84 protein-coding genes and 1 riboswitch (1 of these 85 running past the window's edge) are annotated in these 115343 nt (G+C 49.9%); of the genes, 11 read left to right on the top strand and 73 right to left on the bottom strand.

Annotated features, from left to right (window positions below):
- The 5 genes from ACFSUC_RS16515 to ACFSUC_RS16495 form a co-directional block, all read right to left on the bottom strand.
- A protein-coding gene (locus tag ACFSUC_RS16515) for an ATP-binding protein (protein WP_379930734.1) crosses the window boundary here: on the bottom strand, nt 1–1099 show its 5' portion. Its footprint begins 878 nt before the window's first position; only the first 1099 of its 1977 coding nucleotides appear in the window; the start codon lies at nt 1097–1099; the stop codon falls past the left edge of the window.
- Between the two features lie 221 nt (nt 1100–1320).
- The gene (locus ACFSUC_RS16510; RefSeq protein WP_379930733.1) at nt 1321–1716 is read right to left on the bottom strand and encodes a hypothetical protein; all 396 of its coding nucleotides are present in this window, start codon (nt 1714–1716) and stop codon (nt 1321–1323) included.
- Between the two features lie 152 nt (nt 1717–1868).
- Complete coding sequence (locus ACFSUC_RS16505; protein ID WP_379930732.1) at nt 1869–2960, bottom strand: GerAB/ArcD/ProY family transporter; 1092 nt, start codon at nt 2958–2960, stop codon at nt 1869–1871.
- Nucleotides 2961–3075: 115 nt separating this feature from the next.
- Nucleotides 3076–4191, bottom strand: a complete 1116-nt coding sequence (locus ACFSUC_RS16500) for a Ger(x)C family spore germination protein (RefSeq protein WP_379930731.1) — start codon at nt 4189–4191, stop codon at nt 3076–3078.
- 12 nt (nt 4192–4203) lie between these two features.
- The gene (locus ACFSUC_RS16495; RefSeq protein ID WP_379930988.1) at nt 4204–5688 is read right to left on the bottom strand and encodes a spore germination protein; all 1485 of its coding nucleotides are present in this window, start codon (nt 5686–5688) and stop codon (nt 4204–4206) included.
- A 361-nt stretch (nt 5689–6049) separates the two neighbouring features.
- On the opposite strand from ACFSUC_RS16495, the gene ACFSUC_RS16490 reads away from it, so the two are divergent.
- Nucleotides 6050–7210, top strand: a complete 1161-nt coding sequence (locus ACFSUC_RS16490; protein WP_379930730.1) for an iron-containing alcohol dehydrogenase — start codon at nt 6050–6052, stop codon at nt 7208–7210.
- A gap of 237 nt (nt 7211–7447) precedes the next feature.
- Here the strand turns inward: ACFSUC_RS16490 and lepB are convergent, their stop codons facing one another.
- The 6 genes from lepB to ACFSUC_RS16460 all read right to left on the bottom strand — a co-directional run bounded on the left by lepB (nt 7448) and on the right by ACFSUC_RS16460 (nt 12970).
- A complete protein-coding gene (lepB, locus tag ACFSUC_RS16485; protein ID WP_379930729.1) occupies nt 7448–8038 on the bottom strand; it encodes a signal peptidase I in 591 nt (196 codons plus the stop codon).
- A 165-nt stretch (nt 8039–8203) separates the two neighbouring features.
- Nucleotides 8204–8962 carry a type I methionyl aminopeptidase gene (gene map, locus ACFSUC_RS16480; protein ID WP_379930728.1) on the bottom strand — a complete coding sequence of 253 codons (759 nt, stop codon included), beginning with the start codon at nt 8960–8962 and terminating at the stop codon, nt 8204–8206.
- Between the two features lie 92 nt (nt 8963–9054).
- Entirely contained in the window at nt 9055–10071 is a 1017-nt protein-coding gene (locus ACFSUC_RS16475; RefSeq protein WP_379930727.1) for a LacI family DNA-binding transcriptional regulator, read from the bottom strand.
- Between the two features lie 190 nt (nt 10072–10261).
- Nucleotides 10262–11149, bottom strand: a complete 888-nt coding sequence (locus ACFSUC_RS16470; RefSeq protein WP_379930726.1) for a MetQ/NlpA family ABC transporter substrate-binding protein — start codon at nt 11147–11149, stop codon at nt 10262–10264.
- A 55-nt stretch (nt 11150–11204) separates the two neighbouring features.
- The gene (locus ACFSUC_RS16465) at nt 11205–11966 is read right to left on the bottom strand and encodes a methionine ABC transporter permease (RefSeq protein WP_379930725.1); all 762 of its coding nucleotides are present in this window, start codon (nt 11964–11966) and stop codon (nt 11205–11207) included.
- Nucleotides 11954–12970, bottom strand: coding sequence for a methionine ABC transporter ATP-binding protein (locus ACFSUC_RS16460; protein WP_379930723.1), 1017 nt, complete (start codon nt 12968–12970; stop codon nt 11954–11956). Before ACFSUC_RS16460 ends, ACFSUC_RS16465 begins: the two co-directional genes overlap by 13 nt.
- Nucleotides 12971–13114: 144 nt before the next feature.
- Nucleotides 13115–13232: riboswitch (SAM riboswitch) on the bottom strand.
- Between the two features lie 224 nt (nt 13233–13456).
- Here ACFSUC_RS16460 and ACFSUC_RS16455 point away from each other — a divergent pair.
- Entirely contained in the window at nt 13457–13834 is a 378-nt protein-coding gene (locus ACFSUC_RS16455) for a TFIIB-type zinc ribbon-containing protein (RefSeq protein ID WP_379930722.1), read from the top strand.
- A gap of 170 nt (nt 13835–14004) precedes the next feature.
- Here the strand turns inward: ACFSUC_RS16455 and ACFSUC_RS16450 are convergent, their stop codons facing one another.
- The 13 genes from ACFSUC_RS16450 to ACFSUC_RS16390 all read right to left on the bottom strand — a co-directional run bounded on the left by ACFSUC_RS16450 (nt 14005) and on the right by ACFSUC_RS16390 (nt 31403).
- Entirely contained in the window at nt 14005–14670 is a 666-nt protein-coding gene (locus ACFSUC_RS16450) for a phosphatase PAP2 family protein (RefSeq protein ID WP_379930721.1), read from the bottom strand.
- A 189-nt stretch (nt 14671–14859) separates the two neighbouring features.
- Nucleotides 14860–15264, bottom strand: coding sequence for a hypothetical protein (locus tag ACFSUC_RS16445; protein ID WP_379930720.1), 405 nt, complete (start codon nt 15262–15264; stop codon nt 14860–14862).
- A 25-nt stretch (nt 15265–15289) separates the two neighbouring features.
- On the bottom strand, nt 15290–16084 hold the full coding sequence (locus ACFSUC_RS16440; protein WP_379930719.1) for an ABC transporter ATP-binding protein: 795 nt from the start codon (nt 16082–16084) through the stop codon (nt 15290–15292).
- On the bottom strand, nt 16077–17021 hold the full coding sequence (locus tag ACFSUC_RS16435; RefSeq protein ID WP_379930718.1) for an ABC transporter permease: 945 nt from the start codon (nt 17019–17021) through the stop codon (nt 16077–16079). The genes ACFSUC_RS16440 and ACFSUC_RS16435 overlap by 8 nt, the downstream gene beginning before the upstream one ends.
- 69 nt (nt 17022–17090) lie before the next feature.
- A complete protein-coding gene (locus ACFSUC_RS16430; protein WP_379930717.1) occupies nt 17091–18116 on the bottom strand; it encodes an ABC transporter substrate-binding protein in 1026 nt (341 codons plus the stop codon).
- Nucleotides 18117–18369: 253 nt separating this feature from the next.
- Nucleotides 18370–19242 carry a patatin-like phospholipase family protein gene (locus ACFSUC_RS16425; protein WP_379930716.1) on the bottom strand — a complete coding sequence of 291 codons (873 nt, stop codon included), beginning with the start codon at nt 19240–19242 and terminating at the stop codon, nt 18370–18372.
- An 84-nt stretch (nt 19243–19326) separates the two neighbouring features.
- Nucleotides 19327–21291, bottom strand: a complete 1965-nt coding sequence (locus ACFSUC_RS16420) for an outer membrane protein assembly factor BamB family protein (RefSeq protein WP_379930715.1) — start codon at nt 21289–21291, stop codon at nt 19327–19329.
- Between the two features lie 215 nt (nt 21292–21506).
- Entirely contained in the window at nt 21507–21923 is a 417-nt protein-coding gene (locus ACFSUC_RS16415) for a PaaI family thioesterase (protein ID WP_379930714.1), read from the bottom strand.
- A complete protein-coding gene (locus tag ACFSUC_RS16410) occupies nt 21913–23628 on the bottom strand; it encodes a long-chain-fatty-acid--CoA ligase (protein WP_379930713.1) in 1716 nt (571 codons plus the stop codon). The genes ACFSUC_RS16415 and ACFSUC_RS16410 overlap by 11 nt, the downstream gene beginning before the upstream one ends.
- Before the next feature lie 21 nt (nt 23629–23649).
- Complete coding sequence (locus tag ACFSUC_RS16405; RefSeq protein WP_379930712.1) at nt 23650–25416, bottom strand: acyl-CoA dehydrogenase family protein; 1767 nt, start codon at nt 25414–25416, stop codon at nt 23650–23652.
- Complete coding sequence (locus ACFSUC_RS16400; RefSeq protein ID WP_379930987.1) at nt 25416–26651, bottom strand: thiolase family protein; 1236 nt, start codon at nt 26649–26651, stop codon at nt 25416–25418. The genes ACFSUC_RS16405 and ACFSUC_RS16400 overlap by 1 nt, the downstream gene beginning before the upstream one ends.
- Nucleotides 26652–26710: 59 nt before the next feature.
- Complete coding sequence (locus tag ACFSUC_RS16395) at nt 26711–29176, bottom strand: 3-hydroxyacyl-CoA dehydrogenase/enoyl-CoA hydratase family protein (RefSeq protein WP_379930711.1); 2466 nt, start codon at nt 29174–29176, stop codon at nt 26711–26713.
- A gap of 55 nt (nt 29177–29231) precedes the next feature.
- Nucleotides 29232–31403 (bottom strand): (Fe-S)-binding protein, encoded by a 2172-nt coding sequence (locus tag ACFSUC_RS16390; protein WP_379930710.1) that lies wholly within the window; start codon nt 31401–31403, stop codon nt 29232–29234.
- A gap of 150 nt (nt 31404–31553) precedes the next feature.
- On the opposite strand from ACFSUC_RS16390, the gene ACFSUC_RS16385 reads away from it, so the two are divergent.
- Together ACFSUC_RS16385 and ACFSUC_RS16380 are read left to right on the top strand one after the other, a co-directional pair.
- Nucleotides 31554–32384, top strand: coding sequence for an electron transfer flavoprotein subunit beta/FixA family protein (locus tag ACFSUC_RS16385; protein WP_379930709.1), 831 nt, complete (start codon nt 31554–31556; stop codon nt 32382–32384).
- Nucleotides 32381–33388: an electron transfer flavoprotein subunit alpha/FixB family protein gene (locus ACFSUC_RS16380; RefSeq protein WP_379930708.1), complete on the top strand. Its 1008-nt coding sequence runs from the start codon at nt 32381–32383 to the stop codon at nt 33386–33388. Before ACFSUC_RS16385 ends, ACFSUC_RS16380 begins: the two co-directional genes overlap by 4 nt.
- Nucleotides 33389–33548: 160 nt before the next feature.
- Here the strand turns inward: ACFSUC_RS16380 and ACFSUC_RS16375 are convergent, their stop codons facing one another.
- The 19 genes from ACFSUC_RS16375 to ACFSUC_RS16285 form a co-directional block, all read right to left on the bottom strand.
- Complete coding sequence (locus ACFSUC_RS16375) at nt 33549–34049, bottom strand: hypothetical protein (RefSeq protein ID WP_379930707.1); 501 nt, start codon at nt 34047–34049, stop codon at nt 33549–33551.
- A complete protein-coding gene (locus ACFSUC_RS16370; RefSeq protein ID WP_379930706.1) occupies nt 34050–35555 on the bottom strand; it encodes a GGDEF domain-containing protein in 1506 nt (501 codons plus the stop codon).
- A gap of 219 nt (nt 35556–35774) precedes the next feature.
- Entirely contained in the window at nt 35775–37847 is a 2073-nt protein-coding gene (locus ACFSUC_RS16365) for a methyl-accepting chemotaxis protein (RefSeq protein WP_379930704.1), read from the bottom strand.
- Between the two features lie 332 nt (nt 37848–38179).
- Nucleotides 38180–40141 (bottom strand): type I pullulanase, encoded by a 1962-nt coding sequence (gene pulA / locus ACFSUC_RS16360; protein WP_379930703.1) that lies wholly within the window; start codon nt 40139–40141, stop codon nt 38180–38182.
- A 181-nt stretch (nt 40142–40322) separates the two neighbouring features.
- The gene (locus ACFSUC_RS16355) at nt 40323–41045 is read right to left on the bottom strand and encodes a pirin family protein (protein ID WP_379930702.1); all 723 of its coding nucleotides are present in this window, start codon (nt 41043–41045) and stop codon (nt 40323–40325) included.
- Nucleotides 41046–41226: 181 nt separating this feature from the next.
- On the bottom strand, nt 41227–41682 hold the full coding sequence (locus ACFSUC_RS16350; RefSeq protein ID WP_379930701.1) for a MarR family winged helix-turn-helix transcriptional regulator: 456 nt from the start codon (nt 41680–41682) through the stop codon (nt 41227–41229).
- A 76-nt stretch (nt 41683–41758) separates the two neighbouring features.
- Complete coding sequence (locus tag ACFSUC_RS16345; RefSeq protein WP_379930700.1) at nt 41759–47029, bottom strand: ATP-binding protein; 5271 nt, start codon at nt 47027–47029, stop codon at nt 41759–41761.
- A gap of 166 nt (nt 47030–47195) precedes the next feature.
- Nucleotides 47196–47297 (bottom strand): YjcZ family sporulation protein, encoded by a 102-nt coding sequence (locus ACFSUC_RS16340; protein WP_379930699.1) that lies wholly within the window; start codon nt 47295–47297, stop codon nt 47196–47198.
- Nucleotides 47298–47535: 238 nt separating this feature from the next.
- Nucleotides 47536–47634, bottom strand: a complete 99-nt coding sequence (locus tag ACFSUC_RS16335) for a YjcZ family sporulation protein (RefSeq protein ID WP_379930698.1) — start codon at nt 47632–47634, stop codon at nt 47536–47538.
- A gap of 181 nt (nt 47635–47815) precedes the next feature.
- Nucleotides 47816–47968 (bottom strand): sporulation protein YjcZ, encoded by a 153-nt coding sequence (locus tag ACFSUC_RS16330; RefSeq protein ID WP_379930697.1) that lies wholly within the window; start codon nt 47966–47968, stop codon nt 47816–47818.
- A 230-nt stretch (nt 47969–48198) separates the two neighbouring features.
- Nucleotides 48199–48300 carry a sporulation protein YjcZ gene (locus ACFSUC_RS16325; protein WP_379930696.1) on the bottom strand — a complete coding sequence of 34 codons (102 nt, stop codon included), beginning with the start codon at nt 48298–48300 and terminating at the stop codon, nt 48199–48201.
- A gap of 109 nt (nt 48301–48409) precedes the next feature.
- Nucleotides 48410–48886: a low molecular weight protein-tyrosine-phosphatase gene (locus tag ACFSUC_RS16320; RefSeq protein WP_379930695.1), complete on the bottom strand. Its 477-nt coding sequence runs from the start codon at nt 48884–48886 to the stop codon at nt 48410–48412.
- 80 nt (nt 48887–48966) lie between these two features.
- On the bottom strand, nt 48967–50715 hold the full coding sequence (locus tag ACFSUC_RS16315; protein ID WP_379930694.1) for an ABC-ATPase domain-containing protein: 1749 nt from the start codon (nt 50713–50715) through the stop codon (nt 48967–48969).
- Nucleotides 50716–50834: 119 nt separating this feature from the next.
- Entirely contained in the window at nt 50835–51872 is a 1038-nt protein-coding gene (locus ACFSUC_RS16310) for a cytochrome d ubiquinol oxidase subunit II (protein WP_379930693.1), read from the bottom strand.
- A 49-nt stretch (nt 51873–51921) separates the two neighbouring features.
- On the bottom strand, nt 51922–53238 hold the full coding sequence (locus ACFSUC_RS16305; protein WP_379930692.1) for a cytochrome ubiquinol oxidase subunit I: 1317 nt from the start codon (nt 53236–53238) through the stop codon (nt 51922–51924).
- 161 nt (nt 53239–53399) lie between these two features.
- Nucleotides 53400–54128, bottom strand: coding sequence for an ATP-binding cassette domain-containing protein (locus ACFSUC_RS16300; protein ID WP_379930691.1), 729 nt, complete (start codon nt 54126–54128; stop codon nt 53400–53402).
- 114 nt (nt 54129–54242) lie between these two features.
- Nucleotides 54243–55313 (bottom strand): asparaginase, encoded by a 1071-nt coding sequence (locus ACFSUC_RS16295; protein ID WP_379930690.1) that lies wholly within the window; start codon nt 55311–55313, stop codon nt 54243–54245.
- Between the two features lie 132 nt (nt 55314–55445).
- Entirely contained in the window at nt 55446–55586 is a 141-nt protein-coding gene (locus tag ACFSUC_RS16290; RefSeq protein WP_379930689.1) for a hypothetical protein, read from the bottom strand.
- A 43-nt stretch (nt 55587–55629) separates the two neighbouring features.
- Nucleotides 55630–56115 (bottom strand): glutathione peroxidase, encoded by a 486-nt coding sequence (locus ACFSUC_RS16285; protein WP_379930688.1) that lies wholly within the window; start codon nt 56113–56115, stop codon nt 55630–55632.
- Nucleotides 56116–56292: 177 nt separating this feature from the next.
- Here ACFSUC_RS16285 and trhA point away from each other — a divergent pair, with 177 nt between their 5' ends.
- Entirely contained in the window at nt 56293–56934 is a 642-nt protein-coding gene (gene trhA, locus ACFSUC_RS16280; protein ID WP_379930687.1) for a PAQR family membrane homeostasis protein TrhA, read from the top strand.
- 174 nt (nt 56935–57108) lie between these two features.
- Here trhA and ACFSUC_RS16275 read toward each other — a convergent pair whose 3' ends face one another.
- The 3 genes from ACFSUC_RS16275 to ACFSUC_RS16265 all read right to left on the bottom strand — a co-directional run bounded on the left by ACFSUC_RS16275 (nt 57109) and on the right by ACFSUC_RS16265 (nt 59597).
- A complete protein-coding gene (locus ACFSUC_RS16275) occupies nt 57109–57954 on the bottom strand; it encodes a DegV family protein (RefSeq protein WP_379930686.1) in 846 nt (281 codons plus the stop codon).
- Between the two features lie 158 nt (nt 57955–58112).
- Nucleotides 58113–58424, bottom strand: coding sequence for a hypothetical protein (locus ACFSUC_RS16270; protein ID WP_379930685.1), 312 nt, complete (start codon nt 58422–58424; stop codon nt 58113–58115).
- A gap of 3 nt (nt 58425–58427) precedes the next feature.
- Nucleotides 58428–59597, bottom strand: a complete 1170-nt coding sequence (locus tag ACFSUC_RS16265) for an MFS transporter (protein ID WP_379930684.1) — start codon at nt 59595–59597, stop codon at nt 58428–58430.
- A gap of 100 nt (nt 59598–59697) precedes the next feature.
- Between ACFSUC_RS16265 and ACFSUC_RS16260 the strand changes: the two genes are divergently transcribed.
- The gene (locus ACFSUC_RS16260) at nt 59698–60075 is read left to right on the top strand and encodes a hypothetical protein (protein ID WP_379930683.1); all 378 of its coding nucleotides are present in this window, start codon (nt 59698–59700) and stop codon (nt 60073–60075) included.
- A 17-nt stretch (nt 60076–60092) separates the two neighbouring features.
- On the opposite strand, the gene ACFSUC_RS16255 is transcribed toward ACFSUC_RS16260, so the two are convergent.
- On the bottom strand, nt 60093–60329 hold the full coding sequence (locus ACFSUC_RS16255; RefSeq protein WP_379930682.1) for a hypothetical protein: 237 nt from the start codon (nt 60327–60329) through the stop codon (nt 60093–60095).
- 106 nt (nt 60330–60435) lie between these two features.
- Between ACFSUC_RS16255 and ACFSUC_RS16250 the strand changes: the two genes are divergently transcribed.
- The gene (locus ACFSUC_RS16250; RefSeq protein WP_379930681.1) at nt 60436–61164 is read left to right on the top strand and encodes an EcsC family protein; all 729 of its coding nucleotides are present in this window, start codon (nt 60436–60438) and stop codon (nt 61162–61164) included.
- Here the strand turns inward: ACFSUC_RS16250 and ACFSUC_RS16245 are convergent.
- The 5 genes from ACFSUC_RS16245 to ACFSUC_RS16225 all read right to left on the bottom strand — a co-directional run bounded on the left by ACFSUC_RS16245 (nt 61161) and on the right by ACFSUC_RS16225 (nt 65235).
- On the bottom strand, nt 61161–61805 hold the full coding sequence (locus tag ACFSUC_RS16245) for a thiamine diphosphokinase (RefSeq protein ID WP_379930680.1): 645 nt from the start codon (nt 61803–61805) through the stop codon (nt 61161–61163). The two genes, ACFSUC_RS16250 and ACFSUC_RS16245, sit on opposite strands and share 4 nt — an antisense overlap.
- 120 nt (nt 61806–61925) lie before the next feature.
- A complete protein-coding gene (locus tag ACFSUC_RS16240) occupies nt 61926–63164 on the bottom strand; it encodes an MFS transporter (RefSeq protein WP_379930679.1) in 1239 nt (412 codons plus the stop codon).
- Nucleotides 63157–63696: a GrpB family protein gene (locus tag ACFSUC_RS16235; RefSeq protein WP_379930678.1), complete on the bottom strand. Its 540-nt coding sequence runs from the start codon at nt 63694–63696 to the stop codon at nt 63157–63159. The genes ACFSUC_RS16240 and ACFSUC_RS16235 overlap by 8 nt, the downstream gene beginning before the upstream one ends.
- 2 nt (nt 63697–63698) lie before the next feature.
- Nucleotides 63699–64586 carry a metallophosphoesterase gene (locus tag ACFSUC_RS16230; RefSeq protein ID WP_379930677.1) on the bottom strand — a complete coding sequence of 296 codons (888 nt, stop codon included), beginning with the start codon at nt 64584–64586 and terminating at the stop codon, nt 63699–63701.
- A gap of 169 nt (nt 64587–64755) precedes the next feature.
- Nucleotides 64756–65235: a hypothetical protein gene (locus ACFSUC_RS16225; RefSeq protein WP_379930676.1), complete on the bottom strand. Its 480-nt coding sequence runs from the start codon at nt 65233–65235 to the stop codon at nt 64756–64758.
- 205 nt (nt 65236–65440) lie between these two features.
- Between ACFSUC_RS16225 and ACFSUC_RS16220 the strand changes: the two genes are divergently transcribed.
- Nucleotides 65441–66463, top strand: coding sequence for an acyltransferase family protein (locus ACFSUC_RS16220; protein ID WP_379930675.1), 1023 nt, complete (start codon nt 65441–65443; stop codon nt 66461–66463).
- A 45-nt stretch (nt 66464–66508) separates the two neighbouring features.
- A complete protein-coding gene (locus tag ACFSUC_RS16215; RefSeq protein ID WP_379930674.1) occupies nt 66509–67579 on the top strand; it encodes an FUSC family protein in 1071 nt (356 codons plus the stop codon).
- A 74-nt stretch (nt 67580–67653) separates the two neighbouring features.
- On the opposite strand, the gene ACFSUC_RS16210 is transcribed toward ACFSUC_RS16215, so the two are convergent.
- From ACFSUC_RS16210 to ACFSUC_RS16200, 3 genes are read right to left on the bottom strand one after another with little or no spacing between them, the layout of a single operon-like run.
- A complete protein-coding gene (locus ACFSUC_RS16210; RefSeq protein ID WP_379930673.1) occupies nt 67654–70167 on the bottom strand; it encodes a sugar phosphate nucleotidyltransferase in 2514 nt (837 codons plus the stop codon).
- Nucleotides 70164–73001, bottom strand: a complete 2838-nt coding sequence (locus tag ACFSUC_RS16205; RefSeq protein WP_379930672.1) for a 1,4-alpha-glucan branching protein domain-containing protein — start codon at nt 72999–73001, stop codon at nt 70164–70166. Before ACFSUC_RS16205 ends, ACFSUC_RS16210 begins: the two co-directional genes overlap by 4 nt.
- 24 nt (nt 73002–73025) lie before the next feature.
- On the bottom strand, nt 73026–73472 hold the full coding sequence (locus ACFSUC_RS16200) for a DUF4912 domain-containing protein (RefSeq protein ID WP_379930671.1): 447 nt from the start codon (nt 73470–73472) through the stop codon (nt 73026–73028).
- A gap of 250 nt (nt 73473–73722) precedes the next feature.
- Here ACFSUC_RS16200 and ACFSUC_RS16195 point away from each other — a divergent pair, with 250 nt between their 5' ends.
- On the top strand, nt 73723–74070 hold the full coding sequence (locus ACFSUC_RS16195; RefSeq protein WP_379930670.1) for a hypothetical protein: 348 nt from the start codon (nt 73723–73725) through the stop codon (nt 74068–74070).
- 71 nt (nt 74071–74141) lie between these two features.
- Here the strand turns inward: ACFSUC_RS16195 and ACFSUC_RS16190 are convergent, their stop codons facing one another.
- The 5 genes from ACFSUC_RS16190 to ACFSUC_RS16170 all read right to left on the bottom strand — a co-directional run bounded on the left by ACFSUC_RS16190 (nt 74142) and on the right by ACFSUC_RS16170 (nt 79524).
- On the bottom strand, nt 74142–75233 hold the full coding sequence (locus ACFSUC_RS16190; protein WP_379930669.1) for a glycoside hydrolase family 15 protein: 1092 nt from the start codon (nt 75231–75233) through the stop codon (nt 74142–74144).
- Nucleotides 75234–75314: 81 nt separating this feature from the next.
- On the bottom strand, nt 75315–75782 hold the full coding sequence (locus ACFSUC_RS16185) for a hypothetical protein (RefSeq protein ID WP_379930668.1): 468 nt from the start codon (nt 75780–75782) through the stop codon (nt 75315–75317).
- A gap of 50 nt (nt 75783–75832) precedes the next feature.
- The gene (locus ACFSUC_RS16180; protein WP_379930667.1) at nt 75833–76819 is read right to left on the bottom strand and encodes an ABC transporter permease; all 987 of its coding nucleotides are present in this window, start codon (nt 76817–76819) and stop codon (nt 75833–75835) included.
- Nucleotides 76816–78324, bottom strand: a complete 1509-nt coding sequence (locus ACFSUC_RS16175) for a sugar ABC transporter ATP-binding protein (RefSeq protein WP_379930666.1) — start codon at nt 78322–78324, stop codon at nt 76816–76818. Before ACFSUC_RS16175 ends, ACFSUC_RS16180 begins: the two co-directional genes overlap by 4 nt.
- A gap of 111 nt (nt 78325–78435) precedes the next feature.
- Complete coding sequence (locus tag ACFSUC_RS16170) at nt 78436–79524, bottom strand: sugar ABC transporter substrate-binding protein (RefSeq protein WP_379930665.1); 1089 nt, start codon at nt 79522–79524, stop codon at nt 78436–78438.
- Nucleotides 79525–79775: 251 nt separating this feature from the next.
- Between ACFSUC_RS16170 and ACFSUC_RS16165 the strand changes: the two genes are divergently transcribed.
- A complete protein-coding gene (locus ACFSUC_RS16165) occupies nt 79776–80855 on the top strand; it encodes a Gfo/Idh/MocA family protein (protein WP_379930664.1) in 1080 nt (359 codons plus the stop codon).
- Here ACFSUC_RS16165 and ACFSUC_RS16160 read toward each other — a convergent pair.
- The 13 genes from ACFSUC_RS16160 to ACFSUC_RS16100 all read right to left on the bottom strand — a co-directional run.
- A complete protein-coding gene (locus tag ACFSUC_RS16160; protein ID WP_379930663.1) occupies nt 80852–82063 on the bottom strand; it encodes a chromate transporter in 1212 nt (403 codons plus the stop codon). The two genes, ACFSUC_RS16165 and ACFSUC_RS16160, sit on opposite strands and share 4 nt — an antisense overlap.
- 119 nt (nt 82064–82182) lie before the next feature.
- Nucleotides 82183–82701: a dihydrofolate reductase gene (locus ACFSUC_RS16155; RefSeq protein ID WP_379930662.1), complete on the bottom strand. Its 519-nt coding sequence runs from the start codon at nt 82699–82701 to the stop codon at nt 82183–82185.
- A complete protein-coding gene (locus tag ACFSUC_RS16150) occupies nt 82698–83492 on the bottom strand; it encodes a thymidylate synthase (RefSeq protein ID WP_379930661.1) in 795 nt (264 codons plus the stop codon). Before ACFSUC_RS16150 ends, ACFSUC_RS16155 begins: the two co-directional genes overlap by 4 nt.
- Nucleotides 83493–83646: 154 nt before the next feature.
- Nucleotides 83647–84864, bottom strand: a complete 1218-nt coding sequence (gene fabD, locus ACFSUC_RS16145) for an ACP S-malonyltransferase (RefSeq protein WP_379930660.1) — start codon at nt 84862–84864, stop codon at nt 83647–83649.
- Between the two features lie 50 nt (nt 84865–84914).
- The gene (locus ACFSUC_RS16140; protein WP_379930659.1) at nt 84915–85622 is read right to left on the bottom strand and encodes a 4'-phosphopantetheinyl transferase family protein; all 708 of its coding nucleotides are present in this window, start codon (nt 85620–85622) and stop codon (nt 84915–84917) included.
- Between the two features lie 62 nt (nt 85623–85684).
- Nucleotides 85685–86911 (bottom strand): MFS transporter, encoded by a 1227-nt coding sequence (locus tag ACFSUC_RS16135; protein ID WP_379930658.1) that lies wholly within the window; start codon nt 86909–86911, stop codon nt 85685–85687.
- A 22-nt stretch (nt 86912–86933) separates the two neighbouring features.
- A complete protein-coding gene (locus ACFSUC_RS16130) occupies nt 86934–87455 on the bottom strand; it encodes a pullulanase-associated domain-containing protein (protein ID WP_379930657.1) in 522 nt (173 codons plus the stop codon).
- Between the two features lie 22 nt (nt 87456–87477).
- Entirely contained in the window at nt 87478–92100 is a 4623-nt protein-coding gene (locus ACFSUC_RS16125; protein ID WP_379930656.1) for an AMP-binding protein, read from the bottom strand.
- A 20-nt stretch (nt 92101–92120) separates the two neighbouring features.
- A complete protein-coding gene (locus ACFSUC_RS16120; protein ID WP_379930655.1) occupies nt 92121–97001 on the bottom strand; it encodes an amino acid adenylation domain-containing protein in 4881 nt (1626 codons plus the stop codon).
- Nucleotides 97002–97072: 71 nt separating this feature from the next.
- The gene (locus ACFSUC_RS16115) at nt 97073–101029 is read right to left on the bottom strand and encodes an amino acid adenylation domain-containing protein (RefSeq protein ID WP_379930654.1); all 3957 of its coding nucleotides are present in this window, start codon (nt 101027–101029) and stop codon (nt 97073–97075) included.
- 12 nt (nt 101030–101041) lie between these two features.
- Nucleotides 101042–108487, bottom strand: a complete 7446-nt coding sequence (locus ACFSUC_RS16110; protein ID WP_379930653.1) for an HAD-IIIC family phosphatase — start codon at nt 108485–108487, stop codon at nt 101042–101044.
- An 80-nt stretch (nt 108488–108567) separates the two neighbouring features.
- A complete protein-coding gene (locus ACFSUC_RS16105) occupies nt 108568–110262 on the bottom strand; it encodes a CPBP family intramembrane glutamic endopeptidase (RefSeq protein WP_379930652.1) in 1695 nt (564 codons plus the stop codon).
- Nucleotides 110263–110350: 88 nt separating this feature from the next.
- Nucleotides 110351–115343: amino acid adenylation domain-containing protein (locus ACFSUC_RS16100; protein WP_379930651.1), on the bottom strand; the 4993-nt coding region annotated here is incomplete at its 5' end.

Here is a 115343-nt window from a genome sequence, read left to right as displayed (position 1 = left end):
TAAGCGCAAAGATCACAAATCCGATGGTGTAAATGATTGCATCGAGATCTTTACGGAAAGCGTTAATTAGGGCGAACACGACCAGCAATGCAAATTCTATAATGATAAAAAACGATAAAAACGTGACACTCAGGAAAAAGTATACGTCAAACGACATGCCAATAATGAAATTGTAAAGTGCCAGGAAGATCAGAAACGTACAATAATAGACCAAAAGCTTGCGATATTTGCGAATAATCCCCCACGGCCCGATGGTCACTACCTTTTCGAAATAATAAATCATTGCGGGAAGCATTAAGGTCATCGCAATATCGAATGCCAAAATATGGAGCCGTTTCGTTTCCGGGGCAAAAATTCGCAAGAACTCTGAATAAGCAACTAGCATGATGCCGATGGAGAGAATAATCAGTGTTAATGAAAACCAGCTTGGAACATGCATTCTTCTCAGAAAAATGGAGCCCAGCATCATTACGAGCGCGACCACAATCAAGGCCGAACCGATAACAAATTCCATTAGCCCTTTGCGTACAAATTGAGTTAATTGTTCATTGTATTCCCCTATGTACATCGTTTCTCGAATTCCAATTCGATCCCAAATGGTCTCCAGGTGGAGATAGAGTTGATGATTGCCATTTTTCAGGGTCTCATGCGTATCCAGCGGGATTAGGAAATATTGATGATCCGTACTTCTCTCACGATCAGTAGAGAAAATATAGGTTCCTTCTTCATCGTAGACTTCGATCGTATTGGCATAGATTTTTTGAATAAACAAGCTTGGCTGATGGTATTGCAGTTCCGGTAGGGAAATTCGAATCCAGGCGGAATCGACTCCTTCCGGAAGAGACGGTGCATTTCCGTCTGTGGATACGGTTGTCCAGCCTTCTTTCTGGTTCAATATATCCTCAATTGGGAGCGTCGTATCCTCCATTTCCCAGAATATCGCCCAACTGTTTAATTCAATCGGTGAGCTTGTCCCGTTGGCTTGTTCAGCCTTTGTTTGTGTACGGTCTTCGTCTGCGAAGGCATGGCCTGCAGTCAAGCTGAATATCACAATGACGATTTGCAGGATTGCCCATAGGCTCATTTTCATTCTCTTCATACTGCTTCTGTCCCCTTACCCATTTTCTATTTCCAACTCCCTATATTTCGACAAATATCGCCTCGTTCCTTCATTATTTTTCATTTTTTTCATACTCTAGTACTATACCTGATCCTCTCAGCAGCAGACACAAGATTCCATCACAAAAAGCCATTCACCTTGTGGGAATGGCTGTGGGTTTCGCGGTCAGATTATGTGGATTGTCTGGATTGTCTGCAAGTTCAGGTTGACTGTAATGCAATCAGACAGACATCCTCTACCGCATAGCTCCTATTTACCGATTCATGGTCAGAGTAAGCAGACCGTTCATTGAGTACATACAGGGACCGGTTTCTGGCTGTCACCCTTCGTACCTGATGAGTGTGATCCAGTACATGGCCGGTCTTCTTGCAACAAATGTAGAATGTGTGATCGGACGATGTCATCCCGTCGAGACTGGCAGGTTCTACCAGTTGCAATGAAAGCTTGGTCCCTTCGGCATTCGACAGAGACTGAATCAAATCCAGCGGGATCGCCCCTGGGTAGGAATGCAGTTTGATCATATCGAAGTCTGGATAATAGGAAATCATGTTTCCGCGAAGCGTTTCTTCATTCGGAAATTGCAATATAAGCTCCATCTCTGGTCCCTCCTGGCATTCAACTGAAAAAGTCAGATCCTCTATCTGATAACGGAAATCTGTCATCATTTTTCATCGTATGCAGGATTGCCTTTATTCATGCCTTTCATACCTGATCATTCACGATCATAACCATCCTTTGCCCATTTGACTCAGGTTTTCTTGCTCCATGCGCGCTTCATGCTGACCATCACATACAACACCGCAATATAGGCCATGCTGACCATCCCCATCCAGGACAAAATTTCGCCCATCATCGAAATCATCTGCCGTTCCTTGATAAAGATGGCGGACAAATACAGAAGGATGATCGCCGGAATGAAGGTGAATTTCATCTTCCAATTGAATGCACGCTTCACGCCCCGTGCCGCCGACCATAAATAGATACAAATATTCGGAATGACCACCAGCAGCCAAATGGAGACCATGATATATTCGAAGCGCTGAATAAACGGTACCTCCAAAATCGTAATCATCGTCAGGGTGGGCCAAATCGTATGCTGCAACAAGCCTTCACTGTAATACACAAACGTGATGAACATATTGACCAAGTAAAGGAGTATAACAGAAATCATGCCCCATTGAGCCCATTTCAACGACTGTCCTCCCTTTTTAATGAAAGGGAAATAAAAAAACAGACTTTCAAAGCCGACATACTGAAAAATCATCAACTTGCCCGAGTGCACATATTCCATCAAGGAATGATTGAGAATCGGCTGCAAGTTGCTCCATTGACCGAATTGAATCGGATAAACGAGCAGCGGCCCGATCATCGCCAGCGGAATGATCACCCCCCAGAGACAAATGCCGGTAATCATTCGAAGCCCCCCTGAAAGGATATAATACACGAGCAGCAGGATCACCATCTGCAACAGCCAGGGCTTCAGGGTGGGGAATAGCCACACTTTCACAATTTCGAGATAGCCAATCAGGATCATGAAGGAGGCATAGAAGAGATAGAGGGAAAATACCAGGGTCAATCCTTTACCAATCCATTTGCCAAACAGCCATTCATGCAAACTGTGCAGATCATTTTGCTCACTGTTCAGCATCCGGTACATCATCCAGATGACCCCGTTCATGACCAGGCCCAGCAAGAGGATAGACACCCAGGAATCATAGCTGGCCGCCTGCACGAGTGAACGCTGGTAGCTCAATATTCCAAGGCCGATCACGCCGGCATGCACCAGATAAAAGACGAAAAAGGGAGAAATCTGAAATCGTTCTTCGACCTGTACGTTCATTCCTCTTCCTCCTTCCCTGTTGGACGCTGTTATCATGCTGTTACTTCGCTCCTGCCACACTGCACCTCTCCTGCTAGCCCCACTGCTGCCTCGCACCAAATCATGTTGAACCCTTTTATTCGCCAATTCCGGTTTGAAGGACATTGACTTCTGTATGAGCTGTCAGCTGGAGATCTTCATATTTCTCGTAAAATGTTCGGGCATTCCAGTTTCTCTTGTGAGATCTGAATTTTTCACCAAATCCGATCGGATCGACGTTCCATGTTATAAAACGCTGGACAAGCTGTTCAATTTGCTCAGAAAAATGGGTTTCGAATTTCTTTTCCACCCACTTCAAATTTTCTTTCTTCGTCAAATCGAGCCAGGGCGGATAATCCTTGATCATCGCATCCACGCGCATATGCACAGACACGCTCGGCACTTGCTCGTCATCCATCGTCAAATCAAAGGACGTCTTACCGGCCAGATTGCGCAATAAAATGTATCCCTTCTTGCCCTCCTTGTTGACATGCACCTGATATCTGCCGGCCGTTGTTTCATTCAGCATCAGTTTGAGCAAAAAAGATTCTCTCAGATTAATGCGACCCACATAACGATCTTTCCTAAATATAGCAAGTCCATCCAGCTTGATCGATTGATCTTTGTCCTGTATAAAGTAAGGCAAATAGGGATCACGGCCTTCTCCATAATATTGATACAGGAAATGATGAAGGTTCGACGATGGAATATTTTGCGTTTCAATGTTCTGTTCGATTACAGTAGAAAGGAAATACGAATCATTCGTTTTCACAACCCGCTGCAGCAGTTTCTCAGCGGTGTTTTCAGCGACAGCCAGATGCAAGCGGCTCGTTATCGCAGGATCACGAATGAGACTGTTCACAATGACCGTAATTCCTTCCTTTGCGAATTCTTCTCCAAACACGACAATCCGCAGCTGTCCCTGCTCCACTGGCAACGAGGATTTGGAATTTAACCGGGGCAGAATATCATAATTTGAATTGGAAATGGTGGCCATCATGTTGGCTTTGGTCATATTTTGTTGTTCAAATGTCGGGTATAGCGCACTGCCCTGATAACCCTTGTCTAGCTTGTCGTATCCGATGCAATTGACGAGCTGAATCTCGTCGATGGTTGTGGGCGTGGAACAGCCTGTACTTCCGAGCACCAGCCAGGCAATGACCATGGAGACACCCAGCTTGCTGTACAGGGAACGGGCACTTGTCAGCGTCATGATTGTCACCCTTTACTCATCAATATCTCTTTTCTTGTGCGCAGACTGCTTGTTGTACCTCTTTGATGATTTTGGCCTTAAAAAGGACGGTCGTTTCCACAATGAACTGTACGGAGACCGAACAAAGGAATCCGCAAAATTGTTTACGCGCAGTGGATAGAATGGCACCATATACGGCGTTCCGAGCGAGCTTAGACGCATCAGGTGAACAAGCAGGAAACTGATCGCCAGCACAATGCCCAGGCCGCCCCACATAGCGGCCATCAATATAAACGGAAACCGCAGAAAACGGATCGTATTGGACATTTTGAATATTGGAGTTGTGAAGGAAGCGAGCGCCGACAGGGCGACAATGATCAGGAGAATATTACTGGTCAGAGCCGCTTCCACAGAGGCCTGTCCGATCACAATCCCGCCCACAATCCCGAGTGTTTGACCGACCTTCGTGGGCAGTCTGGCTCCTGCCTCCCGAAGCAGCTCGATCGTAATTTCCAAAAACAATACTTCAATGACGGGCGGAAAAGGGACATTGACTCTCGAAAATATGATTGGGCCCAGCATATCCTGAGGCAGCATCTCATAATGAAAAGTGACGACAGCCGTGTAAACGGAAGTAGCCAAAAAAGAAAACAGCACGCCAAACATGCGGATCATGCGAAAGAATGAGCCCACCACCCAGGGCAAGTAATAGTCCTCCGGAGAAATAAAGAAATCAAAAATGGTGGTAGGTCCGGTAATCACATACGGCGAACCGTCTGTCAACAAGGCCACCTGTCCATTGACCAGGGTGTAAACGACACGGTCGATCCGTTCTGTAGACAGAAATTGTGGAAAAGGACTCTTGCTATTGTCGGACATGAGCTGATCCAGCTGTGAATTGTCAAACACGACATCAAAGCGGATATTTTTCAACCTTTCAGTCATGGTATTCACATGCTGTTCATTGGTCACGCCATCGAGAAAAACCAGAGCCACTCTGGTCTGTGACTGATTGCCAATGACAAAATCGCGGATGGTCAGACTGGTAGTGTTCATCACTCTGCGAAGCAGGTGCAAGTTAATATCCATATTTTCGACAAAACCGATTTTGGGCCCGACGACACTATATTCATTTTCCGTATCATTCTCGGTTCGCAGTCCCAGTTGACCACTGGCGATGTTCAGCAGCAGGCATTTGTCATCCCCTTCCCGCAGTTGAATCATGGCAAATCCCTTCAGCAAATGATACTCAATTTCGGAAGGATTATTTGAGAGCTTCATGTTGCTTAGCGGAATTCGTTCCATCAGTTCCTTCAGGTCGCGGATATGATGGCTGCGCAAGTTCATGTCCTTTGTTTTCTTGAACACATATTTGCTGAGCATTTCTTTGTCTACCAGTGACTTGTAATAGGAAATCAGCATCCGTTTTTTCTCATCCGTCATGGAATACGTGATGAAATCAGTGGATTGCCGGATCTGATTCAGCATCGCCGCTACATTTTTGAACCGATTCCGCATGGAAACAGACTGAGCCTCATTTGCAGAGGCTTGCAGATTGCCTGAACCTTCTTCGTCAGGAAGAATCGTTTGCTCATCTGACTGCTTTTGCGACTGCTGACTTGACCCTGCTGATGGCTTTCCTACTCTGGCTGGTTGCTTATGGGATTGGGGTGATTGGCCTCGCTTCATAATAAACATAATCATTCTCCATATGTATCCGTCCTGTTCCTGAACTTAGCATTTGAAGCGAATCCTGACTTTATACAATTTTGTTGCCTGGGCATAGTTCGACGAAAAGTATAAAATAATGTAGATGATCTGCAAATTGAATGCGGTCTAAGCATGTATATCAACCAGAATCCATAAGGAGTGACTTCTCATGAACCCATTTTCATTTCACAATCCAACCCGCCTGATTTTCGGCGAAGATCAATTGAAGCATCTCGAAAATGAACTGTCCAAAAAGCTCAACATTTTGCTCGTATATGGGGGAGGCAGCATTAAACGAAATGGCGTCTATGACCGCGTCATGGCGCATTTATCCAGTCTAGAGGCCAATGTAACGGAATTGTCAGGCGTGGAGCCGAATCCACGGCTTTCCACCGTTCACAACGGAATTGCCATATGCAAGGAGCAGAACATCGACTTCATTCTTGCCGTTGGCGGGGGCAGTGTCATTGACTGCAGCAAGGCGATTGCAGTGGGTGCGAAATTCGACGGCGACATTTGGGATGTGATCTCCAGAAAAGCCGCACCAACAGGGGCATTGCCGATTGGAACCGTGCTTACCCTGGCTGCAACCGGCTCGGAGATGAATGCGGGGTCTGTGATCACCAATTGGGAAACGAATGAAAAGCTCGGTTGGGGAAGTCCATTCTCATTTCCGCAATTTTCTATCCTGGAACCGTCCAGCACACTGACCGTGCCAAAGGATCAGACCATATACGGAATTGTAGATATTATGTCTCATGTCCTGGAGCAATATTTCCATCATATCGATAACACGCCTGTTCAAGACCGGTATTGTGAAAGCCTGTTGAGAACCGTCATGGAAACCGCGCCAGCTCTGCTGGACAACTTGGAGTCCATTCCTGACAGGGAGACCATTCTGTACTCGGGTACGATGGCACTCAATGGAATTCTGAGCATGGGGGTAGTGGGTGACTGGGCGACACACAATATAGAACATGCTGTGTCAGCCGTGTACGATATCCCACATGGCGGTGGACTGGCTATTCTGTTCCCGAACTGGATGAAGCATGTGTATCAGGAAAATCCGGCCCGCTTCAGACAATTTGCAGAGCGTGTTTTTGACATTGACTGTCCACAGAAAAGTGATGAAGAAGCCGCGCTTGCTGGTATTGAAGCCCTCCGCCAATTCTGGCAATCGATCGGTGCCCCGTCTCGCCTGGCGGACTACGAGATTGATCATACACGAATCGATGAAATGGTAGATCGGGCTATGCTTTTTGGTCCGTTCGGAAACTTCAAGAAATTACAGGCTGAGGATGTAAAGTCCATCTACGAAGCCTCTCTCTGATTCCGTCTCGACCCATTCCGATCGTCTCATCCCCTTCACATAAAAATAAAGAGCAAGGCCATTTTTTCCATGGCCTTGCTCTTTCTGTATGATATGTATCCTGACTTTCTGCTATCTCTGTTTTTTTGTGTGTTGTGTTCTCTATTTTTTTTGTTTTTCTGTTCTCTTTGTTTTCCTGTTTTCTCTGCTAACTCTGTTCTCTCTGTTTTTCCGTCATTCCGTTGATTTGTCACTTCGCTAATCTACTTTGCCAAACTGTTCAAAGGGCCAGATACGATAAATAATACGTCCCTCGATGCTGTCTTCATGAATGGCGCCCAGCTGTCTGCTGTCCAGACTGATTTCCCGATTATCTCCCAGTACAAAGTAATGGTCTTCAGGAATGGTATAAGGCATGCCCAACCCATTAGCGTAAGTCAATCCCTTGGCATAAGATTCATTCAGTTGCTCATCGTTGAGGTACACGTACCCCTCCCGCATGTCAATGACATCTCCAGGCAGACCAATCAATCGTTTCACAAGCCGATTTTCATATTCCGGTCCATTGATGATCACAATATCTCCCCGGTCTGGCGTGCTGAACCGATACGTAATCTTGTCCTCAATCAGCCTTTCGCCTTCATAGAGCGTATTTTCCATGGAATTCATTTCGACTTCTGTTTGCGCAATCGCAAAATTATGTATGAGCAACGCTGCGATAATCGCAACCCCCAATGACAACGTCCATTCCTTTATTTCCTTTACCCACCTGGAAGGCTTTGCGGGCTCGGTTCGTGATTCATTCGGGTAAGGTGATTCGGGCTGTCCTTCATACTCTGATGATTGCATGAGTTATCCTCCTGACTAATGGGGACCCTGATTGGATCAAAATCTTGCAATTCCCTTATAACGATTATACCATGGATGGAAATCGTTGTGAAAAGTTTCATACAAAAATGGCCATGCGTATCCATATGGACACACATGGCCGAGTCAATTCCGTACGTCATTCGATCAATCCACTTTCCCAGGCAATGTGGTAATGATTGGCTCATCCTTGGTAATCACCATCGTATGCTCGAACTGGGCGACGAAACTTTGGTCCGGAACCTTCAGCGTCCAGCCATCCGGCATTTCCATGACATAATCCGTTCCATTAGACAGGAAGGGCTCAATCGTAATGACCTGACCTTCCTTAAGCTTCCGTTTCTCATGGGGATCATAATAATGTACGATCTGATGCGGCTCTTCATGCAAGGCTCTGCCGATGCCGTGGCTGCACAGATTCTGGATAATGCAGTAACCGTGGGACTTCGCTTCTTCCTGCATAATGCGTCCGATCTCATTCAGCTTCGTTCCGGCCTTCAGGGATGCAATGACTTTCATCATCGTTTCCTCTGCTGTTTTGCACAACCGTTCCAGTTCTGGATTGAAGCCTTGCAGAACAAAGGACTGACCTGAATCCCCATAATAGCCATCCAGTTCCGCAGACACATCGATATTCACCAGATCACCGGCTTGCAACACATAATCACCGGGAATCCCGTGTGCCACCTCTTGATTGACACTAATGCATGTGGCACCCGGAAACTGGTACATGACCTTTGGTGCTGATCTCGCTCCGAGACGGTTCAATACTGTTTCACCATATTCATCGAGCTGTTTCGTTGTCATTCCAGGCTTGGCGTATGCTTTCATTTCTTCTATGGTGGTGGCGACAATCCGCCCGATTCGCTTCAATCCTTCGATCTCATAATCATGTTTCACAATCATCCTGCATCCTCCTCGTTGCGCGCTTTCCAAAACGCATCCACCTATTATAGCATATGAAAAATCATCACACGAGTTCACGGATCGTGACAAGTTCAGGATGATCCAAGCACAGACGACTGGCGCGACAAAATCTGGTGAGGTACGATCCAGCGGCACTGCTCAATCTTCTCACTGCGAATTTGTTTCACGAGCAGTTCGACGGCCGTTTTCCCAAGCTGAAAAATATCAATATCGATGTTGCTCAGTGTGGGATTGACCAGTCCACCTATCGACATTTTGTTGAAGCTGATCATGGCCATATCCTCCGGTACACGAATATGCATTTCCTTGAAGGTTCGGATGAGATCCATGCACATCAGGTCATCCTGTACGATCAGGGCAGTCGGTCGCTCCGGCAGGCTCATGAAAGTGGAGACGGCCTGAAAGCTGGAGAATTGACTGCCATCTAGCGTGTAGTCGTCTCTAATCGGAAGTCCGGCATCCTTCAGCCCCTGCTCATACCCGGCTTGACGGTCCTTGCACACGACGAGATCGGACGGCCCATTTACGAAAGCGATACGCTCATGACCTTGTTCTACCATATGCTTCACCGCATCATAACACGCTTTTACATTGTCATTATCGACCGACAACAAAGAATCATCCTGCACATGTCTGCCAATGAGGACAAAGGGAAAACCCTCTGCCTGCAAAAACTGAATAATCGGATCATTCACTCGTGATTGAAGCAGGATGAGACCATCGACCCGCTTGCCTCTCACAAGATTCATGGTCGCTTGCAACTCTTCATCGATCGTCGCTCCTGTCGTAGTGAGGACATCATACATGGAGGCGGTCGTTTCCGAGAATATGCCCCGGATCACCTCGATGAAAAACAGATTCATATACAGCTGTTCAGCCGTTTTTGGAAACAGAACCCCAATGGTGGAGGTGGACTTGGAAACCAGGCTCTGTGCGATGATATTCGGATGATACTCCAGTTCCTCCATAATCTTGCGCACCTTTTGTGCTGTCAGCTTATTGACCGTACTATGTTTGGTAATAACCCTCGATACGGTTGAAGGAGATACTCCGGCTGCTCTTGCCACATCTTTAATCGTTACAGACATTTCGTCCATCCTTCCCCTCAAATGTTCCTCACATATATGTTCTATGTATACTTGTATACCTTTACAATCTATTATCTTACGCTGTACAAGACAGATGCAAGTGAAAAAATTGATATATTATGTTCAATTCTTTGCAAAAAAAAACAGGTGATCCAGTTTGACCACCTGTTTCCTGCTTTTTTATGAGAGCTTATTCTCCTGCCGGTACGACAGCACCTTCATACTGATCGAGAATATACGCTTTGGTTTCTTCACTTTTGAGAACCTCAGCCAGCTTTTGCACTGCCTCTGATTTGGCGAGTGCCGGCGTGGAGACAAGAATATTTACATATGGCGATTCGCTTCCTTCAATAAACAAGGCATCCTCTGTCGGGACCAGATCGGCTTCCAGTGCATAGTTCGTATTGATCAGAGCCAGATCCACATCGCGAAGCATTCTTGGCAGCATGGCCGCTTCAAACTCTTTGATATCGAGATTCTGCGGGTTTTGCTCAATATCTTTCAGAGTGGCATTGATGCCCGCTTCCGGGTTCAAGGTAATCAGACCTTGCTGTTCAAGCAGCAATAGCGCTCTTCCCCCATTGGTCGGATCGTTCGGAATTGCCACGACCGCGCCCTCTTTCAGTTCATCGAGAGAAGTAATACGGTCTGAATAGCCTCCGAACGGTTCTACATGAATACCTGCTACCGAGATCAGGTTCATGCCATTATCCGTATTGAATTGATCCAGGTAAGGCTGATGCTGAAAGAAGTTTACGTCAATGGCACTTTCATTTACCTGTACATTCGGCTGGACATAATCTGTAAACTCTTTGATTTCCAGTTCAATTCCCTGCTCTTCGAGCATCGGTGCCACAAATTTCAGAATCTCAGCATGCGGAACAGGAGTGGCTGCGACCGAAAGGGTCGTTTTTTCGCCTTGGTTGTTCTGTTCGCCCTGATCAGCAGCCCCGTTGCTGGCCGTGCCCGAATTCGTGTTGATCTCGTTGTTCGTATTGCTCGTGTTATTGACTCCTCCACATGCGGCCAGTACAACCAGCAATGCAATAGATAAAAATAAACCCATTGTTTTTTTCATGATGTTCCCTCCATCGTCATAATCGTTTGTATAACATCTTGCAATCTTACCTTCCTTACTTGCGCGTGTAGCGCTGGACCAGTTGATCACCGATCAACTGCAACACCTGAACCAGAATAATCAAAATGACGACCGTCACGTACATGACCGCGGCATCGAAACGCTGGTAGCCATAACGGATAGCGAGATCGCCGAGGCCCCCTCCGCCAATGATCCCTGCCATGGCTGTGTAGGAGACCAGGGTCACGGCTGTGATGGTCACGCCGGCAATCATGCCGGGTCTGGATTCCCTCAGAAGCACTTTCCAGATAATCTGCATGGGAGAGGCCCCCATCGATTGGGCGGCTTCAATCACACCACGATCTACCTCTCTGAGTGAAGTTTCCACCAGTCTGGCAAAAAACGGCGCCGCTGCAATGACAAGGGGTGGGATGGTACCCTTTACCCCATACGTAACTCCCACCAGTTCCCTCGTGACGGGGAACAGCAATATCATCAGAATGACAAACGGAATTGAGCGCAGTACATTAATGACCAATGACAGCCCGTGATAAAAGGCGAGGTTTTGGAGCATCTGTCCTTTGGAAAACAGGAAGACGAGCACGCCGAGCGGCAGGCCAATCAGAACGGTAAACAGCATGGACAGTCCGATCATGATCAGTGTGTTCCAGGTTTCTTCCCGAATCTCCGCCCAGTCCAGTTCCCGAATATCGGTCCAGATCGACGTTTCAGTCAAGTATGAAACAGATAAAGACGTTTCAGACAAGTATGAAACAGATAAATGGGTGACATGATGAACCGCTTCTAGGATCTCCATTCCATCACCTCCACTTCCAGTCCACGAGCCCTTAACTGATCCGCTACCTGTTCGTGATCAATCTGTTCACCGTGCAGCTCAATCAGCAACTGACCGTACGGAAGATCCTTCATTTTAGAGATCGTGCCCTGTAAGATACTGAAACTATAGCCGGTATCCCTCACCGTCTCAAACAGAACCGGTTCGTATGTCTGATCTCCCTTGAAGGAAATGCTCAGGATGGTCTTCGCTGCATCCGATTCCACATAAGACCGGACATGGGTGTCATCCTGAACCTGTGAGACAAACTGTCGGGTAACCCGGTGTGCAGGATGCAAAAACACATCGATGACATCACCTTGTTCCACGATTTCTCCTGCATCCATGACCGCCACACGATCACAGATATCCCGAATGACTTGCATCTCATGGGTAATGAGTACAATCGTAATACCGAGCTCACGGTTGATCCGGCTCAGCAACTGCAGAATCGCCCGCGTCGTCTCCGGATCGAGCGCGGAGGTGGCTTCATCACACAATAGGACGTGCGGCTTCATCGCCAGCGCTCGGGCAATTCCTACCCGTTGCTTTTGCCCCCCTGACAGCTGGGAAGGATACTGGTTCAGTACATGCTGCAGCCCCACCAGTTCAGCCAGTTCTTCCACCCGCTCTCGAATGTGCTTTCGGTCTGCTTTTGCGAGTCTGAGAGGAAAAGCGATGTTGTCAAAGACAGTCGCAGAGCTGAGCAAATGAAAATGTTGAAAAATCATGCCAATTTGTTGTCTTTGTGCCTGAAGCTTCTTTCCATGAAGCGCCGTCAAATCCACGCCGTTTACCGTAACCGTACCGGTTGTCGGTCTTTCCAGACAATTCAAACAGCGAATCAGGGTGCTTTTCCCTGCCCCTGAATGCCCGATGATCCCGAAGATTTCACCGGAACGGATATGTAAATCGACCGGCTTCAATGCAGAGATCGAGGTTTGATTGCGCGTATACGTTTTGCTTACTTGCTTGACGTGGATCAAGGTGTCCACCTCCTGAATACAAGATGGTTGCAGCTCTATGCTAGCTTCTGTCTCCCCGCTTTTCCTTATCCGAATCTTGCGGCATAAAAAAAGCCCTATTTCATCATATCCGTGAAATAGGGTACACCATAAAGGTTCACACCTATCTCATCTCTCAGGAATCATCCTGCAGGAATTGGCACCGGACGTTTGCAAGCATCCAACTATACAAACCGGTTGCCGGGCATCATAGGGCCTGTCCCTCTGCCTCTCTGGATAAGATAGCTACATATTCAAGTCTTTTGATAGGAGAAGAGTACGTGTGAAACGTATGTAAGGAAGTATATCGAATCATCACATGCATCGTCAATACTTTTGACCAACGTTCAATTTTTCGACATATTGAAAACGCTGTATTTAGGATTGATTTCTCAACAAGGAGCGTTACAATAGAATTATAGTCTGCATACACACCATTAAATGATGAAGAATGGAGGAAGAAATGATATGCAATGCCCTGTCTGTGATGATATTCGCTTGAAGGAAATCGAAAAAAACGGTGTTCTCATCGATATATGCCCAGGGTGTAAGGGAGTATGGCTGGATCGGGGCGAATTGGACAAACTGATGGGCGGCGTTCGGGAAATGCAGCATGAATATGAACGTTATACCTCTGAACCGATGCATGCCTCAGAGTCTCCGATGCAGCATCAGCCTAAACCGAGCTCCTACCGTACCACAGGCTATGCTTCCTCGGACAAAACCCATTCTGGCTATGGTCACGATTATCCGTCTGGATACAGCAAGTCATCCTATCCGTATGGCTACAAGAAGAAGAAAAAGAAAACCGTGCTGGATACCATGAGCGATCTGTTCGATTTTTAAGATTCAATGGATCCATATGGATAGAACCTGTACGGAGATAACATTGAACCAATCAGCCAAACACAAATCAAGCACAGTCCCCTGATAGAACGTTCATCATTCGGGGACTGTGCTTTTCTGATCGAACTCTTTACTCTGTCATTATCGTGTTCTGATGCCCACGATCTGGATTAACCCGGCAAGTTGACACCCGTTTGCCGTTTCTTCTGTGCTCTGGATTTCTTAATTTTGGCCGTTGCCGCATTCGTAGTGAAGATCAGCACTTCGGCGAGCGCAATCGCGGCAATGATGTCTGGAATGTAGTGTTGTTTAACGAATAACGTAGACAAATAAATCAGGATACACAATGTGTTGATGGACGCCTTCACCCACGTTGGCATCTTCACTGGCTGGAACGCTCTCATTAGCAACCAGGTCGTCAGAACGTGAATACTCGGCAAGCAATTGTATGGCGGATCATTGGCGTATATATACTTGACGAGGTTCAGCAGAAACGTATCTTCTGTAATTTCCGGGCGCGGTACGTGGGTTTGATAGGTCAGATACACAATATAGCAGATGATATGACCCACGACGGAATTGAAGATATACTTGTAATATTCCTCTCGATGCAAAAAACATAGAACAACCAGGCTGACAAAAATAAAAGGCCCCCACACGATATACGGAAGAATAAAGATTTCCCAGAATGGAATATAGTCATCTATTCCAAACTTCACGATATGAATCGGTCTGTCCCCGCTATTTACTAGTCCGTACGTTGCACTGCATGCAGAAATCGCGAACATAAATACGAGTGGGAAAGCTTTGCGTATATCCAGTTTAGATAGATTCATGCTGTACACGCTCCCCATTTCTTCTTCTATTTTTCACACAACAATTTACATTCTATCGCGGTAGCCTCAGAGAAGCAACAAAAAAATACAGGAAGCAGTTAAATGATTCCTATCCATACAAAATGACATTAAAAAAAATCCCCTAAAAAGGGGATTAGCAATAAGAACATCTCGCACAGGTATCTGAGGTTATCCGTTGACCTCTGGCAGACTGACGAGTCCACTATGCTCGGCGATCGCTTCCATCACATCCTGGTGCAGCGGGAGCACCAGATCGGTAGGCCCTAGTGTTGACTTTCCACTGCGGTGATGCAGCATCATTTGCTGTACATAAATGCGGTAGGGAGGCGTACTGGCCTGGGGACGTACCCATTCTACACCATTCTGGTGCTGGGCATTCAATGGAAGACTCGTGTGCTTCATCTGTTTTTCCGGTTTGATGCTGGTCACATGCTCGAGTTGGATCCGCATGTTCAAGTGAGGTCTCTGAACGACCATTTCCTCTGTGGAGACCGTAATTCCCATACGATTGAACTTGTGGGTGAATTTCAGTTCTCCATGAAGATCCTTAACCTGAATAAAGTCCGGGTCCATGATTTTCTGCCTCCTTCATTCACATTTATCCGAGTACGACTCGATCATCCATCAGTTTCTCTCCACGAATCTGCTCAAACTCTGTCAACAGATCCGCTATTGTCAGTGTGGCTTTCTTGTCAGGTGGTACGTCCAGTATGATCCGACCCTTATCCATCATGATGAGCCGATTGCCCAATTGAATGGCTTGTGCCATATTGTGCGTGACCATCAGCGTCGTCAGTTTGAATTCCCTGACGATCTTTTCAGTCAAATCCGTAATCAGTGCGGCTCTCGAAGGATCAAGCGCAGCCGTATGCTCATCAAGCAACAGGATCTTGGGCTCTGTAAAGGTCGCCATCAGCAGACTCAGCGCCTGACGTTCCCCGCCCGACAGCAAGCCTACCCTTGCGTTCAATCGATTCTCCAGTCCAATGCCTAGCCGTTCAAGTTGTTCCTGATAATATCGCTTGTTCTTGCGTGTCATTCCCCAGGACAGACCACGGGTTTGACCGCGTTTATGGGCAATCGACAGATTTTCAGCGATCGTCATATTTGGAGAAGTGCCCGCCATCGGGTCCTGAAACACCCGTCCTATCCAGCTGCTGCGGCGATGCTCCCCCATCTTGTTTACTTCCATTCCATCTACTTCGATGGTTCCGATATCCGGCTTCATGACCCCAGATATGATATTCATCAAGGTCGATTTCCCTGCCCCGTTACTGCCGATGATCGTGACAAAATCTGAAGGGGCAAGCGACAAATTAATATGAGAAAGGGCAAGCTTCTCATCCTGTGTATTCGGGTTGAACAGCTTCGTCACCTGATTTAGCTTAAGCATGGGTATGCCCTCCCTTCTGTCCATCCGCCTCTGCAGACATCGAACTGAGCATCCGACTTCGTTCCATCGCTTTTCGTCTTTTCAGAAGGCTTTGCTGAACTTTCGGAATCGTCAACGCTCCGATTACGATCAAGGCCGTGATCAGCTTCAAATCCTCCGAGTTCATATCAAAATGCAGCGCCAGCGCAATGACGAGGCGATAGATAATCGCACCCATCAGCACAGCCAGCGTCGCCTGAAATACCTTGCGATGACCGAAGATGGCTTCCCCGATGATGACAGAAGCCAGTCCGATGACAATCATGCCGACCCCCATCTGAACATCTGCGAAGCCCTGATACTGGGCAACCAGTGCGCCTGACATGGCGACCAGACCATTGGAGAGACTGATTCCCAATATAATCGTCCCGTCCGTATTCACGCCAAATGAGCGAATCATACGTGGATTGTCTCCTGTCGCACGGAGCGCGAGCCCGATTTCAGTATGAAGAAACGCATCGAGCAGGAGCTTGATGAGAAAAATGACGATCGGTACAATCAACAGAAAATAGTCCGATGAGAAGAAGGAAAAGACCGTTTCCTGGCTGAATAGCGGAATGTTCGGTTTTCCCATAATCCGAAGATTGATCGAATACAACGCGATCATCATCAGAATCCCGGCAAGCAAGTTGTTGATCTTCCCTTTCGTATGCAGGATGCCGGTTATGGCTCCCGCCGCACATCCGGCGAGGAAGCCACTGAATGTGGCCATGACAGGGCTCCACCCTTGAGTGAGCATGACCGCTGACACAGCCGCCCCTGTTGTGAAGCTTCCGTCCACCGTCAAATCCGGAAAATCCAAAATTCGAAATGAAATATAGACACCTAGCGCCATCAGCACATAGAGAAGCCCGAGCTCTACGGAACCTTCAAACGCTCTAAATAATGAATCAAACATGACCTTGTCTCCTTCGGTTAAAATAGGAGAGAGTGACTACCGCAAACCATTAGTCACTCTCCAGTATGCTTACTTGATCAAGTTCTCTTCTTCCACTTTATCCAGCAGTTCTTTGCTTACCTCTATCCCTTGTTCTTCAGCAGCTTTCAAATTCAGGACCAGATCCAGTTTCTCCGGAAAACGAACCGGCAGATCAGCAGGCTGCTTGCCGTTCTTCAGAATTTCTACTGCCATCTTCCCTGTCTCATATCCGATATCAAAATAGTCGATACTAAAAGAAGCGAAGGCTCCACGTTCCACTGAATTTTTCTCTCCGGCAAATACAGGCAAATCCTCATCACCTGCTACCTTCAGCAACGCTTCCAGGCCAGCCACGACCACATTGTCTTTCGGTACGTAGAAGGCATCCACCTTGGAAGCTAGAGACTCGGCCGCTTGTTTCACTTCACTGGAATTGACCACACTAGCCGTTTTCAGCTCAATACCCAGCTGTTCCAGCGACTGCTCCACGCGCTCAACCGCCACAACAGAATTTTGCTCACCTTCATTAAATACGATCCCGACCGTTTTCACAGAAGGAACGTTTTCAGCAATGAAGGTCATCATTTCCTCTATTTCGTTCTGATGGGTATCGGACATCCCTGTGATGCTGCCCTCCGGTGCTTCCAGATCTCCCACCAGATTGGAGCCAAGTGGATCTGTAATCGCAGTGAACAGAATGGGTGCGTTATCTACCATTTTTTTCACGGCTTGTGCAGAGGAAGTGGCAATGGCCAGGACAAGATCCTTGTCATCCGCAGCAAATTTCTGTGCGATCGTCACGTTGTTGGTCGGATCACCCTGTGCATTTTGAAAATCAATCTTGATTTCGGCGCCATCCTTATACCCGGCATCCTCGAGAGCTGCTTCAAATCCTTCTCGTGCAGCATCCAGGGAAGGATGCTCAACCAGCTGAATGATGCCAATCTCCATCGTTTTTGCAGCTTCTCCACCTGCGTCCTCGTTCCCATTGCCATTATTGGAGCCACATGCGGTCACCATCATACTGGCGATGATGACCAGCAACAGCCATCCATACTTTGTTCTTCTTTTCATTTTCGTTCCCCCTCTTTGATCTCCTGTACCCAGTGTTTCGCTTTGACGCCACACTCTGTCTGTTTCAATCTTTCTGTTCCCATTTCTGTTCCCAATGGATCGGCACCCTTGTGTTTGCCACCCTGTTGCACGGTACTTGCCGTCCATACAGGTGTTTAAAGGGTTAAAGCGCCGAAGTATACAAATATGATAATGCAAACCCTTAACAGCGGTCAATATTTAGTTCTGTCATGGTGTCAAAAAAAAAAAAGCATCAGACCGTTACCGGCTGATGCATCCAGTCCATCATCTTCTCCCATTGTCTGTCCACATCGGACATGCCGAGCTGGTATAATTGCTCCAGCGGAGCTTCATCGCGCTCCAGTCTTGCAACCGGAATCACAGCAGACGGCCTGAACAAGAAGACCCGTCCTTCTTTTTCCAGTTCCAGAATGCGATCCATCGCGCGATTGTATCGCAACGCTCTCTCCCTGAGCGCTTCACGCAGACCCGGGTAATTCGGGTAGCGAAGCCGGGCTACGCGGTGCTTGCGGAAAGGCTTGATTTGATAAGTTTCATCCTTGGTAGAGACGACAACCACCCGTTCATTGCCATCTTCAAGCGCTTTCTCAATCGGTAATGGATCTGCTATCCCTCCGTCAAACAACGTCTGGGTGCCAATCTGAACAGGTGGAGCGATAAACGGCAGACTGGAAGAAGCCTTGATCACATCCATCATCGACCAGCCTTCTCTCGCAGCTTGTTCTTTATCAATATACACCGGATTTCCCGTGTAGGCATCTGTGGTCACCACGACAAACTGCTGGGGATTGGATAAAAAGGTATCGAAATCAAATGGCTCTAACTGATTGGGCAGTACGTCGAACAGAAATCGCATGCCAAACAGCGAGCGTTCTTTGAACAAATTCCGATAGCTGATATACCGGGGGTCCCGAATGTACTTGATGGTCGTGTTTCGGTTGCGTCCTCGTTGCTTGGCCAGATAGGAGGAAGCATTGCAGGCGCCTGCGGATACTCCGATGACATAGGGAAATTGCAACTCCCGTTCCATAAACTTCTCCAGCACGCCGCTCGTATAGACGCCGCGCATGCCTCCACCCTCCAGCATCAGTCCAATCTTCTCCATGGATCTCCCTCTTTCTATATCTATTCCAGTCGGTTCTGATTTCCAGTCGGTTCTGACTTGAACGAGTGACACTTTCTCTTCCTATTATGAACGATTCCCGTAAAATTTCAAATAATCTCGAACATGATCTCCCCAATACGTCATGCTGTGTCCACCCGGGTTTAAATGCCATTCCACCTGTATTTCTCTTGCCTTCAGACGACGAACCAGCTCTTCATTCCGTGAAGCGTACAAATCCCCCTTGCCCACATCAATAAACAATTGCAGGTCCGCAATGTCTGCCGTTTCCGCCAGATGAAGTGGATCTCTTGCCTCCCACTCTTCCTCTGTCGGGAAGAGCCAGTTTTTCTGACTTGCCAAATCCCCGGAGTCCTTGTACCAAAGGGAAGTGCTGTGTCCCCCTACCCGGGAGAAAAGCTCAGGATGACGAAAAGCCAAATGCATGGCTGCAAAACCGCCCATGGAGGCACCCCCGATATAACGGCCCTCTTTGTTTGCTTCGGTCGCATAGGTTTTATCCATATAAGGAATCATTTCGGTCAATAAATAGTCTTCAAACAGCCCTTCGTCTGCACCCGAGGAGTGACCTCTCAGCACCCCCTTCTTCACATCTGCATTCACGCCAAAGCTGTTTGCAAAGTCAGGCGATACAATAATCATCGGCTCAATTTCACCAGACAGGATCAGTTCATCTGCGGCGGTATCCAGGCCTAGGTTCGTAAACCATGAATCCTTTCTTCCGCCATAGCCATACAGCATGTACAATACCGGATACTGCATCTCGGTATCATATTCAGGCGGTAAATACACCTCTACCTGCATATTTCTTCCGAGTGCTTCTGAATAAATCGTAGCCGTTTCGACAACGGATTGCGGCTCTTCAATCGGCAGACGAATACCGGTAAACAGCCCCTCCATATCGCCAACCAGCAGGAGTTGTCCATAGATCGCCGGTGTACTCTGTATTTTGTTGGATGGCATTTTCCATAATTCTGCACCGCTCTCGCTATCCATTGCATAGAGATGATTCGGAATTGGAGCTCCCTCATAGGCATAGCCGGTTCCGACATAAAGGACGCCCTCATGTGACAACGGGGCTGAAAGCACATTAGAAGACAGGCTGGTTTCCCATATTTCTTTCCCGCTCTCTATATCGAGTGCCTCCATTGAGAATCCGTTTGAATTGCCGCTGAACAATTGTCCATCCAGGATCGTGGCAGATGCTGGCCAGGCAGGCGTGGTCACCTTCCATTTTTCCGTTCCCGTCTGGGCATCCAGGGCATAGATGAGAAAATCCCGTGCAGGCACATATAGCGTCCCCTCATGCTCGGTCAGATTCGCCTGAATGGCTTTGTGTCTGCCGTTCCCCTGCGTCTTGTAAGTCCAGCTGATTTCACCGTCCGCGACATGCAAGGCATACACTCGACCATCCCAGTCTCCGATATATACATGCGCCTGATCGGCAACCCCTGTCGATTTGACCGGAGCCTCAAGACGATTGGACCAGACCAGGTTCTGATTCTCTCTATGGACCGCGTACACCATGCGATTGGCGTGACCGAATACGATCTTGTCTCCTGCCAGCAGTGGAGAGGAATCATAATAATCCCACTGATCCATCTCCGACTGAGCCTCACCTGTATCGAATGTCCACTGCAATTGACCGGTTTTGGCATGCAGGACATGCAGGATTCCGTCATGTCCAACAACGTATACGTCATCCTCCACGATGAGGGGCTTGGTTCGAATCGGTTTGTCCGTCTCATAGCGCCATTCCTCTGTGCCATTATGTACACTGAGCGCATAGAGCGTGCCGTCATCACTGCCGAAGATGACCCTTTCATCGTAAACGACCGGATGAGACGTAATCGCGCCACCCGTCGCAAATTGCCATTGTTCCACAGGTCTTGGTACCACCACGGTGCCTGTATCTGATGCTTTTGCATCCGATTTCCCGTTCGGCGGCTTCACATCGGGTTTCAATTGATTCCAGCATCCGGACAGGGTGATGCTGCTGATGATCAACCAGCATACCACCACTTTCCTCATTGGATTCCCCCCTCCATACCATCCATTTATGCCGTTCATTTCATTCTCTTCCCCCTTTTGATTTCCATTTGCCACCTATTGTACCATGTGAATTCCATGCAGTGCAAACGTTTACAAAACCCAGTAGGCCCCCGTTCAACCCGGATGTAGAACCTAGCTGCCAACACCCTGAAGGGGACCTTTTCTTCTTCTGTTATTCGGGTATCGATGACCGTCTACTTACCGCCCGGTCCAGCTTCTGACAGGACCCGGAAAGTTCCGGTACTGAACGCGCACAGCTTCCCTTCTGCGGTCCACACTTTCGCCTCAATCGTGAGACCCTTTCTCGTCTCATGAAGAAGTTTCGTGATGCAGATCAACTCCTCCGTTACAGCCTGTTCCAGGAAATGAAGATTCAGATGACTGGTGACCACTTTTTTTCCTTCCCGAGCCTGCAGGGCATAAACCCCCATCGTATTGTCCATTAACCCAGACAGCACACCGCCGTGTACAATGCCCATCAGATTGTGATGATGTGGCTTCACTTGCAGGGAAACGCTCACCTGTTGCTCACTCAGCTCTAACAGGCTACATCCTAAATATCCCCAAAATGTATCCTTTGCTGCTTCTTCCAGTTGTTTTTTATGATCCATCGCGGTTCGTATCCTCCGATTTGTGGGTAGATTTCTGCTCCATCTGTTTTTCTATCAGGGCTCGCTTGAGCACTTTTCCAATGATCGTCTTGGGCAACTGGTCACGAAATTCATAATGCCTTGGCACCTTATAAGCGGCGAGTCGTTGCCTGCACCATTCATCCAGCTGGGATTCATGGACGGACGTATTTTCCCTTGGCACGATAAAGGCCTTGACGGTTTCGCCCCGGTAGGCGTCCGGGATGCCGATCACCGCTGCCTCCTTGATGCCTGGATGTCTGTACAGCACCTCTTCCACTTCCCGTGGATAGACATTGAATCCGCTTGAAATAATCATTTCCTTTTTGCGATCCACAATCGTAAAATAGCCATCCTCATCCATTGTAGCCAAATCGCCCGTATAGAGCCAGCCGTCCTGAAGCACCTGCGCCGTCTCGACTGGACGTTTCCAGTAACCTTTCATGACCTGCGGGCCTTTTACCGCTAGCTCCCCCACTTCTCCGCGGCTGCAAGGCTTTCTCGTATCCGGATGCACCACATAGCAATCTGTATTCGGCAGGGGAATCCCGATGCTGCCTGATTTGCGTTTTCCCCAGATGGGATTGACATGGGTGACAGGAGCCGTCTCGGTCAGCCCGTATCCTTCTGTCAATCTGCCTCCGGTTAGCGCCTCGAATCGTTGCTGTACTTCAAGGGGCAGCGGCGCAGAACCGCTGATGCAGACTTCGATAGAGGACAAGTCCACGTCGTGAATCCGTGAATGATGAGACAACGCCATATACATCGTAGGCACACCCGGGAAAATCGTCGGTCTGTACTTCTGTATATGACCCAGCACTTCATCGGGGTCAAATCTTGGCATTAAGATCAAGGTTCCGGCCATATGGGTACACTGGTTCAGCAACACGGTCAGACCGAACACATGAAAGCACGGGATAACACCCATATATGACTCTTGCCCGTATTGCAGCTTGTAGCTCCACGTTGTCGTCTGAATCGTGTTGGCAAGCAGGTTCGCATGGGTGAGCATGACACCCTTGGGCAATCCCGTCGTTCCTCCTGTATATTGAATCAGGGCCAAATCCTGTGCGTCATCCACCTGGACCACACATCGTTTGGGAGAAGTGCTGTAAAGCAGATGCTGCAAACCTTGCAGGCCCGACTGCTTCGGGATGTGAAGGGAATGCCCTTCCTTTTTCATTTTCAGTGGATAAAGCTTGTTTTTGGGAAACGGCAAATATTCCTTGATCGACGTGTAAATGATACTTTGCTTGCCCAGATGGGCTTGCACAGGGAGAACGCGGGGAAGCAGCAGATCCAGTGTCACCAGTATTACCGATTCCGCATCCTTGACCTGATAAGCCAGTTCCTCCTCCTGGTAAAGGGGATTGGTCATCACGACGGTACCACCCGCGAGCAAGGTCCCGAAGTAGGCGATAACCAGCTGGGGGCAATTGGGCAGCATAATCGCGACTCTGTCTCCCTTTTGCAGGTCAAATTGTTCCTGGAGGGCGTTGGCAAACCGGTAGGCTTCATCCCGCAGACTTTCATACGTCATCTTGCTGTCAAAAAAACGGATGGCAATCTGTTTAGGCATGTTCTCTGCCGCATTCAGTAGCAATTGCGCCACATTTCCTGTTGGAAACGGATACGCTGGAAGGACTTCTTCTGGATAATGAGCATGCCAAGGGCGTTCTGCACGCATCGAAGACCTCCTTGCTTTTATTTATACCGAATAGCCTTTCTGTTCGATCACCCGCTTGGCGATCTCTCTGCCAAGCCCTACATGATGGCCAGGCTGAAATTTGGTCAGTTTCTTCAAAATAGACAGATGCATGCGGCGTTCATCGCCATCTGACATCGTGGTCAGCAGCTTTCTGGCGATGATAGGCTGTTTTTCAAAGGTTTGTTCCATAAACAGCTGCGTCATCTGAACGGCGAGCAGCGCGGCCTCTTCCCCTGACTGACGATAACGCTTGCTCGTTCGTGCCAGACAGCTCTCCATCGCGTACAGGTCGATCATGAGATCGGCGAAACCTGCCAGCACTTCCTGCTGCTCCTCCAGCTGCTCCCCATACGTCTGAACCGCCAGACCGCCGATATATAGCAGCAGCCTTTTTGATTGATCCAGTAGTACGTTGAGCTGATCAAGGAGAGAGGCCGATTGCGGAGAAGTCATTGGATTCATCAGTTCCTTCTCCAGCTGCCGCATGCTTTCAAATAAAGACAGTTCTCCTTTCATGGCTTTTTTGAGGAGCATGCCCGGAATCAGCAGTCTGTTGATTTCATTTGTACCCTCAAAAATCCGGTTGATGCGCGCATCCCGATAGATTCGCTCGATCTTGTATTCCTGAATATAGCCGTACCCGCCATGGATCTGTACCCCTTCATCACATATACTTTGCAGTGCTTCGGTGGCAAATACTTTGTTAATCGAGCATTCAATCGCATATTCCGCAATCGCCTGCGCGGTTTCCATGCCATCGACTGGTGGTTGCTCTCGGAAACGCTGGTCGATCGCGCCGGAGGTCCGATACACCATACTCTCCAGCACGTAAGCAAGGGTATTCATTTGAGCCAGCTTTTGCTGGATGAGTGGAAAGTCGGCCAGTGCCTTGCCAAATTGTTTCCTGGTGATCGCATAGTCCGCAGACAGCTCGATGGACTCCTTCGCAGCACCCAGACAGCCTGCAGCCAGTTTGAATCGCCCCATATTCAATATATTAAAGGCAATCACATGTCCCTTCCCTTTCTCGCCGAGCAATTGTCCAGCTGGTATGCGCACATCCTCAAAATAGAGCGGACGGGTGGAGGAGCCTTTGATCCCCATCTTTTTCTCTTCAGGGCCCATACTGAATCCGGGCATGCCTTTTTCCACGATAAATGCACTGAAATGTTTTCCATCGATTTTGGCATAGACGATAAACAGGTCCGCAAAGCCGGCATTCGTAATATATAGCTTCGAGCCATTCAGCACATAGTGAGCGCCATCCTCAGACAGCGCGGCTGTCGTTTTGGCCGAGAGTGCATCCGATCCTGAGGACGGCTCTGTGAGACAGTAGGCGGCGATCTTCTCTCCCGTTGCGAGCAAGGGCAAATACTTCGCCTTTTGCTCTTCATTGCCAAAAAATACGATCGGCAGGGTTCCGATTCCGACATGCGCCCCGATGGAAAGGGCCAGAGACGATCCGCGAGCCAGTTCCTCGCTAATCAGCGTGGACGTAACCTTATCCAGTTCCAGTCCTCCGTATGATTCCGGTATATCCGCACTCAATAGCCCCGTGTCTCCTGCTTTCTTCAGCAGGCTCACCGTCAATGGATAATCCAGGGCTTCCAGTTGCGCATCAACCGGAAGCACTTCCTTCTCAATAAAATCTCGTGTCGTCTGTGCGATCAGCAACTGCTCCTCTGTGAAATCCTCGGGCGTCACCATCTGAAGGATATCCACCTGCTCCATGACAAATGCGCCGCCCTGTACCCATTTGCGCGCCATTATAGACTCGCCTCCTTGCTATGTGGTGCCTGAACTTCGAACACACCGGCTGCGCCCATCCCGCCGCCGATACACATGGACACGACTCCAATGCCTCCGCCTCTTCGACGGAGTTCCTGTATGAGAGAAATCGTCAGCTTGGCGCCGGTGCACCCAAGCGGATGGCCTAGTGCGATGGCACCGCCGTTGACGTTGACCTTCTTTTCATCGAGTCCCAGTTCTCTGATCACATGCAAGCATTGCGAGGCAAAGGCTTCATTGATTTCGTAGAGATCGACCTCATTCACCGTCAGTCCATTCGACTGCAACACTTTGGGAATAGCCTGGACGGGCCCAATCCCCATCAGCTCCGGTTCCACTCCAGCCACTGCATATCCGCGAAAGACGGCAAGGGGCTGAACCTTGAGCTCTTCTGCCTTTTTGCGACTCATCATGAACACACCGGCCGCACCGTCACTCATCTGGGATGCATTCCCTGCTGTGACGGTTCCCCCTCTGCGGAAGACCGGCTTTAATCTGGACAGTGCCTCCAGCGTGGTCTCCGGTCTGATCCCTTCGTCCCTGTATACCCGCATGCGTTCCACGGTTGCTTTCTGACCTGTGCCGTCCCCATCGAATCTCATTTCTGCGTCAACCGATACAATTTCATCATCAAAGTATCCTTTTTGCTGAGCGATCGCCGCCTTCTGATGACTCGACCATGCAAATCGATCCTGATCCTCTCTCGAAAGCTGAAATCGTTCAGCCACTTCTTCTGCGGTATGCCCCATGTTCATGTAGCGCTCCGGATGCTCTGCGACCATGACGGGATGCGGATCCAGATGGAAGCCTGTCATCGGTACATGACTCATGCTCTCGACCCCACCTGCCAGGACAACATCAGCTTCGCCGAGTCGAATCGCACCCGCCGCATAGGCAATCGATTGCAGACCGGAAGCGCAGAAACGATTGATCGTAATCGATGGGACCGTAACGGGCAGACCCGCATACAGGCCAATTAAGCGGGCAACATTCAAGCCTTGCTGACCTTCCGGCATGGCACACCCCAGGATAACATCATCGATCTGCTCCGGCTGTATGAACGGAGCCCTTTCCAGCAGCCCCGTTATCACCGCCTTGCCCAGATCCTCTGCTCTTGTGTGCCGGAAAACCCCTTTTTTGGCCTTGCCAACCGGTGTTCGGGCCATCGCCACGATGACGGCATCATTCGGATGTTCCCTAGATTGATCCCGCATCCGCATTAGCGGTTCCGAATGGATTTTAACAGGTTTTAACGGCATTGGTTTTCCCCCCTTTAATTTCGCAACGGCTTGCCTGTTTGCAGCATATGCTGCATGCGAGCCTGTGTTTTCGGTTCCCCGCACAAGCTTAAAAAAGCTTCTCGCTCTAAATCGAGCACATGCTGCTCCGCCACTATCGTATGTTCCGGAACATGCCCGCCTGCCATGACAAATGCCAGTTTGGACGCAATCTTCGCATCGTGATCCGAAATTTCATGGGATTGCTGCATATGATAAACAGCCAGTTCAAGAATCGCACACCCTCTGCGACCGCTTACCTGAATCGGCTTTGGCGTCCTCGGTACGTAACCTTGACGGTCCAGTTGAAGTACGGTTTGTTTGGCTTCATACAGGTGGCGATCTCGGTTCAGGACGATTCGGTCTGTCGGTCTGAGCAAGCCAGACTCCAGTGCCTCAGCCCCGCTCGAAGACACTTTCGCCATGGCAATATGCTGAAACAACCGCTGCAGTTCGGGCAACCTATCCGATCCTTTCGGGCGCCCTTCACTTAACCGCACCACGGCTTCCTTGCATCCGCCGCCAGCCGGGATCAATCCCACCCCGGTTTCCACCAGTCCAAAATAGGTTTCAGGTGCCAGCAAAATCTGGTCGGCCGGGAGACAGACCTCTACACCTCCCCCGAGCGTCATGCTGTGCGGCGCTGCGACAACGGGTCTGTGACAATATTTCAGCTTCATCATCGTTTGCTGGAACGAATGAATCATCTGTTCGATCTCATCCCACTCTTCTTCCTGGGCTTCCATCAGCAGCAGCATCAGATTGGCCCCGACGCAAAAATGTCTGGCCTCATTTCCAATGACCAGGCCTCGGTACTGGTGTTCGACAATATCTACACTCTCCCGAATCATCGATAGCACCTCCGCGCCTATCGACTGGCGGGGAGAGTGGAAGACCAGACAGGCTACCTCATCACCGATCTCGTACAAGCTGGCGTCTTTGTTATGTTTGATGACTTTAATGACCTCGGAGTTGGAGGTCAGACGAGGAGTGGATGACAATCGCAATATCTGACGTTCTCGCGCTGTCTCAAATTGAACCCCTGCGTTCTCCATTTCCGTCGATGGCTGGTTGGCTTTGCGATCGATACCATCCGGGTAAAAGGAGAATGCCGGATTTTGGCGCAGCCGCGCCTCCAGCCAATCTGGCAATACCAGCCCTTCCGAGCGCATTCTCTCTGCAACCGACCCTACCCCGAGCGCGTCCCAGATTTCAAATGGGCCCAGTTCCCAGTTGAAGCCCCATTTCATGGCCTGGTCCATGTCCGTCATCCGGTCGGTGATTTCACCCAGTTTCTGAACGGCATACAACAAGACGGGTTGCAGCGTGGCCCAGATCATGCGTCCGTAACGGCTATCATCCTGCACCATCTTCTGCAATCGCTTCTCAAGCGGACGAATCTGCTTCCATTCACTCAGCAAGGCTGAACTCGGCTTGACCTGCTTCCGATAGGTGAGGGACTCGACGTCCAACACTTCGATCACCGTCGTGCCTGCCGTTCGCTGCTTGCGGTAAAAGCCTTGCCCGGCTTTCTCTCCCAGCCAGCCTCGCTCAGCCAGTGCAGTCAGAAGACTAGGCGGATCGAACGCCTTGCGATCATGTTCATCTGGCTGCTGCGCCATCACATTGCCGCACACATGCAGAAACGTATCCAGTCCTACCAGGTCCATCGTGCGGAAAGTTGCACTTTTCGGTCTGCCGATAAGTGTACCGGTGAGCGCCTCCACTTCCTCCAAGGTGCAATCTTGCTCCAGCCAGGCTTTGATCGTCATCATCATCCCGTACGTACCGACCCGGTTGGCGATGAAGTTCGGGGTATCTCTGGCGAATATGACGCCCTTGCCCAGTCGCTCTTCACAAAAGAACGCCATCTCGGTCATGATCTCGGCAGATGCGCCAGGACCCGGAACCAGCTCCAGCAGTTTCATATAGCGCGGCGGGTTGAAAAAGTGCGTTCCCGCAAAATAAGGCTGCATGACATCGGGGAGAGCGGAAGCGATATCTCGAATGGGAATGCCAGACGTATTCGTGCTGATCCAGGTTCCCTTCTGCCAGACCGACGCCACCCGATTCCATATCTGCTGTTTCACTTCCAGCTTCTCAATGACCGCCTCTACGATCCAGTCCACGTGTTTCAACTGATCCAGATCATCCTCCAGATTGCCGATCTGAATATAAGAAGCGTGACTGGGAGTAAAAAATGCGGGCGGTTTGGTCTGTAGGCAGCGCTTCAAGCCCGCTTCGGCAAACCGATTCCGAACGGATCGGTCAGAAAGCGTGTACCCCCGCCCTCGTTCTTTCTCAGTCCGTTCATCCGGCACTCTGTCCAGCAACAGACAGGGAATACCGGCATTGGCCATATGAGCGGCAATGGCTGCCCCCATCACTCCGGCTCCAAGAACTGCTGCCCGGCGAATCGGTCTGTTTTCCCTTTTCACCTCAACCATTTGATCTCGAGTCATTTCACCTCATCCCTCCTGTTCGATCTCGTTGTGACTCCGCTTGAACGACTCCGATTTAGGATGAGCCAAACACGGACAAACTCACCCATTCTGCCACATCTCTGGCCTGGACCTGCTCATCTGCCTCCAAATGCTTGAATCCATCCTCCAGCATCGTGAGACAGTATGGACAGGCAGAGCTTACGCCTGCCGCATTCGCATCCATCACCTGTTTGGCCCGTTTCACATTCATCCGGTCGCCCTGCTTCTCCTCCATCCACATCAGTCCGCCCCCTGCCCCGCAGCACAGACCGTGCTCCCTGCTCTGTGCCATTTCCTCCAGACGCAAACCGGGAATGGCTCGCAAAATGTGGCGGGGTGCGTCATAGACCTGGTTATATCGCCCGAGATAGCAGGAATCATGATAAGTCATCACCTGTTCAATCCGGTGGTGCAGGCGCAGCTTCCCTGCAGAAATCCATTCCCACAAACACTCGGTATGATGATACACTTCCGCTTTGAGACCGAAATCCGGATACTCCTGCTTGAGTGTATGATACGTATGCGGGCAGATGGTCACGATTTTCTTGACCTGATACCGTCGAAATGTCTCGATATTCTCCGCTGCACATTGCTGAAACACATATTCATTGCCCAGCCTTCGCACCGTATCCCCTGAACTGCCTTCTTCGTTGCCAAGGACGGCAAAGGAGATGCCGGCCTCATGCATCAGCCTGACAAACGCTTTGACAATTTGCTGGCTTCTTGTGTCATAGGAACCCATGGAACCCACGAACAGCAAGTATTCAAATGATTTGTTTTCCTTTACGGTCGGCACCATCGGCAATGCGCATGCTTCGTCCCAGTTCTGAGCCCATTGGAACCGATCTTGCCTGTGAAGCCCCCACGGATTACCCTGCCGCTCGATATGGGTCATCGCGCGCTGCGCTTCTGCGGGCAATTCTCCCTCCATCATGACCAGATGCCTGCGAAGATCCATGATCTTGTCAACATGCTCATTTCCAACCGGACAATGCACTTCACAGCTTCTGCACGTCGTACAGCTCCATACTTCCTCCTTGCTGATCACATGCTCAAGCAATCCCTTTTCATCGTCTGTTGACGAAGGGGCCGCCGGGGTTTGTGGATTTGGACTTCGCAAAGTCTCAACTCTCTCGGACACCCAACCTGCCTGCTGGGCAGCCATCGTCCATTCTGCGGTTGGACGATAGGGCAGTTTCAGCGCTGCATCCGGGACAAACTGATGACTTGTCACAGTCTTCCCTGACCTTGAAGGTACCCAGGGGGATTTGGAGGTGATCGCGGCGCCCGTTTCAGTCAAATGATCTCGCAGCTTCGTGATCAGGTGCATTGGCGACAGCCATTTTCCTGTACCTGCTGCCGGACACACCGACGTGCATCTGCCGCACTCCACACACGCATACAAATCGAGCAGCTGCTTGCGGGTAAACTGTTCAATTCGGTTCACCCCGTACTGATCAAGGTCATCATCATCAAAATCAATGACAGTCAGCTTGCCTGCCGTTCGTCTCCCCAATAACAAATTAATCGGTGCGGTAAACAGGTGAAAATGCTTGGACTGAGGCACATACACCAGAAACGAGAGCAAGATCAGCAAATGCAGCCACCACGATACATAAAAAGCGCTCTCTATCCATCGCTCATCCCAGTGGTCAATCAGCTGCGCCATCGAACCCGTAATCCACAGGTTGGGTATTTCCGTCTGTCTGGCGTGATCAAAGGTCATGGTTAACAATACGGACACCATCAGAAAGAAAATAAAGAACAGGACCACACTTGGCTTCCATCCCCGCTTTAAACGGGTCAATCGTTCACCATAACGCCGATAGGCGGCATACACAATGGCAACCAGGATCAGGGCAACCGTCCATTCCTGCACCCCTTCGAAAATGGCGTAGGCCGGCAAAGGAAGACCCCTGCCGATCAAGCCTCGCAGGATCAGATCCAGTGCGCCCAGCTGAACCACCAGAAAACCGTAGAACATGACCGCATGCATCCATCCGCTCTTGCGATCATGCCGCAGCGTGCGATGAGACGAGATTTCTCGGACTGTATCCCAGACTCTGTTTTTCCAGCTTTGTTGAAATCGCTCGTCCCTCCTTCCCAGCTTCATATAGGATATGCGTCGGGACACAGCCTGTAAAAACCATCGGACGGCGAGTAAAATCACAAGCAGTGCGCAAACGCCATGGACCCAGGCTAGCATTTTACACCCCCATTTCGCTGTGGACAAGTAAGCGTTTCCACGAGATTGCTCATATCCGACTCTGCTCCTATCATATGATGAAGCAAGGTGCATCATGATTGAAACTGTGGGATAACGCACATTCAAAAACAAGGAGCGGGAGGGCTTGCGATGCGTGATCAACCCTTGAATATCGCGGTACTGATCAAGCAGACATTTGATACAGAGGAAAAAATCCACATTGAAAACGGGAGCTTAAAGGAAGAAGGCGTCAAATGGATCATCAACCCCTATGACGAATATGCGATTGAACAGGCGTTATTAATACGAGAGGAACATGGCGGATATGTAACGGTGATCACGGCAGGGCCGGAACGAACAGAAGAAGCGCTTCGTACCGCGCTGGCCATGGGCGCAGATGCAGCCGTGCGTCTGATCCCTCCGAATGCAGAGATGGAACCTTCTGTCGTCTCTGCACTTCTTGCTGCTTACTGCAGCGATCAGTCGTTTGATCTGATCTGGGCAGGTCATTTCTCTGTCGATCACGGGGGAGGTCAGGTGGCCATCGAGACAGCATGTCAGCTGGGAATGCCGCATATCGGGGCTGTAATCCATTTTCAGTATGAACCGAATACGGGGAACGTCATTTGCAAGCGAGACGTGGAAGGAGACAGTGAAGTCATCTCCGCCTCTCTGCCTGTCGTTTGCACCGCTCAGCAAGGCCTGTGCGAGCCGCGGTACCCGTCTCTGCCCAACATCATGAAAGCGCGCAAAAAACCGCTGGAAGTCATCGACCACACCCTCTTACCCTTGTCGGAAGTCCAGTTGAAAAGTCGCGTTCGCAGGCGACTGCTGTTTCCTGCGCCCCCGCATCAGGCTGGTGTGCAAGTCTCGGGTACACCTGAGGAACAAGTCTCGCAAATCATCGGCGTTCTTCAGGACATCGGGCAGTTAAGCCCGTCTAATCAACCCCGCACAGAGAAGGAGGAACGCGAAGCATGAGCCGAAACTTTATCATTATCGGAGAATGGAAGGCGGGCACATTCAGACAAGTCACATACGAAGCCCTTCAATGTGCGAGAAGCATGATGAACCGGCAAGACCAATTACATGCCGCCGTCGTGTGGGACGAGGACATGGATCAAGAGGAGCTTGGTGCGCTACTGCCCGTTCACACCATTCATGTATTTCGTTCCAAGAACAAGGGGGCTTCCGCAACAGCCTGCATTCAGGAAGGAATCAAGACACTGCGGGATCGCTTCGCTGAAAAAGGCGAGTCGATCGACGTCATCATCCTCGGTCATACGGCATTGGGACGAGATACGGCTCCCCTTCTCAGCTGTATGTTAAGCGCTGGCCTGATAACCGATATCGTGGATATGACCACCATCGACGAAGACTTTGTGTTTACCCGTCCGCTCTATGCAGGCAAAGCATTTGAGCAGGTGCAGCCCAGAGACTTCCCGTTTGTGCTGACTGTTCGCCCCAATAACCTGCCCGGCAAACCCTCTTCCTCTACGGCCGTCGTACACGGAGTATCCCTGGAGACGATCTCCATTTTTGAATCAGGAACACCTAAACTGATCAAGGAAGCAGAAGAAACGAAACAGGACGGAGAAACAGATCTGAGCGAAGCCTCTGTCATTGTTTCGGGAGGCAGAGGTGTAAAGAGCAAAGAAGGATTTCAGCCACTCAAAGAGCTGGCTGAACAATTAAACGGAGCGGTAGGAGCTTCAAGAGGAGCTTGCGATGCCGATTATTGCGACTATGGCATGCAGATCGGTCAAACGGGCAAAATGGTCACGCCGGATCTCTATATCGCATGTGGCATCAGCGGGGCCATTCAGCATGTAGCTGGAATGAGCCAATCCAAAACCATTATCGCCATTAACAAAGATCCGGATGCCCCCATCTTCCAGATTGCGGATTACGGTATTGTGGGCGATCTGTTCGAGATCGTACCATTGCTGACACGTGCAATTCAGCAACACAAATCAACCCGCTGACTTGATACGGCAGATATCAAATATATCCCGTATCCGACCGACGATCTGTCCCTGTCTGTCCCGTCTGTCCATGGCCGTTTCATATCCATCACGTTGAGCGAATTGCATACAATTGCCCCCAAGGCTACACCACAGCACGGAGGCAGACAGGACAGCAGCATTAAGAAGACCCGTAGCGAGTCTTGTGAATCCGGGTATATACTTCCTGAATAAGCTGGGCCAGCAGGTCTGGATTCAGCATGCGACAAGTGGCGACCTTCTGATAGACTTCAGATGAAATGACATGATGAAACTCCAGCTTCGCCAGTGAAGGCAACGTAAAGTGTTTCATTGAATAATAGGCGATCAATTGATCCGGGCCATCCGGATTGGTCAGAAATACACGCAGCGCCCGGAGCTCCGGGTAGAGCCAGGAACTCCAGTCCTCCACGATATAGAACTGCTCGATGGTCGCATTTTTAATGTAAGGCGTATTGTTGGGCAGCGGAATGAGATAGATGACTTCTTCAAATGACGTCATTAACTCATCCACATTCATTTGGTGCTTCTTCATCACTCTTCGAGTTACATGCTTGAGATACAACCGATAAAAAGGACGACTGCTTAGCAGCAGACAGGAAAAAAAGAGAATGACACCACTTATGACCAGCACACTCTGCATTCAAGTCACCCCTTTGTACACTTGCACCTGGTTTTTGCCTTCCTTCTTGGCTTGGTAGAGGGCTTCATCAGCCTGTTCCACCAGCACCTCTGCTGATTGCGCGGTTCGGAGCTCAGCCACGCCCATACTGACCGTGAGATTGCCGTTTGGCTGATTTTCCTGATGTGGAAACACTGTAGTTTCTATTAATTGACGCAAGGATTCCGCATATTCATACGCCTTGTCAAGCGGCGTCTCTGGCAAAATAATCGAGAATTCCTCTCCCCCGAATCTGCAAGGAAGATCATATTCCTTGACAAATTGCTGGATAAGGTGACCCAGCTGGGAAAGTACCTGATTTCCTTCCAGATGACCATTCGTATCATTGTAATGTTTGAAAAAATCAATATCGAGCAATATGAGCGACAGATTGCTTTCCTGTTGTACACACGCGGTCCATTTCGGAAGCATTTCCTGAAAATATCGCTGGTTGTAAAGCCCTGTTAACCCATCCGTAATCGAATTTTTGTGGGCTTCCTCGTACAGCTTTCCGTTTTCAATGGCGACCGATGCCTGGACGGCAAGCGGAATAACGGCATCGATGTCGTCAAATTCAATCGGTCTGCTGCTAATATTGTTGTCAATGACAATGACGCCAACCTGTTTCCCCTTGTGCAACATGGGCACCACACCAAATACAGTCATTTGAAACGTATCCTTCAGCCAGGTTTCAAATTCACCTCTCGGCTGCTTGACGACAAAGGACTTTTGTTCCTCCAGCGCTCTGCGAAAGACATGGTCAGCTTGCAGCGGTATTTCAATGTTCATGAGAATGTCATTGAGGTCATGATCCTGAATGAGAGCCTGCTCCTTCAATTCAATGAAATCCTGCAAATTCATGCGGTGATCAATCAGCCGACCCCATTTAGCCAGTCCATCATCCAGACTCATCGAGCCTACACCGAGACGTCCCTTTAAAGTTTGATCCTGATCGTCAACGAGGAAAATCATGGCCCGGTTAAATCCGTGTCCGAAACCGGCTGTAATCGCTGTCAAAATAATATGCAACAACTTCGTCAACTCAAAGGTGCCCTGAATGGCCGAGCCTACCTCCTTGATAATCGACAGCTGTTTGGACTGTTTGAAAATTTGATCCTCCCAGTGATGGTTGAGGTGCATGCTCACTCTTCTCGATGCATAATATATGCCTGCACCAATGCCAAATCCGATATAACACAAACCCAGGTACAATACCCATTGCCCATCACCTTGCCCAGACAACATCATGACCGTTGCCCAGGATACAATTGCGCTGAGCAATCCACCCAGCCAGCCATACGTATAGCCGCCCAGCATGATGAGCAGAAAAAAGGCGAATTTCAGCAAATTTTGCTCATAGAGTAGTTCCAGAGACAGCATACATGAAAACGCAATCAAAAGCAGAGCCAGTTTTTGATAGTGCAGAGGTAAATAGAATCTGCCGTAAAGAAAACCAACAGCAATTATCGTGATGATCAGTGCATACATAGCTGCGATCTCCTATTTCTGTGTAATTTGTAATATAAAGCAGGTCCCTATGTAGTTCTGTAGAATCATAGGCATATTATATAACACTTTGCTTGCTACTGCTATCTTTTATAAAGAAAGAAGGCGACGATTCTGCGGTCGTCACCTTCTGGCATGATACCTATTTGACTGACAAGGGCTGCTAGTGGGTCAATCGTATTGCTGATTCGATTCCGAAGACTACACCTTGAAATTAGACAGCGCTTTTTGCAAAGACTGAGACAAATGTTCCAAATCGTCCGCGAGACGAACCAGCCCTTCGCTCATTTGCTCCTGCGTACTGCTCAGCGAAGCAACCTGTTGCGTCGTTGCCGAGGATTCTTCTGAGAATGCACTTACATTGCTCATCGTTTCGGACATCACCTTTTGAGACTTGTTCAGATCATTGATAAATTCCGTAATCTTTTCAAGCTGAAGGATAAAGTCATCCATCTGATGCTGAACACGGTTAAAGATTTTATCGGTTTCCTGAACGGAGGATTTTTGCTGGACGAACTTAGGTAGCGCCTCATCCATGACCTTGACGGTCTCATCGACCTCATTCTGGATTTTTTCTGTGATTTCACCGACAATTTCAATATTCTGTTTGGATTGTTCAGCCAATTTACGGATTTCATCGGCGACCACCATAAATCCTTTACCGGCTGACCCGGCACGGGAGGCCTCAATGGAGGCATTCAGAGACAATATATTTGTCTGCTTGGTCATATTGTTCAACAGGTCCAGGATTTGACGAATGGATGTTGTACTGTCCTTCAGTTCTCCCACTCTGCCGCTGATCGAAGTCATCATGGACTCTGTAGATGTCGTGTGATCAATCAGGGCTTTCATCTGCTGGATTCCCTGCTGACTGACTTGATGAACTTCCTGAGCCGATGTTCCCAAGTGGATATTCTCATCGACGACCTTGTCCAAAATATTGGACATCTGATTTGACCGCTCATTCCCTGCTTCTGCTTCCGTCGCGAGGCTTGATGAACCCTGGGCGATGCTTTCCATAGCCTGGTTGATTTCCTGAGCGGCCGTTGCCGTTTGCTTGGACGCATTGGACACTTCATTTGCGGTATGCATCACCTGTGCCGTGGAATCATTCGTTTGACGAATCAAGTTCGTCATTTGATCCATCATGTCGTTGAAGCTGTGGGCGAGCTGACCGATCTCATCTTTGCGCTTGACGGCAATCCGAACCGTCAGGTCTCCCTCCTTGCCCCGTTCCATCGACTTTTTCATATTCGTAATCGGCTTGGCAATCATTTGCAGTAACAAGAAACCGATCCCAATGGCGATGAACACGGACACGATCATCAGAATATTCGTCAGATTGAGGATCTTGCTAGTATTCTCTGTGAGACTGGATGCCTTGGCATGGCTGATCACATACCAGTTGGATCGCTGGGATTCCGCAAAGGCCACCAGTCTCTCTGTTCCGCTGATGGATGTGAAATAAGTACCGCTGGTTGTCTCATTCGCTTCTTCTGCGGACTGTTCAGCTCGGCTGGTGACATTCAGTTCATTCTGAACCGAAGTCTCAATCAGTTCCTGGTTGGTAGAGTAAACGACTTGGCCACTCTCATCGATGATGAGTTTGTCTCCGCCTTCACCGACGGTTACATTTGAAAGCGCTTCCTCTAAAGCGGCAATCTGAACATCAATCACAATGAAAAACTCCGCATCCCGGTTCGCCCCGTTGATGAGCAAACGCGTCATCGTAAAGGTCATCTCGGAATTGAAACGCGTGAAGCCCTTTGCACTGGAGGATACCCAGACCGGATTGCCCTTGTTTGCCAGCACTTCTTCAAAAACGGCCTTGTTCTGGTCATCGAATTCGATGCTCTTGTCACCAAAAATATCGGCTTTTTCATACGTTTTTGGAATGAGTCGAATCGACAAAATGTGATCTGCGGCATTGATGTAATTCCGAAGTCTTTGCTCTACGGTCTCCTGAATCCTCTTTTTCTCTACGGATGCAAGAGAGGGCTGAACAAAATTTTCCAGACTGTTTCGAATGACCGGGTCTAGCGTCAGCATCTGTGCGACATTCTCATACGTGGCCAGCAAGGTATCGATTTTATTACCGGTTTGCATAATCGTTCCCTCAGTGGCCGAAGATACCTCATCCCGAATGATGTTGCCCGCAATCGAGTAGGAAGAATACCCGAGTGCGGCCACACATCCGATAATGCCGACAATAATGATGATCATAAGCTTGAAGCCAATCGATTGATGGATGCCCTTGAGCGATATTCCTTTCAATATAAACACCCCTTTAATATGTAATAAACCCCTGTTTATACTGCGCAAACGTTTCCACTACCCTAATATAACGAAATATTTACATCTTCGTCAACGAGAAAATACTCCCCTGTGCGAAAGAAGTAAAAGTGAGTAGATATTTCTTGTCCTTTCTTGTCGATTTGGTGTGAAACAGATCAAAAGATCGTCTCAAAACAAAAGAAAGAAGTAGCAGATTAAACGCTTTCATCTACTACTTCCTTCGCCATCCTAGGACTTTATTCCTCTTTTTCTTTAAAAAATCTTTACATTCACCGTTAACTTTTGACGAATCAATGGGAACCATTCGGCAGTTAGCCGATTTTCTCCAGCACGACCAGCGAGAGGGTGCCAACCTGGAGATCTGAATCCCCTAATACGGCTTCCCCTGCACTGTCGAATACCACCTGCCAGTTTCCGCTTTCAGGGAGATGAAACGACAGCTGTTCCTTTTCATTCCCGTTTATTGCCACATACAACTGTTCACTCTTGTCTCCGCCTGCATGATGGAGCAACCGATATGCGATGGCACCAGCCGGAGCGTCCTCAAACTGCAAATGCTCGCGTATTTGTTCAGCACTGCGCAATCTGAAGGCAGGACGGGATTTCCTCAACTGGATGAGCGTCCGCATGTATGCGACATCTTCCGCTCGCTCTGCGCAGCGTTGCCAATCCATCTGATTGATGCTGTCCGGGGACTTGTAGCTGTTTTCCACTCCATTCTTCGTGCGCATAAACTCCTGACCCGCATGAATAAAAGCCATGCCCTGTGAAGTAAACAAAATCGCACTGCACAAGCGGTGCATACGAGTTCTGGTCTGCTCATCTGCATCGGGTCGGGACAGCGCCAGTTTGTCCCACAAGGTATGATTGTCGTGACACTCTGCATAGTTCAGGTTTTGGTTCGGCTCTGCAGCAAAGGTAGTGGCATAATCCTTGTATGCAATACCTGCGGCAATTCCTTTTTTGATCTGTTCGATTGTTTCTGTATGGCCATTGACGAACCCGGTCTCATCTTCATAGAAGATGCTGCCCTTGAGACTATCCCGCAAATCATCATTGAACTGGGCAATTCTTGGCATTTTCGACGCCTGCTTCTGGTTTGCTTTCTGTTCCTCAGGCAGTGCGGTATCCAGCACCCAGCCCTCTCCAGTCATCAAAATGGAAGGGTCCAGTTCATCCAGCTGTCGTCTGATTTCGTTCATCGTCTCTACATCATGCAAGCCCATCAAGTCGAAGCGGAATCCATCGATATGATATTCCCTCGCCCAATACAGCACCGAATCGACGATAAATTTACGCATCATCGCACGCTCGGAAGCGGTATCATTTCCACAGGCCGATCCATTGGACAGCACTTCAGGCTTTTCATGTCGGAAGTAATAACCTGGTACCAGCTTGGTGAAGTTGGCACGAAAAACATCATACATGTGATTGTACACCACATCCATGATGACTCGCATACCTTTTCGATGATAAGCCTGTATCATTGTCTTGCACTCTTGAATGCGCTTGACGGGGTCATAAGGATCTGTGGAATAGGAGCCTTCCGGTGTGTTGTAATTTTTTGGATCATATCCCCAGTTGTAGGAGGCAGACGGGTTGCGTTCATCCACACTATCTTCGCTGTAATCATATATAGGCAAAAACTGTACATGCGTGACACCCAGCGAAGCAATATGATCGAGGCCGGTTGCGATACCCTGCGGACCTTTGGTACCTTCCTCAGCCGCTCCCAGAAACGTTCCTTTGCTGGACGATCCGCTATCCGGATGCATGGTCAGGTCACGCACATGCACTTCATAGATGATGGCATCTGTTTCTGCCGCAAAAGGAGGCTTGCTGTCTGCTTCCCATCCGTTCGGGCTCGTTTGGGCCAGATCGACAATCGCTCCGCGAAAACCATTGACAGAAACGGCCTTGGCATAAGGGTCTACAGCTTCATTCCACTGTTCACCGACCTTGACCCGATATGTATACAACTTGCCGAGCAAGGCTTCGCGAACGTCGAGTCTCCACACTCCCTTGTCGTTACGATTCATGACGTAGGCTTTTCCCGTCTCATCTGCTTCGTTTTCATAAATCACTAACTCAGCCTGCGCAGCGGTAGGCGCCCAAAGTACAAATTTGCTTTCCTCTTCCTTCCAGTGACAGCCCAAGTCGTCTCCATCATAGGAAAAGTACGTATCGAATGCTTCATCAAAGACTGATATCCCGTTCGTGACCGATTTGTCACCATAATCAATGGGCTTTTCCTGTTCTCTCTGTACAGCCATACAAAACCCTCCATCCATATTTCTATCCCTTCAGGTACTGCGATTGCCATCCGTTTGCAAACGTTTGAACGGATGGCCCTGCTTTCACCGTCTATTGTGAACGTTTCTGATCAAAAAGTAAATAACATGCCTTACATACAGAAAAAAAACGGCGATGAATATTCACATCGCCGTTCCATACTCAGGCTGGCAGATCAATCAACATGAAGCGGCAATCCGACTGTGCATCCAGTCTGATGGACGTGACGTCCGTCATCCGTGCTGCGTCTCGCCTTCCCAGCTTGATGGAACCATTTACGAGCAACTCACCTTCAATGACAAATAAAAATCGCTTTCGATTCGGTTCCTGCACATGTTCCAGATGTTTGCCCTGCTGAAGATCACTCAAATAAAGGGTCAGATCCTGATGAATACGTGCGGCGTCTCCCTCCGGATTCGCCATCACGACTGGCAACAGGTGATTCACCATCTTTGCCTGATCGAATTCAGCCTTTTCATAGGAAGGCGACAACCCAGACGTATGCGGCTCAAACCATAACTGCAGAAAATGAACGTCCTCTTCTTCTGACGGATTCATTTCTGAGTGGACAATGCCTGTACCTGCTGACATTCTCTGAATTCCGCCAAATGTCGTCACCTCTGTATGGCCTGCACTGTCCTGGTGTTGAAGCTGACCCTGCAAGACGATGGATACGATCTCCATCTCCCGATGAGGATGGGCACCGAAGCCTCTGCCAGGCGCCACGATATCATCATTCAGCACACGCATCGGGCCAAAGGCCATGTTGTTCGGATCAACATAATCTGCGAATGAAAAACTGAACCGACTTTTCAGCCATCCATGATCGGCTGCATATCTTTTGTTTCCTTCATATACTTGAATGCCTTGAACGCCTTGTACCATGTTATCACCTTGCCTTTTCTTTTTTTTCGCGCTGTCCTGACATTTTTGACATTCCTGCCATGTCGTATTCGTGTCTCTTGTCTCGCTTACCCTCCAGCACATATCTTGATTTCAAGGTAATGAGGTAAAAACAAAGATCCTCTCGGATCTTGACAGGCAGGGAACTTGGGCGCAACTTCACCTAGCGATGATGCTGGGCTCCAATCCCCAAACGCTTGGTCAACATAATAAACTGTTCTTTCTCTTCATCTGTCCAAACGGAGAAAAGATCATCGATGGCCTGCTCATGCGAAGGAAAAATGTGCTGCATGAGCTCTGACCCACCAGCAGATATGCGTGCAAACGTAATGCGTCGATCCTTTTCGCATGGCACCCGTTCGATCAGAGCCTTTTCTGCCAGACGATTGATCACGTAGGTCATACTGCCACTCGTCAGCAATATCTTGTCTCCGATTTTTTGAATGGGCTGCTCTCCTTTATGATAGAGCAACTCCAGAACGGCAAACTCTGTCGGATTCAATCCATGTTTTTGAATATCTTCCCGCACCCGGTCAGAAACATGTCGGAATGCACGGGACAGCACGATGAAACTTTTCAACGATTGTTCAATGGACGGTGATCGGTCTCGTTCACGCACGGGGTTCCCGCCTTTCCGCTTTTTCGATATCTTGAATTCAAGATAATAGTAGCGGAACCGAATTTGTTTGTCAACCCTATCCGCTTTGAACGACGAACATGTCTTCTTCAACCGGCAGCTTAATGGTGAAGGTCGTTCCGCTTCCTTCAATGCTGCTGCAAGCAATCTCTCCCTGATGCTGCAACACAATTTCTTTGGCAATGGCGAGGCCCAGTCCACTTCCTTCCGAACGAGTCCGGTTTGTATTTCCTTTATAGAAACGATCGAAAACGAACGGCACATCTTCCCTGGCAATGCCTGCCCCTGTATCCGTAATATCCAGCACCAAATGACTTGGCGTGTTTGCCTGCATCAGCCAGCGAGCGGAAATGCCAATTCTCCCCTTTTCTTTCGTATGCTTGATGGCATTATACACGATATTCGCTACAGCCTGATCCAGACGATCAAGATCTACCCACACCCATTGATCAGCGAATCGATAGGCAGCCGTATCGGTCCAAGTCAAGTCGAAGTGCAAATGGGCATGCTCAATATCCATCGCATATTTGTTTTGCATATGGGCGAGCAAATCGGCAATGTGCAGCGGTTCCAGATCCAGTGTCAACTGCCTGGACTCCAGCTTGGTAAGGAGAAATAACTGCTCGATCATCTCGTTCAGTTGCAGAGATTTTTGATGAACGAGCTTCAGATAGCGTCGGGCATCCTGTTTGTCATCTATGACCCCATCCACCATGGCTTCCATATAGCCTTGTATGAGTTGAATCGGGGTGCGTAGATCATGGGAAATGTTGGCGATCAAATGTCTTCTCGATTGTTCCATCGTGACCAATTCCTCGTTAGTCACCTTCAGCCGTTCATTCGCCTCATGAAGCTGGATCGTTCGTTGCTCAACCAACGTTTCCATCTCCTGATAGAGTCTGGCATTCTCAATCGCTGCGGAGGCGGAAGCGGCGAGCATTTCCATCAGATCCGTTGTCCGCTTCGTAAACAGGCCCTCAATCTGGTTATTTTCCAGATAAATCGCCCCGATCTGTCTCCCCTGGTGAACGAGGGGTACACACATGATGGACAGCGGCCCCGTTTGCTGAATATAGGGGCATCTGCGGAACCGATAGTCATTCGCGGCATGATCGAGACAAATCGATTGATTGGCATGGAGGACGTATTGAACAACCCGACTGGAAAAGCCCGTTTGGATACCCGGTAATGATAAACCGGACTGATCTGATACCTGAACCCAAACACTAGATTGCTGTTGCTGCGGATCATAGGTTACTTCTCCGGTTGCAATTGGAAACCACTGGTGATGCTCCTGATAGAAGATCAGGCCTTTTTCAGCGCCCGAATGTTCAATGAGCAACTGCACAAGCTGATCCAGCAAGCGCGACAAAACAATCTCACTATTGATCAGCTGAGCCGTTTCGGCAAAGGCGAACAATTCAGCATCTCCGTATAGATGACTGCCTTTTCGTTGAAAAGATGATCCAGCGGTGGTACTTTTTCTGAAATCAGCATGAAGGCTATGCCATATCGCCCACTGGCTGGCTTGTTCCTGAAGTCGGTTGTGAACCGCCGTAGCTCCCCACTCGCGATATTTCTCAGCCGATCCGTTCAGAAAGTGATAGGTCGCATCGATCCAATTCATTTGTTTATATTTTGAAGCCATCAACTGCTGAATCAGTCCCTCAAGCTTCACATTACCGTAAGGCTTGATCATCTCCATCGCTTCAGCCAACCGTTGCAAGGCCTGATTCGGATCTCCTTTCCAGGCTACCCATTCCGCTTCCAATACACGCAGTTTGCTGGCATAATTATCGGGGCATCTTGCATGCCATTTGACAAACTGCTTTCGCCAGGTCTGTATTTTTGACTCGGCTGCGAGTCTCTTCTGTTTTTCCATCTCAGGAAGCTTATTGAAAAGCGTCAAAGCATAGTAAAAATAAAATTCGGGGATCGCGGCCAGCAGAATCTTTCCGTCAATGCTTCGCTCCGCCTTTTCCGCAATGACCATCGCTTCGTCCCACTTGCCGAGTAAATACAAACATTGAACACGCAAGGCATCATACATGATCTCGGCAGAAGCTTCGGTCGAGTCGCCTGTCAAATTCTCATGCAAAAGCGCATGAACACGCTCATCTTCATAGCGCAGTTCTCCTTGGAGCAAGTGGATCATTTGCTGCACAAATGGGAAATAGTCGACCGTTAATGAAAATTCCATACTCTTCACATCATCCGCCAGCTCATGAATCTTTTTCTCTACTTTCTTGAGCGGTTCACCCTTCGTCAGCAGATTAAACAACTGGAATGAAGCAGCGGTACTGGCCAATACGGCATTGCCAGATTCCAGGCAATAATAATGAGCTTTCTGCAGCATGTCTATGTTTTCTGAGAGCGGTCTCTTCCAATGATGGATGAAGGAAGCATAGACAAAGTAAGCTCTCCCGATCAGGAAGTGATTATCCATCGATGTCGTCATTTGAATACCGGCATCCCCGATCTCGAAACCCAGTTCATACTGATTCAATCCCGCGCACAAGAGCAAACCAAAATTACAGAAAATCGTGGGCGTAAGATCGAATTTGCCGTACATGAGCGAATGGCGAAAAGCTTTGCAGATAATCATGCCCATCAAATTCTGATCGACATGGAAAGCGGGCATTCCCATATTCATCAGCAGCTCCAGACTCGCTTGCTGGTCTTCATTCTCAATAGGCGGAAGCGAAAATCCCTGCTTCCTTGTCTTGCGCAACATCCATCGAATCATGAGTATTTCCTTGGCGATATCCAGCTTTGACGGATGCATCTCAATCTGAATGCCCAGCTCTTTCAGTGCCTTTAGTCCGACCTGTACCGATTTCTCATTTTGTCCGCGATGGGAATAGAGCAGGAGAAGTTGCTTGTGAACCCGGCTCAAGTCTGCGCTATTTACCGCACTTGACTGAATCGATTCATAGGTGTGCAAGGCTTCATCATACATCCGATTCAAATAACAACTCTCTGCGTAGTCCATACGGAGTTGAAAAGCATCCATTCGCGTTCGCTCTAGCCCATCCGTTTCCAGACTGCTGTAAAACTGCATCGCTTGGTGAAAATAACGTTGAGCCGTTTGGTGAGCGTACATTTTTTTGGCTTTATTACCCGCCCTCCAATAAAGTTGAACAACCTCCACCGCATGCAGGTGGTTCAACGGCGTATCGAATGCTCGTTCAAGGTGGAAAATACAATCAAAGTATGGCAAGTCGAGATGCCTGTCTCTGGTCTGATACAACTGTTCGAAAATATGCTTGTGCGTCTCTCTTTTTTCGAGTTCTTCCATTTCTTCATAGAGGGTTTCGTAGATTCTGTCATGCGAAAAATGATAGATCTGCCTGTTGCTCTGCCTTACCGTTCCCCATTCCATCGCGGCTTGCAGCCGTCCAGTCAATGCTTCTTTCTCGATGTTCACAAGTCGCTGTAAAGCGGTAAACGTAAACGGATTACCCAGACAGGATGCACGCTGAAGCACTTGATAGAGTCCAGGTTCCATCTCCTTTAATTGATGTATCACCCAACTGGTCGCTTCTTCCAGAACCGGCATTTGTTCAATCTCTTGTTGATATTGGCGGATGGTATGTGCCTGGTTTCGATATTCCACCCAACCCATGTGACTGACGTAGCGAACCCACTGAACGAGATTAAGCGGATTGCCTGCCGTTTTTCGAAGACTGATCTCGGCAAGCCAGTCCAGCTCCTCAACCGACAGCGAATACATCGAATTTAGAAAATCCCGAATTTGTTGCACATTCAGGTCAGACATGACGGCTGAATACTGACGAGAATCATCCACAAATTCTGATTGCAGCATCGCCGGCAGATTGTCCTCCGCACCCGGTCGATAGGCCGCAATGATCAGCAACTGATCCAGTTGCTCCTCCTCCCCGATTCGCTCAAACAGTTCTCTCGAGTCTGCATCCATCCATTGAATGTCATCGAGAAACAGCACCACAGGGTGATGATGATAAGCGAACATGTTCAGGAATCGGCGGATTGAAAGCAATATACGCTTGTTTTTTTCCTGCCAGGGCATTTGCAGATTTGGGGATGGCTTATCCGGTAGAAAATGCCTCAGATCCGGAATGATTTCAATTAACTGAACGTCCATTTCCTGCATCCAGCCCGCCATTTCTCTCTTCCAGAACTGAATGCGTGATTCCTCTTCCGTGAGCAGTTGCTTGACGATGTCGTTTAAGGCCTGGCTCCATGGTGCCAACGGAGCGGCCTGAGGTGTAGCACTGCATTTGGCTCGACCAATATAGGCATAATCGACATCAATCTGTTCCAGAAAAGCTTCGGCAAAAGCCGTTTTTCCCATTCCGGCCTTTCCGGTCACCTGGATGAACCGCTTATTGTACTGCATCGTTTCCTGCCACATTCGGATACATTGCCTCATCGGTTCCTCACGGCCGATAAAAGCAAAATCCGGTATCTTCTGCCGATTTGGCTGCTCGTCTTCTCCAGTCAAAATTTCGGACAGTGCTTGTACCACCTGTTCGGCATCCTGATACCGCTTGTCCGGTTCTTTCTCAAGCAGTCTTTCGATCACTTGTCTGACAGAAGAAGAGATGACGTGGTCGTCATTCCAGACCGGGCTGTGCGCTATATGCGCATGCGACCAAGCTGTATCCCGCCCGGCGGAAAAAGGCATCTTGTCCGTCAGCAGGCGGTACATGAGAATACCAAGGGCATACAGATTGCTGCGATGATCTACTAGCCACGCCACATGGTTGGTATATTCCGGTGCATAATACGGTAGATAAAAACGATCCATTGCACCTGCCAGCTCGGCGTCATCTACAGAGCGAGCGGTAGTGCTCTTCAGCATGCCTGCGGGATCTGCAAGCAGAATCTGATGGGTTTCCGGATGGATAAGCACCGTTTCCATACTCAAACGATGGTATTGCCAGTTTTGAAGATGAAGGGCTGCGATCAGCTCACTCAACTGTTTCATCCAGCCAAGCCTTGTCCTTGTGTCTGACGGATGCTCTTTCACATACCAGGCCAATGGCTGCTCATCATGATGCTCATACACAATGCAGCCATATCCCGTATTCTCATAAGCCAGCGGCTGCCATACATAGTCAGGAAACAAGGCTGCTGCATCTTGCTCCCTCTGAAAATCCTGCATCGTCAATGGTTTTTGCGCACTGCCTTCCTTGATCCAGCTGCGTTTCCCTTTTATATCCTCGGTATATGTTTGTTTATGTAAATGCTCCACGAATGAAAAACGGCCCGCCGGGCTTTCAACAAGCGGAATTTGCCCGATATCGGTTGTCTGGGTGGCCAGTCGCTTCCCTTCCTCTCTCTTCACGTGAGCACGCCTCCTGCATATGTCTTGGATTGTCATGAATGTGCTTTCAGTATAGCAAATCCGGTTTCGATTTGTCTTCCATTTGTCTTCCTGTACCTGAATGCAGCGCTTGAAGACAAGCATCAGGGGCACGACTGTACACGATGCCCCTGGCTTCTGGCTTACACTATACAAAAAAGCCGGCTGAAAGGATAATGACCAACAAAATATACAGTACGAGCACGATTGCAGCGCCACCTGTCGGGTAGCATCCTCCCGGGTATCCCATAGTCAGTCCTCCTTTAATTGTTATTACATTCACTTCCATGATCAGTATATGCCCGTATTGAAAGAACGCATGGGGATTCGTCTAGCAGAGAAAGATTCCTTCGTCTGTTGCCGCCACTTCTGTCTTGCTTTATGTATTTTTTCATTTCATCTTCATGTCATCTTCAAGTTTTCTTGCATCAAGTTGCGCAAAAAGAGGCGCCTTCATTTCCAGGCGCCTGCTTGCAAAGGTAATCGCTTTATACAAAAAAGCCGGCTGAAAGAATGATCACCAACAGAATGAACAATACCAGAATGATGGCTGCTCCACCACCGTATCCGCCTCCGCAGTAGCCCATATGAACACCTCCTACCTGTCATTGCCTCTTAGTGTCAAGTTATACGAAAAAACCAGCAGATAGAATGATCACTAACAGAATGAAGAGTACGAGTACAAAAGCTGCAGCGCCACCGTATCCGTAACCGCCTCCACAGGAACCCATGCCAACACCCCCTTTCAAACGGGATGACTGGATTTGGTTAAACAAAAAAGCCGGCAGATAAAATAATGACAAGTAATATGAACAGCACCAATACAAACGTTCCAACTTTTCCGTAGCCATATCCTCCACCACAACCATAACCGCCGCCGCCATATCCTCCACCATAGCCATAACCGTAAGGGTAACCCATTCTCATACCTCCTTTACATGGTCAACGCTCCGTACACGTCATAACCCGGTGCCCCGATAATCTCAGTTATATCTCCTTATCGATGGATGATGGATTACATAGTTATTGTATGAGCAGGAATCATTTCCGATTGGACACCCGCTGACTCTGTGTGAAATTAAGAGATCGACCCATACCAAAGACAAAGAGAGGCACCACGAACGGGTGCCTCCCTTATCAGGTTGAAGCAATTATACATAGAATCCAGCAGAAAGGATGATGACAAGAAGAATGAACAATACCAATACGAATGCAGCTGCACCACCATATCCATATCCTCTTACTGCGCTCATGCAAACTCCTCCTTCTTACTTGTGATGTCCTTACACTTACATTATATGAATCATCATCACAGTGGATTGGACGTTTGCGTAGTTTTCTGAATTTAGACGCAGTTGGCGTTCAATCTGCTTCGATGCCATGTTCTGCGCGTACTTTTTCCAGCAGCCTGCTGCAGGCTTTATTGATCAGTTCATACACTTCATCGAAATTGCCCGTAAAATACGGGTCCGGTACATTGCGAACCGGCTGATCAGGCAACAGGTCCAGCAACTTGATCACACGATCTGCGGCGCCAGCCCCGACCGCTTGCAGGTTCTGTACATTCTGATCATCCATGGCGATCACATAATCATAGGTTGTGAAATCTGCTGCGGTTACCTGTCTGGCCCGCATGCCATCCTGGTTGATTTTCATTTCTGTCAATTTGTTTCGAGTTCCTTCATGAGGTGGCTTACCAATATGCCAGTCACCGGTACCTGCAGAATCTACAGAAATCTCGTGCTCCAATTTTGCCTCTTTCACCTGATGCCTGAATACGGCCTCCGCCATGGGAGAACGGCAAATGTTGCCGAGACAAACAAACAATACATGAATCATGGCGATTCTCCTTCTTATCATCTTCATATTTTTGAACATACACAGGATGGAACTTCCTCGTGTGTGTCAGCGGTCCACTGTTATTGCATACGCAAGAGCCGATATCGATTCAACGCGCCTGCAATCTCAAACCGTCTGGGCATGGCCAAATCTCCGGGATGAGCACCATAGTAAGGGGATATGGCTTCCAGTCCCCTTTCCTCTATCTGTGTATATACAGCGTCGATCGCCTCGCTGACCGATTGATTTTTCTTCCTTTGTTTTTGCAGCCATAACAAGGCATAAGCAATGGCTCTCGTTTGACTCGTCTCCAGCAGTTGTTCCAAAAACGCCAGGTCGATCCAGCTGCGACCATATTGAATCGTGGTCTGGTTCTTGGCTTCTACCTTCTGCTTGCTCCCGGGGATCATCAAGGATCGACTGTCCAGTTTCCGAGACGAGGTCATCAAGTCGATCTCATGCTCCAGGTCGCTGGAACGATGACTAGGATAAGATTGTACGATTTCACGGGCCTGAAGCGTCGCATCCTGTGGCACGTATGCATCCATCACGATAACTTGGTCACTCACTTCCAGATAATCACCAGAGCCACCCGTTACGATCACGGTAGACACGTCCTGCTTCTCATATAATTGACGGACGTGATCCATGTAAGGTGTAATAGGCTCGCGTTCCTTGTGAACCAGGGCCTGCATTCGCTGATCCCGAATCATAAAATTCGTGGCGCTCGTATCCTCGTCAATCAATATCGCTTTCGCACCCATTTCCAGTGCTTCGATGATGTTGGCAGCCTGAGATGTACTTCCACTGGCATTTTCCGTCGTAAAGGCCGTGGTATCCTGTCCAAATGGCAAATGATTGATAAAGGGCTGGATGTTCACCCGCTCAATGCTGCGACCGTCCTCTGCACGAATTTTTACAGCATCCGTGTCCGTAATCACAAATTCTCTGCCGTCCACGGCGATATGAGGATATACCCCTCTTTCCAGACTTCTCAGCAACGTACTCTTGCCATGAAATCCCCCACCAGCAATGACCGTAACCCCTCGGCGAATCCCCATTCCGGCAATGGGTGCAGACCGATGTCTGACAGGTATCTCGATCTCCATGGATGCTGGAGACTGAAATGCAACAGCCTGCGAAGCGTGCATAGGACGATTGCTGATTCCGCTTTCACGCGGCAATATGGAACCGTTCGCTACAAAAGCGATGTACCCGTTCGTTCGCAGAAAAGTGCGGATGTCCTCCTGCTGATCTGCAAGCATCAGTTGAGCTTGCAATGATGCATGATCCAGAGACGCTCCTATTTTTTTGAGTGCAAGCGGCAGTTGATTGCATAACATCTGAATGGCATTCAGGCCAAGTATCCTTCTGCCGGCAGCAGGCAAACCGATGGTCATGCGAATGTCCAGGTGATGCTTGAGGATCGCGATAGAAGAGCGCTCGAGCATCTCCTGTCCGGGCGTATCCATCATCGCCAGGCCACTGTTGCCCGTGCCCTTGGTCAATCCATGGTGGCTGTCGGGCTTGCCTGAGCTTTGTTGACTGTGGCGACCAGATATACGAACCAGCTCACTAGCTAGCTGGCGGGTCATATAATCGACAAAAGCGATCTTGCGTGCTTTCGTTCCGACCCATTCCTCTTCAAACGCCACAAAGGATTTCGGGATGACCCAACGGATTCGGGTCGGTGCTGCAAATGGATCGCCCTGCACATAATCAATATGGAGCTGGAACCACTCTTCCTCGTAAGACCCTTCAATTTGCTTGTACATTTTATAGCTTTTTCCATCCAGATTCCGAAGCATTTTCTCCAATGAATGTAACACGACAACTCTCCCCATGATCTTGCGATTTATACTTTTAAACCTATCAAAGCTTGTGCATTCTTTCAACCATCATCCCATCCCGTTCCTCAACCATTCCCCATCCTTGTTTCTCCCACTTCTCAGTCCGCCTCCGGGTTTGCATAGCTTTTGTCTTGCAAAAACAGACGCCAGAACATAATAAAGGCAGGGATCAGCAGCGCCGCTCCAATGGTATAACCGTACAACAACGATCGAAACATCGCGGGATTGGTAAAGCCTTCTTCAACGGTGAGCATCGGATACAGGATATACGGCATATGAGAGGCGCCATAGGCATAGCTGGCCAGGCCATACTGAATGACAGTGCCGACTACCGCCACCCTTGGCAATCCCTTTTCCCCGTCTCTGCCCTGTATCCATAAGGAGGCATAAGCGAGGACGAACGCAGCCACAGACAGTCCGAACCAGAACCCGTGATCGATAATCGCCTCCACAATCCAGCTTGCCTCAGGCACCATCGTCCATGTCGTAAGGACAGCAAATCCCAATGTGGACGGACCGAAGGCGACTGCCAGACGACGATACGTTTGATAGGAAGATGAATCACCCGCGACCTTCGCGTAATCTGCCAGAAACAGGGCAGATAAATACAGCTCGGTCGTCAGTCCGAACCCGAGGTGGGCATAGAGGGTAGGCGATTGCAGCAAATCGGCAAATCTCAGACTGACAGATTCACCATTTACATTCAGAAATCCGCCCAGCGTAACAGGGAGCAGGCTGATCAGCAAAGCGGGGATAAACAGACCTGTCACCCCTGAGACGATACGCAGCGTTCCGCGGAAGCGGTCAACCGAATAGGCATACACCATAAAGGTCGAACGGATCGTGAGCAAAATCAGCACCAGACTGACCGGAACAATAAGGAGCGAACCCAGCGTATAGGTGGCATGCGGAAAAAAACCAACCAGCGCAACGACCAGCAAAACGAGAAATACATTCGTAACCTTCCAGGCCGGCGACAGGAAACGATTGGCCAATTCCCCTGCCCTTGTTCCCTTGTGCTTTCCGTACAGCATGGACCAAAAGCCAGCCCCGAAATCAATGGAACCGACGATGGAATAAATAAATATAAACACCCACAGGATCACAATGGCAATCATGGCCTCTGGCACAGTCATAACCCCTTTCTTTTTACTTCCAGTCTTTCAGACCGTAACCTCAGGAACCTCAGGACAGCTCGCGCCGCACAGGGTGGCGACGGAAGTAAAACAGCATAATGAAGATCGTCAGCAGCAACAAAAACGCGTACAAAGAAATGAAGAGCAGGAACAGCGTACCCAGCGATTCGGATTGCACAGCCGCATCCTCCGTTCGCTGAATGTGGTAGATGGTCCAGGGTTGTCTGCCTGTACAGCTGAAGATCCATCCCGTCTCAATCCCGATCATCGACAAGATACCGGTCGTCGTCAGAATACGCAGCAGCCAGGCAGGTATTTGACGCTTGCGAATATACCGATAGAATAATCCGGCGAATGAAAGGACGATCAGGATGGTGCCAATCCCTACCATGAGATTGAACAACAGATGAATATACAGAGGCGGCCATTCGTCTCTCGGGAATTCATTCAAGCCCTTTACAACCGTATCAAACCGATTGTCGGCCAGAAAACTGAGCAACCAGGGAATTTCCAGTCCGTACTTGACGCTGCCGGTCTCTTCATCTACGATTCCGCCGATTGCCAGCGGCGCATAATCCGTCGTCTCAAACAGCCCCTCTGCTGCAGCCAGCTTCTCTGGCTGATATTCGTGCAGCATTTGTGCCGTCTCATGACCGTTGATCGCGGTAAACAGAGACATGATCGCTCCGACCATCAATCCGAGCATCAGCCCTTTTTGATGATAGGCCTTCGTTTTCTCATCTCCGCGATTTTTCAACAGCTGAAAGGCTGCAATGGACACAATCGCAAAGGCCCCCGTCATAAAGGCTGAACTGACCACATGCAGGGAAGTCGTCCACAGGCTTGGATTGAAAACGGCTGCCCATGGGTCCACATCGACAACTTGACCCTCCTCGATTCTGAATCCTTGCGGCGTATTCATCCAGGCATGCGCATCCGTAATCAGGACAGCAGAAGCCGTCGCGCCAATGGCAACCGATATCACACTGACGATTCGCATCGTGGGAGACAATCGATCAGCCGCAAATACATAAATGGACATAAAGACCGCTTCTAAAAAAAAGGCCCAGATTTCCACCTGAAAGGGCAAGGCAATGACCTGTCCGACAATTTCCATAAATCCGGGCCACAGCAACGCCAGCAGGACACCCACGATCGTACCCGACGGGATCGCCACTCCGAGAATAATGCCAAAGCCTTTGGTCAGTCTTTTCGCCATAATCGCGTAATCCCGATCCTTGCGAACCTGGTACATAATCTCCACGATGACGATCATGAGGGGAATCCCTACCCCGAGCGTTGCAAATATAATATGAAAGGCCAATGAAGAGCCCATTAACGATCTCGCCATTTCTACACTATCCACTTCCAGTTCTCCTCCTCTACGATCAGCACTGACATGCAAATCTTTCCATGCCTTACTATGCACGCTGGAAGCAATTTCTATGCATACAAAAAAGCAAGCCCGAGTCGGCTTGCTTTTTACTTCAATCCCTTATGACTGTGGTACACATTGCGATGCCGCATTTAAGTCTGATAGATGCGCTCCCGTTCATCGTCCTCCAGTGGTCTTCCCTTTGCTTCTACCACGACCGTACCGTCGTTCATTCCAATAATCCGATCCGCATATTTCTCAGCCAGTTCCAGCCGATGCAGTGTGCAAATCAGCGTGACGCCCGACTTGCGCGTCATTTCTTTGAAGTCTCTGACGACTTCATTGGCTCGTATCGGATCCAGACCGGACACGGGCTCATCTGCCACAATGACCTTCGCTCCCTTGGCGATGGCTTTGGCGATGGCCACGCGCTGTTTCTCTCCCCCACTTAGCTGCATAACCGGCTTGTGAGCCAAATCCAGCAAACCAAGCTTCTCCATTAGATCCATCGCTTCCATATGTGTTTCCTGGTTCGTTCCCAGCAGTCTCTTCCAGAACGGGAAAGCCTCCTTCACACCCTGCTTCACGTTCTGCAGACCGGTTTTTTGGGGCAATAATCCCAGCGTGTCCTTCAAATAGGCCGCCTGCTTTTTCAGCTTCTGCCGGGAAGTAAACGTATTGGGCGAAATGACTTTCCCCTGAAATTGATAGGTGCCCCGGTGCCATGGTGTGTTCAGTGTGATGCATTCAAGCAGCAACGTTTTTCCACTGCCGCTCGGTCCGATGATGGCTGCCAGTTCACCTGTGTCCACATTCAGCGATACCTGCTTCAGGAACGGTTTGTTGGCAATTTTCTTCACCAAATTTCGTATCAGTATCATGCCTTGTTCCTCCTTCTCCCTTGTCTAACTGGCTGATTTCCTCTATGTAGCATGCAGCAGTCTGTCCCAAATGGGCCCATGACTTTACGTTATCCGGCTACTGGACTTATCCGGTTATAAGCGACTGTGCTGCTCGAAAAACAATTCTCTTGTCATCAAATCCGCAATATCCGCTGGCGGTAAACTGCCATATGCGAGCATCAGCTTGACGAGCGCGGCTTCAAACGACAATTGCACGAGCGGAATGACGCCTTCCTTCAGCAAAACATGCGTGGTAGCGTAATGGGGTCCTTCCAGCTGTTTGACAGGTGTGAGATAGACGGGAATACCTGCTGCACGAGCATTCCTTAGCCACTCCACGAGTGTATGGTCATGACCTTGCCGGATATTCAGGGTAGCGGAGTGATACGTATCCAGCAATATAGCCTTCGGCGGTGTGGATCCCCAGCCCATGTACGCAAAGCTTTGCCCAGGATGCGGCCTAACAGCCAGCACTTCTGATGTGAAGGTGTATCCCCCTGCCAGCAATAACGGCTCCTTGCGTGCAGCATATTGGTTCAGTTTCGCTGAATCGGGATTGAGCGTGTGCGGATGAAGCGTGGGTTGTCCATTTTCCATCCAGGCAAACGGCTCACCGAGGGTACTGTCAAAATCGTCGGTAAAGTGTCGGCACTGCAACAGTCGGGAAGCGAGATAAACTGGCATCTGGCCCCTGACATTTTCATATATGCTGTACACCCCTGGCAGCGAAGCAGTTGCAATCCAGTCTACAGCCGCTGCAAAATTGCGCAGCCCATTGCTCCCGGGCTGATCTAGCGGCTTGTTGCTCGCTACGGTTACAATCGGCACCGGACTGTCCGCAAACATATAACTCATTGCGATGGATGTATAGGCTAGCGTATCGGAACCGTGTGTCAGAATGACCCCATCATACTGCGCATAGTTCGCTTGCTTGAGCGCGTAATACAACATGGTCCAATCCTGCGGCTGCACATTCTCGCTTAATTGATTAATGGGCTGAATCGGTGTAAATTGAACGTTTAGTTCCGACTGAGATCGAGTAGACATAACCGAATCCGAATATTGCTCCAGGATAAAATAAGAGGAGGAATGGACATCAATCTCCTGATTTTCGGTGACCGATCCGATCGTTCCCCCGGTAAAAACAACGAGGATATGGGTCAATAGGCTCTTCCTTTCCTTGCCTGCGGTTCAGGGCTTTCTGCTATTACTATAAATGGCTGCCCCCCTGAATGCAAGTGCCTTCCTCACGAAAAACACCCGTCCTGAAAAGGACGGGTTGGTCATGCCTGGAGCCTATCGATTTTCCTGTTTGCCTACCTGATTCAGGCTGGGAGGCAAGTTTCGCTGTTTCTGACTGGAAGGCGTATGCGCTTCATCCTTCATGGAAGCCATATTTTGCTGCTCATGGGTTCGATGGCTTTTGTTGTGCGGCATTCCTACCACCTCCTGGTCTTAGATTGCCAAGAGTGATTGTTCCTTATGCCTGTACATCCTTCAGGTACGACTGAATGGTTTCCTCCAGCTTCTCAGGCGCAGTCACCGGGGCAAACCTTTTCACCGTTGCCCCGTCCGGATGCACCAGAAATTTCGTGAAATTCCATTTGATCTTTTTGCCCAGCAGTCCGCCAGTTTCTTCCTTTAAATGGTCGAAGAGCGGATGGGTCTGCTCGCCATTGACTTCGACTTTGTCAAAGACAGGAAAGGATACGTCATACTTTAATGAACAAAACTGTCTGATCTCTTCGTCATTGCCCGGCTCCTGGTTGCCAAACTGATTGCAGGGAAATGCCAACACTTCGAGTCCCTGATCCCGATACTTGTCATACAGCTTCTGCAAGCCTTCATATTGGGGGGTGAATCCGCACTGGCTGGCGGTATTCACAATCAGCAGCACCTTTCCCTTATAATCTTTCAGCGGGACATCCTTCCCATTCTGCCTTGCTTCATATTCAAAAACCTTCATCACATCGAACCCCTTCCTGTTTACTTCATTCTCACCATCTTCTGCTTCTTTTTATTGTACAAGGTTTGTTTAGTCTTTTCAATCATACAGAAAAGGTTTGGTTTTATGCTCATCTTGCAGTAAAATAAAGGTATGAGCGGGAATTACCGCAAAGGAAAAAAAGGAGTGTTGAAAGAAATGGAATATAATCTGCGGGAGGAAGTCGCGAACGCCATCAGCCACGGAATCGGTACCTTGCTCAGCATCGCGGCACTCGTCCTCCTTGTCGTATTCGCCAGTTTGTATGGAGACGCTTGGCACATTGTCAGTTTCACAATCTTCGGGGTTTCTCTCGTCCTCTTATATACATGCTCTACGTTGCTGCACAGTTTCCCCAAAGGAAAAGTCAAAAACCTGTTTGAAATCCTGGATCATTCCATGATCTATGTGTTAATTGCCGGAACATACACCCCTTTCCTGCTCGTTTCTCTCCGTGGTCCACTCGGATGGACGCTGTTTGGCATCATCTGGGGTCTGACAGCTGCAGGTATCGTATTCAAAGTATTCTTCGTCAAACGATTCATCATCCTGTCCACGCTGCTATACATTGTAATGGGCTGGATGATCATCTTCGGATTTGGACCGCTACGGGAAAGTGTACCGGATACCGGTATTTTCTGGCTCGTGCTTGGCGGGGTCGTGTATACGTTGGGCTCAATCTTTTATGTATGGCGGAAGATTCCATACCACCACGCTATATGGCACCTGTTTGTCATCGGCGGGAGTGTGTGTCACTTCTTCGCTATCTTCTTCTATGTACTCCCCATGCCTGCCATCTGACGAAATGTATGAAACGAATAGCCCAGACACAAGACATCAAAAAAGACCGAGGAAGGGTCAGGGACGAGAAACGTGATCTCACGAATTCTCTCATCCCTTGCCTGACTCGGTCTTTTCCTGTTCCGCTATGGACGCTCCATGGCTCCCTTCATTTTGCCACAATCCGGGTGACTGTCAATCCCGGTCACTGTAAGTAACGAGCAGTCCGCCTTCACCCGCATACGTACCGATGACAGGACCCATTTCAGAAATAATGATCTCCCTGAACGGATACTTTTGCTTGATCATTTCCAGCAAGTCCTTCGCTTTTCCTTCATCGTTGCTGTGCGCTATAGCGAGTACGGCTTTCTCAAAATCAACCTTGACCTCACCAATCTTGTCTACCATCCGTTTGATCGCGTTTTGGCTGCCACGTATTTTCTCCATCACTTCAACGGCGCCTTCCTCACTAGCCCGCATCAGCAGTTTAATGTTCAGTACCGATGCAATCTTTCCTTTCACGCGATCCAGTCTTCCACCCTTGATGACATTTTCCAATGTATCCAGAAAGAAATACGTTCGAGTCAGTTTGACCTGTTCGGTCACATATCGAAGGAGCTCTGCCCGTTGCAGACCTTCCGTTGCGAGACGAGCCGCTTTCAGCACGATCAGACCCAGGCCCATGGAAGCGGTTTTCGAATCAATCACTTCCACCTTGTGGGCGTAGCCATCCTCTTCCAGCATTTCTTTTGCGATCAGCGCATTTTGATACGTACTGCTCAGTGCAGAGGACAAGGACAGAACAATGACATCTGACTGCAAGGGGGCGATCGCTTCCACAAACTGAAGGGGAGACGGACTGGATGTTTTCGGGAGATTCTTGGCATTTTTCATGCGCTCATAGAATAGCCGGTTGTCTTCATTGGAGTCCGTTACGTAGTCATCGAAATGCACCGTTAAAGGCACGACTTTAATATCCATTGTGTCCAGCAGCTTGATCGGCAAGTCTGCCGCACCATCTGTTACAATTTTCACTGTCATGTCACTCACTCATTTCTGCCAAATTCCATATTTTCTATTCGTACATTATACCGTAATGCGGCTTTCAAGACTACAGGATTCGACAATTACAGACAAATTCATCTCGGAATCCGGTCCCTCTTATGCGGCGTCATTACGGGAACACATGTGGAGAACACTCAACGTTTTGCAGGCCAACGATTCTGAATGTCTGGGTCTGCGAGAAGAAGCTGCTTGATCCGGTCTTTCTCGAACGGCGTAAATTGCAGCTCACAGTCCATCCCATCGAACTGAGGCGTCATGTCCAGTATCTGGCCTTCATGCGTGCAAATGACCAGGGCCGTATAGTCGTACTCGTACAGATGCTCTTCTTCATCCTTTACCCATAATGTACACGTGATATCCACGTAATAGTCATTTCGAATCTCCCAATTTGGACGAATGGCATCAATGCGCATATCTTTCATTTCTTCTGCTCCGTATGCAATCAACGGTTACCCTCCTTTTATTTGAACAGATCGGTGCCACAGCCCTAAGCTGACAAACAGGATGTACATTCCGCCCAGCATCAGGAACATGGAAGCCGGATGAATCCACTGAATGCCCATTCCGCCCAGATTCGGACCGATTATGCTCCCGATGCTGAAATGAATCGAGGCGACAATATTTGCCTTTGGCAGCAGTGATCGGGGCAGCAGATCCGCCGCGTACGCAAGACCTAACGAGAAAAATGATCCCACAAAGCCACCCGCCAGAGCCAAACAGGCAAGCAATGCCCACTCATTAGGCATGAACGGCACACTGAGAAAGGCCAAACCGCCGATTCCACCTGAACTGACAAGCCATTTCTTGCGTCCCCAGCGATCCGAGGCGATGCCGAGCGGAATCTGCAGGACAAGACTGCCTACGCCGACAGCTGGCAGCAGAACGGATATCCACTGTTCGGTCAAACCTGTGCGCAAGCCATACACCGGGAAATTGCTGTTTAGACTTGCCTCCATATAGCCAAACATCAGAGCCGGCAACAATGCGAACCAGGCCAGACGATAGATTCGGCCATACGCTTGCTTCGTTTCCCCGGCCACCCCTCTTCGCTCTTCCGGTTCCGGATAATCATGAGGGAGCAATTGCATAAGCGCCAGGGCCACAGACAGACAAACGGCCATCGTCACAAACGGAAGCCACATGGCAATATCTAGCAGGTTAATCCCGAGTGGTCCCAGACTGAAACCAATCGCATAGGACATCCCGTAAAAAGCGATATTGCGTCCCCTGGTTTCCTTCGGGCTGGCGGAGACGATCCATAGCTGCGTGGCATAGTGGAGCAGGCTGTCACCAATGCCGACCAGTAGTCGCAGTATGACCCATACCAACATGGACGGGTAGAGTGGAAAGATCAGACAACTGATCAGTACAATGACAAAGCCAAGTGAGATGGATCTCTTGTATCCATATGTGCGTACAATCCGTTCCACCACAAACATCGCCAGGAAAACCCCGACATACAGGGATGCCGCGTGGAGGCCGTTAACTCCGGAGGAGACCCCCTCCTGTTCCAGAATGAGGGACAGCATCGGAAGCAGCAGGCCCTGGCTCATTCCGGTAAACACAACGGCAACAATCAGAATGATAATTCGTGAAGGAGTTAAGCTGTGAGTCGTCATGATGAATGTCTTTCCTTCCAGAGATTGAATAAACAAAAGAAGATCAGGCAAAAGTATGTCCGTAATACTCTAAATCCCGATATTTGTACAGGAGGCAGCTATGATTCCAATCGCAGAAATGATGGAATGGAGCCGGCAATATAGCGGCAAAACTGTTCAGATCAGCAAATATGAATCGGAGGATCTCGATCATCTCATTCTGCATCTGGATAAAGTCACATTCACGGCGCTTGACCCGCATGACGAGGATAGCTATTTGGCCAGTCATGCTTTGTATTTACACGGATATGGCATGTTTGACACGCATCAATCCTACGTTCAGACGTATTTGCCTCATGCGCCATTGCCTGGTCAAATTTACGTGATCCCTCTCGATGAAGTTCATCGTTGTGAGATCATGCCCGACCATCTCTATATTCAAACCGCCAGAGCCAATTACAGCATCAAGCCACTTCGGAACATGCCTGATCTTCACTGAATCTATATGAAACGTTCCTATTTTCGACGCAAAGGTATATCGGCAAGCAAATAATCGTCATCCATGTCCATCACATAAAAGCGATGATTGCAGCATGGCATGACCAGCCAGTGCTTCTTGCCTGTTTGAATTTCCTTGACGTCTTTTGCCTTTAGCGGCAGTAAAATGTGCTCGGCCTCACAGGATGGGCAGGCTGAAACGTAGTAATCTCCCATCATTTTCTCATAAGGCCATGTATGGTTATAAGGAATCATTCCTTTTCCCCCTCCTACCTGTCCTGAAACTTCAATCATCATAGCACGTATAGGTACATAAATAAATGACTGTCAAAAAGTACAATGGACAGACGAGGGGGAAGCCATGGAAGATTGGAGCACGTACTATGAGAAAAGGGTGCGACGAGATTTGCTGACTTGGGAAAATGAGATTCGGGCATCCGACTCCCCACTCTCCCGAGCTTCTCAGGGATTAAGCCGTAAAATAAACAGATGGATACCGCAAAAAGCCCACGACGCACTAACTTCGGCGATCAAAGGAATGGTTAAATCGGTGTTAACCGGCGCCCAGTTCATACCCAAGCCGATTGCAGATCCTTCCCTCTCCTTGTATGAGCGCGATGAACAGGCCAAGCTTGTCATCGGAAAATATCGCAAAATCGCAGCGACAGAGGGGGCCGCCACTGGGGCAGGCGGGATCATCCTTGGCATGGTAGACTTTCCAGCTCTGCTTGCCATCAAGATGAATATGTTGTTTGAGTTGGCTCCGCTGTATGGCTTTGAGACCCGTTCTTATCGTGAAAGGCTGTTTATTCTGCATGTGTTTCAATTGACGTATTCGAGCAGCCAAACCCGTAACCGCATTTTTCATACGATTCGTCACTGGCAACCAGATACGACGATTTCAGAGCCGGACTGGCAGACTTTTCAGCAAGAATATCGAGACTCGATGGATTTGCGCAAGCTGCTGCAGCTGCTCCCGGGTATTGGCGCCGTCGTCGGAGCGTGGGCCAATGACGGCTTGACCAAGGAGCTGGGACGCAATGCGATCTGCAGCTATCAATCCCGCTACCTGTCCGTAAATAATCGCTAGTCCCGACTCTGAATCACCAGCAACAAGCCGTCTCGAAGGCGAACAAACGCCTCATCCTTCTGGAGTCTGTTGCTAATGCCGAGAGACTGACCAATCTTCAATGTCGCATTGTGGAGCGGATATTCAAATCCCTCCAAATCAATGCCTGTCACCGTCCAGGTCAGCGGCAGCAAGGAAATATAGGAAAAATGGCTACAATCGGCACGTTGAAGATGCAATTCATCCTTCACTAGCCATATTTGATTATGGGTATCTAGCAGACGGCACCGAACGTTCCTCTCCGTCCCCTCAACGAGGACATGTACGTTCGCCAGACTATGATCAAAGCGGGTACCAAGTGCACCCATGATGACCACTTCATCTGGCTCCCAGGCAAGGGCATGCCGGAACGCCAGCTCGGTATCGGTCTCATTTTTATCGATCGGATCACAGGTGAGCCATTTCTCACTGCCCTCTCTCACTTGCTCGAGCTCCCTTTCCGAAATTGAATCGAAATCTCCTACGGCCAACTTGGGGCGAAATCCATGCTCGATCAGATGTAACGCCCCGCGATCAGCGCCGATCAGCCAGTCCCCTTCTTGAAGCTGACCGAGCAATTCAGGTTCAAAAGAACCTCCGGTTACAATGACTACTCGCCTCACGCTTATGCACTCCCCTCCATCGTGTTCTTTTCATGTATTCTTATCGTTCACCTTTCCTCATGCTTGAGACATCCATCTTCGTGACATGCATCATATATCCATCTCACCTAAGTGTTCAAGTTATCCGGTCTTGACCGCCTGCCCTTTTCTCCTGTTTTTCCGCAGCCATTGAGACGGAATCCAGAGCATTGCCAGCATGAATAAGGTAGTCAAGCCAAGCAGCATCAAACTGTTGCCCGTCCCTGCTCTCTCCAGACTGTTTCCGAGCAAGAGGGGAAGAATGGAACCCCCGATTCCGCCGGATGCGATCATCAGACTGATGACCTGATCGGGATAACCCTGGACGGCCTCATTGGCGGCAACGAGACCAATGGCAAACATGCCGGACATGCACAGCCCGATCCACAGAATGGAGACCAGGAGCCAGGTATAATGATTGGACATCGCCATACCCAGCAGCCCCACCCCCGTGCCTGCCGCACTGGCAAGCAAATAACCCAGGTAGGAGGTTGCCTCAGACAGATAACCTGCGATCATCCGTCCAATCGACATCGTGATCCAGAAGAACGTGACCGAAAAAGCTGCGATCGATTCGGATGCCGCACTTTTCTCCAGGACCATCGATGGCATGAAGCTGACCAGACTAATTTCCAGACCGACATAGAGCATAAAATATAGACAGAACCAGATCAGCAAACGATAGGAGGAACGCAAGACCGTCCAGGTTCCAACAAACGGACGATCCTCTGTTGCCGCAGCGCTTTCTTCAGTCCGAACTAAAGCGCTATCCTCAGTCCGGGCAGCCTGTCCGATCCGATGCATGACAGGTCGTGTCACAAGCCATAGCAGCATACCCAGCGAAGCCGTAATGAGAAAAACAGCGTACCAGAGATCAATCCGAATAAGCAGGCCGGCACAGAGTGGCAAAATCAGGGCGCCCACCCCGAAGAAAACCTCAATCTGACTCATCTTGACCGCTTTGCGAGAGGCGAACAACTGAATGACCAGTGCCCCAATCATCGTTTCAATCACACCCAGTCCAAATCCCCCAAAGGGAGCGGCCAGCAGCGTATAGGACCATCCCAGGTGAAGAGCATACACGATTGAGGTCAGACTCATCGCCGCGATACTGATCATCAGGATGCTTGTCTTGGACTGGATATGGGCCCAGTACGGTGCGATAAGTACACCGACAAGAAAACCGAGAAATTGCATGGATACGAGCCATCCACCGTCCCCGTATTGCTCCTGGTAACTGCTGAGCATCTGGGGCATCACCGATCCGATCCCGACATGGCCAAACCCGATAAACAAATAACATACACAAGCATATATAAAAAAGCGTTGATGATCACGCATATGGACGACCACCAGTCTGATCCGCCCACAACAGCGCTCTTCGTAAAATGGGGTCTGTCACTTTTTGCTTGTCTGCCGCATAGGCGTTGGCATCATCTCCATGCTGCTCCATCCATTCCTGTTTCCAGCGTCCGTATCGTTCCGCTTCCCTCGGATGGGCCAGCAGGTATTGCTTGAAGGCGAGATGCTGCAGGATGTGAGGATGTCCCTGCTCGAAGACATGCAAATGATGTGTGCGATGAAAGCCCCCTTTTACAAAATAGGCTCTTCCTGAAATGCCGTTCTCGCCTTTCGAGGTGTACCCGGCGTAAGACAAATCTTCCTCGAATAAATCCATAAAGCTCACGTCCTTTACCACGGCCAGCAGATCGATAATTGGCTTGGCCAGAGGCACCGTCGATATGGACGTACTGCCGATATGATGAATCTCCAGGCACTCACTCCCCCATATTCTCCGCAGGATGACAGCCTCAGATTCGAAGAGGCTGGCCCATGCTGGCTGATAAGATTGTAAAACAAGCATTCGCTTCATAATCAGACCCCGTCCTTTCCACGATGAAGTTCGATCAGGGCAATTTCGGGCCGGCATAAATACCGAAATGGCAAACGTGTCGTGCCGATGCCCCGGCTCGTATAAATATACTGTTGATGTCCGGGTTGATAGAGATGGTCCTGATACACCTTGCCAAGCGGCGGATTGATCACCGCGCCCAGCAGAGGCAACCGAATTTGTCCGCCATGGCTGTGGCCGGACAGTTGCAAATCTGCATATACCGATTGACGGCGCTCATCCTTCAACTGCTCAATATAATCAGGGGCATGCAGCAACAGCAAGCGAAAACTGTCCCGGTGCTCTCGTAGCCACAGAGCCGAATCCGGCTGTCCGCTCAGTGCATCTTCCAGCCCGCATATCGTCATGGCATCCCCTTTGCTGGAAACGCGCACCACTTTGTTTTGCAATAGCTGAAAGCCTGATGCATGCAAGAGGGAAGTAACGGTGGGATAGTGATGTGAATAATCATGATTGCCAAGCACTGCAAACTTCCCCAACGGCGCGTTTAATCGGCTCCAAATCTCGCCCGTTTCCTCACTGAGGCGTGTTGCCTTGCGCTGATCTATACTGCGATCCATTAAATCTCCGGTAAAACAAATCATATCGCCTTGAAGCGATTGAATCCGCTCCGCAATCATTCCGAAATGATCCGCACCCAGAAAAAAACCGAGATGCAAATCACTGAAATGAACAATCCGCAAGCCATGGAAGGCTTTCGGAAGCTTATCCAGCGTGAGCTGTATATGATGAACACGCAGCCAGCTTCGCTCAATGGCAAAGGCGTATCCGGCATTCAGCGCAGCAGCTGCGGTCCCAATTACGGCAAGCCGTTTCATAAATGCCCGTCTTGTCATCCGTTTGGCATTCAAGCTTCATTCTCCTTCAAATCAGAATCCATCCTATCATATCATGTTTGAGGAAAGACAATCCAACCAGAAAAAGCCCTTTTATCTCCAACGCTCTCACCACTGGTGTGAACGGGACAAGGAGATACAAGGGCTTTCCGCTACGAATAGATGGATTCAGGTTGTCATGCTGCTATTGAGAAAGGTGGAAGGGCATGGGCTGCATCTGCTCGAGTCTGACAGACTGCTGAGATAAAATGCGTCGTACCTGTTGAATATCGGCAAAGCAGGTCGGGCCTCCGGTAAGCTCAGTAGCTTGCAGCAGACGATCAAAACAGGCGATAGCACTGTCAATCATGTTGACCATCATCAAACTTTCACTATGCCATACCTTTTCATATTGGTGTGTATTCGTTCCGAAATTTTGTTTCTTGAACTGCATGTTCATCCAATCCATGTGGGCTTGCAGAGACTGCATAAAATGCTGCAACCGACCGACCATTTGTCCGATCTTCAGTTTCGGATTATTTCCTTCCAGATCCAGTCTTTCATACAACCGTTCCAGATTGGACAGCTCATCCAGCAACGCAATCTGTTCCCGTTTCATTCGAATCCAATGCTCAATCTGGGCTTGCTTCTCTTCGGCAGGCATGATCACAGTTCCATCCACCATGTCTGGTCCCCTCCTCCATATTGGGTAAACGTGATGCCAATTGCTTTACATCATGTTTGATCTCTTGTCATGATTTTAAAACAATGAGAACGCTTCATCTGTGATATTTTTCACATGAGGCTGATTCGGGGTCTGATACCTTTATATTAGCAACAGTTCATTGAATCCTTTACCAAATCCAATGCTTCCTGAAGAGGTGAATGTCATGCCCCGGCTGCTCATACAAGTTCGATATTTTCTCATCTTTTTTGTAGTCACTGCAAATCTGTGGGAGCAGGCTGCTTCCGAATCTGCTCTCATCGCTTATTTGTATGAATGGATCTATTTATTTCATATTCCACTGTTTGTGCTTGTCACCGGCTATTTTGCCGGCAAAGAATCTTTTCTAAAGCTTTCCTTCATCATCCTGTTTCCTTACGTCGTTTTCCAGTCTGTTTATTGCTTGCTGGATGTCGTGTTCTTTCATATGCATGAAGGAGCCTACTCCTTCTTTATCCCTTACAGCTTCTTGTGGTTTTTATTCAGCCACTTTTTCTGGCGCCTGCTGCTCGCGGCCGTTATCCGATATCGTTTCCCTTTTGTACTGGCCATATGCACCAGTTGCCTGATCGGGATGGTACCCGATACTGGAGGCTGGTTCTCCCTTCAAAAAATGATCTACTTCTTCCCGTTTTATTTACTTGGCGCCCAACTTGCCAGCAACGTGGGAGCGGGCAAAACGATGTCCCGTGTACTAGCGTTTCTAAGGGAGAAGCCCCCGATCTGGCTGCGCTGGATCTTGTTCCTGCTCATTTCTGTTTTATTCCTGACTGTCACAGAGGTGGCCTGGTTGTCCGGACAGTGGAATTATGAGCAGCTCGGTTTATCCATCGGCTCCGGCGTGTTCATGCGAGTCGCAATGTATGGCATTCAGCTTTTGACCGGCGTCTGTCTGATTGCAATCGTAAGAGGTCAGTCCGACTTCCTGCATGATAGCGGGAAGCAAACGTTTTTCGTTTATTTATTGCACGCCTCCGTCGTCAAGACGATACTGGCGCTCCAATTGCTCCAACCGCTGTCACCCGTTATGATGGCCTGGATGGTGCCCGCCGCAGCGTGGCTGCTTGTCTGGCTGCTCTCCCGCCCGCAGGTGAAAAGAAGCCTGCATTATGTCGTAGAGCCGGGCTGGCTGTTTCAGCTGGGTCTGAAATGGAGACACGGGGATGAAGCGAAGCCGCGCGGAGTATGATACAATATCCTTCGGAACCCTGCATTTCGATGCAGAACAGATTGCGTGACGAAGGGAGCATCCATGTTGTACGGATTGAAATGGCTGTCCGCATTAACAGGAAAAAGACTGATTAAAACGGCCTTGTCCGTATTTATTACGGCCTCCGTTTGTCAATTCTTCGGGTGGCCGGTCATCTTTGCCGTCATTGCCGCTATCGTTACCGTTGAGCCAACCGTCAATGCCTCCATTCAAAAAGGAAAAATCAGACTACCGGCAGCAGCGATGGGTGCCGCGATTGCCATGGGTCTCGATGCAGCCCTCGGCCAAACGCCACTAGCCTATGCGCTGTCTGCCTTTTTCACTATATACTTCTGCCATCTGTTCAAGTGGGATGATGCGATCATTGTCGCCACCTTGACGGCGGTAAACATGATCACGATGACCGAGACCCATTATCTGCTTAACTTCTTCGTGCGATTGGGGACAACCTCTACCGGAATCGTGATTTCCATCCTCGTCAACTTTCTCATTTTCCCTCCCAATTTTCAGCAGGCTGTCCGGAAAGCCTATCAAAATATTTTTCACCAAACCCATCAGCTTCTGGAAAAATGTCTGGACTATCATTTGAAGCAGTCCGGCAGCCGCATGCAATTGAACCGCAGCCATCAATCGCTGCTAAAAGAAATTGATCGCTGCATGAACCTCGTGCAGTTCCAGTTTCAGGAGTATCGCTACCATCGTACAGCGCCTGCCGAGATCAGGGAACTGAAGCGCATCCAGCAAAATGTGCACATTTTGTACAGTGTGGCCTTTCATACCGGTGACTTCATCACCCTCTCCACAGACAAGCAAGTGGCCTGTTCTAGGGATGAAGAGACGTGCATCTGGCAAGCCTGGGAAGCCATCTCCAACCAGCTTCTGCAGGATGCATGGTCGAGACCTGTCCAGGAAAATGCGCTCGATGCAGCCTGTCGAGTCAACCTGATGCATCTCGTTCACGATCATACGGGCGGGACAGACCATGATCCATCCAGCTTTTCCAAGGAAGCCTCGATCGCGTATGAGCTGCTGGCGATCTATCGACTTCTGGAAGGACTTCATCCGCTTGGTGAATCTTCTGTCCGTACGGTATAGGTGAGTACGTTATGACATTCATCTGTGAAGACCACAAAGGCTGTAGCACTGAACCGTGCTACAGCCTTTTGCAATTATGCGTTCAGCTCATCCGGCCAGGACTGAATCAAGGCAGGTTGATCATGCAGTGGCAATTTGCGATACTGAATAATTTTCCGGGAATACGTTCTCGCCAATTGCTCTGCCTGTTCGCGTGTCTGGGCATACACATATAAATGAAATCCGGACTGGTCTTCTTCAGGAAGAACCAGTGTCCAGCCATCTTCCTCCATAAATTTGATCCCGTCGATCAATTCCACCGGCTTGCCTTTGGTTTCCCTCATCAGAAAACGCATCACTTTGCCTTTGTCTGTCCAGCTGCATGCCACCTGCCGCTTCAGCCAGACAAAGTCCGGGGCACCTTCCAGCACCGCAGAGATCGAGACGTCTCTGTCAGTCAGAAGACGATCAAGACCAATGGAAAAATACATGACATCATGATACAAGAAAAAGGAGCCATTCTTCCCTGCTCTCACCTGAGCGCGATAATCGGCTTTGCCTTTATGTACCTTCTTACCGGCTAACCGCGCCCACTCTTCCAGAATGTCGGGCATGTTCACCGGAATCGTCAGTTCGCTTTCTTCGGTCATGTGCAGATACACCATCAACTGAATCAGCAGCAGTTCCTGTTCTTCCAGCCATTCACCGCGCTCATTGCATATCCCTTTCAGCGTTCCGTCATTTCCGCATATCAGCGCTCCCTGAGCGTGAATGGCCTTTATCATAGCAGGTATTTCCGTTTCACTCTTTCCTAGCGGTGAGATCGAGGTGACCGGATAGGAGATCCACCGGGAAGCAAGTCTGGCGACCGCACGGCCATGCAAATTCAGCTTCCCCTGCTCCTCACAAACCATGATCCACTGCCTTTTCCCATCCATACCACCAGACAGAAGCTCAAATTTGTCACGATGGCCGGTGCATATCCGACTGGCTGCTTCCATCGCATTCCAGTAAGGAAGCATACTGTCTACTTCGATCAACTCTCTGCCGACCTCATCATGACCAATTTGCCGAAACTGCTCATGATCGAATGCACTTTGGATTTGGCGTTCCTGATTTTTGGGAATCGGCAAGCCCTCTTTGTCCAGCAGTTCTAGCCGAAGGCGCTGTTGCTGGAAATCAGACTGATAGGCGTAAATGGCAAAATCCGTCCGTTGATATACCACCTGATGTCTGACGGCTGGAAGAGAAGCGCCCTTGCCCGTGATGAGATGAATGCCGGAAGCCAACAGACCCATTTTCAGTGCATCGATAGCCAGTTTCGGCGTCGTCTGTTTGTCATGTTCCAGCAGGACTCGTGCTCCTTTTGGAAGAACGGAGGCAATCGCACACGCCAGACGCTGAAGCATACCGAGTGACAGATCAACCAGAAGCTGTCCCTCGATGCCTTTGTCTCCAAACAGATGATACTTTCTGGCATCCTGCCACAGGATGGACTGCCTGATCTCACTTTGATGATCAATAAATTTGTATGGATATATTTTAACTTGCGGGTGAATCCGGCTGTTTCGTCCCACTTGGCAATGATCGCCGATAACGGCATGCTCCATAACACAAGCATTGGTTCTGATGAGGCAGTTTTTACCGATGGTCGCCCCCTTGACTTCACTATGGCCTTCCGTGAATACGTCTTCCCATAAGATGGCGGATTCGATGACACCGCCCTGATTCACAATACAACCGTTCCCCAGCACCGCGCGCGGACCAATCATGCAATCAGGCTCTACAATGACATCACTTCCGATCCAGACGGGAGCTTTGACGGAAACATCGGGACTGATATCTGCCTCTGGAGAGATCCAAATCCCCGGCTTTACTTGCAATCCGGTAATCGCCGCCTCCACTTTACCCTCCAGAAGATCCCAATGTGCCTGACGATATTGTTCTACACTGCCAATATCCGACCAGTATCCCTCTGCCACATACCCATATAACGGCTGCTGATGCTGAAGAAGCATCGGAAACAAATCTTTGCTGAAATCCATCGGTTCATGCTCATTCATCCATTTCAGCGTTTCAGGTTCTAAAATATAAATGCCGGTATTCACCGTATCACTGAAAACCTCACTCCACGTCGGCTTTTCCAAAAAGCGATAAATGGCGCCATCTTCATCCGTCATGACCACACCAAATTCGAGAGGATGGGCGACCTGTGTGAGTACGAGAGTGGCCAGTGCCTGTTTTTGCGCATGAAATTCAATCGCTTGACTAAGGTCGAAATCGGTCAAAGCGTCTCCGCTGATCACGATAAAACGTTCATCGAGAAAATCTTCCGCATTCTTGATGCTGCCCGCAGTACCTAGCGGTACTTCTTCCTGAAAATAAGAGAGATGGACCCCGAACTCACTTCCATCTCCGAAATAATTCTTGATCTGTTCCGGCATGTACTGCATGGTCACCGCAATGTCTGTAATATCATGCTTCTTGAGCAGATCGATGATGTATGCCATCACAGGTCGATCCAGCAAGGGGACCATCGGCTTGGGTGTATTGCTCGTTAACGGGCGCAGTCTCGTTCCTTTGCCGCCTGCCATAATTACTGCTTTCATCTCGACATCCCTCCAGACACTGGTTCTCGATTCCAGACCCTTTCATAAACGTTCATCGTATCTCTTGCAATCTGCTGCCAACTGTAGGTGTGAAGCACCTTTTCATAGCCTGCCTGGGCAAGCTGATCGCGATAAACCGGATGGTGCAACAGGGTGAGCGTAGCCTCAGCCAAATCATCCGCCATCCCTGGTGTCACTGTCATCCCGTCCACACCATGAGAAATAATTTCCTGTAAACCGCCTGTTTGAGACACAATGACCGGTATGCGGGAAGCCATCGCCTCCAGTGCAACGATCCCGAATGGTTCATAATAGCTTGGAAATACACATAATTGTGTGCGAAGCAGCAGGCGATTGCGGGTCTGATCATCGACAAATCCGGGAAACCAGAAATGCGCTTCCAGCTGCCGTTGTCTCACTTCATGCATCCATTGCTCTCGCATCGGACCTTTTCCTGCGACAATCCATTTTGCCCTAGGCTCGCGCTGCAATACTTTCTCTGCGCTCTCTATTAGAGTTGCAACGCCTTTTTCCCGGACCAGTCTGCCAATGAAGAGAATGACCAGGTCCTCTTCGGCAATCGGCCAGTCATTTGAACTCTCATCCATATCGACCTGAAGGTTTGCGACTTCGATACCGTTATAAATGACGTGAAGCTTGTCACCTGGCAGTGAAAAAATACGACGGATTTCCTGTTCCATGTACTTACTGCAGCAGATCACTTGATCTGCCTCCATGCACAGCCTCCACTCCTGTTCGGAGATTTTGTGCTGAAGTTCAGTGAAGATGCCTTGATTTCGCCCATGCTCCGTGGCATGGATCGTCGCGATCAGAGGCAGATTCATCCGTTTCTTCAATTGCCTAGCCGCATAGGAGACCAGCCAGTCATGAGCATGAATCAGGACGGCAGGCCCTCCTCCCAACCTGCATTGTTTGGCCTTCTCGACCATGGCAATATTGAGTTGCAGCACCCAGTCCAGAAAATGAATGTCCGGTTGCCGTGGTGTGCTTACCCGATGAACGTGAATACCATTCATCACTTCATAGACTGGCCACGTGTCCGCTCCTGATGTAATGACGTGAACATCGATTCCCTGCCTGACTAATTCCGTCGACAGATCGAAGACATGTCTGGACAATCCCCCTACTGTCAGCGGAGGAAATTCCCACGACAACATCAAGATGGTATTCCGTACTGAGGAAACAGAAGAAACGGGATGAGCTTCTCTCGAATGAGCACGCAGGCTATGATGGTCACGAGTCCGAAAAGCTTCATACTGCAAGCCTTTTCCGAACTGATCCTCGTCATCATACAGATCAAGGACAACTTCATCTGCTTCTGCTGCTCCCGCAAACATACGCTGCAAATGCCAAAATCTTTCCTTATGCTGTTCCATGCGACGCTTCGCGTATTGCACGGTTGTCTGATTATCTATAATAAAAGCCCAGTCACTGCTCTGGGCAAGCAATAGTTCCCTTCCCATGAGGTTCAGTATGCGCCGCTCCCATTTCGTCGGTCCTTCACAGGCATTGGCCTGTTCAATCATCTGCTGCTCCATCCTGTGCAGCTCTTTATATATCCAGCAATTGTCCTTCCCGAGCCACACATCACCGTAACCGCCGCGTCCCCAGCTTGAGAAATGAAGCTCACTGACATGAGATTCAGGCTGTTCTTTCAATTCCAGGACAGCGGTTGTCATCTGTAGCTTGTCGTTCCGTGCAAGGTGACGGCACACCTGCTCGATCCACTGCACACCCTCAAACCACCAGTGGCCAAATAATTCGGTATCAAATGAGGCCGTCATACATCCGCCATGCCTGCTTCCACTGGTGCGTAACGTTTCCGCTTTCCGATCGAGCATGGAAACGAAATGATAGGCATGTTCAGAGACTTTACAGGCTGCGACTTGCGGATCATATATGTCCTTGTCCGGGGTTTTTCCCGTGATGCGATAATATTTCAGTCCTGTATTCAGTCTTACACCACTCGGATGCATAAACGGCGCAATCTCGGCATCGCTCGCATCAAATCCGACATCTCGATAATATTCCCGATAATGGGATTCTCCCGGGTAACCTTCTGTCGCGGACCACACCTGTTTGCACAATTCGCCGTCTCTTGCAAATACATGGATGCCCGCTGGTGTCTGGACGGGCTCATATAATCCGGCTGGCGGCTGAGGTCGGCTATGAAGCAGCGCATGGGCATCTGTGTAAAAGAAATCCAGTCCATATTCACACAATAGATGATCCAGTTCCGGCACATAGCCGCATTCCGGCAGCCAAATCCCCCTCGGTTTGCTGCCGAGCAGCCTTTCATGCACGCTCACGGCATACGCAATCTGTACCCTTCTGCTTTCCTCTGTCTGAATATAAGGAAGGAAGGCATGCGTCGCAGAAGACGTAATCAGTTCCAGATTGCCCTGCTCCCAGTGGTCTCGAAAATGCTGAAGCACATCCGTATGTAAGGTATGTTCATAGTAATATCTGATATCCTGTATCCGTTGACAGTACCATTGTCTAAGCGCAGACAGACTGGATGACGCATCCGTCTTGCTGAGTTCGTGAAAAAGCAGCTTCTCCAGATTGTCCAAATGCTGCTGATACCGTTCATGCAGTTCCTCCATCGCCAGCATGGTTAACAGGGGCGGGGTCATCGACATCGTAATGCGAAAAGCAACATTCTCCTTGCTCAACTGATCCAGACTCATCAATAAGGGTAAATATGACTCCGTCAATGCCTCGAACAACCATCTCTCTTCTATGGCATGCTCATCCTTGTGATGAAAAACATAAGGCAGGTGAGTATGCAGCACCAGATTCAATCGTCCCATGAGTTCTCGCCATTCTCCTATTCTCTATAGCTTCTGTTCGATCAGCGAATAACCTGTAAATTGATCCAGCCATTCAGGCTGAGTCTTCAGTACCCGCTTGCTTGCTGATTCTGTCTCGTCCGTGCACACGCCGTCGGGAGGCAAGCCAACCACATTCGATCTCATAATGGCAATCCAGTTTCCGTCCCGGTTCACGACACCATAATCCATCCCGTATGACCGATTTGCTTTCAAATCCGATAGAAAACAATAGCTTTCATTATCTCTTATCTCTAAATCCCATACCTGATTCGAAGCATCCCCATGGAAGTCCATGCCCGTCACATCATGCAGACGCAGACGCTTGTGAAGCCTCATCCAGTCGGTCTCGAAATATTCCTGGAGCATCTCTTTTGTCTCCTGAGTGAGATCCCAATACACAAACAGACAAGTCGGTGATTTGGGCATCATCCAGATTCGGTTCTCTTCCAACGTCTCTCCCTCCTTTCTATTCCATTCATTATATGGTCGAAAGATTCAATCTATACTTGCCCGTCACCAATTTTGAGATGAGAACGCGAGATTCCCGATTTGTTTTCAAAGATTTGCGCCATGACCAAGCTTGATGCGGGCTCCTTCTTCGGGGGAAAGCATTTTTCATGAAAGCAGACATGATCGGTGACACTAACCTGGAGGATGGCCTGCACATGCCTCGACAACAACACAGTAAGGAGACGAACGTATGATCTGGCTGTATGGCATGACTTGTCTGGTCATCGGATTATCGGTTATCAACGGTATATTTTCCTTCCAGAGCAAATATATCGATCCTGACTTCTGGCTTACCCTTCGTTTCCAGCTCAAGATGATTCCATTGTTTTTTCTTTCCAATGTGCTGATCGGATTCGGAATCAAATGGATTTTCAAAGCAAGTGGACAGTTGACCTTTACGCTTACGCTCACGAAAGGCATCGAAATAGGCATGATTCTGATTATGGGCTATTTGTTTATGAAAGAAATTCCCACCTGGAAAACATTCGCCGGACTGTTCCTGATCATCAGCGGATTCGTCCTGACTCGTATCAAGTAGGCAGCAAACACCAAGTAAGCAGCGAGAACTTGCACGGAGCACAAAAAAATCTAGCGTCTTAAAGCTAGACGCTAGATTTCAAGCTGTCTCAAATGGACAGAAGTCTGATGATCGTGCAGACTGTTGACGGTTAATTTCTGTTTAGCAAGGATATACATGGCACTGCTCCATCCAAGCGGAGTGTTCGGATTCGGCCTGGACTGACCACTATAATACAATTCCGGCAGCTCTCCGGGCCTTGTCATCACCTGTTCGGTTCGCTTCACATAGCTCAGCGCCTTTTCATGATGACCAAGCAGCTGATGACAAATAGCCAGCCATGGCAAGCCAAAGGTCCATTCCGCTTCTGTCCCTTCATAGAAAGAAAGCGGATATCCTCTTCCATACTCCTTCTCGTGAGTGCTGTAATAGCTGTCACCACGATAACGGATGACCCCTCTTTCCCGAAGCAGCTCTCGTTCAATCTGCTCGACGATCTTCTCTGCCATCGCTCCGTGCAAGATCTGATACGGATAAATCAGACTAAGCTGGGCCAGATCCGAGCTCTTGTCAGCGCTTTCACGCGGATACAGCTTCATCAATGCATCGAGTCCGGCCTCGATCATCTCACCGGGCACGTCACACAACGATCTGACATGACGGAGTCCGGCCAGACAGGCGCCAAGGGAAGAGCTGTGCATCTCCCGCCATTCTTCCCAGATCCCGTTGTCAGGGTCTTTCCAGTATTGCACATTATGCAAGTAACGGACCAGCTTCTGGACAATCCGTTGATCTGATTCATCTCGCAACATGCGTTTCTTTCTTCTTACCCCTTCTCCGATTCCGAATAAAAAGGCCCCAATCATATCATGCTGGACATGGCCCCATTTCTCATCATGAATCTCATCAATCGTCCTTGCGTCATAGCGTGCATGTACATATTCCCATTCATAATGGGGTTTTTGCTCCACCAGAATATCCAGTTTCCATTCATATTTTCGAAACAGGTCGAACAATCCGTAAAAGGTTCGTTCATACGTATCTGATTCATCTTCGAGGTATGCAAAGGCGATATAGACACAGTCACGAATCCATACGAACGAATAATTATCAGACGGGCTCGCTACGTACAATCCATTCGGCAAACGCAGTTGATCCAACACCCGATAGCTTTCCTGCAGCATGCTCTGAACCCTCCTTAAACGAAATCTTCGAAAACATTTAAGGCTTACTACATTATGTGTAGCAAGCCTTAAAAATGTGAATTAATCGTGAAGTAATGGTTCAATCAGCCGATTTTGCCGGACGACAGCGGACAGTGCGGCTTTGCAGATCGCCTCGGGCAAACCCGCATAGCGATGTGTCAGCTTCATCGTAGCGCCCTGGATCATGTCCGAATCCCCATCCGCCAGTTGTATGATAATGCCACTTGGCTGACGATCAATCTGCCAATGTGAAAAGCGCTCAAGCAATTGAAAAGCCGCATAGGAGACCGTCGAGTAATTGGGAACACGCTCCAGTTGATCCTCTGTGCTCCGCTGTGTAAAACTCGCGCTTCTTCTATATCCATAATCTTCGATTCGTCCGTCTTCATCCATCATCGGAATCAGCTGGTAACCCATAATGTACTGGGCTATCAGCGCATCCATTTCCCGTCCACAATCCATACCGTGAATACGCTCCAGCTGCCGTTCTCTCAGCTGCTTGCGTATGGTTTCCACACTTTCAGTCAACCCCATGCACTTCCTTTACTGTACCTTGTCTATCCTCTCACGAGAACATGCTACGTCTTTCTACGCTTCAAGTGGACAAAAGTTACGGCCAAAGCCATAACCAGTACAGTTCCCTTTACAATGTCATACGCATAGTAAGGCAGGTTTTGCATCGTCAATCCATTGAGCAAAATGCCGATCAGCAATGAACCCAGGAAAGTTCCCAAAATATTGGGCTTGCCTGCTCCAAATACGGAGAATCCAACAAATACAGCTGCCACACCCTCCATCAGAAAGGGAGCACCTGCATCAATTTGCCCAGATCCGACTCTCGCTGCAAACAAAACGCCTCCCATTGCAGCCAGGGCACCCGACATCATATAGGCCGCGTAGCGAATCCGGTTCACCCGAATGCCAGATAACCGGGCGGCTTCCTGATTCCCGCCAGTGATATACATCTGACGACCCCATCGTGTGTAATTCAGGAACAGATGCACGATGACGATCGTCACCAGCATCAGAATGACGGGCACAGGAACGCCTGCCACCTCACCCTTTCCCAGCCAGAGAAAAGAGTCAGAAACAGCACCGGGTGCTTTTGTCCCGTCGGGCATATTCATATAATTGTGAATGTTGTATCCTTCGGTATATGTACGATGTACGCCACCTATGATATACATCACCGCCAGCGTCGCTAGCAGATCCGGAATGCCAATACGCACGATCAGAAACGCATTGAGCAGTCCCACCAGCGCCCCGAGCAGCAATGGTACCAGGATGACCAGTACGAGCGGCATCTCATACCAGACCATGAGAGATGCGGCGACAACCGTCGCCAGTGATACGGTTGAACCGACGGACAGATCGAATCCGTCCACGACGAGCGAGATCGTAATTCCCGTACCGACCAGGGTTACAATCGAAATGTATTTCAGAATATCCATCATGTTCTCAAAATTCAAAAAGTAAGGCTGTGTAACAGAAAAATAAATAAATACGGCAATGATCACGAAAATTGCGCCATAGCGAAACGTTAGATCCAGTAGACGTTCCTTCATCCTGTATGCTCCTCTCCCGCACTTGCATAGTAAGCCAGCTGATCCTGAGTGGCTTCACCTCGTTGAAACTCCTTGACCTGTTTCCCGTCGCACATCACCACAATCCGATCCGAGATTCCCAGGATTTCCTGAAATTCAGAAGAAAGATAGACGATGGCTTTGCCGTCCGCAGCCAGATTCTGAATCAGCTTGTACAGCTCCTTGCGTGCTCCGATGTCTACGCCTTTGGTCGGTTCATCGAAAACATAAACGTCCGCATCCACAGGCAGCCACTTACCGACCACGACCTTCTGCTGGTTGCCTCCGCTTAAATGGTTCAGCTTCTGCATGACGTGCGGCGTTTTAATATTCAGAGTCCGAACGATTTGCTCTGAATGCTTGCGCATCTCTCCGAACTTCATCCATCCCCATCGAGTCCATTTTTTCAGTGCAGGCAACGTCAGGTTGTAATTCACATCCTCCTGAACGAGAATGCCTTGCTTGCGTCTTTCCTCCGGCACCATCACGACCCCGGCCTGTATCGCATCCGCAGGCTCCCGGAAACGTACCGATTTCCCGGACAGCCAGTATTCCCCTTGCTCTACCTTATCCGCACCAGCCAGCACACGGGCCAGCTCCGTCTTGCCAGCGCCAACAAAGCCGATCACACCGACGATTTCGCCACGATGAACGGTCAGGTCCACACCTTGCACACGCGCTCCACTATGTACCTGCTTCAATTCCAGACAAACCTCGCCTCGCTCCTGCTCCCGTTCTTCAAATTCCTCTCCCATTTCTCTGCCGAGCATTTCTTCCACGACCTGATCGATTGAGGTTTGGGAGATCGAATGGGTTGAGATCCGTTTCCCGTCCCGCATAACGGTAATCCGATTGCAGAGTTCAAAGATCTCCGGCAGGCGGTGAGAGATGAAGATAGAACCTACTCCCTCTTGCTTCAGCTGATTCATCACCACGAACAGTTTGTCCGCCTCTTCCATGCTGAGCGGCGCAGTCGGTTCGTCGAAAATAATAAAACCGGCTTTCTGGATCAACGCTCTCGCAATCAGAATCATTTGCTTGTCAGACAAAGATACGTCACTCACCTTGCGCGTGGTTGCCAGCGGATATCCGATTCGGTCCAAGACCTCAGCTGCCTGCTGGTGCATCTGCTTCCATGAAATCAGCTTCAAACCCTTGCCCGCACTCATGTCATCCAGCATAATATTCTCCGCTACAGTCAAGTCCGCGATCAACGCGGTGTCCACTTCCTGATATACACAGGCGATGCCTGCTCGCTTGGCATCCATCGGATTGTGAATGGTGATGGGCTGATCATTCAGCAGGATCTGGCCCTCATCCAAACGGTAAGCGCCTGCCAGAATTTTCATCAGTGTGCTTTTTCCCGCACCGTTTGCCCCAATCAGCGCATGAATCTCTCCGCCTTTGAGCTGAAAATCGACATGCTGAAGTGCTTTCACGCCAGGAAAATGTTTGGATATGGCTTTCATCTGCAACACATTTCGCATGTCTGAACCTCCTTCTGTTTTCATGTTGCAATGGAAGATGATCTATTATAACGCGATGTCACGGCATGAATAAAGCCCCACTTTCACAAACAAAGCGGGGCTGGTTCAACCTTATTGTTCCAGATCTTTCATCCAGTCTTTATAGCCTTGATCATTGTTGCCCCATTCTTCCACATACTCGCTCAGGTTGCCAGTGGTCACTGGCTCCTCGGACAGCATATCCCGATGCACGAATACAGGGTTCAGAATAATTTGATCGTCCACTTCATCGCCGTGCATTTTCTGATACAGATAACGCACCTGAACCTTGCCGATATCCGTTGGATTCACTGCTGCCGTCGCTACCCATGGGTTGGACGGGTCCTGAATCATCTGCAAGTCTTCATCACTGATGTCAATACCGTATACACGGATTTCCGTCCGTCCTGCTTCCGCAATGGCACGAGCGGCTCCCTTGGCGAATTCATCCCACGCAGCCCAGACTGCGTCAATTTCTCCCTCAGGATATTGCTTCAGCAATGCGGCCATTTGTGCTTGTGTATCCAGTGCGGTATTCTGAGTGGCATTGCCGAAGGACGCCAGTTCGTTGATTCCCGGGTTCGCTTCAAGGAATGCGGCGTAGCTTTCTTGTCTGCGCTCCATCGGCGCGAAGCCAGCTACCCAGATCTTCACGATATTTCCCTTGCCCTCCAGTTCCTCTCCCAAACTGTTCAGGGTGGCTTCTGCCATCTTCTGATCATTTTGTTCCAGAACCGGTACGCCCGGGACATCGACCTGTGCATCAAATGCCACAACAGGAATCTCTTTCTCCAATGCTTTCTCTACACCTTGTTGCAGCGCTTCTGCTGTACCGTGGTCAATCAGAATGCCATCGAATCGCTGTGTTACGGCTGAATCCAGATTGGATGCCATCCGTGCCAGGTCTGTATTGGCATCCAAAACGGTTAACTCTCCGCCAAAGGCTTCCACCTGCTCTCTAACGCCTTCAATATATTGAGAGGAAAAAGTCCCCAGATTTTGCTGCATGACCAGCGCGATCCGCTTGTCTGCCAGCTCATGACCGGAGGAGGCTGCTCCTTCATTGGATTCCTTGTTCGCCTGCTGGTTTTCATTGCCTCCACATGCGGCCAGCACCATCATCATGGAAATGGCGAGGATCATGATGGATGTGAACGTTCTGACTGATTTTTTGCTATGCATGTAACTTCCCCCTTGATGTATGTATGTCTGTAATTCCTACTTGTTAACTTGGAATTGTGATTTAGTTTACAATGTTCCTTCTGATTCGTCAATCCTTTTTTCATTCCTGCCGGCTATTGCCGTTCAATTTGCATGAGAACCTTGTAAAAGAACCAAGATTGAATAAGAAAACAGCAAAATCAAAAATTTCAATGGATACGTGAAACGATTAGGATAAAGATATTGTAAAGGCAAGCGAAGGAGGAAGGTTCATGACACACATACACATCGGATTAATTGGAACCGGAGGCATTGCAGGCGCTCATTGTCACGCGTTCAAAGGCGTGGAGGATGCGACGATCTCAGCTGTCTACGACATTAATCAGGACGCTGCCCGTTCTTTTCGTTCACAATTTGACATCCCGCAAGTTTATCAGTCGGTAGAAGACATGCTCACAGATCCAGGCATAGACGCGGTGATTATTGCCGTTCCCAATGTTTTTCATGCCCCATTAGCCATCCAGGCATTAAAAGCAGGCAAGCATGTGCTGCTGGAAAAACCGATGGCCATGAGTGTCAGGGAAGCGATGGAGATCGCGCATACCGTGGCCGATAGCGGTCTCACCCTGATGATTGCCCATCAGCTGCGCTTTCATCCGGTGATCAACCGGATTCGTCATCAAATCCAAAAAGGTGCGCTCGGCAACATCTACCATGCAAAAGCTGGCTGGGTACGGCGCAAGGGCATCCCCGGCTATGGCGGCTGGTTTACACAGAAGAAGCTTGCGGGTGGCGGTCCTCTGATTGACCTCGGAGTCCATATGCTGGATATTGGCATGGACCTCATGGGACAGCCTCGTCCCGTATCCGTCAGCGGAAAAGTATATGGGAAGCTTGGGTCCAGAGGGATCGGAGTAGGTGGCTATGGGGGTGCTACTCATTCGGGTACCTATGATGTAGAAGACTTTGCCACCGCCTTGATTCGTTTTGAAGATGATCGCACTCTTCAATTGGATGTCAGTTGGGCCGCCCACATTCTCTCTGATGAAGAACCGTATCTCGAACTGCTAGGTGATCTGGGCGGGGCCCGCTTTAAGGGTGGAAACGGTACACTGCTGACAGAGCTGTTTGATCAGCCTGCTTCCGTCTCCTTGCAGGTTGAAGACAGGGATGAGAATGAGCGAACTGCCCAAAGCAGGCATTTTATATCCTGCATCCAGACAAAAAAAGACCCTGTCAGCCATGTGCAGACAGGGATCATGAATCAGGCGATCATCGATGCGATCTATCGTTCCAGTGAATCCGGACAGGAAGAAACCATCGAATTGCCTATACTGGCTCCGAGCACCTAGAATAGCAGTTGTCCAAATCCAGCAGATAGTACCACCAGTACCCACGGGGGTAGCTTCCACCCAGCGGCCAAAGCCAGCAGGATCAGGACAAACGCAGCATCCTCATTGTGACGGAGCGAGGAAGTTAAAATCGGATCAATCCAGACGGCCAGCAAAATCCCGACCACGGCGGCATTGACCCCTACCAATCCCTTTCGAATGGAAGGGATTTTTTTTACTTTCGACCAATAAGGCAGCACGCCGAAAATCAGTAAAAAGGAAGGCAGAAATATGGCCGCTACTGCAAGCATGGCATAGCCAGCTCCGGTCCAGCCGCTATCCAGAGCGCCTCCGATATACGAGGAAAAAGTAAAGAGCGGACCGGGAACAGCCTGGGCCAGACCATAACCAGCCAAAAACTGATCAGACGTCAGCCAGTTGCCTTTTACGACTTCATTTTCCAGTAAAGGAAGGACTACATGGCCCCCGCCAAACACAAATGACCCCGTCCGGTAAAAGACATCCACAATCGACGAAATCATCGAATCTGCAAAGCGGTTCCACATCGGAAAGGCAATCAGCAGCCCTCCAAACAAACCGAGGTAGAGCCACGGTGGCAACCACCTTTTATCTGATTGCAACAGGGGAAGTTCAGCTGAATCCTGCTGTTTCACTTCTTCCGTCTTCACGGTCAGCCACCCGATCAGCCCTGCGATGCCAATAAGGAGGATCGGGGTAAAAGCTTCAGGGAACAACAGCATAACGGCTGCACTGACCATGGCCAGGCTGAATCGATAGGCACCCGTAGCCAGGGTCTTGCCCATGCCCCATACCGCCTGGGCCACGATCACGACCGCCAGCAGCTTCAAACCGTGAATCCATCCTCCCTGGACACTGCTGTTCTGCATCCAAAGTGCGGCCATCATCAGAAATAGGGCGGAAGGCAGCGTGAAGCCCAACCAGGCTGCAAAGGCACCGGCTTTCCCTGCCCGGCTCCAGCCAACGGATATCCCGACCTGACTGCTCGCAGGACCCGGAAGGAACTGGCAGAGCGCCACAATGTCGGCATAGGCCTGATCGGTTAGCCATTTGCGACGTACAACATATTCATCCCGGAAATACCCCAGGTGGGCAACGGGACCTCCAAAGGAGGTCAAACCGAGCTTTAGTGACGCCCAAAACACTTCTGCCATTTTGGCAAATCCGCTTCTCTTGCTGTCATGCGACATTTGACTACCCCTTTTGTTTGCGAGATGTGTATGCTGTCTGCATGTTGTATTCCATTCTTGCCGTCCAATTCCTTCCGCTTTACAAACTCTTCACATCAAGTGATCAACTCGCCACATCCTCAGGTTGATGCTGGATCAGACGATCCAATGCGTTCATAAACACAAAAATCATGGGGGTATGGATTCCGTTCGTTTACCTGTCCTTCGATCTGTTGGACAAGCCGCCACTGTGCAGCATCATAGTCCGGGAAAAAGGTATCTCCCTCAAATGCTTGATGGATATGGGTCACATAGAGGCGATCAGCCACCGCCAGAAACTGGCGGTATATTTGTGCCCCGCCAATAACAAACAGCGTGTCGTTTGGCTCGTCGTCTTGTTTCAATTGTTCAAGCAATTCATCCACAGTATGAACCACTTTACATCCATCAGCTACATAGTCCTGATTGGTTGTGAGAATCCAGTTTTCTCTGCCCGGCAGTGGTTTGCCAATGGACTCAAACGTCTTGCGACCCATCAGAACGGGAGCACCCATCGTGGTCTGCTTGAAATAGGTCAGATCCGCAGGCAGATGCCAGGGCATCTGGTTGTTTTTTCCGATCACCCGATTTTCGCCCATCGCCCAGATTAACGCGATCATACGGACACCTCTCCCTTGATGCGAGGATGCGGATCATACCCTTCCAGGGTAAAGTCTTCATACTTAAAATCAAACAGGGATTGAACTTCCGAATTTAATTTCATCGTCGGAAGGGTACGCGGCTCGCGGGTTAATTGGAGCTTGACTTGCTCAATATGATTGTTATAAATATGCACATCCCCAAACGTATGTACAAATTCTCCCGGTTCCAATCCCGTTACCTGGGCGATCATCAAGGTCAGCAATGCATAGGAGGCGATATTGAATGGCACGCCGAGGAAAACATCCGCACTGCGCTGATACAATTGGCAGGACAACTTGCCGTCTGCCACATAAAACTGAAACAGACAGTGACAAGGTGCAAGAGCCATTTCTTTCAAATCTCCGACATTCCAGGCACTCACGATCATTCTGCGGGAATCTGGCTGATGTTGAAGATCATGTAGCAGCTGCCGGATCTGGTCAATCGTTTCGCCATTCGCTCCTTGCCAGGATCGCCACTGATGACCGTACACGGGACCGAGGTCTCCATTTTCATCTGCCCATTCATTCCAGATGCGCACGCCATGCTCCTGCAGGTATTTGACATTCGTATCGCCGGCCAAAAACCACAGCAGTTCATGAATGATCGACTTCAGGTGCAGTTTTTTCGTGGTAACCAGCGGGAAGCCCTTTTGCAGATCAAACCGCATCTGGTAACCAAACTGGCTGATCGTACCCGTTCCGGTCCGATCACTTTTCTGATGCCCGTGTTCCAGCACATGCGCACACAAGTCTAAATACTGTTTCAAGCTTCATCTTCCTTTCATTGCATGGCTCATGCGTCTCATGAATGCCATTCTATCTGATAGTATTCTATCACTTTGCCCCTCATAGACCAAGCACCCCAGACAAGAAAACCCGAGCCAGATACCTGTCAGGTACCAGCTCGGGTTCTCCCAAGGATTAAACCATTCGTTCCATCTGCCGCATCAACCTGCTCTGCTCTTCATCCGAGCAGCCTTTTGCCTGGAGCAGAAGAGAGAGGTGATGCCTCGCTGCTTCCATCGTCGTCCTGAACGCTTCATCGCCAGACTTTGCTGGTGTGTGATCAAGTGAAACCTGCAGTTTTTGCAGCGCCTCGTACTGTTCTTCAATTTGCTTGACGTGATCTGCGGTATGGTGCTGATTGCGAGTGGTGACCGCCAGTTGTATACAGCGTTTCAACAGATGTTGAGGTTCCATGGGCTCGTATGCTTGATGCCATTGCGCCCAGTCTGCTTCTTCATCCATTGCCAGCACACCATTCCGCCACCCGTTCGCAGCGGCAAACTGCTTTAACACCTTGCGCGGTCCAATCTCCACCATCTCCTGGATATGGTGATGTTTCATCGCTGTCATCGTTTCCACCCACCGGACAGGCTCTGTCAACTGTCTGGCAAGTCCATCGATGATGTCTTCGACAGCGCGATAAGGCTGAGCATGAATGTTGGACAATACCGGCGTGCTTGGACTTTGCCAGGCTGCCTGCTTCAATTCACTGCGAAAGGCTTCCGTTACAGATTCCATAAGTGGACTGTGAAAAGGACCACTCACTCTGAGCATCTGTACTTTCACATTCGGTTCTGAGCGAAACAGGGTTGCGAGCTCTTCCAAATCCGTGGTATGTCCTGCCACCACGGTTTGTGTCGGCCCATTCCAGCAAGCTGGCCAAACCGCCTTGTTTTCCCGTTCACGCCAGTTGGCTATAATGGTACCGGCCAGCTGCCCGTCGATTCCGCTGATGGCCGCCATGCTGCCGACTCCGCCAGGCAAGGCTTCCTCCATCAGCTGTCCTCTTCGCTCCGTTAATCTTAGTGCCTCTCCAAAAGAAATGGCACCGGCAACAACAAGCGCACCATATTCCCCGAGACTGTGACCCGCGAGCACAGTGGGGCTCAATTTGCGCCCGGCCTTTTCTTCCATGGCCCGATAGATCCCCATGCTGATGGTCAGGAGTGCCGGTTGCGTGCGCTCCGTCTGCTTCAGTTCCTCCTGGGAACCGGTTGTACATAGGGTGGATAGACTCCATCCCAGCGCATCATCTGCCTCATTCAGCACTTCGCGAAAGGCCTCTGACCGTTCCATCCATTTGCCAGCCATCCCCGGATACTGGGACCCCTGACCCGGAAAAACAAAAGCCATCACTTGCGATTCCCCCTTTCATTCCATATCCAACTTGCCACGTACGCGATTCATCCCATCATTCTGATCATGGCATGCAGATCTGCAGGATGAATCGTCTCTATTTCCACTGCTTGCTGCCACGGATCACTGCTGCACAGGGCAAACGGATGCGCCTCGTCCAGCCAGTCGATATGAAAGTAGCAGCAATCCGGATGGTCACTTTGAAAATGAAGCTGCTCGTCCAGATCAAACCGGAAAGAAAAACTGCTCAGAGATGTACTGAGGCCCGTCCCTTTCCATTTGATATAGCTCTCCTTCAGTGACCAAATCTGATAAAACCGTTTTTTGCGTGCTTCGTCCTGCTGAATGCCATTCAGCATTTCTGCTTCAACAGGGGCAAAGAAGCGCTCAGCCAGGGCCGTTTCGTTAATCGGGTGAATGCGCTCGACATCCACTCCGATCGGTCGCTGGCTGACAGCGCCCAGTACCCATTTCCCGGAATGTGAAATATTAAAGTCGATGTCCGATATGCCGAGCGGATAGGGTTTGCCATACTCGTTTTTCCCAAATGCAATCTGACTGGCGCGTCGGTTCGTAAACTGCGCAATCATGGCTCTCGCCAGCAACTCCGAATACAGGGAGGCGATGCGATCTTTGTCATGAACAAACCGCTTGCAACGCGCCTGCCGCTCTTCAGATACATACGACAGCATGACGTTGCTCATTTCCCATGTCCAATCCGTAGGGACTTGAATGGCGATCATTCGTCTATTCATCTCGATTCGTTCCTCTCACAGCTGCTTGCCTTTTTCCCCATTGTACCATATGGCACTTGCGATCAATTGGCGTTTCGAAGCGGCTTGAGTGTCAGCACACACAGCAAGGCAAATAACGTCAGTAGTGCCCCGTTAATCAGTAGCACGACATCCGCGCCGTAGAAATCCGCGAAAAAACCGGAAACACCAAGACCAAGCGGTGTGGCCACATTGGACAATGACCCGATCACGCCGAATATGCGCCCTTGATAGGCCTCATCGGTCTTCGTTCGCAGGAGGGTTATGCCGACTGTCATCCCGAACGCCAGACATACCCCAAGCAGGAAAACAAACGGCAACGCTTCATATACGCCTGACATGGTCGAAAGGAACATTAGAATCGGTCCCGCGCACAAGACCGCTGTGCATAACAGCCACCCTCTGCGACCCCATTTGGAGGCCAATACGATGACAATGCCTGCCCCACACGCATAACCGAGCGGGATGGCGGATTCAATCAGCCCGAATTCAAAGGCATTCGCATTCCACAGATTGACAGCCGTAACCTGAAACAACATCATCGAGCTGGTGAAGAAAAACGTGATCGTCGGCATCAGGATAGCAATGGAAAGCGCAAACGGATGATTGCGGATATAGGAAAATCCTTTTTTCAGATCACTCCAAAATGGAACTTTTTCCTCGGACTCTTCCTTGTGGGAAGGGAATTTGCCTGCTGCAAAGATTAATAATCCCGAGAAAAAGAACGTTCCGGCGTCTATCAGCAGCGCAGACTGGGCACCCAGCGCAGCTACGAGGAAACCACCCATTGACAAGCCGATCAGACGGGCAATCGTATCTGTAACCTGCATCATGCCGGTGGCCTTTTCCACCTGTTCCTTCCCGGCCAGCGTTGTGATTGATGCCGCAAATGCCGGTCCATGAAATTGGGCAACGACACCCAGCATCGCTGACAGCACCAAAATAAGGACAAACTGCGGATACAGCCACATCATCAGCACAATCCCGATCACAAACGCAAATCTCAAGGCGTCAGAGGTAAGCATAATACCTCTTCGGGAATGGCGGTCTGCAATCGTCCCCGTAAAGGTTCCCAGCAACATGGATATGATCATATGCGTAACCATAAAGGCCGTCATCGCCAGCGCACTGCCGGTCGTAGACAAAATCCAGAAGCCAAGGGCGATGGAATGAAATCCATCCCCCATGACCGACAGCGTATTGGCGCCATACACAAGAAGCAGCTTTTTGTTTCGCCACATGGAAGTAGAAGCAGCCACCGGCTGCGGCAAGATCGCTTCTCCTCCTGGACGATTACTGTGTGGCTTGACTTCCATAAGATTCTCCGTTCTCTCTGTTCCGTTTGCGGTGTTTGTTACGGGTATATTCTGCCGCAATCAGAATGACGATTGCGAGAGTAGCAATCACAATCATCCAGCTATAGTGGCTGACCGAGGTAGGGGCGCCGGAATCCCCGGATACCAGTGTCCCTTCAATGAATATCTCCGCCTTGTTGTCGGTCAAAGAGATGAACTGGTCTTCTCCATCCTTCACCCACTCTTCTGTACTGATCAGATAACCGATTTGTTCATGCTTGCCAGGAAGCTCGATCACTGCAACTTTTCCAAACTCATCTTCCCCTGTGAAGGAGAAACGCGCTCCTTCATCATTTTCTCCCCATGCCCAGACCGTCCACTCAATTGTATTTTCCGGATGAGGCTTGTAATGCACGATAACCTCCGTTTTTTCTTCTGCATAAGCTGCGCTGCTGAACAACGCGAAACAACATACAACCACCATCAGCTTGATCCACTTCTGTTGCCACATGTTCTTCATTTCCCATTCCACCTTCCTGTTATTAGACGCTTGATCCATGATTTTTTTTCATTTCCTGGATGTGTACCAAAATGTGAGCGTAACTGCTCTTCAGGGCCTCATAAAATTGTTCCAGCTCTGCCAGCCAATTGGCGCCTTGTTCTTGTACGGCACTACAGCCAGCTGCGTCAATCTGGTCGCGGATCTCTGTCATCAGGTCAGCACCTGCCTCAGCCTGTTTTCTGGCTTGTTGAACATATAGAGCCGGATAATCCTCATGGAGCTGCTTGAGGAAATCAGACAGGAAGTGGAACTTGTATTTCCAGTCATTGACGACCGAATGAATATGGTTCTTCAAACGCTCTTCCTCCTGCTTGTCACCCAGGAAGATCGCCAGCGTTTTCCTGAATTCCTTGATGGCCTCCACGCCAATGTAGACCTGTGAATCCTTGTCCGCCAATTGCACCCGCAGTTCGCGGTTTTCAACATAAGATTGCATATAATGTTCGAACAGTTCCAGTCCGAGCTGGTCTCCGCGGATTCCCTCCTGTGCTTCCATTCGAAAATCAATGGACATGTAAGACGGATTAAATTCCACAGCCGGATGTCCTTGCATAAAATCAATCGCTTTTAAGCCTGTAAAGGATTTTTTGAAATCTTCCTTGTCAATGGTGCCAAAATAATTAAAGGTACTGTCATAAATCAGCATTTCGTCTTCCAGCTCATCCACGACGAGAAACAGATGGGCGGAGTTTTCCATGCCGGTTCCCGACATCCTGCGAATCTCCAGTCCCCTTTCCATTTCTGCAATCCATTCATCCTCATCCTTGTAATAATCGGACGAAAATTTCAGAAAGTAGGTCGTGCCGCAAACGGCAGGAACCCGATTCTGCTTGAGCTGTTCTCTCACAAAGTCCATCCCGTCCGCCAGCGATTCATGCTGATTGAACTGCATGTCAATCTGAAACTGATCCTGAAGCGTCTTGAAACCGACGAGTGAACCATACGGATAGTTAACGAAATGGAGACGGCTGGATTCCGATCCTTTTGGATGGGCATATCCGAGCAGCCCATATCCCTCTATTGCGGGCAAATAACCGTAGTGCATGGAGATGCCGGTTTCATAGGTCAGCTTCTGTCTCATGGCTCCCATGAAGCAAGGATAATAATACGGCAGTTCCTCGATCTCCTTGAACTCCTCGTTATGGTTGCGTCGTGCAGGAACCTGAAACGGGGCAAAGCGGCCCTTTCTCGGAGCGGTTTGCTCCCAGCCCAGATGCTCAGACAACTTCGCTATCGAAGGGTACTCCAGCAAATCACGGAAGGACAGATTCAACTGCTTCTCATTCGCTCGCGATACGAGCCGGACCAGCTTTAACGAATCTCCTCCCAGTTCGAAGAAATCGTCTTCTCTGCCGATTCGTTCGATACCGAGTATGTCTCCAAGCAGCGCGGCCAGCTTTTCCTCCGGTTCAGATTTTGGCGGCGTCCACGCACTCGCAGACCGCTGCTGTGGATCTGGCAGCGCTTTTCGGTCTACCTTGCCATTCGGTGTGATCGGCACACTTTCCAGCTGTACATAGTAAGACGGCACCATGTATGCAGGCAGCACTCGTTTCGCGTGTTCACGAAGGTCTGCTTCTGCAATTTTGCCACGGGCAGCCAAATAATAGGCAGCCAGATATTTGTCTCCTGCCGCATCGACCCGGTCCATGATCATCACCCATTTGATCCCCTCGTACTGCATGAGCTGCGCCTGGATCTCCCCGAGTTCAATGCGATAACCTCTGATCTTAACCTGATGATCCACCCGCCCCAGAAACTCGATCTGTCCATCTGACCGCCAGCGGGCGAGGTCTCCGGTTTTGTACATGACTGCTGCTTGTCCATTTGGCACTGTTCCTGCAAATGGATCGGGGACAAACCGTTCTGCTGTAATCGCTTCGCTCGTATAGCCGGCAGCCAGACATTCCCCTCCGATAAACAGTTCACCGGGTACATGCGCCGGGCAAGGCTCGCCTCTGGAATTCAGAATGTAATACCTTGCGTTCTGGATCGGTTTTCCGTACGGAATGCTGACCCAAGACGGATCGATCTCATCGACCAGGAAATAGTTTGACCATACCGTTGCTTCCGTAGCTCCTCCGAGCGCCACCACCTGTACAGATGAAAAAGCTTGCTGAAGAGCTGGAGGTAACGTAAGCGGAATCCAGTCTCCACTTAAGAAAACAAGTCTCAGACGACTGTGGTCTGTGGCAAATGAACCGTTCTCCATATATGGTACAAGCTGATGCAGGGCAGCTGGTGCAGAATCCCAGAATGTAACGGGTTCCGAGCAGATGATGTGCATCAAGCGATCGGGATGGCGTATATCGTCTTCCCTGACGATTCGAATGCTTCCCCCATAAGAGAGCATACCGAACACGTCAAACACAGATAAATCAAAGCAAAGCGAAGTAATAAAGAGTACACAGTCATCCGATTGAAACTGAAACTTTTTTTCCGCCCATTCAATCAAATTAATGACCGGACGATGCTGGACGACGACCCCTTTGGGTTTTCCGGTAGAACCCGAAGTGAAGATGGTGTAGGCTTTCTGATCGGACTCTATTTCAACCTGTACAGACTCAGTCGGCATCATGGCTGCTTCAAATGCCGTATGCTGCATGCGCTGATGCCCATGTCCGCCTGCTCCACTCTTTTTATCGGAAGGGGAATCTACCACACTCGCTTTATGCAGAACTGCATCAAAGCGATATTGAAGCTCATTGCTGAAAGACGGGTCGCGACGACAGATGTCTACACCCGCAATCTGCTGGTTGCGGGCTGTCAAATCCTGAAGAAGCTGTGCGTGAATGTACAGCTCGCCATCCAGATCCCGCTTCATATGCTCCACCTTCGGATTTGCCCGGTAATAAGCCTGCAAGGAATCGGCAAATGCCTGCTTCTTCTGAAGATCAAGCAGATCACCGAGGACGAGCACACCGCCTGGCTTCAGCAACTGCATCAACTGTCTGACGGTTTGCTCCAGATACCGGATGCCAGGGAAAAACTGAACCGTACTGGCAAGGAGGATCAGGTCATAATTGCCTTCCCCCATTTTCATGCAATCATGGGCAAATCCCTGTTGCCAGTTGACATTGTGAATGCCGCTTTCCCTGGCCTCAATTTGATTGCGCCGCAGAGTGAGCCCGGATGGGTCCATCGCTGTCACTTGCTGGACTTGCTTCGCCAGCGAAAAGGTAATGAGTCCTGAGCCGCAGCCTACTTCCAGCACACGAGACTCAGCATGCAGGTGTGGCTGCATCAGCTCCAACATGCGGTCCCGGTACTGCGCCACCTCCATTTCGGTGAATGCTTCTCCGGTGTAGCTGTTCTGAAAACCACCAGCCGTCACCCGATCAATCGCATCTTCGGCCACATGATCCCACATTTGTTCAATCGCTTTGGCATTGAGTGGTTCAGATGGCAGGGAGGCCGTTTGTACATCCATGAAAAAGACGTGCCGGAAAGTTTCACAGGAATAGTACAACTCCTGAATCGATTGATCCAGCCCTGACTTCGTGAACAAGTAAGCAATGTTCAGTTCCTGCCAGATCGTCTCGATTCGGGTCTTGGGAAAGCTCGGCTCAATCGGCACATAGGCACCGCCTGCCTTGAGAATGGCCAGCACCGCCACAATCATATCCGGAGAACGATCCAGCATGACCGCGACATCTTCGCCATTTTGCAAGCCATGCTGGCGCAGGAGATGAGCCCATTGATTCGCTTTCTGATTGCATTCCTCGTAAGTCAGTACGCCTTCGTCATGGCGAATGGCGATATCGTCAGGGTGAAGCGCCGCATGCGCTTCGAAGCGTTGATGAATCAAGCCCGAGCGCTGATAGGCCGCCTCCGTCTCATTCATCTCTTCCAGCCATTGCAGCAGAGAATCTCGGGGATGGATCGAGAGCTCTTCCATTCTCGAAACCGAATCCTCAAGCATTTGCTTCAACAGGAAGGCATAACTGTCCGTATACATGGCGATAGCCTCCGCATCATAGCGAGCACCGTTGTACACGATTTGAATGTCGATGTCTTCCTCACGCTGCACCAGATTGATGACTGTGTCGAAGCGACAACTCGTCTGAATCGAAGCCATTTTTTCTTCCCCATGCAGACTGCTCATGCCAAAACAGGTGCTTCCAAGCAGTGCCTGCTCTGAATCCCAGCCTAGTGCATATGCCACCTCTGACAGCGGATAATGCTGATGCTTCCAATCTTCCTTTAGCTGCTGCTGAAAATGCTTCAGCCATTCACGGAACCCGGCCCTTGGCTGAATGACTTGCGGGATGACTACATACTGATGGTCATACTCCATTTCCTTGGCTGGAAGCACCGGCAAGGTGACGGTAATCTCCTCATGGTCGGTAAACTTGTACAGCAATACATAATAAGCTGCCAGCATGAACACATATGTGGAGATGTCCTTCCCCCTGCTTACTCGTCTCAGTTCTGTCGCGGTTTCCACAGGCAGGGTAAATTGTGCGGTCTGCAACCGATAACTCGTATGCTGAGGATATGTTGCAGGTAAACTCGTTTTCGTTTCATTGCCATGAATCCTGTTTTGCCAGTGATCTCTGGACTGCTGGAAAGCATCCAGGGACAGCAATGTCCGATCAATCACAACAACAGCTCCTCTCTTCGTCATCGTATTGGTTTACTCAATGCTTCGGTCATGCGCTTGATTTCATTCTTGAATATCTGTCCCCACTGTTCGATCATTTCCGCGGAGTGCAGATCCTTGCTATAGTCCCAATCCATAAATAGCTCTTGATCTTCGATCCCACAGTTGAACAACACCAGATTGTCGCGAACAATTTCACCAACCGCGGATCTCGGAGGCACATGAATCCACTCCGGCGCGCCAGCAATTGCCTCGCCCTCTTGATCAGGGTTGGTAAACTGTCCCTGAAAGTTGAAATTAACCTGGGCATAGGGGATGCGAGCCATTTTGTCTCGGATGTCCTTCGAATCATGTACGTAGCGGAGCAATCCGTACGAATTGTCTTTTGGAATATGGGCCGTCTGCTGTTTCACATTTTTGATCCAGTCCAGCAGATCTTCCTGCCGTTCATCTGCATACAAGACCGGATACATACTGGCCATCCAGCCAACGGTTCGCGACAAATCCAGGGATTCGTCGTATAGATACCGTCCATTGTCAAATACGTTCATGAACAAGCGGTTTTTCCCGCTCCATCTGCAATAGGCTCGAACGAATGCAGCCGTCAAAACATCGCTCATCTGAATGCCGGATTGTTTCATATGCGGCTGAATCGCCTGCAGCAAGGACGCGATCGGCATGCGATCTGAAGTAAACACCAAGCTACGGCTCAAGCATTTGGCGTTCGGGTCCAGGACCGGAATCGACAGCGTATCCGAATCTGTTTCGGCGACTTCACTCCAGTAAGCCAGGTGCTGTTCACACCTTTCATCGTTGGCGTAACGCTTCATTGCCTCTGTAAAAGCCATGTATGTAGATGTTGTAGGCGGCAGCTTGACATCCTTCTGCTGAAGGGAGCCCATAATGAGCTCGAACATTTCCGCTTGCAAAATATCGAGTGAATATTTGTCAAAGCAATAGTGATGCAAGTAATACACGACGTAGCTTTCCCTGCCTACACCCCGGTCAAAGTACATGACCCAGAAGAGCGGACCTTCCTCAATGGAGCAGCGATCCTCATACGCACGAATCCGGGCTTCAATGACAGGGAAGACTTCTTCATCCTTGATTTCTTCAGGTGGCAAATCAAAGCTCTGGAACGGAATGTCATTCGATCGCTCGATCACCTGCCTCCATCCTTCTGCCGTTTCTCTCACTTTGATCGACAGCGCATCATGACGCTGGATCAACGTTTGAACGGCGTTTTGGACCGCTTGTCTGTCCAGCTGGACGGGAATGCGATACAAGTTCGGCATGCCCCAGTGGTGCTTACTGTTATTATTCGGAATCGACAGACTGTAAGCGAGATTCGGATGAATGACCACTTCACCTTCCTGAAACCCGTCGGTTGGCTGATCGCTGACCTGCTCCATACGGACGGCAAGCTCTTCAATCGTCTGATAATCAAACAGATCCTTGACCGCGATCTTCCATCCCTTCTCTGACAAAGAGGTCGTGACCTGGATGATCTGCATCGAATTGCCGCCAAGATCGAAGAACCGATCACGAATGCCCACTCGCTCGACACGCAGCAGCTTTTTCCATACTTCGGCCATCACGCGTTCTTTCTCATCTCTCGGTTCCACAAATGGCTCCCCTGTTTCGATCCAGTTGCCCGGATCAGGCAGGGCCTTGCGATCCAGCTTTCCATTCGACGTAAGCGGGAGTGCCTGGAGATGGACAAAATACGACGGGATCATGTAACCCGGGAGCAGCCTGGACAGATAATCCCTCATTTCCTTGACGGATACAGGATGCAGGTAAACGACGTATGCAGCCAGACTTTTGTGCCCCTCTGCTTCCTCCCGATCTACAACCAGCGCCTCTTTCACAAATGGATGCCTCATCAACTGGGTTTGAATCTCTCCCAGTTCAACCCGGAAGCCTCTAATTTTCACCTGATGATCGACTCTCCCCATAAACTCGAGTTGATCATCTGGCAGCCATCTGGCCATGTCTCCTGTCTTGTACATCTTCTCGCCTTCGGCAAAAGGGCTTGGGAGGAAACGCTCACGGGTAAGCTGTTCATCCGTATAGCCTGTCGCCAGGCAATCCCCGGCAATATATAACTGTCCGGCACACAGATAGGGAACCGGCTGCAACTGCTCATCCAGTACGTAGTACCTGGCATTCTGAATAGGTCTGCCATACGGGACACTCACCCAGTGTTCCTCCAGTTGTCGGACCCGATAGAAGTTGGACCACACCGTCGCTTCTGTTGCACCACCCAGGCTGATCACTTCTACTCCCGGGAAAGTGGCTTTCAGGCAGTCCGGCAAGGAAAGCGGAATCCAGTCCCCGCTCAGGAAGACGAGTCGAAGCTTGCTGTCAGCAAATGTGTCGGGTGAGGACTTGAAATGATCTGCAAGCTGCTGCAAAGCCGCAGGGGCCGAATCCCAAAACGTAATCGGTTCGCTGGCCAGGATGTGAGCGAGCCGCTCTGGAGAGCGACCTTCTTCCTCAGAGGCCATCCGAATAGTACCGCCTGCTGACAGCATTCCGAAAATATCATAGACAGACAAATCAAAACACAGCGATGTCACAAACAGTAAGCGATCACGAGCAGATACAGAAAAGGTGCCGTTCACCCATTCCATCAGATTGACCACAGAACGATGGTTGACTTCCACTCCCTTTGGGGTGCCAGTAGAACCGGATGTAAAGATGGTGTATGCTTTCTGATCGGCATGCGTTGCCGGCAGGACAGCATTGGTGCCGTGACTGGCCACATGCCAGCCTGTCCAGTAGCGGACGCGGACACGTTGTTCCTCGCTGATCTCGTGTTCTGTACGGTTCCGTTCATCTTGAGAAGTCAACACGGACTGCTCGGACTCGGTACCCTCCTCTTTCTTCTGCAGCAGGATATCGTAACGATATTGCAGCTCATTATCAAACAGATCATGTCGATGCCTGATTTCCAGCTTCTCCAGTTGCGTCAGTTCACCTGCCTTATCAAACGATGTGAAAAAGCGCTCCGGCACGTAGAGCTCGGTATCAAAATTGGTTTTAGCGCGCGGCTGATGACCATATGTCTGCTGATATTGCGCCACTGAATCCATGTACGCTTCCTTCAAGTGCAGGGACGGGATGTCCGACAACAGCAAGGTTCCGCCAGGTCGAAGCAGCTGCCACGCTTGCTGGATCACGGCTTCGAGATACCGATATCCAGGGAAAAATTGCACCGTACTGGCCATTACAATCACATCGTACGTTCCTTCGGCAAACTGGGCCAGCTCATGGGCGAAGCCCTGATTCAGTTTGAGACGCCCACCCTTGATGGTGTCTGCTCTCATCTGTACGGCATCCAGCATACTGCGCGAAGGGTCCAGCGCATGCACATCCACTCCTGCGCGAACTAGCGGCAATGTAATATGTCCTCCGCCGCAGCCTACCTCCAGCACACGCACACCGGGATGAAGGTGTGGCTGGACGAGACCGACCACATGTTGGACATAAGCGGCGACTTCTGTTTCGCCAAATGGTGATCCTGTATAGCTGCTTTGAAATCCTCCCAGCTCAATGTCATCGTCTGCACGGTCTGCCACATGATCCCACAGCTCCATCATCTCATCCGTGTTCAACGATTCGGTGCCCGGCACTTCATCCCGTACATCTACATAGATCAAATCCGTCTGTTCATTTCGTTTCCAAACGACTTCCTGAAAGCGGTCAAAGATGTCCCGCTTGCTAATGACCATGGAAATATCCAGATCGTTCAGGATCGTCTCAACCCGTTTGCGTGGATAGGTCGGCTCCAGAGGAACGTAGGACCCCCCTGCTTTGAGCACGGCCAGCGTTGCGATGATCATATCAAAGCTTCGATCCAGCATAATGGCGACTTCTTTTCCGCTCTTTACCCCAAGTGTCTGAAGATGCCGTGCCAGTTGATTCGACTGTTCCTGTAGTTGTCCGTACGTACAGTTCTGTTCGCCGTCTGTCAAGGCGATGGCATCCGGTTGGAGCCGCGCCTGCTTTTCAAAAGCCTGAAACATAAGCTCCCCGTCCGAAAACGGTGCAGTCGTCTGGTTCAATTCCTTGACGAAGTCCCGTTGCCTGTCAGGTTCCAGAAGTGAAATCTTCTGCCCATCCTGATAGACATCTGTGATCAATTTTTTCATGAAATAAGCGAGACTGTACGCATACTGTTCGATCACATGGGATTCATATTTGTGCTGCAAATAATGCAAAGAGAGATGAAGCTGATCCGCCTGCATCTGGATATTCAGACACCAATCCGGTTGATGCTGCAGGATCAGTTCTTCCATCCGCTCTCCGTGCAACGAAGTCATGGACACGAGACATTCGCCAAACCATCCTTGCTGCTGACTGACACCCATTTGCTCCGTTAATGATGTCAAAGGATAGTGTTGATTCTTGTAGCCGTCTGCCACGAGTGGCTGGACGTGCAGCAGCATATCCTTCAGACAGGTGTGGGTTTCCAGATCAATACAGAACGGGACATAGCCCGTCCGGGTCCACCCCAGGTGATCCTCTTCCCCTTCTTCCTCCTGTTCTGCTTGCAGCGGCGCCAACTCTGCTGTCAGCGCGGCGGCAAGCTGTGTATGCTGAATATCCAGCAATGGAGAGACAGGGACAAAAGATTTTTGTCCGGTCAGATTCCGCATCCAGAGTGAGAGCATGGAGAGGATAATCACATAGACGGAAATATCCTTGGATTTTCCCATCTTGATCAGGCGAGCTGCCACCTCCTTTTCGATCGGGATCTCGAAGATCCCGTATACGGGAAGCTGATGCTTCTTTCGAGTTAATCCTAGCTGAAAAGGCTCTACATCCTGTAATTGTTTGCTCCAATATTGCTTCGCGGTTTCAAACAATCCCAAGCTGAGCAGTCTCTGATCCATAATCTCCCTCCTTTCATAAGATTGTGTATAGGTGACGGGTGCATGCCCTGATCCTCATCAGGGCGTGCCCCTTAAAAATCAAAATCGATATCCATCACTTCTTCTACCTGTTGAATGGATTTCATCACGGATTGTTTCGTCGCTTCATCCACGATATCCACTTCTTTCAATGGGCGTTCCGGATGTTCAACGACTTGTTCCAGCACCGTCATGAAGGCTTGGAAGAAAGATTCGACTGTTTCCTTTTTGAAGCGGTAAATCGCATATTCAAGCTCCAGCTCAATCTCGGTCTCAGTCTCCACCGCCCACAAGGTCAAATCAAATTTGGCAACAGAGAGTGGAACTGGCTGTGGTGCCAGCTTCACATCGCCAAACCGCATTTCAGGGAAGGACATGTTCTGCAAGGCAAAGGAAGCATCAAACAATGGATTGCGACCCTGCACACGCTTGACCTGAAGTTTCCGCACCAATTCGTCAAACGGATAATCCTGGTGTTCAAAAGCCTGCCATACATGGTTTTTCACTTGTTGCATGGTTTGGCTGAAGGAATCTTCTCCGGAAATCGCGGTACGCAGCGGTAATATATTGACGAACATGCCGACCACATCCTGAAGCTCTGCCAGCGATCGCCCGGCAACCGGCGTACCCACGACAATATCGGATTGAGCAGACCATTTGGACAATGTGCAGCTATAGATACCGAGCAGCAACATGTACAGCGTGACATCATGTGTTTGGCAAAAATCCCGCAGTTTGCCTGTAAGGGTCGCATCCAGCGTTTGATTCAGTCTCTCTCCGCTCGTATCCATCATCTTGTCCGGCACATAGGTCTGTCCCAGATTCAATGGTTCAACCGGCAGTTCGAACTGCTGCCGCCAGAACTGCTCATCCTGCTGAAAGACCTCGCTTTCGCGATGAGACTGCTGCCAGTAGGCAAAATCCTTGTACTGGATGGCCAGTTCAGGCAATTTCGTTCCCTCGTACAGGGCTGCCAGATCCTCCAGCAAACGTCCAACTGATACCCCATCGGTGATGATATGATGCATGTCGATCAGAAGAGTACCTTGCTCCGGACCCGTATGCATAAGAACGACGCGGAATAACGGGCCCTTTTCCAGATCAAATGGCTGGATATACGTTTGCAGCTTATTTCTCGATTCAGCAGCCGTCCCCTCAAGCACGTCCACTTGCACCGGAATATGCGAATGAATACGCTGGACAGGTTCCCCCTGTGCCCACTCAAATGTCGTGCGCAGTGACTCGTGCCGCTTGACAAGCTCTTCGAACGCCGCTTGAAGCTTGTCCTGCTGCAAGTCTCCGCTGAAATCCAGCAACGTGGGTACATTGTAGGTCAGCCCTGTATCTTCATGCTGACTCAGAATGAAGAGCCGGGTTTGTGCCAATGACAACGGATACGTATCCTGTACCGGCGCTTTTGAAATCGCTACATTGAACGGTTGCGAATCAGACAGACTCATGCGTGCCTCAATCAAGGCAGCAAGGGAGCGAATCGTTTGTGCTTCGAGCAGATCCGGGATGCGAATCTGGCATTGGAACGTCCGATGAATCTCCGCAATCAGCGTCATCGCTTTCAGGGATTGACCCCCGATTTCGAAGAAAGGATCATCCAGCCCAAAATCATGCCGTTCCAGCAACTGGGCCCAGATCGTAAACAAACGCTGCTCAGTCTCCGATCCGTCTGCGAGATCGACACGACTCTCACGCTGCTGCTGATGAAGCTCCTTGAGTGCCTGCCGATCCATTTTGCCATTTGGTGTCAGTGGCATCTCGTCTACAATGACCCACGCCTCCGGGATCATATAGTCCGGAAGCTTCTCCAGCAAACCATTTTGAAGCTGAGAGGCGGTTAGCTGCTTGCCTTCCACATATCCGCACAAGTAAGCGGAGCCGTCCGAACGCTGATGATCCATCACGAGAGAGTTGGTCACCCCGTTCAAACTTTGCAGTCTGCTTTCAATTTCGCCGATTTCGACGCGAAACCCGCGAATCTTGACTTGATGATCCAGACGACCCAGGTATTCGATATTGCCGTCTGGCAAATATTTGGCCAAGTCTCCGGTACGGTACATGCGCTTGCAGAGGGCAAACGGATGGGGAACAAAAACCTGCTCCGTCAGTTCCGGGCGCTGATGATATCCTCTTGCCAGTCCCCTGCTGCTGACACACAGTTCACCGGGCAATCCCGGCGGGACCATCTGTCCATCAGCCGTCAGGATAAAGACTTCTGTATACAGCAGCGGCTTTCCAATCGGAATCATCGTCTCATGATCAGTGGATTCATCGGCCTTCCAGAGGGTGGCACAAATCGTCGTCTCCGTCGGTCCGTAGGCATTCACATACTGAAGATGAGGCTGCCATCTCTCCACCAGCTCACTGGAGGAAGCTGAGCCAGCCGTGACCAGCAGACGCATATCTGGCAATGAAGCAGGATCGAGATGAATGGCATAGGTCGGCGGAAGTGTCGCTACCGTTATACGCTGACGCTGCATATAGGATGTAAAGGATGTAAAATCTTCAATGATTTCCTTCCTGACCATATGCAACTGGGCGCCCGTCAGGAGGGCCATAAACGTTTCCCACGCAGATGCATCAAAAGAACTGCTCGCAAACTGAATAATTCGATCATCTGAGGAAATGTCCAGCAGATGAATGAAGCTTTCCCTTAAATTCACCATCCCCTGATGCTCCAGCAATACGCCTTTCGGCTTGCCTGTAGAGCCTGATGTATAAATGATATAGCTGAGATCTCCGGCTTGAATCTCTATCGTATTCAGCACGGTCAGATCCGCCATTTGCAAGGCGGACTGCAATTCACTCACACTCAAAAACGGGGTGTCCGTCCCAAGTTCTGCCGCACGAGCTGTGAGCGAATCCGAGATTAGAACCAGTTCGCATCCACTGTCCTGCAGCATATGATTCAAACGCTCTTCCGGATATGCAGGGTCAAGCGGCAGATAAGCTGCACCTGCCTTTAGTACGGCAAGCACGGCACAAACCCATTCCGCTGATCGTTCCATCATCAAGCCTACGATTGCACCTTTTCCAACGTCCCGGCTGTGAAGCAGTGCTGCCCACTGATCGCTCCAGTGGTCCAATTGCGAATACGTCCAGCTGCTTTCTTCAAATACTAGCGCGGTATGATCAGGCGCCAGGCGCACCTGCTCACGAAACAGATCCGGAATCGTAAGGTCACACCATTCTGGCTGTTGATCATCATGTTGCTCCTCCAGCATCCGTTCCTGTTCTTCCAGTCCAACCAGCTCGAGCTCTCGAAGCAGCAGTTCTGGGGAAGCGGAAGCCTGTCCCAGCAATTGTGCCAAGGCTCCGAGCATCGCTTCGGCCGATGCAGGCTGAAACAGATCCGTCCGGTAGTGCAAGGTAACCCCATAACTGTTGTCCTGCTTCGCCCATTGAAATCTGAGGGCATAAGGCATACTCTCCAGATCGGTCTGCAAATGAGGATGATCATGGATCGCATCATAGTCGCATACGATTTTGGCTGCATCCGCAAAATCAATGCCGAGTTCTTCTGTGAGCGATCCAATCGGATAATACTGATGCTTGTACGCCTCTGAGACGGTCTGATTGACTTCTTTCAAACCTTGCTTGAAGCTCCAGTCCCCGTGCAGGCATGTATTCAGCAATACCGCAAAGTTGTGCTTCCGGTCATCTGGATAAGCATTGTACACAGGCGAAACGATCGAGACTTCTTTTTCCCCGGTCAATTTTGAGAACAGAATCTTCACCGCTGCACTGAAGGCAACAAAGGTAAGCAGGTCTTTTCCTTTGCAAAGCGCATCCAGCCTGGAAGCCACTTCCGCTTCCATCCCGAGATGACGCTGCGCGTATGCCGGTTTGCCACCAGTCTCACGTTCTACCCGATCCGTATGGAGAGGGAGGCTTCTCCACTCTCCCTCCAGTTTGTCATGCCAGTATTCCCTTGCAGGTATAAAGGAGTCTCCTAATTGGAGAGGCTGTGATGCCGTTGGATGTGAATGTGTACTCAATACGATCTCCTCCTAAAAATCAAATCCATCGTCCAGTTCGTTCCGTTCTTCCGTACGCGTGACCTCAATCGGCTTCTTCTCCGGTGACATCTGGAGATTTGCCAGCATCGGGATCGGCAGGTTCGATGGAGATTTCAGTAATTCCGTCAATGTACGCAAGTATTGCTCCAGCCACTGTACCGCCTCTCCATGCGACCAGACAGCCGAGCGGTATTCCAGCATAAAGGTCCATGCTCCGTCTTGTGCCTGACTGGCCTGGAGCGTAAAATCCATCATGGCATTGTCCAGCATGACCGGAACCGGTTCCCACTGCATGCCGGCAAAACTCAGTTCTCCCCACTCCATGTTCTGCATGACCAGCAAGCCCGATACGAGTGCCGGTGTATGACCCCCAACAGCCTGATCCTGTACCATTTCTTCATATGGATACATCTGATTTTGCAGAGCTTGCTCAACTGATGACTGAACTTGTGACACCAGTTGGTCAAATGTGTGATCAGGGGACAATTGCTGACGAAGCGGAAGCGTGTTGACGAACATCCCGACGAGTGAATCAAGCTGGGCTTGATTTCTTCCCGCTGTCGGCATCCCGATCACCAGATCCGCTCGATTCAATTGCTGGGCCAAATGCACATACAATCCGGACAGCAACAAACTATTCACTGTCGAACCCCAGGCTTCAGCAGTTTGTGACAGCACATCCGCCAGATCAGGATCTCCCTTCACATAGATACGCTCTCCCGCATGGGATGAGGCGTCAGACTGTGCGCCACTCGTTGCAAGCGCGAATGGCTGATAATTGGTCAAATGATCCAGCCAGTATTGTTTCTGCTCCTGCATACGCGGCTGTTTCATCTCATTTTGCAGCCATACTGCGAAATCCTTGTACTGGATGGACAACGGTTCCAGCAACCGATTCTGATACAGCTGCACCAGATCCTGATAAAGCACGGCCAAGGATACGCCATCCGCAATACTGTGATGGACATCCAGCATCAACACCGCTGTTTGACCGTTTTCCGCACACGCTTCAAACTGGATGAGCGCACATCTGAATAATGGCCCCTCTTCTACCTGGAACGGACGGATAAAGGAGCGCAACTGCTCATGAACGACCTCTTCCGAATAAGGGGCTTGCTCCTGCCGTACCGGGAATTCCAGGGACACCTGATCTGCAATGTGCTGGACAAGTGCACCATTTTTCCAGGCAAATCGGGTGCGTAACGCTTCATGTCGGGCAATGACCTGGTGAATAGCATGGTGCAATCTCTGTACATCCAGCTGGCCTGTAATTTTGACCGCCATCGGAATATTGATGGAGGTAGCTTCACTTGCAAACTGCTGCAGCATCACCATTCGACGTTGTGCGGACGTGACCGGATAATCGTCTCTGTCCTCCGCCCTGTCAATGGAAACGGCAGATGAGGCATGTGATTGCTGTGCTAGCAGTGCAGCCATTTCCGTCAAGGTCGGATATTGGAAGACTGCCGGAATAGACAATTCCAGCCCAAGTTGCTGATGGATTCTCGAAATGAGCTGAACCGCCTTCAATGAGTTCCCTCCGGAACGGAAGAAATGGGCATGACGGTCTTTCACATTTGCTCGTAATACGCTACTCCACAAGGTCGCCAGTTCTTTCTCCATCTCTGTGACCGGTTCTTCGGATGGCGATGAAGAACGTTCCGTTGTAACCGGCTGACTGACTTGTACGGTTTCCGGTAGCGAGCTAGTCGAAGCCAGACTCATTTCATAAGCTTCCCGCATTTTGCTTCCACTGGCATAGGCCAACGGCCAATATTGTCGATCGTGTTGGACCTTACCCGCGTATTCGTCCATCCAGTGCGGGTCAATCAAATCATCCGCATGATTGATCTCGGCATGTGCAGGATCAAAATGGGTCCCGTTCTCTTCTTGTGGTGAACGTTGCTCTGAAGGCTCTGAACGATCAGCCTGGGCGAGCTCACTGCCAGCCGCAACCGTATCTTCTCCCTCTTCCAACCGGGAGAACGCATATACAGCCGAAGTTTCTGCCACCTGTTCCTTTGCCTGATTACGGTCTGATGTGCCCGAGTGAATCGTCAACTGTGCCGGAGCATCAGGCAGGGCGCTTCGCGACAGTTTCCAGTCCACGTACTCGCTGGTTTCATCTGTAACCAACCAGTTGGTCTCCTCCAGAAATTGTTTGAATGGAACGTTTTTCGCTGTCGGAACAAATCGCGCCTGAATGGTATCTACCTCATGTTGCGCCGTCCATTCCTTCAGGAAGCTCAGTAAGCCCACTTCAACCTTTCGTCCCAAAACACGACAGCTCATGAGGAAAGTATCGAGGTGCAAGACCTGTTCCTCTTGACGAGCAATCAGGAGTCCGACCAGACCATAGTCACCGAAGCGATCCCGTACCTGAATGGTCCAGAGATACGTATGCTGCTGCTGTTGAAGCGCCTCAATCTCCGCTTCTGTTCTGCGGATCGTACTGAGATTGAACTGATTCGTTCGCATAGTCAGCTGTGAAGCTCTTGGAACATGGGCTTCAGACAGGGGCTGAATATCAAGCACAATGTCCAGACTGCTCAGAAAATCATCCAGAGAATCGGCATGCTGATGCTGATATTCCTTGCGCTGTACCTCTGCTCTCATCATGGAGGTGCGCTTGCGATCTTCCTCTGTCACACTGAAGCGATCGAGCGCCCAGATGTGATCCATCCAGTTGGGCAGAGAAGCTATTGATTTCGGAAGTGGAATGGACAGGACAGACGGCGCGTTGGCCAGCATCTCACTGATTTCCATCGGGTTGTCATCCATGAAGATAAAACTGTCCAGACCTACATTCAGTTCCTTGGCGAGCTGCTTGATATTGTCGGACTTTGGCAGCCAGTTGATCTTGGCACCTACGAGATGCTCACGCTTCAGGATCATGTCCGGATGCTGGTCCAGAACATGCCACACATCCTGCTCCACGTTCTTGCTTAGCAGTGTAATCATCATTCCCTCACGGGAAAGGTCCACCATCTTCTGTTGCAGGCGCTGATGGGCAGACGTGATGGTCACATCGAGACCGGATTCACCACATACGCCTTCCCATAACGTATTGTCACAATCAAGGGCAATGACCTTGAATGGCTGACGCTGGCGCGCGTCCAGTTTACGCGTAATTTCCGCCGCCATAACCAGGAAGGCTTCCTCTGTATAGGGTACATGTCCGGATCGATCTGAGATCGCATCATAGAAAGAATGAACCCCCTCACGCTGGAAGGCATCCTCCATGCGGATGAGGTAACAGTCTGCAATCTGATCCAGCTCCTGCATCCATTTATCATAATGTTCAACCAATTGTAAACGAGCCTGGTCACTCCACGACAATCCCGCATCCAGCGGAAAAGTCAGAATCAGAAGCGGACTGCTTCGGTGTTGCTGACGAATCGCCTGCAACAGTTCACTGGCCGTGCGCTCAATCGAAGCGAGTTGTGCCTCTTCACTGGCCAGTTCTTGATCCCGCACCCAATCCTCCAGTCGAAGCAGGAGTACATTTAAGCCTACGTTTGTAGAAAGCAGACTTTGCGGATTTAGCAGTTCCTGAAAAGCCTGATGATAGGGAGCCATTTCCACCGACACTTCATAACCCATGAGAGCAGCCCACCACTGCAACGGCTCTACGATTGGATCTGCGGTAAAGCTGGCGCTGACCGCCATACGCACTGCCGCCTGACCGTTTTCCTTGCGGATCTTGCTCGATGATTTGCGTTTTTCATGCCAGGAAGCGATCGGTTCAAGCTGGACAGATGTCTTCAATGCTTCATCCGGCCCCTGAACAAAGGCCTCCATAACTTCGAAGAATTGCTTCGCGATCCATTCCACCGTTTCTGCTGTAAACAGATTGCGATTGTAATTGAACAGGAAGGAGCAACCGCCTTGCTGCTCCAGAATGACATCCAGCTTCAAGTCGAGCGTGGCAGTATCAAGCGGCAGCTCCACCAATTCCACCGTAAACGGGAGGCCGTCAGCCTGTAAACCGTTCGCTTCCTGAAGCAAATGTTCGTTATGGAACACCAGCATCGTGTCATACAACGGATTTCGATCAGAGGACGTCTCCACTTCCAGCACATCAATCAATTGCTCAAATGGAATGTCCTGGTGCTGATAAGCTTCCAACAAGGTCTGATTGGCAGCGCGTGTCCAGGTTTTGGCTGTACGCTTCGCACGCTGTTGCAACCGGATCGGCAAATAGTTGATAAACATGCCCACAGTCTGCTGCACATCCGGATAATGGCGACCGGAAACAATCGATCCCATAATGACTTCTTTTTGCTCTGCGAGTTCCATAAGCGTGTACGCATACATTGACAGCAACGCACTGTGGAGCGAGGCATTCGCAGCTTGCGCAAAAACCTTCACGCGCTCCAGCTGGCTGGCATCGATATGCACGATATGGGTATCTCCTTCGAACGAACGCTCGGCTTGCCGCGGAAAGTCCGTCTCCAGCTCCAGAACCGGAAGCTCTCCTGCAAATTGCTTCAGCCAGTATTGCTGTTGTGTTTCCAGCTCCTCACTTTCAAGATATTGCTGCTGCCATACGGCAAAGTCTTTAAATTGCACGGGAACAGCAGGCAATACATTTCCGGCATATAGCTGCATCCATTCAGCAAGAAGCAGGGCCGAGGAAGCGCCGTCTCCAATGAGATGATGCATGTCTGTCATCAGTAAATACGTATGCGCGTCCCATCTTTTCAGCTTTGCACGAAACAACGGTGCTTCTGCCAGTGAAAACGGGCGAATCCAGTCCCGAATCGTTTGGACGGCACTCGGGTGTGGCAGCTGGCTGTCCGGCTCTTCAAGCTCACACTCCATCTGAAAGGAAACCGCATCCTGTATATGCTGAACGGGCAAGCCGTGTTTGAGCGAAAAAGACGTACGCAGGGCTTCATGCCGTTGAATCAGTTGCAACAGGCCCGTCTCCAGTCGCTTCACATCGACCTGTCCTTTGAGCCAAAGAGCCTGCGGCATATTATAGCTGGTCGAAATACCGGCCAGTTGTTCCTGAATAAATACGCGTTGCTGCGAAGGAGTCAGCTTATAATCGTGACTCGCAGCTGCGGGCAGTATACGATCCGTCTGCACAGCATCTTGCCGCTGTACCTGTGCGGGTCTCCGTTCCACCTGTCCATACTCGGCGTGCAGATAGGCAGCCAGCTGTTCAATGGATTCCTTTTCAATCAGAACTGCTACGGGCAGCTTGACACCCGCTGCCTGTTCCAGTCGCTGCACGATGCGCAGAGCCAGAATTGAATCCCCGCCGAGCTCATAATAGTTGCTTCTGGCAGACAACTGATCAAATCCAAGCACCTCGCCCCATACATTGGCAACGAGCTGTTGCCAAGCCTGAACCGAATCATCTGTTGAGGCATCGGTCAGCTTGACGTGAACCATCTGAATGACCTGATCGGACGCTTCAGCATGTCCAGATTGACCTTCCCTGATCGCTCTGCTTTGCGGCTTGGCCTGCACCTGACCGTCCAGCCACAGACGCACTCGCTCAAGCGGCGTAGGAGGCAGCGGAACTCGATAAGCTTCCATCGCTTCATACATCGTCTTCCACGGAATTACGACGCCACTTGCATAAGCCTCCGCCAACTGTCTGCATGCCTCATCGCCCAGCTGGTCCATCGTGTCGTTTATCCCCTGGATCGAATAATTCGAGACGGACTGACCCGCATCTACTTCCCCGAAATAAATGGTAGAAGCAGCAGGAACGCGCACAACGCCAGATACAGGAGAAACCGAGTTCCCTTGATCTAGTTCGTTGGCTTGTATCCACCTTGCAGCAAGCTGTTCAAGCACAAATTGCTTCATCTCATGAAGCACAGTCTTCCAGGTTTGTCTGGTGACAGAAGCAGCCAGACGAAAACGATAATGGTTTCTTCCGGTGGACGCGGTGTAGCAAATATCGGACAGGCGATGCTGCGAGAGGTCCACCTGATCTGCATAATCCTGAACGAGCCGCTGCAGTCCTGCCAAAGTAGGAGCAGTCAGGACGAGCAGAGCAGATGCATCCTCTACGCCATCATTGTCTTCAGAACGCTCCGTCTGCTGAGGAGGTTCCTGAACGACAAGATGACAGTTCGTACCGCTCATCCCGAAGCTGCTTACCCCTGCTGTACGAGGCCCTTGTTCCGGTGTCCACTTCTCCAGTTCACGCTGTACATAAACCGGAGAGGACAAAAAGGAAATAGCCGGGTTAGGCTCCTGAAAATGAAGGGACGGCGGTAGCCAGCCTTCTTTGACCGCCATTACGGCTTTGACAACTCCCGTCACACCGGCTGCATTGTCCAGATGACCCAGATTGCTCTTCACACTGCCAATGCTGCAAAATTGGGTCTTGTTCGTAAACCGGCGGAATGCACGGGTCACACCTTCTATTTCGATCGGATCGCCGAGCTTCGTTCCGGTTCCATGGGCTTCGATGTATCCGACCGTTTCCGGGTCAATCTCTGCATCCTTCCATGCCGAGACGATGACTTTTTCCTGAGCTTCGACATTGGGTGCTGTAATCCCGACAGAGCTGCCATCCTGATTGATGGCCCCGCCCTTGATCACAGCATAAATGTGATCCCGATCTTCCAGCGCCAGATCTAGTGGTTTCAGCAGCAGGCACGCTGCCCCTTCCCCCATGCCTGTGCCATCAGAATGGGCGTCAAACGGCTTCGCTCTGGCATCCGAGGCTTCGATGCCAATTCGCATGCCGGTATCAATCGGCGCAAGCAGCGTCTTCACACTTCCTGCCAGCGCCATGTCGCAATCTCCGTTACGTATCGCCTGACAGGCCATGTAAATGGCGACCAGCGAGGAGGAGCAGGCGGTATCCATCGACACCGCCGGTCCTTTCAAATCCATCCAGTAACTGATTCGGCCTGCAATGACAGAGGTTAAGTTCCCCGGAATGGCCATAGATGCAAAATCGGGTGCCATCTCATGGAGATATTTTTTATAGTCATGAAACATGTCGGCTGTATACCCGATATAGACACCTGTGTTGCTTCCTTTCAGTTGTCCGGCTCCATAGCCGGCGTTTTCCACTGCGCGCCAGGCCATTTCCAGGAAGATGCGCTGATTCGGATTCATCAGCTCTGCTTCCTTCGGACTCAGCTTGAAGAAAGAGGGATCAAATTGACTGATTTCATCTAAATACGCGCCATCATGAAAGGGAATGTCGGTGTCATAGCCGAGTTGCTGCAAATAGGCTTCAATATCCTGTTTTCTCTGTTGCGGAAAAGCGCCAACCGCATCCATGCCCTGCTTCAGGCTATCCCAAAATGCAGCCAGATCCTCTGATTTTGGATATCGGGCCGACATTCCAATAATCGCGACGTCCCGTTTCGGGGTTTCTTCATCCATTTCTGTCATTTCGATTACGGTTTCATCTTCGGACAAATCTTCTAAATCCAGCAGGTTCAAATCCAACATGTCTCCACCTCCTTAATGTTTGATCTCGATGTCAGCCTTCGTTATCGGATTGATTGCATGCCGTCCGTGTCTCATCCAGGTTAGACAGAAACCTGTCCGGTGTTTTTGCCTACCGGTACGGACGTTTGAGTTGGAGTAGAAGTCTGACGAGTTTTGAACAAGTAGTATTTCGTTACCACAACAATGACCGAGCTGACCAAAATCGCGATGATAAAACCGTAATTGAACCCGATCTCATACGTGGTATATATTTTCCGAGTCACATAATACGTTCCGAACAAACCAATTTGCGCGACAATCGGTGTCCACAGGGAGCGATGCCATACATAGAGCAGACAGAAGATAACGGTTCCCATGCCACCATACAAGGTGAGTGCCGGGTCGAGCTGGAAGAACAGGAAGCCATAGATCACGGCATCCGCGAGAATGGCAAGCCATAGCGGTACTGCTGCACGGAGCGCATTGAAGATCAGACCTCGGAACAAGACTTCCTTATAGATGGAATGAATAATCAAGAAGATCAAGAAATGCACCAATGACGGTCCCAGCAAAAAGGCGAACAGGCCTTCGAATTGTGGAAATGTATCCTCCACATACGGAATTTTGGCAATACTGGTTACCCATACACCCATGGCAATCGATAACAAAAACGTAACGGCGGTTGTATTCATGGAAATCGGCGAAAAATTCCAAACTTTCAATGGATTCCGGTTCTCATAGCGATAAATAATCCAGGCATAGATCGGAATCACAATCAGATCGTTTACGATTAACCCCCATTCTCCGTGCACGGCCATGAATTCACCTAGTGCACCCAAATTTGGAACGAACCATTCATACCAGTAATACACCAGTGGCTGCATGACGACAAAATAAATGGCAATGTAAAGGGCGACCTTGCCCACCATGACGTAGAAACGATAAGACTTGGATTGCTTGATATCCTTCAGCTTTTCTTTGTCTGCTGCTACTTGCGGAGAATTCTCATATTTCCAGAGCGTCCACAACAGGAATACCATTCCGGCGAGCGAAGCGATGGAGATCACGGCCAGCACAGGAGGTGCCAGTGTGGAAAATTGCTTGACCAGTCCGAATTCTGCAAAGCTCATAATTAAAATATTTACACTGACTGCTATGGTAATCGTAGACCACATGGACTTCACTTTGTGGTAGATGAAACCGTACATCAGTCCCAGGAAGGTGGCGATCACCGTTACGGTCGTATTGGGTTGGAAGACCCCGTAAATCAATGCCTGGATGATCAGGACGACTGCAATAGGTGAGATCCGCTTCAATTCGTTCATCACAATGCCGCGGAAGAAAATTTCCTCGAAAAATGCCCCTGCCAGACCTACTCCGACAATCGTGAAGAAAAACTTGCCTGCCGTTCCAAATACATCGACATAGCTTTGCATTTCATTCGCCGCCTGAGTAGGCAGGAAAGGTAAATACATCGTGCTTGTGAACCACAACGCGCCAAACAGTCCAATCCCGACCAGAATCATAAATTGCTTGCGAGTCAGCAAATTGAAGCCTGCATTTGCGATAAAACCGGGATATTCTCCTTTCGTGACCGCTTTCCGAATCATCGACACGATAAACATGACCACGAACAGAGCACCGAAATTGATCATCAACCAAATGGGTACGTCGTTTTCCAACCACTGGCTGTAAGAAGGATTACTGGCCTTGATGTTATCCTGCAAGGTAAATACTGCCCAGTAACAGACCAGATAGACCACTAACCATAATAACGCTGACGCATACTTATTCATTTTATCCTCCTCTTCCCCGCCCATTGGATTGGAGGGCGGGGGTTTATATGATAGATGTTTTCAGCCAGATGGCCGCTTGCCATTTCTGTTATTGTGACCTTGCTGCCGTTTCCTGCAGAGGCTTAAGCTGCTTGGTCAGAATCTTCAGCAGCTTGGCATACTGTTCAAACATTTGCTTCACTGCCGCCTTTTTCAGGACAAAGCCATCATATTGCAACTCCAGCTCCAGCTCTTCTCCGACTCGCTGATAAGTCAGAATCAGGTCACAGGTGCCGTCATCTGTCTGCCACAAACCGGCATCCTTTTTCCGTGCACATACCGCTCGGATCTGCAAGCTTTCAGCGGCAGGAACAGCAGATTTCTTCCACTGTTGCATATGCCCGACCTGATAGAAAGACGGCTTGTCCGGCTCCGTATCGCCGAATTGATCGGACAACGATTGAACGAGAAGCTCAATACTGCCGAACTCATTCAGATTGCGCGCCAGTTTCATGCCATGCTGCGGATCAACCAGTGTCAAAATGGCCACCTCGGTCTGCTTGTTCAACTGGGCAAACAAATACATCCAGGCTGCACTGAGTACACTCTCCAGATCATGAGCGGAGACAATCCCTTGCGGATAGCTGCCGCCGGCGAGTCTGATCTTGAAGCCACTTGCACGATGACGATCTGTTGTCGAGGCAAAGGCCTGTTCTGGCAGTTGCACAAGCGGCGGAGCGAGTTCACGATTGTCCAGCTTTTGGTGTGCTTCAATGCATGCTGCCAGCTGTTCAATTGTGGCGTTGGCGAATAAATCCGTTACTTGAATCCAGTTGCCATACCGTTTTTCCAGCTCATGATGGACTTTAAGCAGTAGTAATGAATTTCCACCAATATCGAAGAAATTATCTTGAATGCCAATCTGCTGACTGCTGCCTACCCACTCTCTCCATATCTCCACCAGTTCCTTCTCCAGTGGCGTGCGAGGGGCCACGTAGGCTGTACCCGATGCAAGCTTGTCCTGCTCCGGCTTCGGCAGTGCCTTGCGGTCCGCCTTGCCGTTTGCCGTCAGCGGCATCCGTTCCAGTCTCACAAAGTACGCCGGAACCATGTAGTCTGGCAGTTCCTGCAGCAAATGCTCTTTCAGCTCGCCTGCCGTCACTTCCCGGCTGCTCACCACATACGCACACAGCGCCTTGCTTCCTGTCGCATCCTCAACGGCTGTAACCACCGTTTCACTCACGGCTTCATGCTGCAACAATTCGTGCTCGATCTCGCCTAGCTCAATCCGGTAGCCCCGGATCTTCACCTGGAAGTCCGTCCGGCCCAGGTATTCGATCGTGCCGTCTGCCTGCCATCTCGCCAAATCTCCTGTCTTGTACATCCGCTCTCCGGGCTCAAACGGGTTGTCCACGAATTTCTCCTTCGTCAACTCTTCCCGGTTCAGGTAGCCTCTGGCCAGACCTACACCCGAGATGCACAGCTCCCCGGCTACGCCTATCGGCTGCAGCTGATGCTGCTCATTGACGATGTACAGGCGAATGTTGTCAATCGGTTTGCCGATCGGTATGCTTCTTCGTACCTCTGCCGGCTGACAGTCATAATACGACACGTCGATGGTCGCCTCTGTCGGTCCGTACAGGTTAATCAGCTTCGCACCCGACGCTCCCAGCAGGGCGTAAAAGTCTTCAACCTGCGGGATCGTCAGCGCTTCACCGCTGGCAAAAACATGCTTCAGCGTCCGTAGCCGCTCTGCCTGATCCGGATGGGCTTTCACATAATCCAGGAACAGCTGCAGCATCGATGGGACAAAGTGCATTACCGTAATGCTAGCTTGCTCGATCGCCTGGATGATCGCACTCGGGTCCTTCTCCCCGCCTGGCTCCAGAAGGTGCAGGCCGGCTCCTTCCAGTGACCACCAAAACAGCTCCCACACCGATACGTCAAAGGTATACGGCGTTTTTTGCAAAATCGTATCGGCTTCTCCAAGCGGATAGCGCTTTTGCATCCAGTGCAGACGATTGATCACCGCCCGGTGCTCGATCATCGTTCCCTTCGGCTTTCCGGTGGAACCGGAGGTGTAGATCATATAAGCCAGCTTGTCCGGTGCGGTGCTTCGAGACAGATTCGATTCGTCCAGCTCACGCCACGGTGCATCGTCGTCCAAATCGATGATCATCCGTTCGGAAGCATCGATCTGCGAAGGGATGTCAGTCTGGCAACCGCGAAGCACCAGACTTGCTCCGCTGTCCTCCAGCATGTAGGCGATTCGATCTTCCGGAAAGTCCGGTGAAATCGGGACATAGGCGCCTCCGGCTTTGAGAACGGCGAAAATGCCGATCATCATATCCAGTTTGCGTGGACTTAGAATGGCGACCCGGCTGTCCGGCTCCACGCCGTGTTGCTGCAAGTAACGGGCCAGTCGGTTCGAACGGGCATTCAGCTCTGCATACGTCAGGCTCTCATGACCAAAGCTGATCGCCTGGCGATGCGGGTGACGGGCGACCTGTTCCTCGAACCGCTCGTGCAGCAGATGTTGATCCGGGAACGGCGCTTCCGTGCGGTTCCAGCTCTCCATCATGTGCTGCTGTTCTTCAGGTCTCAGCAATTGCAGGTCGATTACCTTTTGTTCCGGTGAAGCCGCCGCGATTTGTTCCAAGAGCCAGCAGTAGGCATCCGCCATCCGCTGAATCGTGCTTTCATGGAACAGCGCGGTGCTGTATTCAAACCGCAAAGAGCAGCCATCCTCCTGCTCCAACACTTCCAGTGTCAGATCAAACTTAGCTTGTGGATGATTGACCTGGACATGCTCCATATCAAATTGCTGGCTCTCAAACTGAAGTACGCCTGTATTTTGCATGACGAACATGACATCAAATAATGGATTGCGACTCATATCGCGTGCCACATTTAATTTTTCTACCAGTTGGTCAAATGGATAAGCCTGATGCTCCATCGATTCCAGCAAATGCTCGCTGGTGTGCAGCAGCCACTGTCGAATTGACAGTTCGCTTTCCGTTTCATCTTTCATCCGAATCGGCAAGGTATTCACGAACATACCGATGAGCTGCTCGACATCACTATGGGTTCGACCGGATACCGGTGTGCCGATAACCACATCTCTTTGTCCGCTCCATGCCATCATCAGTCGGGAGAATGCTGCCATCATAATGGTGGTGAGCGTCACTCGCTCCTTGATCGCCAGCGCTCGCAAGTGAAGGGTCTCTTCCGCTGTAAGCAGCTTGACGATCTGACTGCCTGCATATCCTTTGACGGCAGGTCTTGGGTAGTCGGTAGGGATCTGGGAAATCGGCACCCCGTCCGCATACTGCGCCAGCCAATATTGTTCATGATTCTGCATTCGATCTCCGTCAAGCTGCTGGGTTGACCAATGCGCATAATCCCGATATTGAACAGGCAGCCTATCCAGTTCGCCGTGCTCGTATGCCGTAATGACATCCTCTTGCAATCGGGCGATAGACAGTCCATCTGCAATTAAGTGGTGCATATCGAACAACAGCAAATGATGTTCATCGTCGAATGAATGAATACCGACTCGGAATAAAGGAAGCTCTTTCAAATTGAACGGACGAATAAATTGACGGATCATTTCATCCACTGCTTGCGGCTTATCGATCTCGTCAGCCTGACCCGATCCCGTCCCTTCCAATTGTTCCAGCTGGAATTCGAAGCCTTTATGAATCACTTGCACCGGACGACCGTCTTGCATCTCAAAGGTCGTACGCAAGCTTTCGTGTCGGCTGATGACTTGTTCAAAGGCCGTTTTGAAAGCCTGGAGATTCAGCTTTCCAGATATCCGCATGGCGGCAGGAAGATGGTAGCTCGTACCGACATGTTCCATCTGGTGCAGCAGATACAGTCTCGTTTGACCAGAAGAAAGCGCATAGTACGGTGCCTCTTCGAGTTCAGGAATCGCTGTGAAGGCTTCCGGCTGTTTCTGATCTACCCATTCCGCCAATCGATCCAGACGAGAGTGGGCAAATACTTCCCGCAAACTCACTTCAGCGCCCAGCGTTTTCTGAATGGCAACGGTCAGTTGAACGGCTTTGAGTGAATGTCCGCCCAAATGGAAGAAATCATCTTCCGCACCAACCTGCTCGACGCCGAGCAGTTCCGTCCACATCTCAGCCAAGTGCTGCTGTGTTCCAGGTTTCGGTGCGATATAATCCGCATGATTGGCAAGCTTGTCCTGCTCCGGTTTCGGCAGTGCCTTGCGGTCCGCCTTGCCGTTTGCCGTCAGCGGCATCCGCTCCAGTCTCACAAAGTACGCCGGAACCATGTAGTCTGGCAGTTCCTGCAGCAAATGCTCTTTCAGCTCGCCTGCTGTCACTTCCCGGCTACTCACCACATACGCACACAGCGCCTTGCTTCCTGTCGCATCCTCAACGGCTGTGACCACCGTTTCACTCACGGCTTCATGTTGCAACAATTCGTGCTCGATCTCGCCTAGCTCAATCCGGTAGCCCCGGATCTTCACCTGGAAGTCCGTCCGGCCCAGGTATTCGATCGTACCGTCTGCCTGCCATCTCGCCAAATCTCCTGTCTTGTACATCCGCTCTCCGGGCTCAAACGGGTTGTCCACGAATTTCTCCTTCGTCAACTCTTCCCGGTTCAGGTAGCCTCTGGCCAGACCTACGCCCGAGATGCACAGCTCTCCGGCTACGCCTATCGGCTGCAGCTGATGCTGTTCATTGACGATGTACAGGCGAATGTTGTCAATCGGTTTGCCGATCGGGATGCTTCTTCGCACCTCTGCCGGCTGACAGTCATAATACGACACGTCGATGGTCGCCTCTGTCGGTCCGTACAGGTTAATCAGCTTCGCACCCGACGCTCCCAGCAGGGCATAAAAGTCCTCAACCTGCGGAATCGTCAGCGCTTCACCGCTGGCAAAAACATGCTTCAGCGTCCGTAGCCGCTCTACCTGATCCGGATGAGCTTTCACATAATCCAGGAACAGCTGCAGCATCGATGGGACAAAGTGCATTACCGTAATGCCAGCGTGCTCGATCGCCTGGATGATCGCACTCGGGTCCTTCTCCCCGCCTGGCTCCAGAAGGTGCAGGCCGGCTCCTTGCAGC

This window comes from Marinicrinis sediminis, from assembly GCF_042685085.1.
GTDB lineage: Bacteria > Bacillota > Bacilli > Paenibacillales > KCTC-33676 > Marinicrinis > Marinicrinis sediminis.
Note: the sequence above shows the minus strand (reverse complement) of the source record. Positions and strands in the feature narration are given on the sequence as shown.

Coding starts and splice junctions, on each gene's coding strand:
- ACFSUC_RS16370 (WP_379930706.1), bottom strand. CDS start 35,555: ATGTATGCACTGATCATCACGATAATTGCTGTTGGTTTTCTTTACGGC.
- ACFSUC_RS16335 (WP_379930698.1), bottom strand. CDS start 47,634: ATGGGCTACTGCGGAGGCGGATACGGTGGTGGAGCAGCCATCATTCTG.
- ACFSUC_RS16355 (WP_379930702.1), bottom strand. CDS start 41,045: ATGGTACAAGGCGTTCAAGGCATTCAAGTATATGAAGGAAACAAAAGA.
- ACFSUC_RS16435 (WP_379930718.1), bottom strand. CDS start 17,021: ATGTTTGATTCATTATTTAGAGCGTTTGAAGGTTCCGTAGAGCTCGGG.
- ACFSUC_RS16210 (WP_379930673.1), bottom strand. CDS start 70,167: ATGAAAGCAGTAATTATGGCAGGCGGCAAAGGAACGAGACTGCGCCCG.
- ACFSUC_RS16300 (WP_379930691.1), bottom strand. CDS start 54,128: ATGATACTGATACGAAATTTGGTGAAGAAAATTGCCAACAAACCGTTC.
- ACFSUC_RS16445 (WP_379930720.1), bottom strand. CDS start 15,264: ATGGACCCGGACTTTATTCAGGTTAAGGATCTTCATGGAGAACTGAAA.
- ACFSUC_RS16320 (WP_379930695.1), bottom strand. CDS start 48,886: ATGATTCATGTATTGTTTGTTTGTCTCGGCAACATTTGCCGTTCTCCC.
- ACFSUC_RS16425 (WP_379930716.1), bottom strand. CDS start 19,242: ATGGAGAAGATTGGACTGATGCTGGAGGGTGGAGGCATGCGCGGCGTC.
- fabD (WP_379930660.1), bottom strand. CDS start 84,864: ATGGCTTTTGTTTTTCCGGGTCAGGGGTCCCAGTATCCGGGGATGGCT.
- ACFSUC_RS16400 (WP_379930987.1), bottom strand. CDS start 26,651: ATGCGGGATCAATCTAGGGAACATCCGAATGATGCCGTCATCGTGGCG.
- ACFSUC_RS16450 (WP_379930721.1), bottom strand. CDS start 14,670: ATGAATCTATCTAAACTGGATATACGCAAAGCTTTCCCACTCGTATTT.
- ACFSUC_RS16175 (WP_379930666.1), bottom strand. CDS start 78,324: ATGCGAAATGTGTTGCAGATGAAAGCCATATCCAAACATTTTCCTGGC.
- ACFSUC_RS16440 (WP_379930719.1), bottom strand. CDS start 16,084: ATGCTTAAGCTAAATCAGGTGACGAAGCTGTTCAACCCGAATACACAG.
- ACFSUC_RS16265 (WP_379930684.1), bottom strand. CDS start 59,597: ATGACGACTCACAGCTTAACTCCTTCACGAATTATCATTCTGATTGTT.
- ACFSUC_RS16420 (WP_379930715.1), bottom strand. CDS start 21,291: ATGAGGAAAGTGGTGGTATGCTGGTTGATCATCAGCAGCATCACCCTG.
- trhA (WP_379930687.1), top strand. CDS start 56,293: ATGGAATATAATCTGCGGGAGGAAGTCGCGAACGCCATCAGCCACGGA.
- ACFSUC_RS16225 (WP_379930676.1), bottom strand. CDS start 65,235: ATGGTGGATGGAACTGTGATCATGCCTGCCGAAGAGAAGCAAGCCCAG.
- ACFSUC_RS16220 (WP_379930675.1), top strand. CDS start 65,441: ATGCCCCGGCTGCTCATACAAGTTCGATATTTTCTCATCTTTTTTGTA.
- ACFSUC_RS16475 (WP_379930727.1), bottom strand. CDS start 10,071: ATGTCTGTAACGATTAAAGATGTGGCAAGAGCAGCCGGAGTATCTCCT.
- map (WP_379930728.1), bottom strand. CDS start 8,962: ATGATTGTGAAACATGATTATGAGATCGAAGGATTGAAGCGAATCGGG.
- ACFSUC_RS16390 (WP_379930710.1), bottom strand. CDS start 31,403: ATGCTAGCCTGGGTCCATGGCGTTTGCGCACTGCTTGTGATTTTACTC.
- ACFSUC_RS16375 (WP_379930707.1), bottom strand. CDS start 34,049: ATGCAGAGTGTGCTGGTCATAAGTGGTGTCATTCTCTTTTTTTCCTGT.
- ACFSUC_RS16405 (WP_379930712.1), bottom strand. CDS start 25,416: ATGGCGCGCAAATGGGTACAGGGCGGCGCATTTGTCATGGAGCAGGTG.
- ACFSUC_RS16385 (WP_379930709.1), top strand. CDS start 31,554: ATGCGTGATCAACCCTTGAATATCGCGGTACTGATCAAGCAGACATTT.
- ACFSUC_RS16190 (WP_379930669.1), bottom strand. CDS start 75,233: ATGCTGCAGGAAAGCTATCGGGTGTTGGATCAACTGCGTTTGCCGAAT.
- ACFSUC_RS16470 (WP_379930726.1), bottom strand. CDS start 11,149: ATGAAAAAAACAATGGGTTTATTTTTATCTATTGCATTGCTGGTTGTA.
- ACFSUC_RS16500 (WP_379930731.1), bottom strand. CDS start 4,191: ATGACGCTGACAAGTGCCCGTTCCCTGTACAGCAAGCTGGGTGTCTCC.
- ACFSUC_RS16155 (WP_379930662.1), bottom strand. CDS start 82,701: ATGATCGCGTTAATCTGGGCGATGGGCGAAAATCGGGTGATCGGAAAA.
- ACFSUC_RS16250 (WP_379930681.1), top strand. CDS start 60,436: ATGGAAGATTGGAGCACGTACTATGAGAAAAGGGTGCGACGAGATTTG.
- ACFSUC_RS16380 (WP_379930708.1), top strand. CDS start 32,381: ATGAGCCGAAACTTTATCATTATCGGAGAATGGAAGGCGGGCACATTC.
- pulA (WP_379930703.1), bottom strand. CDS start 40,141: ATGGCTGTACAGAGAGAACAGGAAAAGCCCATTGATTATGGTGACAAA.
- ACFSUC_RS16170 (WP_379930665.1), bottom strand. CDS start 79,524: ATGCATAGCAAAAAATCAGTCAGAACGTTCACATCCATCATGATCCTC.
- ACFSUC_RS16235 (WP_379930678.1), bottom strand. CDS start 63,696: ATGAAGCGAATGCTTGTTTTACAATCTTATCAGCCAGCATGGGCCAGC.
- ACFSUC_RS16240 (WP_379930679.1), bottom strand. CDS start 63,164: ATGCGTGATCATCAACGCTTTTTTATATATGCTTGTGTATGTTATTTG.
- ACFSUC_RS16260 (WP_379930683.1), top strand. CDS start 59,698: ATGATTCCAATCGCAGAAATGATGGAATGGAGCCGGCAATATAGCGGC.
- ACFSUC_RS16130 (WP_379930657.1), bottom strand. CDS start 87,455: ATGAAGAACATGTGGCAACAGAAGTGGATCAAGCTGATGGTGGTTGTA.
- ACFSUC_RS16330 (WP_379930697.1), bottom strand. CDS start 47,968: ATGGGTTACCCTTACGGTTATGGCTATGGTGGAGGATATGGCGGCGGC.
- ACFSUC_RS16165 (WP_379930664.1), top strand. CDS start 79,776: ATGACACACATACACATCGGATTAATTGGAACCGGAGGCATTGCAGGC.
- ACFSUC_RS16415 (WP_379930714.1), bottom strand. CDS start 21,923: ATGGATCATAAAAAACAACTGGAAGAAGCAGCAAAGGATACATTTTGG.
- ACFSUC_RS16140 (WP_379930659.1), bottom strand. CDS start 85,622: ATGAATAGACGAATGATCGCCATTCAAGTCCCTACGGATTGGACATGG.
- ACFSUC_RS16310 (WP_379930693.1), bottom strand. CDS start 51,872: ATGACTGTGCCAGAGGCCATGATTGCCATTGTGATCCTGTGGGTGTTT.
- ACFSUC_RS16490 (WP_379930730.1), top strand. CDS start 6,050: ATGAACCCATTTTCATTTCACAATCCAACCCGCCTGATTTTCGGCGAA.
- ACFSUC_RS16275 (WP_379930686.1), bottom strand. CDS start 57,954: ATGACAGTGAAAATTGTAACAGATGGTGCGGCAGACTTGCCGATCAAG.
- ACFSUC_RS16495 (WP_379930988.1), bottom strand. CDS start 5,688: ATGCGGAATCGGTTCAAAAATGTAGCGGCGATGCTGAATCAGATCCGG.
- ACFSUC_RS16205 (WP_379930672.1), bottom strand. CDS start 73,001: ATGGGACGATTGAATCTGGTGCTGCATACTCACCTGCCTTATGTTTTT.
- ACFSUC_RS16465 (WP_379930725.1), bottom strand. CDS start 11,966: ATGGAGATCCTAGAAGCGGTTCATCATGTCACCCATTTATCTGTTTCA.
- ACFSUC_RS16290 (WP_379930689.1), bottom strand. CDS start 55,586: ATGCCGCACAACAAAAGCCATCGAACCCATGAGCAGCAAAATATGGCT.
- ACFSUC_RS16120 (WP_379930655.1), bottom strand. CDS start 97,001: ATGGATCAGAGACTGCTCAGCTTGGGATTGTTTGAAACCGCGAAGCAA.
- ACFSUC_RS16255 (WP_379930682.1), bottom strand. CDS start 60,329: ATGATTCCTTATAACCATACATGGCCTTATGAGAAAATGATGGGAGAT.
- ACFSUC_RS16110 (WP_379930653.1), bottom strand. CDS start 108,487: ATGTTGGATTTGAACCTGCTGGATTTAGAAGATTTGTCCGAAGATGAA.
- ACFSUC_RS16325 (WP_379930696.1), bottom strand. CDS start 48,300: ATGAGCGCAGTAAGAGGATATGGATATGGTGGTGCAGCTGCATTCGTA.
- ACFSUC_RS16505 (WP_379930732.1), bottom strand. CDS start 2,960: ATGAACGTACAGGTCGAAGAACGATTTCAGATTTCTCCCTTTTTCGTC.
- ACFSUC_RS16410 (WP_379930713.1), bottom strand. CDS start 23,628: ATGCGTGCAGAACGCCCTTGGCATGCTCATTATCCAGAAGAAGTCCTT.
- lepB (WP_379930729.1), bottom strand. CDS start 8,038: ATGCAATCATCAGAGTATGAAGGACAGCCCGAATCACCTTACCCGAAT.
- ACFSUC_RS16455 (WP_379930722.1), top strand. CDS start 13,457: ATGCAATGCCCTGTCTGTGATGATATTCGCTTGAAGGAAATCGAAAAA.
- ACFSUC_RS16340 (WP_379930699.1), bottom strand. CDS start 47,297: ATGGGATACCCGGGAGGATGCTACCCGACAGGTGGCGCTGCAATCGTG.
- ACFSUC_RS16285 (WP_379930688.1), bottom strand. CDS start 56,115: ATGAAGGTTTTTGAATATGAAGCAAGGCAGAATGGGAAGGATGTCCCG.
- ACFSUC_RS16195 (WP_379930670.1), top strand. CDS start 73,723: ATGATCTGGCTGTATGGCATGACTTGTCTGGTCATCGGATTATCGGTT.
- ACFSUC_RS16180 (WP_379930667.1), bottom strand. CDS start 76,819: ATGAAGGAACGTCTACTGGATCTAACGTTTCGCTATGGCGCAATTTTC.
- ACFSUC_RS16430 (WP_379930717.1), bottom strand. CDS start 18,116: ATGAAAAGAAGAACAAAGTATGGATGGCTGTTGCTGGTCATCATCGCC.
- ACFSUC_RS16510 (WP_379930733.1), bottom strand. CDS start 1,716: ATGGAGCTTATATTGCAATTTCCGAATGAAGAAACGCTTCGCGGAAAC.
- ACFSUC_RS16395 (WP_379930711.1), bottom strand. CDS start 29,176: ATGACTCGAGATCAAATGGTTGAGGTGAAAAGGGAAAACAGACCGATT.
- ACFSUC_RS16160 (WP_379930663.1), bottom strand. CDS start 82,063: ATGTCGCATGACAGCAAGAGAAGCGGATTTGCCAAAATGGCAGAAGTG.
- ACFSUC_RS16105 (WP_379930652.1), bottom strand. CDS start 110,262: ATGAATAAGTATGCGTCAGCGTTATTATGGTTAGTGGTCTATCTGGTC.